Annotated in this window: 105 protein-coding genes and 6 pseudogenes (2 of these 111 only partly in view); 51 read left to right on the top strand and 60 right to left on the bottom strand. The window is 72.3% G+C overall.

Annotated elements, in window-relative coordinates:
• The 3 genes in view from ACIRBY_RS16325 to mobF are tightly spaced (at most 11 nt apart) and all read right to left on the bottom strand, a layout consistent with a single transcriptional unit that may run on beyond the window.
• A protein-coding gene (locus ACIRBY_RS16325) for a hypothetical protein (RefSeq protein WP_403901058.1) crosses the window boundary here: on the bottom strand, positions 1-304 show its 5' portion. Its footprint begins 17 nt before the window's first position; only the first 304 of its 321 coding nucleotides appear in the window; the start codon lies at positions 302-304; the stop codon falls past the left edge of the window.
• A complete protein-coding gene (locus tag ACIRBY_RS16320) occupies positions 301-1,092 on the bottom strand; it encodes a hypothetical protein (RefSeq protein ID WP_403901057.1) in 792 nt (263 codons plus the stop codon). The genes ACIRBY_RS16325 and ACIRBY_RS16320 overlap by 4 nt, the downstream gene beginning before the upstream one ends.
• A gap of 11 nt (positions 1,093-1,103) precedes the next feature.
• Positions 1,104-1,709: a MobF family relaxase gene (gene mobF, locus ACIRBY_RS16315; RefSeq protein WP_403901056.1), complete on the bottom strand. Its 606-nt coding sequence runs from the start codon at positions 1,707-1,709 to the stop codon at positions 1,104-1,106.
• Positions 1,710-2,287: 578 nt separating this feature from the next.
• Here mobF and ACIRBY_RS16310 point away from each other — a divergent pair.
• Both ACIRBY_RS16310 and ACIRBY_RS16305 read left to right on the top strand, forming a co-directional pair.
• Positions 2,288-2,482 carry a hypothetical protein gene (locus ACIRBY_RS16310; RefSeq protein WP_403901055.1) on the top strand — a complete coding sequence of 65 codons (195 nt, stop codon included), beginning with the start codon at positions 2,288-2,290 and terminating at the stop codon, positions 2,480-2,482.
• A 215-nt stretch (positions 2,483-2,697) separates the two neighbouring features.
• Complete coding sequence (locus ACIRBY_RS16305) at positions 2,698-2,997, top strand: hypothetical protein (protein WP_403901054.1); 300 nt, start codon at positions 2,698-2,700, stop codon at positions 2,995-2,997.
• A 190-nt stretch (positions 2,998-3,187) separates the two neighbouring features.
• On the opposite strand, the gene ACIRBY_RS16300 is transcribed toward ACIRBY_RS16305, so the two are convergent.
• On the bottom strand, positions 3,188-3,391 hold the full coding sequence (locus ACIRBY_RS16300) for a cold-shock protein (protein WP_030052720.1): 204 nt from the start codon (positions 3,389-3,391) through the stop codon (positions 3,188-3,190).
• A 235-nt stretch (positions 3,392-3,626) separates the two neighbouring features.
• On the bottom strand, positions 3,627-3,977 hold the full coding sequence (locus ACIRBY_RS16295; protein ID WP_403901053.1) for a MerR family transcriptional regulator: 351 nt from the start codon (positions 3,975-3,977) through the stop codon (positions 3,627-3,629).
• Positions 3,978-4,850: 873 nt separating this feature from the next.
• On the opposite strand from ACIRBY_RS16295, the gene ACIRBY_RS16290 reads away from it, so the two are divergent.
• The 3 genes from ACIRBY_RS16290 (at position 4,851) to ACIRBY_RS16280 (ending at position 6,231) form a co-directional block, all read left to right on the top strand.
• Positions 4,851-5,240 (top strand): ATP-binding protein, encoded by a 390-nt coding sequence (locus ACIRBY_RS16290; RefSeq protein ID WP_403901052.1) that lies wholly within the window; start codon positions 4,851-4,853, stop codon positions 5,238-5,240.
• Between the two features lie 472 nt (positions 5,241-5,712).
• Positions 5,713-5,925: a hypothetical protein gene (locus ACIRBY_RS16285; protein ID WP_403901051.1), complete on the top strand. Its 213-nt coding sequence runs from the start codon at positions 5,713-5,715 to the stop codon at positions 5,923-5,925.
• A 123-nt stretch (positions 5,926-6,048) separates the two neighbouring features.
• A complete protein-coding gene (locus ACIRBY_RS16280) occupies positions 6,049-6,231 on the top strand; it encodes a CsbD family protein (protein ID WP_403901050.1) in 183 nt (60 codons plus the stop codon).
• 91 nt (positions 6,232-6,322) lie between these two features.
• Here the strand turns inward: ACIRBY_RS16280 and ACIRBY_RS16275 are convergent, their stop codons facing one another.
• From ACIRBY_RS16275 to ACIRBY_RS16265, 3 genes are all read right to left on the bottom strand, one after another.
• Complete coding sequence (locus tag ACIRBY_RS16275; protein WP_403901049.1) at positions 6,323-6,730, bottom strand: DUF2267 domain-containing protein; 408 nt, start codon at positions 6,728-6,730, stop codon at positions 6,323-6,325.
• Between the two features lie 93 nt (positions 6,731-6,823).
• Entirely contained in the window at positions 6,824-7,219 is a 396-nt protein-coding gene (locus ACIRBY_RS16270) for a DUF2267 domain-containing protein (RefSeq protein ID WP_403901048.1), read from the bottom strand.
• 108 nt (positions 7,220-7,327) lie between these two features.
• Positions 7,328-7,768 (bottom strand): Hsp20/alpha crystallin family protein, encoded by a 441-nt coding sequence (locus tag ACIRBY_RS16265; protein WP_403901047.1) that lies wholly within the window; start codon positions 7,766-7,768, stop codon positions 7,328-7,330.
• Positions 7,769-7,896: 128 nt separating this feature from the next.
• On the opposite strand from ACIRBY_RS16265, the gene ACIRBY_RS16260 reads away from it, so the two are divergent.
• Positions 7,897-8,562 carry an HSP18 transcriptional regulator gene (locus ACIRBY_RS16260; protein ID WP_403901046.1) on the top strand — a complete coding sequence of 222 codons (666 nt, stop codon included), beginning with the start codon at positions 7,897-7,899 and terminating at the stop codon, positions 8,560-8,562.
• 280 nt (positions 8,563-8,842) lie between these two features.
• On the opposite strand, the gene htpG is transcribed toward ACIRBY_RS16260, so the two are convergent.
• Positions 8,843-10,759: a molecular chaperone HtpG gene (gene htpG / locus ACIRBY_RS16255; protein ID WP_403901045.1), complete on the bottom strand. Its 1,917-nt coding sequence runs from the start codon at positions 10,757-10,759 to the stop codon at positions 8,843-8,845.
• Between the two features lie 113 nt (positions 10,760-10,872).
• Complete coding sequence (locus tag ACIRBY_RS16250) at positions 10,873-11,523, bottom strand: type III effector protein (protein WP_403901044.1); 651 nt, start codon at positions 11,521-11,523, stop codon at positions 10,873-10,875.
• Positions 11,524-11,650: 127 nt separating this feature from the next.
• Between ACIRBY_RS16250 and ACIRBY_RS16245 the strand changes: the two are divergent.
• The 3 genes and pseudogenes from ACIRBY_RS16245 to ACIRBY_RS16235 all read left to right on the top strand — a co-directional run bounded on the left by ACIRBY_RS16245 (position 11,651) and on the right by ACIRBY_RS16235 (position 13,441).
• A pseudogene (locus tag ACIRBY_RS16245) lies at positions 11,651-12,081 on the top strand (Hsp20/alpha crystallin family protein).
• A gap of 653 nt (positions 12,082-12,734) precedes the next feature.
• Positions 12,735-12,953: a hypothetical protein gene (locus ACIRBY_RS16240; protein WP_403901043.1), complete on the top strand. Its 219-nt coding sequence runs from the start codon at positions 12,735-12,737 to the stop codon at positions 12,951-12,953.
• A 5-nt stretch (positions 12,954-12,958) separates the two neighbouring features.
• The gene (locus tag ACIRBY_RS16235; protein ID WP_403901042.1) at positions 12,959-13,441 is read left to right on the top strand and encodes a hypothetical protein; all 483 of its coding nucleotides are present in this window, start codon (positions 12,959-12,961) and stop codon (positions 13,439-13,441) included.
• 997 nt (positions 13,442-14,438) lie between these two features.
• On the opposite strand, the gene ACIRBY_RS16230 is transcribed toward ACIRBY_RS16235, so the two are convergent.
• On the bottom strand, positions 14,439-15,101 hold the full coding sequence (locus ACIRBY_RS16230) for a hypothetical protein (protein ID WP_403901041.1): 663 nt from the start codon (positions 15,099-15,101) through the stop codon (positions 14,439-14,441).
• Between the two features lie 121 nt (positions 15,102-15,222).
• On the opposite strand from ACIRBY_RS16230, the gene ACIRBY_RS16225 reads away from it, so the two are divergent.
• From ACIRBY_RS16225 to ACIRBY_RS16210, 4 genes are all read left to right on the top strand, one after another.
• Positions 15,223-15,582, top strand: coding sequence for a hypothetical protein (locus tag ACIRBY_RS16225; RefSeq protein WP_403901040.1), 360 nt, complete (start codon positions 15,223-15,225; stop codon positions 15,580-15,582).
• Between the two features lie 33 nt (positions 15,583-15,615).
• Entirely contained in the window at positions 15,616-16,182 is a 567-nt protein-coding gene (locus ACIRBY_RS16220) for a helix-turn-helix domain-containing protein (RefSeq protein WP_403901039.1), read from the top strand.
• A 2,482-nt stretch (positions 16,183-18,664) separates the two neighbouring features.
• Positions 18,665-19,303 carry a ClpP family protease gene (locus ACIRBY_RS16215; protein ID WP_403901038.1) on the top strand — a complete coding sequence of 213 codons (639 nt, stop codon included), beginning with the start codon at positions 18,665-18,667 and terminating at the stop codon, positions 19,301-19,303.
• Between the two features lies 1 nt (position 19,304).
• Positions 19,305-19,907 (top strand): ClpP family protease, encoded by a 603-nt coding sequence (locus ACIRBY_RS16210; RefSeq protein ID WP_403901037.1) that lies wholly within the window; start codon positions 19,305-19,307, stop codon positions 19,905-19,907.
• Between the two features lie 100 nt (positions 19,908-20,007).
• On the opposite strand, the gene ACIRBY_RS16205 is transcribed toward ACIRBY_RS16210, so the two are convergent.
• The gene (locus tag ACIRBY_RS16205; RefSeq protein WP_403901036.1) at positions 20,008-20,427 is read right to left on the bottom strand and encodes a helix-turn-helix domain-containing protein; all 420 of its coding nucleotides are present in this window, start codon (positions 20,425-20,427) and stop codon (positions 20,008-20,010) included.
• A 340-nt stretch (positions 20,428-20,767) separates the two neighbouring features.
• Between ACIRBY_RS16205 and ACIRBY_RS16200 the strand changes: the two genes are divergently transcribed.
• Both ACIRBY_RS16200 and ACIRBY_RS16195 read left to right on the top strand, forming a co-directional pair.
• Entirely contained in the window at positions 20,768-21,268 is a 501-nt protein-coding gene (locus ACIRBY_RS16200; protein ID WP_403901035.1) for a VOC family protein, read from the top strand.
• Between the two features lie 569 nt (positions 21,269-21,837).
• On the top strand, positions 21,838-22,350 hold the full coding sequence (locus ACIRBY_RS16195; RefSeq protein WP_403901034.1) for a hypothetical protein: 513 nt from the start codon (positions 21,838-21,840) through the stop codon (positions 22,348-22,350).
• A gap of 411 nt (positions 22,351-22,761) precedes the next feature.
• Here ACIRBY_RS16195 and ACIRBY_RS16190 read toward each other — a convergent pair whose 3' ends face one another.
• The 3 genes from ACIRBY_RS16190 to ACIRBY_RS16180 all read right to left on the bottom strand — a co-directional run bounded on the left by ACIRBY_RS16190 (position 22,762) and on the right by ACIRBY_RS16180 (position 25,075).
• Positions 22,762-23,085, bottom strand: a complete 324-nt coding sequence (locus tag ACIRBY_RS16190; RefSeq protein WP_403901033.1) for a hypothetical protein — start codon at positions 23,083-23,085, stop codon at positions 22,762-22,764.
• Positions 23,086-23,561: 476 nt separating this feature from the next.
• Entirely contained in the window at positions 23,562-23,999 is a 438-nt protein-coding gene (locus ACIRBY_RS16185; RefSeq protein ID WP_403901032.1) for an ester cyclase, read from the bottom strand.
• A 17-nt stretch (positions 24,000-24,016) separates the two neighbouring features.
• Positions 24,017-25,075 (bottom strand): NAD(P)/FAD-dependent oxidoreductase, encoded by a 1,059-nt coding sequence (locus tag ACIRBY_RS16180; protein ID WP_403901031.1) that lies wholly within the window; start codon positions 25,073-25,075, stop codon positions 24,017-24,019.
• A gap of 132 nt (positions 25,076-25,207) precedes the next feature.
• On the opposite strand from ACIRBY_RS16180, the gene ACIRBY_RS16175 reads away from it, so the two are divergent.
• Entirely contained in the window at positions 25,208-27,106 is a 1,899-nt protein-coding gene (locus ACIRBY_RS16175) for an SMI1/KNR4 family protein (protein WP_403901030.1), read from the top strand.
• A 392-nt stretch (positions 27,107-27,498) separates the two neighbouring features.
• Here the strand turns inward: ACIRBY_RS16175 and ACIRBY_RS16170 are convergent, their stop codons facing one another.
• The 4 genes and pseudogenes from ACIRBY_RS16170 to ACIRBY_RS16155 all read right to left on the bottom strand — a co-directional run.
• Positions 27,499-27,864: an iron chaperone gene (locus ACIRBY_RS16170; protein ID WP_403901029.1), complete on the bottom strand. Its 366-nt coding sequence runs from the start codon at positions 27,862-27,864 to the stop codon at positions 27,499-27,501.
• A 38-nt stretch (positions 27,865-27,902) separates the two neighbouring features.
• Positions 27,903-29,567 (bottom strand): annotated as a pseudogene (locus tag ACIRBY_RS16165) (DUF664 domain-containing protein); the annotation flags it as partial.
• A gap of 57 nt (positions 29,568-29,624) precedes the next feature.
• Positions 29,625-30,008 carry a hypothetical protein gene (locus tag ACIRBY_RS16160; protein ID WP_403901028.1) on the bottom strand — a complete coding sequence of 128 codons (384 nt, stop codon included), beginning with the start codon at positions 30,006-30,008 and terminating at the stop codon, positions 29,625-29,627.
• A gap of 312 nt (positions 30,009-30,320) precedes the next feature.
• Positions 30,321-30,558: pseudogene (locus tag ACIRBY_RS16155) on the bottom strand (IS5/IS1182 family transposase); the annotation flags it as partial.
• Between the two features lie 912 nt (positions 30,559-31,470).
• Here ACIRBY_RS16155 and ACIRBY_RS16150 point away from each other — a divergent pair.
• From ACIRBY_RS16150 to ACIRBY_RS16125, 6 genes and pseudogenes are all read left to right on the top strand, one after another.
• Positions 31,471-32,868, top strand: a complete 1,398-nt coding sequence (locus ACIRBY_RS16150; RefSeq protein ID WP_403901027.1) for an AI-2E family transporter — start codon at positions 31,471-31,473, stop codon at positions 32,866-32,868.
• A gap of 467 nt (positions 32,869-33,335) precedes the next feature.
• Positions 33,336-34,523, top strand: coding sequence for a PP2C family protein-serine/threonine phosphatase (locus ACIRBY_RS16145; RefSeq protein WP_403901026.1), 1,188 nt, complete (start codon positions 33,336-33,338; stop codon positions 34,521-34,523).
• 262 nt (positions 34,524-34,785) lie between these two features.
• A pseudogene (locus ACIRBY_RS16140) lies at positions 34,786-35,004 on the top strand (transposase family protein); the annotation flags it as partial.
• A gap of 1,060 nt (positions 35,005-36,064) precedes the next feature.
• Positions 36,065-36,247 carry a hypothetical protein gene (locus ACIRBY_RS16135; protein ID WP_403901025.1) on the top strand — a complete coding sequence of 61 codons (183 nt, stop codon included), beginning with the start codon at positions 36,065-36,067 and terminating at the stop codon, positions 36,245-36,247.
• 76 nt (positions 36,248-36,323) lie between these two features.
• On the top strand, positions 36,324-36,593 hold the full coding sequence (locus tag ACIRBY_RS16130) for a hypothetical protein (RefSeq protein ID WP_403901024.1): 270 nt from the start codon (positions 36,324-36,326) through the stop codon (positions 36,591-36,593).
• 118 nt (positions 36,594-36,711) lie between these two features.
• Positions 36,712-37,053, top strand: coding sequence for a hypothetical protein (locus ACIRBY_RS16125; RefSeq protein ID WP_403901023.1), 342 nt, complete (start codon positions 36,712-36,714; stop codon positions 37,051-37,053).
• A gap of 269 nt (positions 37,054-37,322) precedes the next feature.
• On the opposite strand, the gene ACIRBY_RS16120 is transcribed toward ACIRBY_RS16125, so the two are convergent.
• Both ACIRBY_RS16120 and ACIRBY_RS16115 read right to left on the bottom strand, forming a co-directional pair.
• Positions 37,323-38,045 (bottom strand): cation transporter, encoded by a 723-nt coding sequence (locus tag ACIRBY_RS16120; protein WP_403901022.1) that lies wholly within the window; start codon positions 38,043-38,045, stop codon positions 37,323-37,325.
• Positions 38,045-38,362: an ArsR/SmtB family transcription factor gene (locus ACIRBY_RS16115; protein WP_403901150.1), complete on the bottom strand. Its 318-nt coding sequence runs from the start codon at positions 38,360-38,362 to the stop codon at positions 38,045-38,047. The genes ACIRBY_RS16120 and ACIRBY_RS16115 overlap by 1 nt, the downstream gene beginning before the upstream one ends.
• Here ACIRBY_RS16115 and ACIRBY_RS16110 point away from each other — a divergent pair.
• Entirely contained in the window at positions 38,304-38,966 is a 663-nt protein-coding gene (locus ACIRBY_RS16110) for a glutamate ligase domain-containing protein (RefSeq protein ID WP_403901148.1), read from the top strand. The genes ACIRBY_RS16115 and ACIRBY_RS16110 overlap by 59 nt on opposite strands.
• Here ACIRBY_RS16110 and murF read toward each other — a convergent pair.
• Entirely contained in the window at positions 38,963-40,360 is a 1,398-nt protein-coding gene (murF, locus tag ACIRBY_RS16105) for a UDP-N-acetylmuramoyl-tripeptide--D-alanyl-D-alanine ligase (protein ID WP_403901021.1), read from the bottom strand. The two genes, ACIRBY_RS16110 and murF, sit on opposite strands and share 4 nt — an antisense overlap.
• Positions 40,361-40,687: 327 nt before the next feature.
• On the opposite strand from murF, the gene ACIRBY_RS16100 reads away from it, so the two are divergent.
• Positions 40,688-41,608, top strand: a complete 921-nt coding sequence (locus tag ACIRBY_RS16100) for a DUF2199 domain-containing protein (protein ID WP_403901020.1) — start codon at positions 40,688-40,690, stop codon at positions 41,606-41,608.
• Here the strand turns inward: ACIRBY_RS16100 and ACIRBY_RS16095 are convergent.
• Entirely contained in the window at positions 41,601-41,957 is a 357-nt protein-coding gene (locus ACIRBY_RS16095; RefSeq protein WP_403901019.1) for a patatin-like phospholipase family protein, read from the bottom strand. The two genes, ACIRBY_RS16100 and ACIRBY_RS16095, sit on opposite strands and share 8 nt — an antisense overlap.
• A 314-nt stretch (positions 41,958-42,271) precedes the next feature.
• Between ACIRBY_RS16095 and ACIRBY_RS16090 the strand changes: the two genes are divergently transcribed.
• On the top strand, positions 42,272-42,742 hold the full coding sequence (locus ACIRBY_RS16090) for a hypothetical protein (protein WP_403901018.1): 471 nt from the start codon (positions 42,272-42,274) through the stop codon (positions 42,740-42,742).
• Between the two features lie 330 nt (positions 42,743-43,072).
• Positions 43,073-45,145: a transglycosylase domain-containing protein gene (locus tag ACIRBY_RS16085; protein ID WP_403901017.1), complete on the top strand. Its 2,073-nt coding sequence runs from the start codon at positions 43,073-43,075 to the stop codon at positions 45,143-45,145.
• Positions 45,146-46,452: 1,307 nt separating this feature from the next.
• On the opposite strand, the gene ACIRBY_RS16080 is transcribed toward ACIRBY_RS16085, so the two are convergent.
• Positions 46,453-47,076: a flavodoxin family protein gene (locus tag ACIRBY_RS16080; RefSeq protein ID WP_403901016.1), complete on the bottom strand. Its 624-nt coding sequence runs from the start codon at positions 47,074-47,076 to the stop codon at positions 46,453-46,455.
• Between the two features lie 668 nt (positions 47,077-47,744).
• Here ACIRBY_RS16080 and ACIRBY_RS16075 point away from each other — a divergent pair.
• The 5 genes and pseudogenes from ACIRBY_RS16075 to ACIRBY_RS16055 form a co-directional block, all read left to right on the top strand.
• Positions 47,745-48,270: pseudogene (locus tag ACIRBY_RS16075) on the top strand (NADPH-dependent oxidoreductase); the annotation flags it as partial.
• 64 nt (positions 48,271-48,334) lie between these two features.
• Positions 48,335-49,332 (top strand): annotated as a pseudogene (locus ACIRBY_RS16070) (PHP domain-containing protein).
• A 173-nt stretch (positions 49,333-49,505) separates the two neighbouring features.
• Positions 49,506-50,066, top strand: a complete 561-nt coding sequence (locus ACIRBY_RS16065; RefSeq protein ID WP_403901015.1) for a hemerythrin domain-containing protein — start codon at positions 49,506-49,508, stop codon at positions 50,064-50,066.
• 185 nt (positions 50,067-50,251) lie between these two features.
• Positions 50,252-50,755 (top strand): hypothetical protein, encoded by a 504-nt coding sequence (locus tag ACIRBY_RS16060; RefSeq protein WP_403901014.1) that lies wholly within the window; start codon positions 50,252-50,254, stop codon positions 50,753-50,755.
• A 150-nt stretch (positions 50,756-50,905) separates the two neighbouring features.
• Complete coding sequence (locus ACIRBY_RS16055; protein WP_403901013.1) at positions 50,906-51,136, top strand: hypothetical protein; 231 nt, start codon at positions 50,906-50,908, stop codon at positions 51,134-51,136.
• Positions 51,137-51,992: 856 nt separating this feature from the next.
• On the opposite strand, the gene ACIRBY_RS16050 is transcribed toward ACIRBY_RS16055, so the two are convergent.
• Complete coding sequence (locus tag ACIRBY_RS16050) at positions 51,993-52,337, bottom strand: hypothetical protein (RefSeq protein WP_403901012.1); 345 nt, start codon at positions 52,335-52,337, stop codon at positions 51,993-51,995.
• A 406-nt stretch (positions 52,338-52,743) separates the two neighbouring features.
• Positions 52,744-52,974, bottom strand: a complete 231-nt coding sequence (locus ACIRBY_RS16045; RefSeq protein WP_403901011.1) for a DUF5133 domain-containing protein — start codon at positions 52,972-52,974, stop codon at positions 52,744-52,746.
• Between the two features lie 1,132 nt (positions 52,975-54,106).
• On the opposite strand from ACIRBY_RS16045, the gene ACIRBY_RS16040 reads away from it, so the two are divergent.
• Together ACIRBY_RS16040 and ACIRBY_RS16035 are read left to right on the top strand one after the other, a co-directional pair.
• Complete coding sequence (locus ACIRBY_RS16040; RefSeq protein ID WP_403901010.1) at positions 54,107-54,298, top strand: hypothetical protein; 192 nt, start codon at positions 54,107-54,109, stop codon at positions 54,296-54,298.
• A 1,039-nt stretch (positions 54,299-55,337) separates the two neighbouring features.
• Positions 55,338-56,357, top strand: a complete 1,020-nt coding sequence (locus ACIRBY_RS16035; protein WP_403901009.1) for a helix-turn-helix domain-containing protein — start codon at positions 55,338-55,340, stop codon at positions 56,355-56,357.
• A 329-nt stretch (positions 56,358-56,686) separates the two neighbouring features.
• On the opposite strand, the gene ACIRBY_RS16030 is transcribed toward ACIRBY_RS16035, so the two are convergent.
• From ACIRBY_RS16030 to ACIRBY_RS16015, 4 genes are all read right to left on the bottom strand, one after another.
• A complete protein-coding gene (locus tag ACIRBY_RS16030) occupies positions 56,687-57,652 on the bottom strand; it encodes a TolB family protein (protein ID WP_403901008.1) in 966 nt (321 codons plus the stop codon).
• Positions 57,649-58,917 (bottom strand): MFS transporter, encoded by a 1,269-nt coding sequence (locus ACIRBY_RS16025; RefSeq protein WP_403901007.1) that lies wholly within the window; start codon positions 58,915-58,917, stop codon positions 57,649-57,651. Before ACIRBY_RS16025 ends, ACIRBY_RS16030 begins: the two co-directional genes overlap by 4 nt.
• Before the next feature lie 93 nt (positions 58,918-59,010).
• Entirely contained in the window at positions 59,011-60,831 is a 1,821-nt protein-coding gene (locus ACIRBY_RS16020) for an RICIN domain-containing protein (RefSeq protein ID WP_403901006.1), read from the bottom strand.
• 278 nt (positions 60,832-61,109) lie between these two features.
• A complete protein-coding gene (locus ACIRBY_RS16015; protein ID WP_403901005.1) occupies positions 61,110-62,384 on the bottom strand; it encodes a S8 family serine peptidase in 1,275 nt (424 codons plus the stop codon).
• A gap of 339 nt (positions 62,385-62,723) precedes the next feature.
• Between ACIRBY_RS16015 and ACIRBY_RS16010 the strand changes: the two genes are divergently transcribed.
• On the top strand, positions 62,724-63,746 hold the full coding sequence (locus ACIRBY_RS16010; protein ID WP_403901004.1) for a helix-turn-helix domain-containing protein: 1,023 nt from the start codon (positions 62,724-62,726) through the stop codon (positions 63,744-63,746).
• A 188-nt stretch (positions 63,747-63,934) separates the two neighbouring features.
• Here the strand turns inward: ACIRBY_RS16010 and ACIRBY_RS16005 are convergent, their stop codons facing one another.
• From ACIRBY_RS16005 to ACIRBY_RS15980, 6 genes are all read right to left on the bottom strand, one after another.
• Positions 63,935-66,034: a hypothetical protein gene (locus tag ACIRBY_RS16005; RefSeq protein WP_403901003.1), complete on the bottom strand. Its 2,100-nt coding sequence runs from the start codon at positions 66,032-66,034 to the stop codon at positions 63,935-63,937.
• 10 nt (positions 66,035-66,044) lie between these two features.
• Complete coding sequence (locus tag ACIRBY_RS16000; RefSeq protein ID WP_403901002.1) at positions 66,045-67,067, bottom strand: hypothetical protein; 1,023 nt, start codon at positions 67,065-67,067, stop codon at positions 66,045-66,047.
• Positions 67,064-67,549: a hypothetical protein gene (locus ACIRBY_RS15995; protein WP_403901001.1), complete on the bottom strand. Its 486-nt coding sequence runs from the start codon at positions 67,547-67,549 to the stop codon at positions 67,064-67,066. Before ACIRBY_RS15995 ends, ACIRBY_RS16000 begins: the two co-directional genes overlap by 4 nt.
• 743 nt (positions 67,550-68,292) lie before the next feature.
• On the bottom strand, positions 68,293-68,673 hold the full coding sequence (locus tag ACIRBY_RS15990; RefSeq protein ID WP_403901000.1) for a hypothetical protein: 381 nt from the start codon (positions 68,671-68,673) through the stop codon (positions 68,293-68,295).
• A 276-nt stretch (positions 68,674-68,949) separates the two neighbouring features.
• Complete coding sequence (locus ACIRBY_RS15985; RefSeq protein WP_403900999.1) at positions 68,950-69,570, bottom strand: ATP-binding cassette domain-containing protein; 621 nt, start codon at positions 69,568-69,570, stop codon at positions 68,950-68,952.
• 482 nt (positions 69,571-70,052) lie between these two features.
• Positions 70,053-70,295, bottom strand: a complete 243-nt coding sequence (locus tag ACIRBY_RS15980) for a hypothetical protein (protein ID WP_403900998.1) — start codon at positions 70,293-70,295, stop codon at positions 70,053-70,055.
• Between the two features lie 540 nt (positions 70,296-70,835).
• Here ACIRBY_RS15980 and ACIRBY_RS15975 point away from each other — a divergent pair.
• Entirely contained in the window at positions 70,836-71,048 is a 213-nt protein-coding gene (locus tag ACIRBY_RS15975) for a hypothetical protein (protein ID WP_403900997.1), read from the top strand.
• 188 nt (positions 71,049-71,236) lie between these two features.
• Entirely contained in the window at positions 71,237-72,706 is a 1,470-nt protein-coding gene (locus ACIRBY_RS15970) for a competence protein CoiA family protein (protein WP_403900996.1), read from the top strand.
• Between the two features lie 331 nt (positions 72,707-73,037).
• Here the strand turns inward: ACIRBY_RS15970 and ACIRBY_RS15965 are convergent, their stop codons facing one another.
• The 8 genes from ACIRBY_RS15965 to ACIRBY_RS15930 form a co-directional block, all read right to left on the bottom strand.
• Positions 73,038-74,555 (bottom strand): sensor histidine kinase, encoded by a 1,518-nt coding sequence (locus tag ACIRBY_RS15965; RefSeq protein ID WP_403900995.1) that lies wholly within the window; start codon positions 74,553-74,555, stop codon positions 73,038-73,040.
• Position 74,556: 1 nt separating this feature from the next.
• Positions 74,557-75,282, bottom strand: a complete 726-nt coding sequence (locus ACIRBY_RS15960; RefSeq protein WP_403900994.1) for a response regulator — start codon at positions 75,280-75,282, stop codon at positions 74,557-74,559.
• Between the two features lie 19 nt (positions 75,283-75,301).
• On the bottom strand, positions 75,302-76,147 hold the full coding sequence (locus tag ACIRBY_RS15955; RefSeq protein ID WP_403900993.1) for a hypothetical protein: 846 nt from the start codon (positions 76,145-76,147) through the stop codon (positions 75,302-75,304).
• Positions 76,148-76,179: 32 nt separating this feature from the next.
• Complete coding sequence (locus ACIRBY_RS15950; RefSeq protein WP_403900992.1) at positions 76,180-77,397, bottom strand: ABC transporter permease; 1,218 nt, start codon at positions 77,395-77,397, stop codon at positions 76,180-76,182.
• A complete protein-coding gene (locus tag ACIRBY_RS15945) occupies positions 77,394-78,173 on the bottom strand; it encodes an ABC transporter ATP-binding protein (protein ID WP_403901147.1) in 780 nt (259 codons plus the stop codon). The genes ACIRBY_RS15950 and ACIRBY_RS15945 overlap by 4 nt, the downstream gene beginning before the upstream one ends.
• A 95-nt stretch (positions 78,174-78,268) precedes the next feature.
• The gene (locus ACIRBY_RS15940; protein WP_403900991.1) at positions 78,269-79,615 is read right to left on the bottom strand and encodes an efflux RND transporter periplasmic adaptor subunit; all 1,347 of its coding nucleotides are present in this window, start codon (positions 79,613-79,615) and stop codon (positions 78,269-78,271) included.
• A gap of 188 nt (positions 79,616-79,803) precedes the next feature.
• A complete protein-coding gene (locus tag ACIRBY_RS15935; protein ID WP_403900990.1) occupies positions 79,804-81,174 on the bottom strand; it encodes a histidine-type phosphatase in 1,371 nt (456 codons plus the stop codon).
• A 39-nt stretch (positions 81,175-81,213) separates the two neighbouring features.
• Entirely contained in the window at positions 81,214-81,663 is a 450-nt protein-coding gene (locus ACIRBY_RS15930; RefSeq protein WP_403900989.1) for a helix-turn-helix domain-containing protein, read from the bottom strand.
• Between the two features lie 431 nt (positions 81,664-82,094).
• Between ACIRBY_RS15930 and ACIRBY_RS15925 the strand changes: the two genes are divergently transcribed.
• Entirely contained in the window at positions 82,095-82,931 is an 837-nt protein-coding gene (locus tag ACIRBY_RS15925; protein ID WP_403900988.1) for an esterase/lipase family protein, read from the top strand.
• A 301-nt stretch (positions 82,932-83,232) separates the two neighbouring features.
• Positions 83,233-83,433, top strand: a complete 201-nt coding sequence (locus tag ACIRBY_RS15920; protein ID WP_403900987.1) for a hypothetical protein — start codon at positions 83,233-83,235, stop codon at positions 83,431-83,433.
• A gap of 266 nt (positions 83,434-83,699) precedes the next feature.
• Here the strand turns inward: ACIRBY_RS15920 and ACIRBY_RS15915 are convergent, their stop codons facing one another.
• The 6 genes from ACIRBY_RS15915 to ACIRBY_RS15890 all read right to left on the bottom strand — a co-directional run bounded on the left by ACIRBY_RS15915 (position 83,700) and on the right by ACIRBY_RS15890 (position 88,897).
• Positions 83,700-84,140: an SRPBCC family protein gene (locus ACIRBY_RS15915; RefSeq protein WP_403900986.1), complete on the bottom strand. Its 441-nt coding sequence runs from the start codon at positions 84,138-84,140 to the stop codon at positions 83,700-83,702.
• Between the two features lie 311 nt (positions 84,141-84,451).
• Entirely contained in the window at positions 84,452-84,982 is a 531-nt protein-coding gene (locus ACIRBY_RS15910; protein ID WP_403900985.1) for a hypothetical protein, read from the bottom strand.
• Positions 84,979-86,307, bottom strand: coding sequence for a hypothetical protein (locus ACIRBY_RS15905; protein WP_403900984.1), 1,329 nt, complete (start codon positions 86,305-86,307; stop codon positions 84,979-84,981). Before ACIRBY_RS15905 ends, ACIRBY_RS15910 begins: the two co-directional genes overlap by 4 nt.
• 137 nt (positions 86,308-86,444) lie before the next feature.
• On the bottom strand, positions 86,445-86,597 hold the full coding sequence (locus ACIRBY_RS15900) for a hypothetical protein (protein ID WP_390825656.1): 153 nt from the start codon (positions 86,595-86,597) through the stop codon (positions 86,445-86,447).
• A 175-nt stretch (positions 86,598-86,772) separates the two neighbouring features.
• Positions 86,773-88,230, bottom strand: a complete 1,458-nt coding sequence (locus ACIRBY_RS15895; protein ID WP_403900983.1) for a SulP family inorganic anion transporter — start codon at positions 88,228-88,230, stop codon at positions 86,773-86,775.
• A gap of 73 nt (positions 88,231-88,303) precedes the next feature.
• Complete coding sequence (locus tag ACIRBY_RS15890) at positions 88,304-88,897, bottom strand: carbonic anhydrase (RefSeq protein WP_403900982.1); 594 nt, start codon at positions 88,895-88,897, stop codon at positions 88,304-88,306.
• A gap of 520 nt (positions 88,898-89,417) precedes the next feature.
• On the opposite strand from ACIRBY_RS15890, the gene ACIRBY_RS15885 reads away from it, so the two are divergent.
• Positions 89,418-91,049: a flavin-containing monooxygenase gene (locus ACIRBY_RS15885; protein ID WP_403900981.1), complete on the top strand. Its 1,632-nt coding sequence runs from the start codon at positions 89,418-89,420 to the stop codon at positions 91,047-91,049.
• A 261-nt stretch (positions 91,050-91,310) separates the two neighbouring features.
• Here ACIRBY_RS15885 and ACIRBY_RS15880 read toward each other — a convergent pair whose 3' ends face one another.
• From ACIRBY_RS15880 to ACIRBY_RS15870, 3 genes are all read right to left on the bottom strand, one after another.
• On the bottom strand, positions 91,311-92,336 hold the full coding sequence (locus ACIRBY_RS15880; RefSeq protein WP_403900980.1) for a S41 family peptidase: 1,026 nt from the start codon (positions 92,334-92,336) through the stop codon (positions 91,311-91,313).
• A 767-nt stretch (positions 92,337-93,103) separates the two neighbouring features.
• Positions 93,104-93,844 carry a class I SAM-dependent DNA methyltransferase gene (locus tag ACIRBY_RS15875; RefSeq protein WP_403900979.1) on the bottom strand — a complete coding sequence of 247 codons (741 nt, stop codon included), beginning with the start codon at positions 93,842-93,844 and terminating at the stop codon, positions 93,104-93,106.
• Between the two features lie 223 nt (positions 93,845-94,067).
• Entirely contained in the window at positions 94,068-94,661 is a 594-nt protein-coding gene (locus ACIRBY_RS15870) for an MBL fold metallo-hydrolase (protein ID WP_403900978.1), read from the bottom strand.
• 151 nt (positions 94,662-94,812) lie between these two features.
• On the opposite strand from ACIRBY_RS15870, the gene ACIRBY_RS15865 reads away from it, so the two are divergent.
• Positions 94,813-95,721 carry a GlxA family transcriptional regulator gene (locus ACIRBY_RS15865; RefSeq protein WP_403901146.1) on the top strand — a complete coding sequence of 303 codons (909 nt, stop codon included), beginning with the start codon at positions 94,813-94,815 and terminating at the stop codon, positions 95,719-95,721.
• A 9-nt stretch (positions 95,722-95,730) separates the two neighbouring features.
• Here the strand turns inward: ACIRBY_RS15865 and ACIRBY_RS15860 are convergent, their stop codons facing one another.
• Both ACIRBY_RS15860 and ACIRBY_RS15855 read right to left on the bottom strand, forming a co-directional pair.
• Positions 95,731-96,453, bottom strand: coding sequence for an alpha/beta fold hydrolase (locus tag ACIRBY_RS15860; protein WP_403900977.1), 723 nt, complete (start codon positions 96,451-96,453; stop codon positions 95,731-95,733).
• A gap of 188 nt (positions 96,454-96,641) precedes the next feature.
• Entirely contained in the window at positions 96,642-97,109 is a 468-nt protein-coding gene (locus ACIRBY_RS15855; RefSeq protein WP_403900976.1) for a cupin domain-containing protein, read from the bottom strand.
• 89 nt (positions 97,110-97,198) lie between these two features.
• Between ACIRBY_RS15855 and ACIRBY_RS15850 the strand changes: the two genes are divergently transcribed.
• Positions 97,199-97,783 (top strand): TetR/AcrR family transcriptional regulator, encoded by a 585-nt coding sequence (locus ACIRBY_RS15850; RefSeq protein WP_403900975.1) that lies wholly within the window; start codon positions 97,199-97,201, stop codon positions 97,781-97,783.
• Positions 97,784-98,102: 319 nt separating this feature from the next.
• On the opposite strand, the gene arsM is transcribed toward ACIRBY_RS15850, so the two are convergent.
• Positions 98,103-98,987, bottom strand: a complete 885-nt coding sequence (gene arsM, locus ACIRBY_RS15845; RefSeq protein WP_403900974.1) for an arsenite methyltransferase — start codon at positions 98,985-98,987, stop codon at positions 98,103-98,105.
• 113 nt (positions 98,988-99,100) lie between these two features.
• On the opposite strand from arsM, the gene ACIRBY_RS15840 reads away from it, so the two are divergent.
• From ACIRBY_RS15840 to ACIRBY_RS15830, 3 genes are all read left to right on the top strand, one after another.
• Positions 99,101-99,475 carry an ArsR/SmtB family transcription factor gene (locus ACIRBY_RS15840; protein WP_403900973.1) on the top strand — a complete coding sequence of 125 codons (375 nt, stop codon included), beginning with the start codon at positions 99,101-99,103 and terminating at the stop codon, positions 99,473-99,475.
• Entirely contained in the window at positions 99,472-100,212 is a 741-nt protein-coding gene (locus tag ACIRBY_RS15835) for an aquaporin (protein WP_403900972.1), read from the top strand. Before ACIRBY_RS15840 ends, ACIRBY_RS15835 begins: the two co-directional genes overlap by 4 nt.
• A gap of 85 nt (positions 100,213-100,297) precedes the next feature.
• Positions 100,298-100,654: an arsenate reductase ArsC gene (locus ACIRBY_RS15830; protein ID WP_403901144.1), complete on the top strand. Its 357-nt coding sequence runs from the start codon at positions 100,298-100,300 to the stop codon at positions 100,652-100,654.
• Between the two features lie 224 nt (positions 100,655-100,878).
• Here ACIRBY_RS15830 and ACIRBY_RS15825 read toward each other — a convergent pair whose 3' ends face one another.
• On the bottom strand, positions 100,879-101,475 hold the full coding sequence (locus tag ACIRBY_RS15825) for an NADPH-dependent F420 reductase (protein WP_403900971.1): 597 nt from the start codon (positions 101,473-101,475) through the stop codon (positions 100,879-100,881).
• A gap of 44 nt (positions 101,476-101,519) precedes the next feature.
• A complete protein-coding gene (locus ACIRBY_RS15820; protein ID WP_403900970.1) occupies positions 101,520-102,353 on the bottom strand; it encodes an inositol monophosphatase family protein in 834 nt (277 codons plus the stop codon).
• A gap of 148 nt (positions 102,354-102,501) precedes the next feature.
• On the opposite strand from ACIRBY_RS15820, the gene ACIRBY_RS15815 reads away from it, so the two are divergent.
• Entirely contained in the window at positions 102,502-103,425 is a 924-nt protein-coding gene (locus ACIRBY_RS15815) for a LysR family transcriptional regulator (protein ID WP_403900969.1), read from the top strand.
• Positions 103,426-104,568: 1,143 nt separating this feature from the next.
• On the opposite strand, the gene ACIRBY_RS15810 is transcribed toward ACIRBY_RS15815, so the two are convergent.
• Positions 104,569-105,093 (bottom strand): hypothetical protein, encoded by a 525-nt coding sequence (locus ACIRBY_RS15810; RefSeq protein ID WP_403900968.1) that lies wholly within the window; start codon positions 105,091-105,093, stop codon positions 104,569-104,571.
• Positions 105,094-105,642: 549 nt separating this feature from the next.
• Between ACIRBY_RS15810 and ACIRBY_RS15805 the strand changes: the two genes are divergently transcribed.
• A complete protein-coding gene (locus ACIRBY_RS15805) occupies positions 105,643-105,789 on the top strand; it encodes a hypothetical protein (RefSeq protein ID WP_403900967.1) in 147 nt (48 codons plus the stop codon).
• A 24-nt stretch (positions 105,790-105,813) separates the two neighbouring features.
• Here ACIRBY_RS15805 and ACIRBY_RS15800 read toward each other — a convergent pair whose 3' ends face one another.
• Entirely contained in the window at positions 105,814-106,656 is an 843-nt protein-coding gene (locus ACIRBY_RS15800) for a glycosyltransferase family 2 protein (RefSeq protein ID WP_403901143.1), read from the bottom strand.
• Positions 106,657-107,496: 840 nt separating this feature from the next.
• On the opposite strand from ACIRBY_RS15800, the gene ACIRBY_RS15795 reads away from it, so the two are divergent.
• From ACIRBY_RS15795 to fxlM, 5 genes are all read left to right on the top strand, one after another.
• Complete coding sequence (locus ACIRBY_RS15795) at positions 107,497-109,374, top strand: ABC transporter ATP-binding protein (RefSeq protein WP_403901142.1); 1,878 nt, start codon at positions 107,497-107,499, stop codon at positions 109,372-109,374.
• A gap of 72 nt (positions 109,375-109,446) precedes the next feature.
• Positions 109,447-109,599 carry a hypothetical protein gene (locus ACIRBY_RS15790; protein ID WP_403900966.1) on the top strand — a complete coding sequence of 51 codons (153 nt, stop codon included), beginning with the start codon at positions 109,447-109,449 and terminating at the stop codon, positions 109,597-109,599.
• A 64-nt stretch (positions 109,600-109,663) separates the two neighbouring features.
• Positions 109,664-110,092, top strand: a complete 429-nt coding sequence (locus tag ACIRBY_RS15785) for a GFA family protein (RefSeq protein WP_403900965.1) — start codon at positions 109,664-109,666, stop codon at positions 110,090-110,092.
• Between the two features lie 146 nt (positions 110,093-110,238).
• Positions 110,239-111,639 carry a phosphotransferase gene (locus ACIRBY_RS15780; RefSeq protein WP_403900964.1) on the top strand — a complete coding sequence of 467 codons (1,401 nt, stop codon included), beginning with the start codon at positions 110,239-110,241 and terminating at the stop codon, positions 111,637-111,639.
• 238 nt (positions 111,640-111,877) lie between these two features.
• Positions 111,878-112,496, top strand: partial view of a methyltransferase, FxLD system gene (gene fxlM / locus ACIRBY_RS15775; RefSeq protein WP_403900963.1) — the start only. The gene runs 1,757 nt beyond the window's last position; only the first 619 of its 2,376 coding nucleotides appear in the window; the start codon lies at positions 111,878-111,880; its stop codon lies beyond the right edge, outside the window.

The raw sequence follows: 112,496 nt of genomic DNA, 5'->3' as shown, positions 1-112,496 counted from the left end.
TCGAGTGCCGCATCCAGGACAGGGCGCGGGTGTCGCGGCGGGCGGCGGCGCTGCCGATGCGGTTCTGCCGGGGCCGACGCGATTGTGCGTCGTAGAACCGGCGGACACCGGCAGCCTTGAGCCGCTTGCGCTGCTTGGCCAGCTCCTCCTTCTTCGCCTTGATGGACTTCGGCTTCCGGGGCCGCTTCCAGGTCGGCTGCCAGGCCGTCGGCGGCGCGTACGCCTCCGCGCGCTTCTGGGCGGCCTCCTTCAGCCGGGCGGCGACGGCTTCGATCCTCGGGTCCGCGGGCGGCGTGGTGGTCATGCGATTCCTCCGGTGGGTGTGGTCCGGCCCGGCGCGGGTTGGACAGACTGCTGGGCGCTCGGCGGCGGGGCCGCCACGGACTTGAGAGAGGAACTGCGGGCGGCGGCTCGTTCCTGGATCCCGGCCTGGAGCAGGGCGGCCATCTCGGCCGCGGCGGCCTCCAGCGTCCGGCTGGTCTGCTCCACCGCGGCGACGTCCGTCGTCGGCTCCAGTTCCCAGTCGGCCCTCCGCCCGGGGCGAGGGTTGAAGACGGTCGGCACGGTGACGGAGTGCAGCCGGGGCCGGGAGTTCAGGCGGTCCGCGCGGCGCAGCGCGTGGACGCGGGCGGTCAGCGCCCCGGCGGCGAGATGGGCCCGCTCGTACGGTGCGGCGGAGCGCTTGCGGGTCAGCGCGCGCAGCACGGCCTGGTCCTCGGTGTCGTGCGGGTACAGGGCGCGCAGGTCGGCGGTCATCATCCGGCCCCGGCCGACGGGGCGGGTGTAGTCGTCGATGACCGCCTGCACGATCTGCCCGTCCAGGCCGGGCCGGTGCCGGCGGCCGCGCAGGACGTAGGCGAGGTGGCGGCGGGCTTCGGCGAGGAGGTGGCGGGCTTCGGCGAGGAGGTGGTGGTACTTGAACGCGCCGCGCATCACGAACACCACGGCGGTGACGTGGACGGCCGCCAAGGCGACGTCGACGACCGGACGCACCCGCGCCCAGATCGCTTCGGCGGCGGCTCGGGCCCGCTCGGCGAGCCGGTAGACGGTGCAGGCGCCGAACGCGGCAACGGCTGAGGCCCGCCACCGCATCCGCAGCTCGGTCAGCGACAGCAGTGCCGTGCGCTTAAGTGAGCGGGTCTGGTCGGCGGCTGGCAGGCCAGTGCGTAGGCGGCCCGCTCCCCCGGGGCGTGCCCCTGCCGTTCCTCGTACTTGGCCACCAGGACGGGGAGGGCGTCCTCGATCTGCTGGCGGCGGGTGGACTGCCAGCCGATGAGCCGCCGGTCGATCCCGGCGATCTCCATGACCGGGCGGCGGCCGGGCGTCACCTCGCGCGGCTCCCACGCCCACCCGAGCCGGGCGGTGACCTCCTCCATGAAGCGGAGGGTGTAGAGGGTGTCGGCCGCGACGATGTTGGCGAGCATCGAGTCGGCCGACAGGTTGCCACACGTCCCTGCTGTGGCCGGGCGCCGGGCGCGGATCGAGATGACCGCGTGGGCGTGCACGAGCGGCCGCGTCTGGGCCGCCCGGGACTCGTAGTGCCGGAACACCGCGACGATCAGCCCGTCCCGGACCGGCTTGCGCTGCTTGCCACCGCTCTTCCACCGGATCTGTGCGACCGCTTCCTCGAGCCACGCCAGCGTCTTGTCCCGGGCGATGTCCTGGCACAGCTCCAGCACCCGGCGGTCTCGGAGTCGGCGAGCGCCCACGCGATGTGCACGGTCGACGGGGGTCGGAACACCAAGTCCATCGCCAGCCAGGGCGTCCGTTCTTTCGCCTTCTCGGTCTCGGACGACTGGTTGTGCTCGATCGGGCGGCCCAGCACCGTTGCCCGCCGTGCCTTCGCCAGGGTGTCGCCCGCCTCCAGGCGCTCCCGCTCGATCCGGTCGGCGCCGGGGTGCCGCCTTCCCCGAGGAGGAGTTCGGCCTGCCGCTCGGTCACCACCTCCCCGGCGGTGAGGCCGACCGCGGGCAGGCCCCGGCCCCTCCAGACGCCGGGTGGGACACCGGCCTTGTCCTGGGCGGCTCGCAGCGGCGTACCGGCCGGGCGGTGGCCGTCGCCGACCATCACACCGCGAAGGAGGTAGCGTCATCCGTCCCCCGGGCCGACCTTCGACATGCTCATCACCGGGGCAGGGAACCCCGCCCATGTCCTGCGAGAAAGGGCGATCCGGCCCCCGTCCCGCCGGGCGGGAAGCCATCACCAACTCTTTGCCCGCAGCGCTCGCCGGGCGGGACGCCCCGGCAGCCCGAGACGGTAGCCCCCGCGTGTGTGCACGGTCCGCCGCATGACCGACGAAGTGATCTACGCAGACTCCTGCCCGCTGTGCCTCCGGCCCCTCCGCCCCGAGTTCGGCCGCTCCCGCGAGTCAGGCCTGGATGGCCCGGCCCGCGTCTGGTTCAAGGGGTACCGGTGCGACGGCTGCGAGGCCACCCAGCCCGAGCAGTTCTGGGCCGCGATACGCGACCGCTACAAGACCTGACACCGGCCGTGCGATTACTGCGCCACGTCCAACGCCCCACCCACGAAGACCCACTCCAACTCAATCGAGCCTCATCGAGCACACCCCCAGCGCACTGCAGCCCAAACCAACCGTCACCGCTGAGCAGACCACGTCACCGACGCCCTTCAACACAGACAGCCACCCTCGCCCCCGGACGCCGGCCGGGGGCTTTGTGCTTCCTGGAGGAGTTCACCGTGCCCACGTACGAGGCCCTGCCCCGCTTCGCCGCCGACCTGGACCGTCTTACCCCCGAGCAGCGCCGCCGCTTCCGCCAGACCGTGGCCGCCTTCGTCGAGTACCTGCGCACCGGCCGCTTCCGCGACGGCCTCCGCGAAACGCGCGAGTTCCCCGATTCCTGCGCCTGCTTGCAGCGGAACCCTTCTGGACATCGGACTACCGTCCCCGGGAACCGCCAGGTTCCCCAGATCAGTGCTGGCTCGATCTATGGGCCGCTGGGTGGTCATCTAGGTCCAGTTGCGGCTTGGCCTGGCTAGGCTCGGCCCCCGACGACGCTGCATCTTCGTCGCTGGGGCGGGGCAAGCACATCCCTGATGCCAGGCCCGGACATGGATGGGGGCCGCGCGGCGAAAGCTGCGCGGCCCCCATCTCGTTCTTCCTGCCTCCGCCCGCCGGCGGCGTCTGGCGCCTCGAGCGCCGCGAATCTGCGGGCGGTGGTGAAGAGGGTCAGGCCAGGTTGATGTTCTCCGCCTGCGGGCCCTTCTGGCCCTGGGTGACGTCGAACGTGACGGCCTGGCCCTCCTGGAGCTCACGGAAGCCGGTGGAGTTGATCGCCGAGTAGTGGGCGAAGACGTCCGGACCGCCACCGTCCTGCGCGATGAAGCCGAAGCCCTTCTCCGCGTTGAACCACTTCACAGTGCCCGTAGCCATGGCCATACCTTCCAGTGGATGTACGCCTGTCCGCGACATGCGGGAGGCGGAGGTGATCGCCCTGGTTCCTGCGACACGGCACAGCACAATGCCCACGCCCTCGGCGTGGGCACAACGGCAACATCCGAACCACGACAGCTGACCCAGACGGTACACGCACACACACGCTGTCACCAGGCCAGAGCGGTCGCATCATGGCAGCGCCCCCGCGCTGGCTCTGGCGGCAGCAGGTCCTTCAGGAGGCGGCCGGTCGACTCGTGTCCTCGGCTGCGCGGCGGTATTCGGCGTTGAGTCGTTGAGCCTCTTCGAGCTGGTCCTCGAGGATGATGATCCGGCAGGCGGCCTCGATCGGGGTGCCCTGGTCGACGAGCTCCCGGGCCCGGGCGGCGATCCGCAGCTGGTAGCGGGAGTAGCGGCGGTGTCCGCCGGCGGAGCGGAGCGGGGTGATGAGGCGGGCTTCGCCGATGGCGCGGAGGAAGCCCTGGGTGGTGCCGAGCATCTCGGCGGCCCGGCCCATGGTGTAGGCGGGGTAGTCGTCGTCGTCCAGGTGGCCGTCGAGCGGGCCCTTCGGATCGGGTGCTGTCATGGAACCTCTCTCGTGGAACGCGTTGAGGGGCCCTGGCGCCTATGGCACCAGGGCCCCGAAGGAACTGCTACACCATCTGCCGACCCTGATCCTGCGTCGGCCTTCTGTGTCCGCCGGCCCGACCGGACTGCTGTCGGGGCTGCGGGGATCGCGGTTGCTTGACCGGAGACCACCTCACTATCGATGTCCTGCGGTACCCGGGCTCCAACTTCCGCCCGGGCGATCCTGATGGCGCCTCGTTCCTCCGTTCTTCCCTCGGTGATCAACTGCTTTACCAGCGGGTACTGCGTACAGCTTGTGGCCTTTCCCAGCGCCACATTCCGGCAGCAAGCCCCGTCGCCCATCCTGCGTCTGCTCTGGCTTAGAACCCCACTGCCGGACCTCCCGGTGCGCGCGCCCGCAGCCGACGCCTTCACCGAGGTACCACCAACCGACTGCACTGCTGAGTACTGCGAACTACACATACTGCGGGTACTGCCACTGCGTTAACTGCGGTACTGCCTGCGGCGGCCCCTGATCACTGCGGGCCACCCGGTCCGGTCACCAGCCCCGTCGCCGTCCTGCAACCAACCTGGCTTCGAAACTCCGCCACCGGACCGTCGTGCGCATTGCAACTGCGGGTACTGCGGTCATGCCGCCCGGCAGTTCGTCTCTGCCGGGCCCTTCGATCTCTTCGGGCTACGAGAGAAACCATACCGACACCACACCTCAATGTCTACTCCGGCCAACATAGATTTTTGTGGATTCGAAGATGAGGTAATCGTCCTCGGACAGCGACACCGAAGGACGCAGAGGCGACCGATGCCGGGTCGCCCGCCCCGGGCCGGGGCACAAGCCCCGCACGGAGCGCCCCAGGAGCCCGAGGTGAAGTTGATGGACACGACGAGCGTCCGCGTCGCGGCGGCCTCTTCAACCCCCGCCATCGCCGGCGCCCGCGAGGAAGCCCGGAGCTTCCTCAAGGCCCTGGCACCCCCGCTCGGAGCCGAGGCCGTCAACACCGTGGTCCTGGTCGTCTCGGAACTCGTCACCAACGCCCTGCGCCACGTCGGCGGCACCTGCACCCTGGAGCTGACCGCCCACACGGATGGCATCGAAGTGGCCGTCCACGACCCGAGCCCGCAGACACCGCGCATGCGTACCCCCGCCCTGAACCACGGCACCGGCGGCTTCGGCTGGCTCATGGTCAACCGCCTCGCCCACATCACCCACGTGACCGAGGCCCCCGACGGCGGCAAGACCATACGCGCCTTCCTGCCCCGGTGAGATCCACTGCAGCACGTGGCTCACCCGGCGGCATGACCACGATGAACCGAGCCGTTGAAGCCCAGGAGACCGTCCCCCAGCCGGTCCCGGCTCAGGTGGTCATTTCAGAGGGACAGCACGCCCACAGCCTCCTCGTACCTGCCCCGCCCACCCACCCCGACGACGCTTGTGTGCCCCGCAGAGGACCCGAAGGACGCTCGTCGACACGTGGGCAACAGCGCGACCGGCACACCGAAGGGCAGGCGCGGGTCGAAGAGAGGCCACGAAGATCGATCTGCCGCCCCTTGAGCGGTCGATGCGGTGGCCTGCAGCGAAAGAGCCGCTCCCCTTTACCTCCGGCCTTGTCCAGGAAGCAGGAAGATCCTCTGCGTGCCCCGCACCGCGGTGTCCGCAGAGCAGAAGAATCGTTTTGATGACGTGAGGCCGATCATGGAGCGCGCGCCGAGTCGGCACCGACCGGAAGGACCCTCTCGTGATCCACGCTTCGCTGATCTGCCAAGGCTGCTCCGGCACCCTCTACGCCGTCTCCACCCAGGGCGGTGGCGCATCCCTGCCCGCCTGGACGGTCGACCACGACCACACCCCGGCCGCCTGCCCCGTGCGCCCACTTCTGCCGCTGGAAGGAGCAGCCGCCCACATCCACGAACTGCCCCACGTCGACTACGTGCTGACGCAGCCGGCCTGACACCGTCGGGGCTGCCGGCCACGTGCGTGGGGCTCGTGATGGCGAGCCCCTTCGTTTAGGAAGGGGCCGAGCGGTCATACGCGGCACCGTAAGACCTTTCCACGGAGCAGGGAGTGATCAGCTGTGTCTGGTGAGCAGAAGGCCGAAGCGAAGGTCGAGCAGGGCAAGGGCAAGCTCAAGGAGACCGCCGGCCGCCTGACGGGCAACGAGCGGCTGACCGCCGAGGGCCGCGCGGAGCAGGCCACAGGCGACGCCCGCCAGGCCAAGGAGAAGATCAAGGACACCTTCAAGCACTTCAAGCACTGAGACTCCGCCTCACGCGACGGGTCCGGGACCGCAGTAGCGGTCCCGGACCCGTTTCATTTGTTCCCGAGGCCGGAGTGGCCGAGGGCGACGATCAGGTGGCGGCGGGCTCAGGCCGGCGTAGCTGTGCCTGGCCGAAGAGGAGGGCGTAGTCGTCGGGGAGCTGGCCGAGGATGCCGGCGAGGAGGTCGGGGCCCGTCAGTCGGGTGACGACGGCGAGGACGGCGCCGGTGTCCCATCGGGCGACGGCCGGGCTCACACCGGTGCGGGCGGCCAGGTCCTTGACGAAGCCCCAGCCGGTGAGGTGTTCGGTCTCGGGGATCTGGGCGGTCAGCGTGACGGCGGCTTCGACGGGTAGCACCTGGGCGAGGTCGACGCGTTCGTCGCCGGTGAGCTGGCGGCCGAGAGCGGACAGGACCTGGTGGACGGCTTCGGCGGCGCGTTCGCGGGTGGGATAGGCGCCCTCGTAGCGCACGCGTTCCAGCATCTGGTCGAACGTCATGGCCGGCTGGGAGGCGTTCGCTCGAGGCTGGTCGTACACGGCTGTGGTTGCCTTTCTGTGCGGGGTCCGGCCATGGGCCGGTGGACTTGCCGGTCAGGCGGGCTGGGGGTGGCCGAAGAGGAGGTCGTAGCCGGGCGGGAGCTGGAGCAGGACCTCGCGGATGAGGACGTCGCCCGCGGCAGCGGCCGCGGTGGACAGGACCGCGCCGATGTCCCACAGGGCGGTTTCCTCGGTGGCGCCCTCGATCCAGGCCGCGGTCGCCCGCACGAACCGTTCGGGGGAGAGCGGTTCGGCGGCCTGCAGCGGGTTGAGGAGGATCAGGGCGTAGGCCTCGGGTAGCCGGGCGGCGAGGTCGGCCCGGACCGTGCCGGCCAGGTGGGCACCAAGCAGGGCCAGGACGACGCGGGCGACGCGGTCGGCTTCCTCAGAGGTTTCGTACTCGCCGCGTTCCTGCACGTGGGCCAGGAACGACTCCCTGCGCATCGACATCGACATCACCTCCGGAAAGAGGGGTGAAGCAGGTCAAAGAAGGGGGCGGAGGGCGGGTGCCGGAGGGGGATCGGCGCTTCCCCGCCCTCCGCTGGCTACAGGTGTGCTTCAGGCGGAGATCTGCTTGAGGCCGGCGTCGGCCGCGGTACCGATGCTGATCTTGCGGGGCTTGGCGCGCTCGGCGATCGGGATCCGCAGGGTCAGGACACCCGCGTCGTAGTCCGCCTGGATGTGCTCGGTGTCGAGGGTGTCGGCCAGCATGATCTGGCGGGAGAAGACACCGAGCGGCCGCTCGGAGAGCTCCATCTTCACGGAGTCGGCCTTCGGGGCCGGGCGGCGCTCCGCCTTCACGGTCAGCATGTTCCGCTCGACGTCGATGTCGATCGCCTCGGTGCTCACACCCGGCAGGTCGAAGGCGATCACGTAGGCGTCGCCGTCGCGGTAGGCGTCCATCGGCATGACCGACGGCTTCGACCACGTACCGGACGTACCCGACAGCTGCTGGACGATCCGGTCCATCTCGCGGAACGGGTCGGTGCGCATCAACATCGCGAAACACCTCCAGTTGGTTCAGGCAGAAACTGCCAATGCGCTTCAACGTGCCCCCGTTGTAACATGTCATCCAAACGATGACAAGCACAGAGTCATCTGGAGGATGACGCGACACGGAGAGCTCCATGAACGAAGCCCCCACACCGGCCGCGCCGGTCTCCTTCCTCGCCGCCGCCGCGGCGCTGGAAGCGATCAACCAGTCCTTGAAAGACGCACAGCGATCCGCCGCCCGGAGACCGAACGCGGAGCCACCCCCGGCCGACGCGGGCCCGCGCCCGGCCTTGGCGGCCCTGCTGACGCTCCGCGAGGTCCGCGAACAGCTCGCCGGCTGGGAGAGCGGACTGATCGAAACCGCCCGTGGGCAGGGAGCCAGCTGGGCCGACCTCGCCAGCCCTCTCGGCGTCGCCAGCCGGCAGGCCGCCGAACGCCGCTACCTGCGACTGCGCCCCGGCACGCCTGGCTCCACCGGGGAGGAGCGTGTCCAGGCCACCCGTAGCTCACGTGCCGCAGACCGCACCGTCACCGCATGGGCCCGCGACAACGCAGCGGACCTGCGCCGCCTCGCCGGACAGATCACCGCCCTCACCGACCTGCCCGAAACTGCCCAGGACGCGGTCGGCGAGCTGAACCTGGCACTCGCCGATGACGACCCTGCCCGCCTCGTCCGCCCGCTGACCGCCACACGCGCCTACCTACGGCCCGAAGACGCCGGCCTCGCCGAACGCATCGACACCCTCACGCGGCACACCGAACAGCTCCGCCAGGACACGCACGACCAACGCAGCACATGAGCCTGGGACACCCGAGAACGCCGCTTCACGCGGCGAAGCTTCTTCGGCCGGTGGAGGGGCGCCCGCAAACTTGCGGACGCCGATCTCGCCAGCGCATGACGACCCGACGTGCACCCGCCCCGCCGCCCCATGATGCCGCCCAGAGCAGATGGCCCGGGTGGTTTCCTGAAGCGCGGGGACATGGTCCACCTGGCAGCGGTCACGGTCGCACCGTTTGTTCCGGCGCTCCGAGCGGAAGGCCGGAACAGACGGGTTCCTCCGTGCAGGGCTGCTTCTGTGGTTACAGGGTGCGGGTCAGGTGGTCGGTGAGCAGCCGGGTGAAGCGGGCCGGGTCAGGCAGGTCACCTCCTTCGGCGAGCAGCGCGCTGCCGTAGATCAGCTCGGCGATCTCCGTCAGAGCGGGGGCCTCGGCGTCTGCGTGGTGTGCGGTGCGAAGTGCGGTGATCAGGGGGTGTGTGGGGTTGAGTTCCAGGATCCTTTTGACGGTGGGCATCTGCTGGCCCATGGCCCGGTACATCTTTTCCAGGGTGGGGGTGACGTCGTGGGCGTCGCCGACGATGCAGGCCGCCGAGCTTGTCAGGCGTGATGACAGGCGTACCTGCTTGACGCGGTCGGAGAGGATCGTGGTCAACCAGGGCAGCAGGGCGGCGAAGTCCTGCTCGCGCTGAACCTTGTCGGCATCGGTTTCCGTTTCGCCGTCGGCGGTGTCGTCGAGGTCGACCCGGCCCTTGGCGATGGACTGCAGACGATGGCCGTCGAAGGCCGGGACCTGGTCGACCCACACCTCGTCGATGGGGTCGGTGAGGATGAGCACCTCGTAGCCCTTGGCGGCGAAGGCTTCCATGTGGGGCGAGTTCTCGACCAGGGCTCGGGTCTCGCCGGTCAGGTAGTAGATGGTGTCCTGACCGTCCTTCATGCGTCCGACGTACTCGCGCAGTGTGGTGGTCTTCTCCGGATCGTGGGTGGAGGCGGCCGACACGAGCTCCAGCAGGGCTTCGGTGTTGCCCGTGTCCTCGAGCAGGCCCTCCTTCAGTGCCCGGCCGAACTGGGCCCATACCTTCGTGTAGCGCTCGGTGTCCTTGGCCTGCATGTCCTTGAGTGCGCCGAGTACCTTCTTGACCAGGCGTCGGCGTACGCCCTGGATCTGGCGGTCGTGCTGGAGGAGCTCGCGCGAGACGTTCAGCGACAAGTCGTGGGCGTCCACGACACCCTTGACGAAGCGCAGGTAGTTGGGCATGAGCGCTTCGCAGTCGTCCATGATGAACACCCGCTTGACGTACAGCTGCACGCCGGACTTGGACTCGCGGGAGTACAGGTCGAAGGGGGCCTGCTCGGGGATGAAGAGCAGCGCCTCGTACTCGAAGGTGCCTTCGGCGCGCATGTGGATCGTCTCGGCCGGGGGCAGCCAGTCGTGGCTGATCTGCTGGTAGAACTCGTTGTACTCGTCCTCGGTCACCTCGCTACGGGGCCGGGCCCACAGTGCCTTCATCGAGTTGAGCGTGTCGAGGTCGGAGGTGGCTTCGCCGTCGGCATCGGTCCGGTCGGTGGCCATGCGGATCGGCCAGCGGATGAAGTCCGAGTAGCGCTTGACGATCTGTCGGATCTTCGGTTCGGAGAGGTAGTCGGCGAGTCCGTCCTCGCTGTCGGCGGGCTTGAGGTGCAGGGTGACCGACGTGCCGACGGGGAGGTCGTCGGCGGCCTGGATGGTGTAGGAGCCCTCGCCGTCGGACTCCCACTGGGTACCGGAGTCGGTGCCGGCCCGCCGGGTGTGCACGGTGACCTTGTCGGCGACCATGAACGCCGAGTAGAAGCCGACGCCGAACTGCCCGATCAGACTCTCCGTGGTGGCGGCGTCCTTGGACTCCCTGATCTTCTCCAGGAGGGCGGCGGTGCCGGACTTGGCGATCGTGCCGATCAGCTCCACGAGATCGTCGCGGGTCATGCCGATGCCGTTGTCGCGGACGGTCAAGGTGCGGGCGTCCCCGTCGACCTCCAGCGAGATGTGCAGGTCGCTGGTGTCGACTTCGGCGAGGCTGCCGGTCAACGATTCCAGCCGCAGCTTGTCCAGGGCGTCGGAAGCGTTCGAGATCAGCTCGCGCAGGAAGATGTCCTTGTTCGAGTAGATCGAGTGGATCACCAGCCGGAGCAACTGGCGGGTCTCGGCCTGGAATTCCAGCGTCTCGACGCTGCTGGGCATGCGGGGTCCTTTCAGCGGAAGGTCAGATACGGATGGGACTGGGGCAGGGGCCTCGTCGGCGTGACGCGCAGGTGGGGCGCACCGCGGACGGAGGATGGCTCTGCGTGTGCGGGTCAGTCTTCGTCAGAGGCTGTCGTCGTGCGGTGGGCTTCGAGGGCGTCCAGGGAGTCGACGAGAGCGGTGTGGCGGGCGTCGAGGTGGGGACGCATGCCGGCCAGGGGCGCGATGAGCTCGGCGGCGTCCGCGGCGCCGAGAGCGGTGTGCAGGGCAACCTGTGCCGAGCGCGCTTCGGGCGTGAGGTGGGCGAGCCCGGTGATCTGTCCGGCGAGGCGACGCAGGTCGGCTGCGTTGGCGCGGGCCCAGGTGGCGGCGGTGCGGTCAGCGGCACGGCGCTCGCGGGTGGCCTGCACACGCTGCTCAGCGGTAGTGCCGGCGGGGCCCGGCCGGCCACGCAGGTAGCGGCGTTCAGCAGCTTGGCGGCTGGCGACGCCGAGGGGATGGGCAAGCTCTGCCCAGCTGGCGCCTGCATCGCGGGCGGTTTCGATCAGACCGGTCTCCCAGCTGGCGAGCTGCTCACGCACCTGCCGCAGCAGCATCAGGGATGCCAGAGCCTGCTCGGGGCCGGGCCCGAGGGCGTCGGAAGTGTCGTTCTGGGCGTCGCGCAACGCGTCGTCCATGGCCACCAGGGCTGCCGCGGCAGCCATGAAGGACGCCGGACTGCGGGCCTCGGCACCGAGCGCGGGCGGGTGATGGGCTGCGGTCACGGGCACCTCCCTCGGAATGTCATCAGGTTGACGACTACATGTTTGTCATCGACTAGATGACATGATACAGCAGGGTCCGTGCAGCGCATTGGCAGCAACCGTTCGAACCTGCTGGAGGTGTTTCACGATGTTGATGCGCCCTGACCCCTTCCGTGAGCTGGACCGGATGGCGCAGCAGCTGGTGGGTCCGGGTACCTGGTCGAAGCCTTCGGTGATGCCGATGGACGCCTACCGCGAGGGTGACGAGTACGTGGTGTCCTTCGATGTCCCGGCGTGGCCGCGGACGCGATCGACATCGACGTCGAGCGGAACAGGTTGACCGTCAAGGCCGAGCGACGGCCGACGGCCAAGGCCGGCGACGTGAAGATGGAGCTGTCCGAGCGGCCGCTGGGCGTCTTCTCCCGCCAGATCATGCTCGCCGACACCCTCGACACCGAGTGCATCCAGGCCGACTACGACGCCGGCGTTCTCACCCTGCGCATCCCGATCGCGGAGCGCGCCAAGCCCCGCAAGGTCTCCATCGGTGCCGGCTCCGGCCGCAAGGAGATCTCCGGCTGACCAGTCCGGAACCGGTGCGGAGGACGGTCACCTGATCTCCCCCTCCCCGCCCTGCGCACCCCCGTGGAACCGACAACACCAAGGGGTGGCGGCCTGCGAGTTACTGCGGAGATCTCACGCCATCGAGTGAACGAGCCCAGCACCCCGATCTACCAGCTGAAATAGGGCTTCAACGCATCACGTGGCCGCGATCGAACCCGTACGTACTCCACCAGTCAAGCGCGTCCAGCGCGCCTCCGGCATCTACGAACTCACCTGGTCCATGGGCGCCGACCCGGCAGGACGAGCGACGTGGGACTATGGGCCGGAGCTGCGTCCCGGCACCCCGCACGTGATGCGCGCTCCACGACGAGGGGCCACCGGATCCGTTCACGAGCCATACCGGTACATGTACCCCTGCGGCGCCGCCAACCCCCGGACACGGGGCAGACCTCTTCGTCCGGCTATCGCGGACAAGGCGCTGAGAATCCGGTGCGCACCCCAAGCCGAACGCCACCGGCGGTGACAACTATCGCTGCGAGGCACAGCAGGGCTTGCCCAGGCGGGCCGGGGGGGAAGGCCGGCCCGGCGGCGTACCTGGGGTGCCGGGTGACCGGTTGGGGGTGGAGCGGACCGACCGGCCCGTTCACGAGGTCACGTCTGCGAGGCAGGGCATGGGACGTCACAAGCAGCACAAGCCGCGCCGCGAGAACAGCGTCCGGCCGTCCACGGAGTGGTTCGGCACCGCGTTCCACTCCGTCCTGGGGATGGTGCACCTGGACGTCCGCCAGTCCGGCAACGGCATCGTGATCACCTCCTCCCCGCCGAGATCGACGGCGCCCCGGCGTCGTGGCAGCTGCGGCTGCGCAACGACGACGAGGGCCAGGGCCTGACCGAGATGGGCACGGCCATGAAGGCCGGCCGCGGGCACCTCTACAGCGTCACCGAGGAGCCCGGCACCAGGACCGTCCTGGCGTTCCTCCCGAACCACCCCGAGCAAGGCGTCGGCACCCTGGCCCGCGTCCGCACCAGCGACGGCCCGGACGGCGACGACGTCGTCTTCGAGCGGTCCGCCGAGCGGCCGATGGCGCTGTGGGCCGAGGCCGGGGAGAACCTTCTGCGGATCGTGCCGCTGCTCGGCCCGGACTCCGCGCCCGGGGACGAAGTAGATGACTGCCTGCCGTGCCCCGGCTGCTACCGGCCCGTCTACGACAGCTCCTCCTCGCACACCCTCATCGGCGCCACCCCGTTCCCTCTGACCGGGCTGTGCAGGCTGTGCGCCGACGGGACCACGCTCCGCTCGCTGCGCCAGGCCGACGGCGTCCCCGTCGACCCGGAGCAGCTCGTCGTCCTGGAGACCGTGGCCGCCGCGATGGCGTAACCGGCCTCTGGGCAAGCCTCTTCGCGAGGGGGCTTGCCCAGGGTCACCTCAGGCTTGCCCGGCCGCCGGCTCCCACAGCGGGCGGGTGCGGCCGGTGCCGTCGCAGTGGAAGCACCGGCTGCCGCCGGGCGTGGTGCGGGCCCCACAACAGCCGTGCACACCAGCCCTTTGACCTGCGATTTCAGGTTGGTGGAGGCTCAGTGCAGACCGCTGCCCACATGCCACTCGCTCACCGGGCCCGTGTGCATGGAGATCAACGACGCAATCAACGGAGCCCTGACGCGTCCGACCATCGGTGGCGTGCACGCAACGTGACCACCCGCCGATACCAGCGCCAGCCAATCGCCAAGGTATTGACCCTGGCCCCGGTCGAGGAACCCTTCACGCCGTACCGCTCCCGGCCCTCCAGGATGAACTGCGCTGCGACGCGGTCGGATGTGACCCGCAGGCTCGGCACCGTCCCGACGCCACCCAGCCTGACCGCCCACGGGCGGCCAGAAGGAGATGTGCTAGCAGGTGATCACAGCCCACCGGTCGCTTCCGGTCCCGCCCATCCGTCAGGCGCCCCGCAGAAGCCGATCACCTCCCCCTCCCCAACCACTCCCTCCCCCACTCAAATAAAGTCTGGCCGGTCACCGCCACCGAGAAGGGGGCCTGACCAGTGCAAATGCAAGGTGCGGAATCAGGTCGGCGTCCCGGGCAGTTTCCCCCTCTTGCGTCCCCCTCAATATCCCCCTCCTAGCTCCCCCGCTGCTTCCCCCTCAGTCGCGCAAGGCGTGCAGGGGATGTGTCAGAGCCCTGGCGCGGCCTGGCCACTCGCTACGACAAGACCGCCACCATCTACCTCGCCGGACTCCACCTCGCCGCCATCTTCATCTGCGCCGTACTCCTTCGACGGCACGAAGCACACCGGCTGACGAGCTCCTCCCGCGCCGTCCCTGCCCCCGTCCCCGTCGATCGGGAGGGACGGCGCGGAACGGCCTCCTCCGGCTCGGGCCTACCGGAGTGAGGCGGTCGGGTTCTTGCCGCTCCCGGACTGCTTGAGGCGGTCCACGACCATGGTGGCGAGGTCCATCGCCCGGTTCGGCACCTCGTACCCCGGAGCCCAGGCGTACTCGATCTTCGCGATGACCGCGCCCTGCCGGACCCTGATGCCCTTCCCCTTCCAGCCCCCGGCCCCGTCCGGCAGCTCGTAGCCGTCGATGGCGTCACCGGGCGGGTTGGCCCCCACCTCGTCGGGTGTGCCCCGGCCGGTGAAGTGGGCCTTGGACGTGGCTTCGTCGTTGAAGGACATCAACCGGATGACGATCCGCTCGTTCCTGCCGGACAGGCCGCTCGTGCCCAGGGCGAGGGCGTCGGCGCACTCGTCGTCCAGCCAGGTTTCCGACTGGCAGATCGCCGGATTCGACATGTCCCAGGCGTGGACCGCGGCGCCGCCGTTCCCTGTGAGCTGGGGCAGGTTGATGCCCTGGGGGAGAGCGGCCTCCAGCACCGGCTGCACCATCACCCGGCCCGCGGGCCGGGTCTTCTCCGGCCCCTGCAGCCCGGCGTTGCCGGGATGGTCCTCGACGGTGGGCGTCCCGCCGCAGCCTGCCAGCGAGGCACAAGTGATGACCGCCGCGGCCAACAGCCCGATCCTGGGCAGTCGTTCGATGGGCACGTGGTGTACCGCTCCCCTCTCCGATGAAGTGTGACCGGCCGATCTTACGCGCGGGTGTACGCCCGCGACGTGACCAGGTGGAGCCTGCCAGGCGCGGATCCGAGCCGACCGGCTGGTGGCCGTGGAGCCCGATTCCGGCGGCCTCGCCCTGCACTTCACCGGCATGCGCCAGCCTCTCCACCTCGACCTGCCCGGGCCCGACTCCGGGGGTACGCAGGTGTCCGGCCGCGCCGACCAGCTGCTGTCCGCCATCGCGTACGCCGCCGACTACCCCGCCGCCACCCTCATCACCTATCAGGACGGCGACGAGTACTTCGCGGGCTCCTTCACCGCCCGCACCCTCACCGGCCAGGAGACCGTCGTCGCCCGGCGGCCGCGGAGGTCGGCGCCCACCCTCGCCGAACTCACCGCCGGCCTTCCTGGTCCACCCCTGAACGGACCTTCGCAGGGCCCCCGCGCCCGAAGGTTTGTTCAGGGGTGAACGAACCTTGCCTGGGGCGGGTAGGTGAAGGGGGTGAGCCAGACCCCTTACGGCTTCGGTCCGGCCCGCTTCCGCGCCGCCCGGAACGCCGTAGGCGCGACGGTGCCCCACATCGCGCGCACCGCCCAGGTGAGTGAGCGTGCCGTGAGCCTCTACCTGGCCGGGGCCCGCATCCCCCGGCCCGGCGTGCTGGTACTGCTGGCCCAGGCCGTCGGCGTGAACCCGGCCGACCTGTGCACCGTCGAGCGGGAGACGCTGCGGCACCTGCAGATCTTCACCGGGCGCAGCAGGGCTCAGATGGGGCGCCAGCTGGGGATGTCAGAGGCGACGTACCGGGAGCTGGAGAACACCGGGGCCCTGGGCCGGCTGGCCGGCAGCTGGTACAGCCCGCGTGAGGGGCGCTGGCTGGCCTGGGAAGAATGGGCAGCGGCGAAGTTCGCCACCACCCCCGACCGGCTCGCCGCCGACGAGGACAACACCCGCGCCGGCTACCAGGCCGAGCGGGAACGACGCTGGCAGCAGCTGAGCGAGGACGACCCCGCTTTCGAGGCCCGGGTTGAAGGGCTCGTGCGCCTGGGGCGGGCCCTGCGGGACCGGTGACCAGGGTGGCCGGCACCGGTCGGGGCGGCCCGGCGGTGGGACTGCTCCCAACATCCCTGGGCAGCAGGTCTCACCCGGGCACGCCGTATCGGCACGGGCTGCCGGCACCCTCACCAGGAAGGGCCGGGAGCACAGGGTTAGGGGACATCGCCCCTCCACCCGAACCGGGTGGGGTAGATGCCATCGGCTTCGTCCGGCTCGTACGCGCAGCGGCCCCCCGGTCCGAACTGCCCGCACTCCGACAGCAACAAGGCGTCGTCCGCCCGCCAGGGCGGGGAAGTCTGGGTGCCGGCGGCGCCAGGCCACCACCGCGGGGCCTGCCACGACGAGGGCGCACCGACGCCTCTCGGTCAGGAGAACCGGCGACTTCCCCCGATGAGCCGGCACCACGACCTGGTCGGTGCGCTGTGCGACTCCCTCTCAGAAGGGCGGCTCGTCCGGGTATGCCGAGGTGTGGGTCGGGGTCGGCCTAAGCGGTTCGTCCTCGGCCGGGGAGCCGGCGAACGCTGGGGGGACGGTACAAGTTGAGCACTCGTCGTGGTCGGGCAGGGCTCCGCAGGTGCACATGGGTCCTCCACTTCGGGGTGCGGTCAGTCGACGCGGGCCGGGGTGGCGCGCAGTGGCCGAGTCGGCACTGCCAAGGTATCCGCCGTCCGGCACGACGCCCTGGGGGATGAAGAAGGTCCGGTGATCGGCCGCACCGTTACCCGCTTCGGCCGCACGCGCGCCGGATCGGCTCCCGGCCGGCCCGCGGTGGTGGGAGCGGTGAGGTGGTTGGTGAGGTCACCGGGACCGGGTTCGTCACCGGTGAAGTCCTGTCGGCAGGGCTCTGACCTGCGGTGGGGAGGTTTCACTGGATGGCGCGAGCTCACCGGTGTCTCACCGGCAGCACTGTTTCCTTCCCGTGACGCCGGGGGGCTGGCAGTGGTGAGCCAGGCGGTGAGAAGACCGCCGTTTCGTGGGGTGCAAGAACGAGCACCTCCACGGAAGGCATTCTCATGAGCCCTGTCCCCCGGCCCTCGCGCCGCCTACGGCGAGCGCCGCAGGCCGCAACCGCGCAGCCGCTGCGCCGTTCCCGTCCGGAGACCGTCCCGGACGGCAGGACCGTCTCGACGAGCGGTCCGCGTCTTGCCCGGATCGGGGCCTGGGCGGCGCTCGCCGCCGGGCCGCTGGCCCTGGCTGTCGCCCTCCGCCGTGGCCGGCCCGCCGCACGGCTCGAGGAGGGGATGATGGCGGACCCCTCCAAACGACACTGCCCGTGCGAAGGCAGCGGAGCGGCGGCCCGCGCCCGCGGGCACCGGGCGCCGCCGGCCGTGCAGGACGCGGCGCTGGTCCTCGTCAACGAGCTCGTGGCCAACGCACAACGCCACACCTGCGGGCCCTGCACGCTCGATGTGGGCTGGGCCGCGGGGTGGTATCGACATCGACGTCACCGACACCATCCCCCACCAGCCGTGACCGTGCGCCCCGGATCCAGACGGAAAGGCGGGGATAGGGAGATGGGGCTGGCCGCTGGTCCGCCATCTATCTGGCCTCGCGGGTGGAGGTCCGACCCACGGCGGACGGCGGCCAACCCTCCACGCCCACCCGTGACCACCGACACTTGACGAGACGACCGCGCCCACGGGTGGCCGGGCCGCCGAGGCAGGGAGAAGGGGCGGGTCTGCGGCACGCCGGGGCTGGCTACCACCCGGCTTCACGTCCTTCCTGCACAGCTCGCCGGGCCTGCGGGCACGCTGCCCACCCTTGACGCTCCTGGGGGCGTCGAGGTCGTAAGGCCGGCGCTGCCGTGACCTTCCGTGTGGGGAATCGTTCCTCCTGGTGTCGCACGGCATGCATACCGCTCCCCCGCGGTACAGCGGCACCGGCCCGGGAAGCCGTCCCCCGACTTCCCGGGCCCCTCGACCCGTTCACCCCGAGCACACCCACTCCGCGGCCGCTGAGCCGGCCGGTGCCCGGCGGTCAGCGGCGGGACGGACTCGATCAGGAAAAGGCGGGTGGTGCAGGTCAGTTCCGGCAGGCGTAGCACCTGGTCCCTGGGTGCGGCCACGTCCCAGCCGAGCCGGCGCCTGCGGGCGCGTTTCCCGGATGAAGTCCGACCTCGGCGACGCCCTGCTCCCAGCGGACATCCTCCGCACGGACAACGACCCACCCGCTGCTTCCCGGTCCGCTGGTCCCCGGACCCGGACCTGAGCGACCCGCCGCTGCGGTGCGCGCGCCGCGACCGACAGCCACACGATCCGCTTCCATCAGCTCCAGCGCGGCACCGCAGACCGAATCCGCAAGGGGGGATCAACGTGCGCGCCGGCGCCGAGGTCGACCCCGGCGAGATCGTCAGGGGTTTCGACACCGGGTCCGCGTCCGAGGGCCGTGACCTCGTGTCCGCCCGTGGCGGATCTGCCAGGGGCAGAGGAACGGCATCCGGGGGGTTCCCGGGGGCGAGAGTGGAGTCGACGGCACCCCGCCTCGACAAGGAGAAGAGATGACTCCCCTCACCATGCTCGCGCCCCGCGCGGAGGAGGGCGGCACACCGCCCGGCCACTTCGACGACCACCTCGCGGCAAGGCTGCTCGACCACCGGATCGTCCTCCTCGGCACCCAGGTCGACGAGGTGTCGGCCAACCGGGTGTGCACGCAGCTGCTGCTGCTGTCGGCGCAGGACCCGCGCTCCGACATCAGCCTGTACGTCAACAGCCCCGGCGGGTCGGTCACCGCGGGTCTCGCCATCTACGACACGATGCGGCTCATCCCGAACGACGTCTCGACGCTGGCGATGGGCTTCGCCGCCAGCATGGGCCAGTTCCTGCTCACCGTGGGGACGCCCGGCAAGCGGTTCGCGCTGCCGAACGCGCGGATCATGATGCACCAGCCCTCGGCGGGAATCGGAGGCACCGCCGCGGACATCGAGATCCAGGCGGAGAACCTCCAGTTCACCAAGAAGGCCGTCGAGCGGATCACCGCCCGGCACACCGGGCAGAGCGAGGAGACGATCGCGCGGGACGGCGACCGGGACCGCTGGTTCACGGCCGAACAGGCCAGGGAGTACGGGATGGTGGACCGGGTGGTGGAGTCGCTCGCCGACATCCGCCCGGCCACGCCGCGCCGACGGGCGGGGCTGTGACATGGGGTCGTACACGGTTCCCTACGTGATCGAGCGGACCGCACAGGGCGAACGGTCCTACGACGTCTTCAGCCGGCTGCTCAACGAGCGGATCATCTTCCTCGGCACGGAGATCGACGACGGGGTCGCCAACGTGGTCATCGCGCAGCTCCTTCATCTGGAGTCGGCGAACCCGGAGCAGGAGATCTCGATCTATCTCAACTCACCGGGCGGATCGTTCACTTCGCTGATGGCGATCTACGACACGATGACGTTCGTCCAGGCGCCGATCTCCACCTTCTGCGTCGGTCAGGCGGCGTCGACGGCGGCGGTGCTGCTGGCGGGCGGAGATCCCGGGCGACGGTTCGTGCTCCGGCACGCGCGGGTGCTGCTCGGCCAGCCGGCCAGCGGCGGCCGGCAGGGGACCGTCTCCGACCTCAGCCTCGCGGCCAAGGAGATGGCCCGCATCCGCTCGCAAGTGGAGGAGGTCCTGTCCCGGCACACACAGCACGACGTGGCGACGCTGCGCGCGGACATGGACCGGGAGAAGGTCTTCACCGCCGAGGAGGCCGTGGCCTACGGGCTCGCCGACGAGGTGCTGAGCCGACGGTTCGCGTTCGTCTGAGCGCGCGCGGCCGTGGCCGGGGGCCGGCGAGCCCGCCGGTAGGACGGGGGGGGGGCACGCCCCGTCCTACCGGCCGTGGGCCCGGTCCGGTCCGGTCCGGTCAGGCGGCGAGGCAGAAGCCGTCGTACTGCGCTGTGGGTGACGGGCGGCCCCGGACCACCCTGCCCCGGGCGTGCCGGGCCAGCTCGTCACCGGCGAGCAGCAGCAGGTCGGCGAGGCCGAGCCCGAGGGCTCGGGCGGCGGCCGCGAGGACCTCGGAGGACGCCTCCTTGCGTCCGCGCTCCACCTCCGACAGGTAGGGCATCGAGATCCGGGCCGCCTCCGAGACGTCCTTCAGTGTGCGCTCCTGGGCGATCCGCTCGCGCCTCAGCACGTCGCCGACGAGGTCACGCCACAGAGGCTCCCTCGGAGCACCCCCCGCGGGTCGCCGAGGGGCGGCCGCCGCCCCTCCGGAACCAGGCGACGGGGCCTGCGGGCGCAGGGAGTTGACGCGGGACTCGTTCGGCGTATGAGTGCTCACCCCCTCACCCTAAGGATTCGGGGCGCGGGGCCAAGGGAGTGGCCTTCTGCCCTGGGCGAAGCCGCGCCGGTGCCTGGGCCGACGCGGGTCCTGAATCCAGACGGCTGCGCGCGGCCGACCGCGGCGGCCGTCGTGAGCGCTCCGCTGCGTGGAAGGTCAGGTGGCGTCCCCGCAAGCCCGCCTCGCCCCCGACCCGGGGACCGCGGGGTACTGCTGTTCGGGGGCCCCGACTGCCGTTGTCGCTGGGTGGCCGCACCCGCAGGTAGTTGTTCAAATTCGAAACAGTCGCTATCTTCGAAGTCATTCGGTTCAAGTTTGAACTTTGCAAGGGAGAAGCCCGATGCCGGTACGCCGCCTCAACCACGCGGTGCTCTACGTCCGCGACGTCGCGACCTCGGCCGCGTTCTACACCGAGGTGCTGGGCTTCAAGGTCGACACCGAGTATCCCGGGCGGGCCGCCTTCCTCAGCGCCCAGGAAACGTCCAACGACCACGACCTCGGCCTGTTCGCGATCGGCGCCGACGCACCCGGCCCGCAGCCGGGCCGGGTCGGCCTGTACCACCTGGCCTGGGAGGTCGGCACGCTGGGCGAGCTGGCCGAGATAGGCCGGGTCCTCGGCGAGCGCGGGGCGCTGGTCGGGGCCACCGACCACCACCGCTCCCTGTCCTTCTACGCCAAGGACCCGGACGGCAACGAGTTCGAGGTGATGTGGCGGGTGCCGCGCGAGGGTTGGGCGGCACCCGGCGAGGCTCCGAAGACGGGCCCGCTGGACCTGGAGGCCGCCATCGCCCGCTGGGGCACCGACTTGGCCACCGGCGCCGCCGCCGGCTCCGCCACCTGAGGCCCACCCCGGGAAACGGCGAGCCGATCCCCCTCCGGTGAGACTCGTGGCTCCCCTCAGCCGTAGCACCGGAACGGCCTTGCCCTGGGAGCCCGGCCGGGGGTCCGACTGGGTCGTCGGGGTGACACGGGGAACGGCACCGCACGCCGGGCAGCCCCGCTTCACCCCGGCCGGGGGCCCGGCGAGGGCGGCCCGGCCATCTCCAGCATCCGGGCAGTTGGACCCCGCAAGACTACGGGCGCGGGATGCGCGGGTCAGGCGCCTGCCGCGGACCGCCAGGACTCTCTGATCACCGGTGCCGGCACGGACCCGGCGCTGCCGCCTGAGTCAGCGGGGTGGTGACCGCACCGTGACCGGGACGACGTGGGCCGCTGCGCCCGTGCCGCCCACCCAGCCGTAACCGCCGTGTATGTTCCTCGGATTGGTCCTCGTCAGGTCCTCCTGGGCTCGACGCGGGACGTCCGGCTGACGCGTACGAAGACACCTCATGCGGCTGAGCCGTCAAGCGGAGGCCGGACGCCGACGGAAATCGGGTAGTCGCCGCGGCCACGGCCGACCAGGCTGTGGGGGTGACTGAGACGACCCCGTATGACGCCGATCGTGCCCGATTCACCCGCCAGGCGCTGGCCCGCCTCGTCCTGTGCGATCACGCCGTGGATGTCGCCGATGGCGCCGCCGCTCTGGTGGCCACCGAGAACGACCCTGACACCGGACCCGGAGGCCGGGTCAGCCAGGCAAACCAGCTCATCGAACTCGCGGAACGCGCTCTGGCCTCAGCCGTGATCTACGAACGCGAGCGAGGCGCCTCCTGGAGGGAGATCGCCCAGTACCTGGGCATCGATCCATCAGAAGCGGAAGGCCGTTTTGCCGCGAATCTGGGAGGCTGGCACGCGGCCTTCGACGTCCCCTATCGACTCGACGAGACCGGCCACAAGCGCATACCGCAGTTGCCCACGGCGGCGTACGACCCTGCCTGGGCCTGCGAACATCTCGACCGGTGGGCCCATCTCCAACGCATCGGCAACGAAACCGTGAGCTCCGGCTTGGTCATGGCTGCGCCGCAGGAGGATCCCCGTCAGTGACCCCGTAGCGGCGGGGCGTTCTCGTCGCCCATGTCCAGGAAGGGGCGCGCGGACTGCGACAGCCGGCGGCCCGGACCCTCGACGCCGCAGAGGCGGCCGGTGGAGGAGACGAGTTCGTCGGCCTTCGGGTCCCCCCGACCTTGCTGGCCGCTTCCAGCTCGGCGGCGATCGTCGCAGTCGTCATGGGGGCACGCCCGGGTACAGCGGCATCTACAGGTGTGGCGGGTGCGGCAGGGCGGGTGCGACGGGGCGGGTGCGACTGGGCGGGTGCGACTGGGTCGTCAGGTGCTTCGACAGCGCAGAGGGCCCGCCCATGGTGGTGGGAGCGCTGGGCGGGCTCAGTCGGTGGTGTACGCAAGGGGCGCGTCCGGTTGCGGCGGTTCGACGGGAGCCGGTGCGGGGCCCGCTCGGTCAGGCGCCCCAGCCGTAGGCGTCCTGGGTCGAGAGCTCGCGCCAGAACTTCGGTTCGATCTGCGCCGTCACCCCTGCGGCCTCGAACACCGGGCGGACCGCGGCGTCCTGCTCCTGGAAGAACGACTCGAAGCTCTGCCGGTCCGGCCACTCGTCCAGCACCATCAGACGGCTGCCGTCCTCGGAGCCGTAGAAGCGGTGCGCGATGAGACCGTGGCGCTTCGCCGCTTCGAGGACGTCCCGGAACTGCTCGTTGTTGGCCCGGGCGTACTGCTCCAGTGCCTTGGGGTCGCCGCCGGCCTCCAGCGTCAAGATCACGGACATGGCTCCTCCTGAGCACTCGCGGATCGTACGGAGATCGTCGCAGCACAGCGTGCCCGGCCCGGGCCAACACGCCTCGAGACCTCAGCCGAGGACCGCGGTCACCTCACGGCGGGTCTCCTCCGACAGGAGGATGGTCTCCGCCCCACGTCCTTCAGCAGGGCTGTCGCCGGCGAATCGGCGTGCTGGTCGTCGTCGCTGCGCGTCATGGGTCCATCATGGCGAGGGTCCCGTGCCCGCGTACGTGGGGACCGGCGTGCGGACACCAGCCGGATCCGCCGGGCGGGGCCCGGGCGGCCCCAGAGGGCTCGGCGGCCCCGGAGGGGCGGGCTGCGGAGCGTCTGCAGGCCCAGGGGCCGTCGGCTTCCGCCTACCTCCGGGTCGTCGCCGTGGGGCTGGCGCTCGTCGTCGTCGGGGTGAGGACACGGAAGGCGGCCGCGCGGCAGGAGGCCGCCTGAGCCGAGGCGGCCTCCGGGGGATCACGGGATCTGGATCCGGCCGAGCTGTCGTAGTTGGGCGAGGACGTCGACGACCCCCCAGATCTCGGCGATCCTGCCGCCGGTGAAGCGGAAGACGAAGATCTCGGCGTACCTGACCGGCCTGCCGGTCGGCGGGAGGCCCCGGTAGTCACCCCGGTGGGTCCCGGTGACCGTGTTCCTGAAAACGAGCTTGTCGCCTTCGGCGATCGCGTCCTCGACCGCGACGTGGAGGTCGGGGAAGGCGCGCAGGAGGACCGTCCACACCTGTTTGAGCGCCTGTACCCCCGTCGCGCCGTTCGGCACCGGAGCGTGGAACAGCACGTCGGGGGTGAAGACCTCGTCGATGGTGTGCGCGATGAGCTCGGTGTCGCCCGTGTTCACGGCGTCGTGGAAGCGGCCGAACGCCGCCTTGTTGGCTGCCGCCTGCGTCGCTGACATGTGCGGGACTCCTTTCTTCAGGCGCCGGTGCCCGTGCGGGCGGCGTACTTGCCGGCGCGGGACGCCAATTCCTTGAGCGCGGCCGCGGAGCGCCCGGTGAAGTGGGCCCGGCGGAGGCTGTCGTCGGGGCGGGTGAACTGGCCCACCGCGTTCTTCCGGCCGAGGGTGACGGCTCGGGCGACGTAGCGCGGCGCGTACGGCCCGGGCCTGCGGCCCTCGATCAGGAGGGCCAGTGCGTCGGCCGCGTGGGCGGCCTGCGGCGCGGCGAGTGCGCAGGCGAAGCGGGCGCCCGGTACGGCCGCGCAGTCGCCCACGGCGAAGATCCGTTCGTCGTCGACGCTGCGGAGGTACCGGTCCACGAGCGCGCGGCCTTCGGGATCCACGCGCAGACCGCTGCGGGCCGCGAGGTCGGGGACGCCCGACACGATCGCCCACAGGGTCAGGTCGGAGGCGAGCGCCGCTCCCGAGCGGAGGTGCACGACGCCGTCGGTGACCTCCGTGACGCGGTCGTCCACGATGTCGACCTCCAGCCCCGCCAGTCCGGACCGGACCCGCTCGTGCGCGCGGCCGGAGAAGCCCCCGGAGACCGAGGACCCGACGATGCGCACCCGGAGGTCCGGCCTGGCCTCGGCCACCTCGGCCGCCGTCTCGATGCCCGTCGCGCCGCCGCCGATCACCGTGACCGTGCTGCCCGCGGGCAGTGCGGCGAGGCCCGCGCGGGCCTGCTCCGCTCCCTCCCAGGTGCCGACGGGGACGCTTCCCGGCATCGGCCGGGCGGTACTGCCCACGGCGAGGAAGGCGTAGTCGAAGTCGATGCCCGTACCGTCTTCGAGGGTGAGGGTGCCGTCGCCGATCCTGTCGGCGGTACCGATGCGGGAGGTGATCCCCGGGCGGAGCATCGAGGTGAGGGGGGCCGCCGCGGCGGCGGTCCCCGCGAGCCGCTGGTGCAGCCGTACGCGCTCCACGAATTCGGGGCGCGGGTTGACCACGGTGATCTCGGCGGTCCGCACCTTCCTCGCGAGCCGGTTCGCCGCGAACGTGCCCGCGTATCCGGCGCCCACCACTACTGCCTTCATCTCGCCCTCCCGCTTCGGTGACCGGTCGGGCATGAGATGCCGGCGGACCGGTTCCCGTGACAGCTCTCCGCTGTGACGGTGGTCACAGGGCGGGTGGCGGTGTTGTCAGTGGCGGGTGACAGCATCCCGGTCATGAGTGACGAATCGTTCGACTGGCACGCGTTCCTGGGACGGTGGCAGGAGGAGTGGGTTCCGCGCGCGGACCCGGACGACGGCCCCGACGAGGACGGCTCGGCCGGCCCCTTCCGGCTGGGCCCGCCCGCGGCGGACGAGGCGGCGATCCGGGCGGCCGAAGTGCGGCTGGGGCGTCGGCTGCCGCCCTCGTACCGGCAGTTCCTTTCGGTGAGCGACGGCTGGTACGTGGAGCAGCTGGCCGGGGTCTACCGGCTCGGCGGCACCGCGGACATCGACTGGTTCCGGGACCCGTTCGGCATGACCCCGCGGTACGAGGAGGACCTGGGCGATGGCGCGACCGAGGAGGACGTCCTGCTGGCCGGTATGTGGCGGCGCGCGCTGCGGCTGGAGACGGAGTCCGACATGTCGTACGCCCTGCTCGACCCGGGCGACAGGGACGAGGACGGCGAGTGGGCGCTCTACGTGTACCAGGGGTGGGGCGGTGAGCTGCCGGTCCGCCATCCGTCGTTCCGCGCCTACATGGAGGCCATGTACCGCGGCTTCCACTCCACCCGGGCGGCTGACCCCGGGTTCGTGAACGCGACCACCCGCGCCCAGGACGCCCGGGTGGAGGAGGCCCGACTGCTGGCGCTGCGGGGGCGCCACGAGGAGGCGGTGTCTCTACTGGAGGAGGCTTCGTCCTTCGGGCGGCCGCACAGCCGCTTCCTGTTGCAGCAGGTCCGGCAGCTGCTGGGCCGGTACGGGTGCGAGGACTACGGCCATCTCGCGGCCGACGCGCGCCTCCAGCCCGAGGTCCTGCCGGTGCAGGCCATGGCGCCGGCGCGCGACGGGCGGCCGGGCGGTGACGACCACTGGCTCGGGATGATGGCCGCGCGGGGCGTCGACCGGGAGGCTGCCCGGACGGTGCTGGACGCGGTGCGGGACGGCACCCACCGCTACGCGCCTCCCGGCCCGTGGGGGGAGGCCGTCGCGCGGGCCCGGGAGGAGGCCCGCTGGGGAGCGGCCGACGCGGCGTGGCGGATCCTGCGGGGCGCCCTCCCTCTGTGGGAGGCGCCCGGGCCCTCGCTCATCGCTCCGATCGGGCTGCTCGCCGATCCGGTCCTGGGCCCCCTGGTCACCCCGGAGCGTGGGCGGGAGATCCTCGCGACACCGCGTTCGGGGGAGACCGGGTCCGTCCCCGAGCCGGTCGCCGATCTCGATCCGCCGGGGCTCGGCTGGCTGGTGGAGCCCGCGGCCGGGCGCGAGAAGGTCGACGGGTTCCGGTGCGTGTGGACCGAGGGCCTCGACCCGGCCGGTCTTCCCGCCCTGATCGGTGCGGACGGGGCCGGATTCGGCGTGCTCACGGACCGGCTCGGGTACTGGCGGACGCGGGGGCGGCAAGGGCACGAGGACGCGGAGCCCTGGGAGGACCGGGCCGCCGTCGCCGTCGGCCGTACCGCCGAGGGGTGGGCGTTCGCCTTCGACGGCCACGCGCGTCACCTGGACGACGCCCGGTTCGTGTCCCCGGCGGTCGCCGCCTCCGCGCACGGCCGCGCGGTGGTGGTCTGGCGCGAGCCGAGGAGCTCGTTCCCGGGCGACCGGCCGCCCGCCTTCCACCTGTCCGTGGCCGAACGGGGCAAGGAGGTGTACGCGTTCACCGTGCGCGGTGGTGACGTCAAGCGCTCCGGAACCGTGCCCGCTGCCCTGGAGCCCGCCCGGCTGTTCCGGCCGGACGGCACCCTCGTGGACGGCGAGCTGAGGGTACTGGAGGTCCTCCACGCCGAGCTGGGTCTGTCGCTTCCCCGCTTCGCCCTGACCGAGGGCGCGCTCCCCACCCTCACCACCCGTTCCTGGACCCGGGCGCCCCGCGAGGGCGAGAGCTTCGCCTACCTCCGCTTCACCTGGCACCGGGCCTGACGGAGGATCACCCGGTGGCGTGGCGGGCCGGGCGTGGTGCGGGTGCGGGCGGGGTGAGGAAGGCGAGGACCTCGTCGCGTACCCGGAAGCGGGGGGTGGCCCGCCTCGTCGACCAGACGGGCGGGGACGACGCTGTGCGGCGTCCCGACCCGGCCGGCGAACCACCGCCCCGTGCACCATCGGTCGCCCTCGGAGCGGTGGGCGAGGGCGGTGAGTCCGTCGCGGGGGAAGCGGTCGCGCACCGCTCGGACGTCGGCCCCGGGGAGTGGGCCCGCTGGCCTGCATGTCCCGCCGCGTCCCCGCTCGACCCCGTGGTCGGCGGCCCCGGAGGCAGGCAGGACCGGAACGAGGACAGGAACAGGGCGGGGCGGGGCGGCCCCGTGATGGCTCCGTCAGCACGTCCTGCCCGGGCGCGCCGCAGTGGCCTTGAGCAGGTCCCGCAACAGAACGAGGTCGACGCTCTCGGGCTTGTGGAACCGCAGGCAGCCCTTGCCCGTGTCCTGGCCGGACAGCCGTTCCTCGAACGCCTCGCGGACGTCACTGCGCATCAGGTAGAACGAGATGTACCGCTTCTGGCTGGCGAAGGCGACCTCGCAGACACCGTCCCGCTCGTACGCGGGCATCCCGTACGCCATGACCTCGTCGAAGCCCGCCAGCTCGGCGCGGCACAGCCGCCGGACCTCGGCCAGGACGGCCCTGCGGTCCTCGGGGAGCTCGGTCAGGTAGCCGTCGACGTCAGCGGCCTCGCTCCGCACCATGCGGTGATGATAGGCGAGCCGCCTTCCGGCGAGGGGCCTCAGGCGGATCTCAGCGGGTCTCGTGCCCGAGATCGGCTACAGCCCCCTCTTCCCTCAGCCGATCGACAACGAGGTCGGGACCAACGAACTGGGCGGGAGCCCTCGGCGGGGCCGGACGGGTAGGTCATGACCGCGGGACGGCCGGGGGCGTCCTGGAGAAGTGGGCCGGCCGGGTGGTGGAAGGTGGGCGGCAGAACCAGGCCGCGCCCGTCGAGGCGGACGTCGCGGGCCGGCGCCGCGCCGGGCCATTCCCACACGCCCTCGTGGTACCGGCTGCCCGGGGCCAGGCCGGTCAGGGTGGCGGCCAGGCCGTGCTCGGCGATCGTCAGCGCGTAGCGGGTGAACTCCTCGCGGTGGAGGTCCTGCACGACGGACCAGACGGGGGGTGAGGACCGTCTGGTATGCGGCCCGCTGGGCGCGGCGCAGGGTGTGCCAGGCCGTCTCCCGGCCCGCGTGCAGGTCGCGGATCCGGCGCGGGGCGGGCATCGCCGCGTGGAGCCGGTCCAGTTCGGAGCGGACGAGACCGGCGCTGGTGGCACGGATTCGTCCGAAGCCTTCGGCGACGGCGTCGCCGAGGACGTCGAGGAACGAGGCCGGGTGGCCTGTAGGAGCCAGGTCGGCGAGCGGACTGCTCGAGGCCGGGAGGGAGCGCAGGATGCGACCCCGCCCACGGTGCGAACAGTGGGCCGCCGCTTCGTTCCATGGTTGTGGTCAGGGCCGCGTGCAGCTCCTGGAGGGGTGTCGGACGGGCTGCGAACCGGGTACGGGCGAGGTCGTCCGGAGTGAAGTGGACTCGCAGCACTCTCACAACTCCTCGTCGGAGGACAGCCCTTCGGCCACGGCCCGAACCTTCGCGTCGTGACGGCCCCGCACCAAGGATGTTCGTATGACTTCACGACGCACTCTGTTGAAAGGCACCCTTCGCCGGTGCCGCCGCCATGCCGCCCACGGCCGCGTCCGCCTCCGGTCGCGGCTCGGTCCTGCGCCTGCCCGCGCCCACCGGCCCGTACCCCGTGGGCATGGAGGTGGCCCATCTGAGGGATCCGGCACGATCGGTGCACGGGCTGTCCCGGGCGCCGCAGCTCACTCCGGCCGAGACCAGGGAATTCGCCGACCTTGCGCCCCGCGTTCATCCGGGCCCGCCCGGCCCGGGGGCCGTGGACTGGGGTGCGCTCCTCACCCACGGACACGTGGGTGCGCGGCCTCTGCCCGGCCGTCGGCCGGCGCTGGTGTACTGCACGGGCCGGGCTCATCGGCACCGGCGACCCGGGCGTGACCCTCGCTGAGGTACGGCGCCGGATGGGTGCCTTCTTCGCCGGCCTCTGAGGCGACGGCCAGGTGCTCCCGTTGCGGCCGTACGGGGCGCCGTCAGCGTGGAAGGCCCAGGGTTGCGCCGGCGAAAGCCGGGCGTCCCGGCACACGCGAAGGGTGTGCCGGGCCTGTCGCCCGTCGACGGATTCACGGATGGGGTCGGCGTGACCGGCGTGGCGGGCGTACTCCTCGATGAGGTCGAGGAGAATTCGGCGGAGGTTGGGGCGTTCCCCGCTACGGGTGGTGTCGGCGCCGAGTTGGTCCAGCCCGCCCGTTCTGAGCGCCGCGTCGACGAGGGCACGGGAGCGGGCGACTGATTCCTGCCAGAGAGCGCGCAGTCGTGCGGGGGCGTCCTGCGCGGCGGCCGAACCTCGCCGCGCAGGTCACCGGGTCACCACCCCGCAGCCGGATCAGCCCGCCGGGCGGGTCAGGATGCAGTGGGGCTGATCGTTGTCCGGATCGCCCACGGCGACCCAGAGCTTCAGGGCCTTGCCTTGCCTCAGCGCCGTGTAGGGGTCGGGCCGCCGCTCGGTGTTCTCAGGGTGGTAGGCGTCGACGGAGTGGTCCGCATCGAAGGTCAGTCCGACAAGGCTTCGTCTGCCGTTGGCGCCCTGCGTCCAGGTGCCGGTACCGGACCAGGCCAGCCCCTCGTACCAGCGGACGGCCACGCAGACTCTGTCGGCGGTGAACGTCCCGTCCTGCCGCAGCGTGAGAGTGCCGCCGTCGGCATCGGTCCACGTGGCCACCAGGTCGGTCACCTTCGGCACGACAGCTTCGCCCTCGGGCGGCGGCATGACCGTGAACCTCCCGCAGGCCGTGAGGGCAACGGCCGCGGCAGCCAGGATCAGCGAAGCACGACGGAAAGGCACCACACACCATCCCCAGCGGGTTCCACGGATCACATGCGCGACTGGCGGGCTCAAGAGCACACGCCGTACCCTGACACACGACTTGAACATGTTCAAGTCGACTGCCGGTGGGCGCCTCCCCGATCCCCCCGATCCCCCCGGCCCCGACCGCCCCGACCGCCCCGACCGCCCCGCGCAGACGAGCCTGACCAGGCCATGGAGACGGTCGGCGCGTCGCTCAGGTCGTCTCCACGATGGAGGGTCCGACCAGGTTCCCCCTCTGAGGGCACGGACGTGCGACCCGTCTTCGGAGGTCGTCAAGTTCCAACAGGCCGGCTTGACGAGGCTCGGTCAGCAGAACGGCGTGCAGGCGCGGCCAGACGCCGGCCTCGGCGGGGCCGTGAGGCCAGGCCACGTCGCTCCGCAGCACGTACACGACGCCCGCGAGGGCCGTTCGAGCCGGAACGCGCAACCGGGCCGATGAACCGAGACGTCGTCGCTGCCGGCATCGGATCCGACACCCCGTACACCGACGTCGTCCTCATGGGCTATCACCACTAGCGGGGCACCCGTCCCGCCGTCTGCACCGGCCCGTAGCACCTCCACGTCGGCAGGGCCCGGGAGCACGGTCGCGGTCCTGTGCTCACGGCATCGACGGACGTTGCCACACCCGTCCGAACGGCGGGGCCGACCCAGCGGCCGGGCGGCGCCGTCGGACCGTCGAGCCGTCGAGCCGTCGAGCCGTCGGACCGTCGAGCGCACCTTCTCCTGGCTCGCCGGCGGACACGAGGCCGAGCGCTTCCTTGCCTTCGCCGGTACGGCTGATCGCCACCAAGCACGGGCAGCCCGTCATCTCCGCCTGGAACGTCCAGTAGGAGGCGCCCGCCGCGTCACCTCCGACGTGCGAGGCGCCGGAGGCAGATCAGCGCCGGCGACTCGATCACCTGGTTCACGAAAGCCGGCGCGCGCGGCGAGCCCCGGCCGGAGAACGACGGCGGCGCGACGACCGAACACGGCCGGATGCCACTGCCGAATGGCGACCAAGCCACCGCCGCTGTCGCAGGTCCAGGACGAGCTGTGCGACGTGCTCGGCTGCGACCCACAGGCCCGAAACCGCCGACGCGCGCAGCCTGACCGGGCCGACCGAGCGGCGCGGCCGCTCCAGCTGTGGATCACCGCGCGCGTCGGGGCGTACGGCGCGCCCATCGTCCAGGCGGTGCTACCCGTCCTCCGGCCGAGTGGACGGCGGCACGGAGCGTGTGGCGTCCACCGGCCGCGGGCCGGATTCTCCACTGGCCGGTTCCAGGGCGTGCTGACCGGCGCGACCGGACCGTTCCGGGCGACCGGGCCGCCTGATCACGCGCAGCGGGGGCAGACGGGCTGGTGGGCGGAAGGAGGTGGTGGGGCCGTGCCGGTCACCCGCAGCTGGGTCGGTCGTCTCAGGGGCGGCGCCGCCGCGTTCGGCGAGCGCCGGGCGCGTGCCCTGGCACGTCACGACGCGAAGGTGGGGGCCGAACGGGGCCGGGAGGGGCGAGCCGAGCAGCAGGCCCGGCCGAGGTCCGCGGCCCCTGCGCAGGCAGTGCCCTGGGGCATACGGGTCGTGGCCGAGGTGGGCTGGCGCTTCGTGGTGATCGCCGCCGCCCTGTGGATCCTGATGCGGGTGATCGGGTCCGTCCGGCTGGTCGCGCTGGCGTTCGTCGCGGCGCTGCTGGTCACCGCACTGCTCGAGCCGACCGTCGCCCGCCTGGAGCGCGGTGGCCTGTCCCGGGGACTGGCCACCGCGGTCACGGCGATCTTCGGTTTCGTCATCCTCGGCCTGGCCGGCTGGTTCGTCGTGTGGCAAGTGCTCGACAACCTCGGCAATCTGTCCGACCGCCTCCAGGAAGGCATCGAGAAGCTGAAGCACGGGCTCCTGAACAGCCCGTTCCATGTGACCGAGGAGCAGATCAACGACCTCGCGGGCCGCCTGAGCCATGCGATCGGCACGGGCGCCGACAGCATCGCCTCGACCGGCCTCCACGGGGTGACGCTCCTGGTCGAGCTGATCACCGGGGTGCTCCTGACGGTCTTCTGCACGCTGTTCCTGCTGTACGACGGCAGACGCATCTGGGGGTGGACGCTGCGTCTCGTGCCGGTCGCGGCCCGGCCGGCGGTGGCCGGGGCGGGCCCGCCGGCCTGGCACACCCTGACCGCGTACGTGCGCGGAACGATGATCGTCGCGATGATCGACGCGGTCTTCATCGGTGTCGGCATCTACTTCCTCGGCGTGCCCCTCGCTGTGCCCATCGCCGTGGTGATCTTCCTGGCCTCGTTCGTGCCTCTGGTCGGCGCCGTCGCCTCGGGTGCGCTGGCCGTGATCGTCGCCATGGTCACCCAGGGCCTGTTCACGGCGGTGATGACCCTGATGGTGGTGCTGATCGTCCAGCAGATCGAGGGCCACGTCCTCCAGCCGTTCATCCTGGGACGCGCGGTCCGGGTCCATCCCCTTGCGGTGGTCCTGGCCGTCGCCACGGGTGGGCTGGTCGCCGGCATCGGCGGAGCCGTCGTCGCGGTCCCACTGGTCGCCGTCACCAACACGGTCGTCGGCCACCTCCGTGCCCACGCGGGCGAGGAGCGGGGCGGGGAACCGGTCGGGGGCGGGGTGGACGCACAGCCCAGGGGTGGGAGCGTGAGCGATGAGGCGACCGGGAACACGGCCCAGCCCGAGGAACGGGAGGAGGACCGGGCCGAGGGCCGGCCGGCGGCCCCGCACGAGGAAAGCCCTCCCGCGCAGGAGACTTTTGACCACCAGGAGGACCCGCCGTAGCGGCCGCTAGCCACACCAGCCAACCGGCCGTACCGGTCAGACGCTGCCGCGCCGGGCACCGGTGGCGTTGCCGCGCTCCTCGAGCCGGCCAGACCTGCGCACGCTACGACGCCCCGGCTCCGCACCATCACCCACCTGCGCGGGGCGCGGCCGCGCGGAAGCCGCCCTCGCCGCCGCCGAGGAGCGCGAAGCCGCCGCCACCCGAGCCTCCACCGTGGTTGGTGAAGCGCGGGACAGGTGGTGGCCGTCTCCCGGGCCGCCTCCACACCGGGTACTGCCGGAACTCCGGCCAGCGCTGCGCCCCGGGCGGCGCCCGAGCAGGTTCACCGTCTCCTGGCCGAGGGCGGGCTGGCCACCATGCGGCGTGGATACCGAACAACCCGGCTGTGGGTGTGTAGCGTCCGACGCCGGCCAGGGCTACCCGCCCGGGGACATGTGATCGTGGCCGATGGTGGTGAGGAGGCTACGTGGTAGGTGGTCGGATTTCGCTGGCCGACGTGCTCGCGGCGGCTGAGAACGCCGCGCCGGTGAACTCGCTGAACGTCGTGGCGCAGAATCTGCGGGACCGGTTCGACGCACGGTACGTGTCGTTCCTGTTCACCGATGTCGTCGGCCGCCGGCTCCTGCGGGTCCACGACACGGCAGCCAGCCGCCGCGAGGAGCGCGCAGCCCAGGTTCCGCTCTCCGGGCAGAGCGACTACGACGAGGTTCTGCGCGACCAGCGGCTGGTGGCGACGCCGTCCGACGGGCAGGGATACCGGGTCCTGGCCCCGGTGACCAACCGCGGCGACACCATCGGCGTGCTGGAGCTGTTCCTCGCCCGGTCGACGCCGGACGTGCTGGAGCAGGTCGAGGAAGCCGCGCACGCGCTGGCGTACATCATCGTCACCGACAGGCGCTTCACCGACCTCTACCACTGGGGCAACCGCACCACGAACGTCAGCCTGTCCGCGGAGATCCAGCACCAGCTGCTGCCGTCGGCCACCTGCTGCGAAGCACCCCAGTTCACCGTCGCCTGCGCCCTGGTGCCGGCCGACGACATCGCCGGCGACACCTACGACTACAGCCTCGACACCGACACCCTGCACCTGTCCATCACCGACGCCATGGGCCACGACATCAGCGCCTCCCTCATGGCCACCCTCCTGGTCAACGCCTCCCGAGGCGCCCGCCGCGCCGGCGAAGACCTGGCCGAACAGGCCCGCCAGACCCACCAGGCCCTCCTCGAACACGGCGCACTGTCCATCGCCACCGGCCAACTCCTGCGCATCGCCCTGGACGGCACCCACGCCCGCCTCATCAACGCCGGCCACCCCTGGCCCCTGCGCGTGCGCAACGGCACCGTCGACGAACTGCAGCTGGCCATCGACATGCCCTTCGGAATGACCGAGCAAGGCTCCTACCGGGTCCAGGAACTCGACCTGCGCCCCGGAGACCGTCTGCTCCTGTACACCGACGGCATGCAGGAACGCGACGCGGAAACCGTCGACCTTCCCGCCCTCCTGCGCAAGACCGCACCCGCACACCCCCGCGAAGTCGTCCACACCCTGGTCGGCGCCGTCTCCGACGCTTACAAAGGCCACCCGCCCAAAGACGACGCCACCGTCATCTGCCTCGACTGGCACGGCCCCCACTCCCACCACCAGCAGGCATAGCCGCACCGCGCACCCACACCCCTGCGGGCCCACACGTTGAAAGCATCCGCCCCCTGGCAGGCATTGCCGCCCCAGCACCGGCCGGAACTGGACCGGCTCCGGGGCTCACAGCGTCGCGCAGCGCAGACCGGATCCGGGCCGCCCGGCACGAGCGGCGGGAGGGCCGGAACAGGGCTCATCGCCCTTGCCTGGGCGACCCCGGCGGCAGCCGCGGGCGACGGTCCGCAAGCCCGACCGGCCGCGTCCGCGAAGACGCCGGCCGGCTGTTCCGTGGCTCACCACCGGCATCAAGCGCAGGCCCCCGAAGGAACTGACCCCCACCGAGAAGACCCGCAACCGTGCCCTGGCCGCCACACGGGCACCCGTCGAACGTGGAGTCGCCCGCCTGAAGTCCTGGCGGATCTTCCGCAGGTCCCGATGCAGTCCCAACCGCATGACGTCAATCGCCAAGGCCGTCCTCACCCTGGAGTTGCAACGATGAAGAAGCTCGATGGACACACTCACGACAGCCAACAGCCTTCGGGAGAGGCGCTTCACGGCAGCAGCCCGGTCACTCCATGACAGCCATGATCAGAACCGATGCACGGGGAGAGCAGGGTCGACACCCTCGACTCGGCTGACGCCCCCTCGCTGCCGCGAGCGCACCCGTTCACACCAGGCCCTGCGTCTGCTGGACCTCACCGGCACCCGGCCCCTGTTCACCCTCACCGCCCGGTAGGGCCGGCTCCCGGGGGCGGGGTGTCGGCGTGGGCGGGGCATGCCGTACGGTCACCGGGTCGTTGGGAGTGCAGTCCCACTGCTGCCGTGGTCTCCTGGAATTGAGTATGCGGCAGCGCAGCGATTTCGGTCGGCCCGATGAAAGCCGCCCATGGCCGGCCGCGTGGAAATCCTGCCGCAGGCCTGTTGCTCGGCTCGCGCCCTCCGGAATGCTTCCGAGCCCCACTTTCGAGGGACGGTGGTGATTCGCCTTGAGCACGCAGGATTGCAGTGGGCTTGAGAGAGTCGCCGCCAGGGCCGATCAGACGCTGCAGCATGATGCCGTAATTCTCGGAAACCTGGAGAACAGGCTGCAGGCCCTCAAGCGCCGGCCAATCACCGATCCGGACCCAGCTGGCGGAGGTGCAGCAGGAGGTGCAGGCGGCGCAGGAAAAGGTGGACACGGACCAGCGCGCCGTCGAGGCGGCAGAACGGGCCCTCTACGACTGCGAGACCGGTATCGACAAGCCCCCGGTTCAGCCGTAGCTCGGCTTTGCCGACGCCGTCTCACCATCGCAGTGCGGGGCGGAAGAAGCCGGAGCGGTGCGCCCGTTGCCTCCGGCCCCGTGCGGCCGACTGAACGGGGCACGGTGCATGGCGTCGTTGGACCGTGAGCGGAAGCCTGGAACCGGCGGAACGGGCGTCAGGAGGCTGCTATGACTCAGAAGCATGCGTGCGGTCCGGGACGGGATGCCGAGTTCTTTCGGGACCTGGCCGCAGTATTCGCAAAGCATTCGAACGTCTCCAGAAGGTACGCCGTAAGGTGCCTGCACCGTGAAAAAGAGGTGCTGAAAGTCGACTTCGCCGAACAGGTGGGACTGTCCCGGGTGGAAGGGAAGCGGATCGTCACCGAGTTCCGCAACCGCGACGAAGTCGAGTCCGGATTCGACCCGGAGGACCTTCCCGTGTGCTGCGAGTGGGCCGGGGAGGCGCCCCACATGGTCTGTGTCCAGCTCTGCGAGCTCTGAAGCCCCGGCGGAGCGGATGCTCCGGCCACACGAACCTGCTCGGCGGCCGGTCTTCGAAGGACAGAGGTGATTCGCCGTGCGCGCGCACGATTGTAGTGAACTGCAGGCAGCCGCCACGGCGGCCTATCAGAAGCTGAAGGCGGACACTGCGGTCCTCAAAATCCTTGAGGGCGAGCTGAACGCCCTCAAGCACCTGCCGCACCCCGATCCGGACCAAGTGGCTGCGCTGCAGAAGAAGGTGGATGCGGCCCGGAGAGTCGTGGACGAGGACGAGAGGGAGTCTGATGACGCAGAACGAGAATTCCATGACTGTCAGCACCCCGACCCGCCGCCGGTAATTTCATAGAATTCCACACGCACACCCTCGACACTCCACCCGCTTCGGGCTCGGCGGAGTGCAGGGTTGCACCATCGCATGGTCCACGTAAAAAGCAGCAAAAAACAGGGAAGCGTGGGAGGATAAAATGACAGATGCATCTTACGCCAAGCTTTTGTGGCTGGAGGCGAAAAGGATTCAGGACCCGGATGGTGCGGACGAGATCCAGATCAGCAGAGGTGACGGCGGCATCTTCGAAAGGATACAAATGCGGCAAGGGGACGTGTATACGTTCGACGAGCGGCTCATACCGTTCGATGGCACGCCGCAGATTGACATCATTCTGCGCGAAGTGAATGAGGCAACTCACCAGGCCAGCGTCATTGGCGGGGCGGGGATCAACCCCTCCGAGATAGGCCTTGGCGAACGAACGCAGAGCATCGGCGCACCGTCTTCGTCTCTGTACGAGCTGTGGTACAAGGTCATTTGACGATCCGCCAGCGGCCATTGTGGTGGTGAAGAGCAGCTTGCGAAGGAGTCGCCAGGACTTCACACGGGTAGATCGCGGGCTCGCGCGGGCCGGCGGCGTTCCCCCGCCCACCCGCCCGCCCGAGCCTCCTGTGCCGACTACCTGGGGATCACCACGCAGGGGAGGGTCGGCGCGATGGGCGGGGGCGGGTTGCCGCCTCTGACGAGGAGGGCGAGCAGGACGGCGATCGCTTGTTGCGCAAGACGGGGCCTTGCGCCAGGTGCGGAGGGTCAGCCGCAGCAGTCGCACCCGGGACGGCAGCCGCACGCGTCGGCCTCGGTGCCACCGGACGGCATCGCTGCGGCGGCGGGGGGCGTGCAGCAGCCCTTGCCCTGCCACGCGTCGCGGCCTTCCTTGGCGGCTACGACGGCAATGACCAGGGCGGCGATCGGGTCGGCCCAGGACCAGCCGAGCGTCGCGTTGAGGACCAGGCCCACCAGCAGCACGGCGGACAGGTAGGTGCACAGCAGCGTCTGCTTGGAGTCGGCGACCGCGCTGGCCGAACCGAGTTCGCGCCCGGCCTTTCGCTGGGCGGCCGACAGGAACGGCATCACAGCCAGGGACAGCGTGGCGATGACGATGCCGGGAACCGATACCTCCGCCTCGCCGCTGCCGGTCAGCGCGCGGACGGAGTCGACGGCGGCGTAGCCGGCGAGCGCGAAGAAGGAGACGGCGATGATCCGCAGGGTGGTCTTCTCCCGGGCCTCGCGCACGGTGTGCTCACGGGTGGAGAACTGCCAGGCGACCGCTGCGGCGGAGGAGACCTCGATGACGGAGTCGAGGCCGAAGCCGATCAGGGCCGTGGAAGAGGCGATCGTCCCCGCGGTGAGGGCGACGAGGGCTTCGATGACGTTGTAGGTGATGGTCGCGCCGACCATCATCCGTATCCGGCGTGCGAGCGCATCGCGCCGGGCCGGGGAGGGGCCCAGGACTACGGGTATCTCTGCGGTCATCAACAGCAGCCCTCCTCGTCGGCGTCGACGCACGTCCGGTCGGCGGCGACGGCGACCACAGCGGCACGCAGGTCGTCGAGCGCGTGGCCCAGTCGCTCGTCGGCCAGCTCGTAGCGGGTGCGCCGGCCGTCGGGGACGGTGGCGACCAAGCCGCAATCCCGCAGGCACGCGAGGTGGTTCGACAGCCGGGTGCGGGAGATCCCCAGGGCAGCGGCAAGGTCGGCCGGGTAGGCCGGGGCCTCGCGCAGGGCGAGCAGGATGCGACAGCGGATCGGTTCGGCCAGGGCCCGGCCGAAGCGGGTCAGGGCAGGCGGCAGGCGGTGGTCGACCCGCGCGGGGTGCGCATGTCGTGGATGGTCCTCGCCGGGCTGTCCGGCAATGCCCTCGTCCCTCGCGGCGTACGCGGCAGGCCGGGTGCTGGGCGAGGCCCGCAGGTGCTGGCGGCCGGGCTGTCGGCTTCGCCGAGTCCGGCGGCGGGTGCAGGTCCTCGCCGAGGCGGCGGGGGCGCGGGTGGTGGACTCCTTCGCCCACCACCCCACCGTGATCGCCGCGGACATCGCGGCCGGGCGGGAGCTGACCGGTAGCCGGGTGGTCGTCGCGTTCGAACCCGGCAGGGCTGCCCGAGTGCAGGTCCTGGGGACGCGGATGGGGGCGGCGCTGGCGGCTGCGAACGAGGTGGTGCTGCCGGTGCGCGATGCGGTGTCTACTGCGGCCGGAGGGGTGTCCGCAACGCGGGCGTCGGGCAAGCCGCAGTCGCCGCCGTGGTCCGCGTCCACACGGCCCGGCCTGGGCGAGGCCGTTGGTGTCCTCGCTGGTCTGGTCCGTACCGGTGATGTGGTCCCGACGATGGTGGCCGGGGAGGTGGCCGGGCTGGGGACGCTGTTACTGGAAGCCTCGGCCCGGCCACTGACCGCGCTCTAGCGGCTGCTCACGGTGTCGGGCCGGGCAAGCCGCTCGGCGGTGTGCTCCAGCCCGACGCTGTGGGAGCCCTTGACCAGGACGACGTCGCCGGGCTCGATCAGCTCGTCGGCCAGCGTCAGGGCGTGGTCGCGGTCGCGGGCGCTGAACACGGTCAGGTTCGGGTTGTTCTCCCGGGCGGCGGCGGCCATCACCTGGGCGTCGGCGGCGCCGACGGCGATCAGCACGTCCACACCGGCGGCGGCGACGAGGCAGCCGACCTGCCGGTGGCCATCACCGCCGTCGGCGCCGAGCTCCTTCATCTCGCCCAGGACCGCGATGGTCCGCCGCCCGCTGCTCATGGCCTCCAAGGCTCCGAGTGCGGCCTTCATCGAATCGGGGTTCGCGTTGAACGCGTCGTTGATGACCCGCACCTCGTCGGGCCGGTCGGTGACCTCCATCCGTCCGGACGCGACCAGCACCGCGCGGGAGAGCGCGTCGGCAGTCTTCTCGACATCGGCGCCCAGCCCGATCGCGACCGCGCCCGCGGCCAGCGCGTTGGACACGTGGTGCGCGCCGTGAAGGGTCAGGCTGACGGGTGCGTCGCTGCCGGCGGCGACGAGGGTGAAGGAGGCCCGGCCCGCCGCATCGAGCCTCACGTCCACCGCCCGTACATCGGCATCCCGCGCGGTGCCGAAAGTCAGGACTTGGGCGCGGGTGCGGGAGGCCATGGCGGCCACCAGCGGGTCGTCGGCGTTGAGGACGGCCAGCCCCTTGGCGGGGAGGGCCTCGACGAGCTCGCCCTTGGCCTGCGCGATCTGCTGCCGGCCGCCGAACTCGCCGACGTGCGCGGTGCCGACGTTCAGGACCAGGCCGACGGTGGGCGGGGCGATGGTCGTCAGGTGGGAGATGTGGCCGATGCCGCGGGCGCCCATCTCCAGCACGATGAAGCGCGCGTCCCGGTCCAGGTGGGTGATGGCCAGCGGCATGCCGATCTCGCCGTTGAACGACTTCACCGTGGCGATCGTCGGTCCCAGCTCGGGAAGCACCTGCGCGATCAGGTCCTTCGTGCTGGTCTTGCCCGCCGACCCGGTCAGCCCGATCACCATCGCGTCGGGCACTTCGGCCAGCACCGTGCGGGCCAGCGCGGCGAGCGCGTCCAGCACGTCGTCGACGACCACGGCCGGAACACCGACCGGTCGGGCCGCGAGGACCGCCACCGCTCCGGCCTTCACCGCATCGGCCGCGTAGGCGTGCCCGTCGAGGTGCTCACCAGCCAGCGCGGCGAAGAGGCCACCCGGCACAACGGCGCGCGAGTCGACGGCCGCCGGCGCGGTCACCAGCACGGCTGCGTCCGGCACATCGCACAGACGGCCGCCGACGGCGGCCGTGACGGCTTCGAGCGAGAGGGGGATCACGTGGCGCACTCCGAATCAGCAGGGCCTGCCCGAGACGGCGGGGGGCCGCCCGGCTCCGTCCACCGACCGTAATGCCGACCCGGTCGAAACCGGACCGACCGACCCACCCACGAAGGCTCTGGGCGCTGGCTGTGGCGGGCGGCGTGGCAGCCATCGCCCTGGAGGGCCGGTGGCGGAGTGCCTGGGAGACCTGGCGCCATTCCCGCTGTACGTGCCGCCGGGCCGGCGGCCTACGGTGGCCGCGCGCGTCCAGCGCCTGCAGCAACCGGACCGTACCGCCCCCGGCTCGGTGCCGCACCGGACCACCCCACCCCGTAGGGTGCCCCGGTGACGACCCACCTCCCGACCTGCTCCTGCTGCGGTGACCCGCTCGACGACGAGCGGCGCATCGACTTCGGCTACAACCTGCCCGACGCCGCCCTCGGCCTGCCCGAGGAGGCCATCCACCGCCTCGGCGTGCGCGCCCTGCTGCGGGTCGACGGGGTCGGCTCCTTCATCCGCTGCCTGCTGCACGTCCGGCTCAGCCACGACACCGAGCTCGTCCTCGGCGCCTGGGTCCAGGTGGACGACGCCACCCTGCGCCGGGCCCACGCGCAGTGGGAGGAGCCGGAGTACGCGGACTTCGCCTTCACGGGCACGTTCGCGAACCGGATCCAGCCCTGGGGCGACGACCTGCTCGGCGCCGAGGTCGCCACGCGGGTCGCCGACCCGGACGAACTGCCCGTAGTCACCGACGTACGCCACCCCGTGGCCGCCCGCGTACTCACCGAGGTCTGGGACCGCGACGAGGTCCTCAGCCGCTTCCCGCACCCGCTGCCGGTGGGCGTGCGCACCGACCTCGGCGACGGCTGGTCGGTGATGCGCGACGCCGGACTCACGGCCGGCTTCGCCGACGGCTACGACCACTTCAACGCCCCCGACCGCACCGCGGCCGTCAGCCTGAAACGCGACGACGTCCCCGGCCGCACCCAGGCCGACTTCCTCACCGCCCTGCTGTCGGGCGCCCCCGACACCCGCCCCGCCCAACGGCTGCGTGAGGAGATGCCCGACGGCGGACTGCGCTACGCGTTCTGGCTGACCCCGCAGAACAACGGCCGCCCGCGCCACGAGTTCTACGGGTTCACCCTGTACCCCTCCGGCACAGGCGCCGGGATCTTCTGCACCCACGAGGCCCCCGACACCCTGGCCTGGGCGCAGCAGATCTGGCGCTCCCTGGAGTGCACCCCACCCATGAACAAGATCAGCTGAGGGCTCGATCGCCCTGGGCTGCGGCCAGCCGCTCCCGCGCGGCGTCGGCTTGCCGCAGCCCGGCCCGGAACGCGGGTACCCACGCCGACAGGTCCGACGGGTCGGGACCGAGTGCCGCCGCCGAGGCCTCGTCGGGGAACAGCGACACCATCCCCTCCAGGCCCGTCGCCTCCGACGCCTCCCGGGCCATCGGCTCCACGACCAAGGCCGTACGCGCGCCTGCGGCGAGATCCAGGTTGGTGCCGGCGCGCAGCGCACCGTCGATGTACTGGCGCCCGCCGATCGCGACGGCAGGCGCCGCGCCGGGAAACGCGCTGGAGGCCGCGATGTCCGGGCCGGTCAGGATCACAGCGGGTCTTCTCAGGTGTGCAACAGGACGGCCGGGGCCGGCAGCCCGGGCGAGGGAACGGTGGCCTCGTCGATCCGGCCGAAGCGGCATGTGTAGGGCGGCCAGCCAGGGCGAGGGGGACGGCTTCGCCGCCCACGCTGACGGAGACGGCGGAGCAGCACCATTCGGCGCCGTATCCGAAGGTGTCGTAGACGGGTGCGCCGGGGCGCAGGCGGCTGAGGCATCTGGTGCGTTCGGTGTAGGCCTCGGGCTTGTAGCGGGAGACGCGGTCGGCGTAGCCGGCGGGGTCGAGCTGGCACCGGAGGGATTTGCCGATGGCGGTGGCGTGGCAGGCGGAGCGGAAGGGGATGTCCTCGCGGACCGGCGGGGTGGTGTCGGTGGTGGAGGCTGGGGATGCGGATGTCGCCGGCGGTGTGGCGGCCGAAGTAGACGGCGGCGCCGACCTCCTGGCGGATGATGGCCAGGGTGTGCTGGAGCCGGGCTGCGGCTCCGGCGCCGCCGGGCAGGGCGAGGCGGTCCAGGGCGAGGCCGGGGGCGAAGACGGTGTCGATGACGGGGTCGGCGAACTCCTCCTCGCAGATGACGGGGTCGGCGAACTCCTCCTCGCAGAGGATGCCCAGGATGCGGGTGGGAATGGTCTCGGGCAGGCCGGTCTCCTGGCTGATCTGCCGGATGTCGATGCCGAGGCGATGGCCCCTGCAGGACGCAGACCACGGCCAGGGCACGACGGCCCTCGCGCAAAGCCTGGCTCGTGGTCGGCGAGTGCGCCGGTGCGGCGGTGGTGACGGGCCCAGCCCCTGCCGGGCAACAGCTGCACCGGCCCAGACGGCCGCGGCGAACTGTGCGGCCACCCCGGCCCGGTACGGCGCAGCCCCCATGCCGAGGACCACCTGAGGGCCTCCCGGCTTGGGGACCTCTCCGAACGGCTCACCGGGGTCCGCTTCGCCCCACCGGCACCGGACCGCCGAAGTGGACGATCGGGGCGTCCCAAGTCCAGTGCCGCGTATGAAGATTTCATGAACGGCCCAACCGTGAAACCGGTTTGATCATCTTCTCGGCCGAGTCCGGCGCCACCCCCGAGGTGACGGCTCGCGATCGAGGAGGTCCGCACCCTCATGAGGCTGCCCCGCAAACACCGCGCGGACGGAGCCGGTAGTACGGATGACACCGGAAGCCCCGAGCTGACGGGAGGCCGCAGGCGCGCACGTCGCCTCGCGGGCCGGGCGAAGAGCCGCAGGAGAGCCGCCCGCAAGGCGCGCCGCCGCCTCATCGACTTCCCCAGGCGCGGCAGACGGGGCTGGCGGCGCTGGACACCCTCGTGGAAGCTGACCTCCGGCTTGTTCCTGCTCTGCGCCGCCTCCCTGGCCGGCCTCTTCACCGCCGTCTACATGCAGGTCGAGATCCCGGACGCGCATGACTCCGCGCGCCGGCAGGGCACCGTCTACTACTGGGCGGACGGCAGCCGGATGGTGAGCGTCGGCGATGTGAACCGGCAGGACGTGAAACTCTCCGAGGTGCCCGAATCCGTCCAGCGGGCCGTCATCGCGGCGGAGAACGCGGACTTCTACACCGACTCGGGCGTCTCGCTGACGGGCATCGGCCGCGCCGCCGTCAACATCGTCAAGGGCGAGGAGACCCAAGGCGGTTCGACGCTCACCCAGCAGTACGTGAAGAACACCTACCTGAGCCAGGACCAGACCGTCGAGCGAAAGATCAAGGAGCTCTTCCTCTCCCTGAAGGTCAGCAACCAGCGGCCCAAGTCGGAGATCCTCGAGGGGTACCTCAACACTTCCTGGTTCGGCCGCGACGCGTACGGCGTCCAGGCGGCCGCGTACGCGTACTACGGCATCCCCGCCAGGGAACTGGACCCCGGGCAGGGCGCCCTGCTGGCCGCGGTCCTCAAAGGCGCGGAGAGCTTCGACCCGTCCCTCAGCGCCGAGAACCGCCAACGGGCCGAGGACCGCTGGAGCTGGATCCTGGACCGCCAGGTGGCCACGGGGTCGATGAGCGCCGAGGAACGCGCCACGTACACCCGGTTCCCCGAGCCGAAGCCCCCCGTCAAACCGACCAGCCAGGCCGGACAGATCGGTTACCTCGTCGACATCGCCAACAAGTACCTCAAGAGCCGCACCGGGATCACGGGCAAGGAGCTGGCAGGTGGCGGCTACGCTGTCCACACCACCTTCGAGAAGGACAAGGTGCTCGCGCTGACCAAGGCCGTCGAGCAGGTGAGCGCGGAGCGACTGGACCCGCAAAGGCGCGCGGAGGACCAGTTCGTGCAGGTCGGCGCCGCCTCGATACGCCCCAAGGACGGGGCGGTCGTCGCGGTCTACGGCGGCTCCGACGCCATCGAGCACTTCACCAACAACGCGGACACCTCGGGGGTGCCTGCGGCCTCGGCCTTCAAGCCCTTCGTCTACGCCGCCGCCATGGAGAACGAGCTCGAAGGGAAGGAACGTTCCGCCGAGGCCGCGGCCCTGGAGCCCCCGCAGCCCACGCCGAGCGGGCCCGCACCGTCGGGCCCGACGCCGGCCTCGGTGAGCCTCCACGGGGCTCTGGTGAACTCCGACCACACGCCCTTCGTGGAGAGCGGCAAGAAGATCGGGCTGAAGAAGGTCAAGGACCTCGCGGTCGCGTCGGGACTGCGCGAGGAGAGCATGGCCAAGCTGGAGCCGACCTTCTCCATCGGCACCTCCACCCCCAGCGCCGTCCGGCTTGCCAGCGCCTACACGACCTTCGTCAACCAGGGCCGGGCCACCGAGCCGTACTCGGTGACCAAGGTCGAGCGGAGCGGCGCCGCAGTGGACGGCCTGGACCGGCCCAAACCGCGCCGGGCGATGAGCTCGGAGGCGGCCGCGACGGTCGGCGCGGCGCTGCGCCAGGTGAGCTGGAGCGCGGTCGGTCCGCCCCAGGGGCAGCGGAACCGGCTTCCGTCCTGGGCGGGCAGGACCGGTCCGAACGACCGCATGAACTCCGCCTGGTTCATCGGCGCGACGCAGGAGCTGAGCACCTCGGTCGCGATGTTCCGCACCAAGCCGGACGTCCCGCAACTGCTGCCCATGCAGGGCGTGGGAGGCCCCGACTCCGACCGGGGCAGCGCCTTCCCGCCCCTGATCTGGAAGGCCTACAACGAGGCGACGGCACCGACGTCGCAGCCCCCGTCGCCAGGCCCGCAGGACCACCCGTAACGGTCCCGCAGCACGGGGCGCCCGCTGGCACCGGCCGGGAGCGCGACCGACGTGATCGCGTCCCCGACGGATCCCCCCGAGGCCACCCGCCCGAACCACCACGCGCAGCGTGCCGGAGCGAGCAGGGCAAGGCCGCCGGGCGATTCAAACCGATTCCTCCCGCATGGAGGAGAAGACCCTGCCCAGCGTGTCGCCCTGGTGCCGGGGCGGGCTGTCGGAGAAGGCGGTGGCGCGACCTCACGGGCGGCACTGATCCCTACCCGTGACTCTCCGACGCGGCCGCGCCCGACAGTCCGGTGGCCGCGGCCCTGCGGTCGATGGCTCACGCCGTGCAGCTTCCCAAGCGCGGCCGCGGCGAGGCCGCGCCTGGCGCGACGCGGGTGGTGCCCGTGCGCACCACGTTCTCCGCGGAGGGGTGGACGGTGGTTGTCGCCGCCCTCGCCAACGCCCCCCGGCGCCGGCGGCTCCGAGTCCGGAGCAGGCGTCCGCGGCGGGCGCCGGGCCGGCGGTGCGGTACTTCGCGGTCTCGGGTACCGGAGGCCGCGAGGGCGGGCCGGTGGCCGTCTCCGGTTCGCCGGCCGGCGGAGGTCTCCGCGGCCCAGACCGCTTCTGAGAGCGGCAGCCCGTTCTCGCACTCCGCCTCTTCCGGCTCTGCCTCGTCGGGTTCGTTCGGCGAGTTCCTGCGGACCTACCTGGCGGGTGGGCAGGGTGCGGGGCTGGAGCGCTACCTGTCGCCCGGCGTGCGTCTGTCGGCTCCGGCGGCTGCCGGCTGTGTGCGGGTGGATGTCGAGGAGGTCGTGTCCGATACGGAGCGGGCGGCGGGGAAGGAGGTTCCGGCCGACGGAACGCGGGCGCGGGTGCGGGTGTGCGGGTGCGGGCGCGGGCGCGGGTGTGCGGGCGCGGGTGCGGGTGTGCGGGCGCGGGTGCGGGCGCGGGTGCGGGTGTGCGGGCGCGGGCGCGGGCGCGGGCGCGGGCGCGGGCGCGGGTCGCCGGTGAGGACCGGGCCGGGACGCGGTGGCCGCTGGTCTTTCAGCTGGAGGTGACCACACGGGCCGGGCGGTGGGAGATCGTGGCCCTGGAGGGCGGGTCGGCCGGTGCGAAGGCCGCGGCCGGTGCGTCGTCCGCTCTGGTGGCCTCGCCGGTCGGGGGGCGCGATGAAGGAGTTCGTTCTCGCGGGCCGGCTCGGCGGCCAAGCCTCACCGCCGGTCGGGCTTCACCGAGTGGGACCGGCTGCCCCGGATCTCGGTACGGTGACCGCCAGCCCTGGGGGCACGACCGGGCCGCGGGCCGGCCGTGCCCCCACAGGGTCAGGATGGCGGGTAGGGCGCGTACTTGAGGCGGCGTGCGAGGTGGGCGGTGTTGGCCGCGAGGGTGGCGGTGGTGGCGGCCGTCTTCTCGGGGGTCTTGTCGAGGTCCTGGTAGTCGGTGGCCCGCATGGCCTCTCCCACCCAGTAGGTCACCGCGTTCGCCGGCAGGGTGAAGCCGCAGTCGATGAGTCCCTGGAACAGCTCGGCGCTGACGTGGTGGGCGCCGTCCTCGTTGCCGACCACGCAGACTCCGGCGACCTTCCCGTAGGTGAGCATCCTGCCCTCCGCGTCACTCTCCCCGATCTCCGCGTTCAGGCGCTCCATGACGCGCTGCGCGACGCTGGAGGGGTGCCCGAGCCAGATCGGGGTGGCCAGGATCAGGATGTCGGTCCCGAGGATCGTGTCGCGGATCTCCGGCCAGAAGTCCCCCTCCCCCATGTCAACGGCCACACCTGGCCGGACGTCGTGGTCGGCGACGCGAATGACCTTGCCGCTCACGCCGTGGCCGGCGAGCGCTTCCATGGTCTGCTCGGCCAGCAGGTGGGAGGAGGACGGCTTCGGGGACGGGGACAGGGTGCACACCAGGGCAACCGCCCGCAGCGGAGTGGTCTCGTTGGCTTCCATGCCGCCCGCCTACCCCGGGGAGCCCGCTGCGATCAGATGTTTCAGCATGTGACACGCCCGTGGTTCGTTCCGTCCTGGCGGATGACGGGACGGGCCGGGGTGGAGGGCTGAGAAGCGCTGGAGTCGGATGACGTCCTTCGGCCTACGAGTGCCGTCCTATGCCTACAGGGCCGGGGTCGCCGCGTGGAGGCCGCGACCCGGGAATCACCTTCACAGCACCGAAACGGTCTCGGTCGCTTCGGAAGGAACGCCCTCACGGAGGGCCGGGCAGCGCCCCGGTCGGCCGTGAGCCGTGTGCCGCTCCACGAACGGGTCCGGACATGCGGTCCCGCCCTCGTGTGCCTGGGACGCGCCGGCGCGGATGGGAAGATCATCCGCAGTGAGGACCGGGCGCGTGAGTCTCGTCCGCCAGGCCGAGGCGCGGCGACCACGGCGTCCGCCGATTCGCACCTGCGGCGATCCGGTCCCCCATGCGGCGGACGCGCGCACGTCCGTGCCGACGCCCGAGTGCGGCGTGATCTGCCGGGTAGGCGCAGTGCATGAACCAGGACCGAGGGCTTGCGGTCGACACCGACCTCCCCCGCCGCGCCGAGGTCGGCCAGGACAAGAAGGACGATCCCGCCCCAGCGGCCGGACGGGGGTTCGACGCCACCGCCGAAACCACGCCCCTGCGCGCCGTTGCGCCCGTCCGTACGCTCTCCCCTTCACCAAAGCCGTCCAGCTCCCAGCTGCCGGCCGAGCAGACAATGGCCGCGCTCGCCGATCGCGGCGACGCCTGGCCGGTGATCCGCGCCACGACCCTGGGCTGCGACAGCCCGGGCCTGTCCACCCCGATCCGGCTCGGCCGCCCCTCCAGCGTCGCCCAGCGGGTCCTGGAGCGCCCGGACCCCGAGCTCGGCGAGAGCGACGACGAGGGCCGCATGCCCACCTACGGCACGGCCGCCACGGTGAGCGTGGTCGGCAACGAGGAGGGCGCCCGCCACGTCAGCGCCGGACTCTTCCAGGGCCTGAACGACGTCGGCTTCTCCCCGGCTCCCGACGCCGTGACCTACTGGGTGGGCGAAGCGATGCGGTCCACCGACTACCAGGACCTCCACCAGACGCCCGGGAAGACCGCCGCCACCACCAAGAACCCTCGCTGCGACCACCGCGCACCTCGCGCGACGCCTCAAGCCCGCCGCATACCCGCCCTCGCCACCGACCGGTCCTCTTACATCACCGGTGAGATCGTCAACGCCACCGGCGGAACGCCCCTGCCGTGAATCCTGACGAGGCCCTGCGGAAGATCGCCTTCCTCCTGGAATGGCGCGGGGCTTCCCCGTACCGGGTCCGGGCCTTCCACACCGCCGCCGACGCCGTGCGCGACGTGCCACCGGGGCCGGTGGACGCCGCCCGGGCCGCACGGCTGCGCGGTGTCGGCCCGGTCACCGCCGAAGTGATCTCGCAGGCATCGACCGGAGCAGTACCGCGCTATCTCGCCCGCCTTCAGGCCGAGGCCCCGGACGCCCAAGCGGGCTGGGACCTCGCGGCCGCGAGCACCGGGGACTGCCACCTGCACTCCGACTGGTCGGACGGCGGCAGCCCGCTCGAGCAGATGGCGGAAGCCGCCCGCGCCCTGGGCCACCGGTGGGCCGTCCTGACCGACCACTCCCCGCGGCTGACGATCGCCCACGGCCTGAGCCCGGACCGGCTCAGAAGCCAGCTGGAGGCCGTGGCCGCCGCGAACGCCCGGCTGGGCCCCGGCTTCCGGCTGCTCACCGGTATCGAGTGCGACATCCTCGACGACGGCTCCCTCGACCAGGAGGAAGGCCTGCTCGAGCGGCTCGACGTCGTCGTGGCATCCGTACACTCCAAGCTCCGCTCGGCGCCCGAGCCGATGACCGCCCGCATGGTGGCCGCCGCACGAAACCCGCGCGTCGATGTTCTGGGGCACTGCACGGGACGGATCATCACCGGCCGGGGCCGCCCGCCGTCCCGCTTCGACGCCGAGGCCGTCTTCAGCGCCTGCGCGCAGGCCGGCACCGCGGTGGAGACAATTGCAGGCCCGAGCGGCGCGACCCGCCAGATGACCTGCTGCTGATGGCCGCCGCTGCGGGCTGCCTCTTCGCCGTGGACACCGATGCCCACGCCCCCGAACAGCTGCGCTGGCAGAGCACGGGCTACGCGCGTGCGGCACGGATCGGCCTGGGAGCGGACCGGCTGATCACGACCTGGCCGCTCGGGCGGCTGCTGACGACCGGACGCGGCAGGCGGTGAAGCACCCTCGGTGTGCCCCGCTCGCCGTCCGGGAACGGGGCCGATGCTCCTCCGAGCGGATGCCTCCCAGCGGGTGAGACTCCCGGTGCGTCCGGGCGCCTGTGCGGCGGATGGGGAACCGATCCGGGCGGGCCCCACCGGCCCCATCGCCCACGAGGACGTATGGAGGACACATGGGACACGGCGGAAACGTGATCGACGAGCTGATGGCCGACCACCGGGAGGTGGAGGAGATGTTCGCCCGCATCCAGGCCATGACCGGCAGCGGGCAGGAGCTCCGCGATCTCATCGACGAGATCACCATCGAGCTGGTGCGGCACTCCGTCGCCGAGGAGCAGTACCTCTACCCCGCCGTGCGTGAGCACGTCGAAGGCTGCGGCCCCATGGCGGACAAGGAGGTGGAGGACCACGGCCGCGTCGAGAAGATGCTCAAGCGGCTGGAGAAGACGGATACCGACGACGCACACATGAGCCCGCTCCTGCAGCAGCTCATGGACGAGGTCGCCGCCCACGTCCAGGACGAAGAACACAACCTCTTCCCGATGCTGAAGCGGTCCTGTACCCCTCAGCAGCTGGACGATCTCGGTGACAAGATCCGCCGGGCCAAGGCCATGGCGCCGACCCGGCCGCACCCGGCCGCACCGAGCAGTCCCACGGCCAGCAAGCTCCTCGCACCCGGCGCCGGCCTGGTGGACCGTGCGCGTGACTTCGTGACGGGCCGCGGCACGTCCTGAAGCCCCCGTCCCGGGCGGCGGCCCGCAGGTACGTCCGCCGCCCGGGAGGAACGGTGACGTGCGTCATGCCGCACGCCCGCCGGTACGGGCTACGCTGGTCGGCCACCAGCGGAGCGGCGCAGCTTCGCGCCGCAGCTCGCAGGCCTGGAGAGGTCCTGGGCGAGCACGCCCCCGAGGAAGCCGCCGTGTCCGCCGATCTCGCACCCGTCATAGCCTCGGGCACCCGCTGGCTGCTGACCGCCTTCCCGCCCGCCCCGGGCGCCTTCAGCCGGGCCCTGGCCGAGGCCCAGGCCCAGCAGGCCGTCACCCTCGCCGCCGCCCTGCGCTACCCGACCGCGCTCGACGCCGAGATCCTGCACCTTCTGGGCCCGGGCGGAAGCGCCCGGCTGGACTGGCTGACCGGCGCCGATCACGGCGAGGACGCCGACGCCGACTGGCGGACCTGGGTGGACGAGACCGTCGTCAGCTGGGCCGCCTGCCTCCTGGCCGTCCCTGCCCTCGCCGCCGACGCCCACCACTTCGCCGATCACGGCCACGCCGGCGAGCTCACACGGCTCACCCGCCCCGGCCACCACGAACACGACGCCGCACCCCTGCTGCGCCACCCCGACCTTCTCGAACCGATCGCCGCCCTCCACCGGGAACCGCTGCTGGACCTCCTGGCCGGCAAAACGGCCCGCCGGGGGTAGAGCCGGCTGGTCGGTTCAGGCGTTGCGACCGTCCGCGAGCACCTGGCAGTGGACCGCAGCGGCGTACGGGCGCGGGGATGGCGGCGCTGTGCCGGGCGACGGGCTCGTCGCAGCGAACGCCCCGGGCGGAATCGTCACGGATTCGCGGTGGTGGCCGGCGGCAGCCGGTGGGCGGCCAGGCCGGGCTGGACGCGGGGCGGCATCGACATCGACGTCACCGGCACCCGCCCCCACGGGCCGCGCCCGCGGGCCCCGGACCCGCAGGGGCGGGCAGGCGGATGGGGATGGCCGCTGATCCACCACCCGGCCCCCCGGGTGGAGGTCCGCCCGACCGCGGCCGGTGGCAAGACCATCCACGTCCACATGACGACCAGTGGGTGACGTGGGCGAGTGCGCCCCGATGGTTCCTCCTCCTGTCGGTGTGCCTCTCCGTGTCGGCCAGGCCCATCTGCGTCGTCCTGGCCCCTGTGTCGCTGGCGTGCGGGTGAGTGAGTGGTGGAGTGTGCTGCCGGCGGATGCAGATGTCGAGGTGCTGGCCCACCGGGCGCCGGATGCGCGAGGTGGCGGCCGGGTGGTCGTGAAAGTCGGCTCGTTCGGGGCGTGTGATGCCCTGCGGCGGGGCAGTCGCGGTGGAGGAGGGCACCGAGGGAGGTGCCCACCTGCCGGGGCCGGTCCCCGACCCTGGCCGTCACCGACCTTGTCGCCGGTCTCGCCGACGTGCTCCTCTTCGGCGGGCCCGGCGCCTCCCCCGCACGCGCCGCATCCTGGGCTGCACCCCGGGCACGATGCCGCCCCACGCGGTAACGCAGCCGGTGCGGCCGTGCCGCGCCTCGGTCGCCGGGTGTCCGCCGGGCGGGCCGCGGCGTCCTGTCGGCTGCCCGCCCCGGGTTCCAGGTCTCACGCACGGACGTGCGTTACGGGCATCGAGCGCCCGGCCGAGGCGGCGGAGCAGCCCGCGAACGCGTGTGGGAGCCGCCTCCCACCGACCGCATGGCCGCCGCGAAGGCGGCCGCCGTTCCCCCCACCGCCGTCGGGTCCCCGCACACCCGGGAAGCCCTTTCCGCGATCGACCGGCTGGAGTCCCTGCGGGAAGGCCCTCGCACCGGGCCCCGAGCAGTACGCGGAAGCCGAGGACGCCTTCCGTCGGCTCCACGTCGCCCTCACCCGCATCACCAGCGCCTGGCAGCCACGTTCCCAGATCCACCGCTCTCCGGCCTTCCTCGCGGGGGCCTGCGGGTCACGGTGCCTCGGGTGTGCGGCGTCGGCCGGCGTCCGCGTCCAAGGCCGCCAGTCCGTCCAGCCACCGTGTCCGCCGTTGGGCACGGGTCTGCTCCCACCACGGGGTGCCGCGTTCGCCGAGGGCGACCTTGGCGGTCTGGACGCGCTTCCTGGCCGCCCTTTCGGCTGCCTCGTCGTGGGCCCGCAGAGCGGCGCCGACGGCGCGCCGGGCCGCCATCAGGTGGGTGCGCAAGCGGCCGGCAACATCGGCGGGCAGCTCCGGGTCGGTGGCCCGCCAGCGCCTGCCGTTGATGACGACGTGGCGTCCGTCCTCGGTGCGCTGCGGCGGAGAGTGGCGTGACATCAGGTGTTCCTCACTCCCCGCCTCACCGGTTCCTTCCCGCCGGTGACGGTACTACCGCCCGGTGTGCGTGCCGGACGGCTCGCCCGTCGCCCGGGCGACGTGGCGGACGGGAAGGATGCGCGCTGCGCCCGGTGCAGCGGGCTGTGGGCGCGTAGCGCTCCGCTGGGGGCGCGTTGTGGACGCCGCCACCGGAATGCACGGCAGCGGGTGCGTGGGTGAGCCGTGGGACGGGCGGTCTCGATCCGGCCGGTCCCGGATGTCGGACCGGTGGGGCCCGCGCAGGCGCCGCTGCCGGCGCCGCTGCTGACCGGCATCCGCCGCCCCTGCGTCCTTCCGGCTGCCACCGCAGGCCAGGCCCTGGTGCCACCCGCCCTGACTCGCCGCTGCGGATTCCGCGGCGGCACGATCAGCGGGAGCCGAGTACGGAGTCGTCGAGAGCGCCCGCGCCGGGCAGGCGGTGCCGGGCGGCTATCAACGCGGCGTGCACGTCGGCCGTGCCCGTGGCCACGCACAGGGCCTGCTCGACGTCACGTATTTCCTTGCGTACGGGCGAGGCGTCGTCTGCGGCATCGAGTACGGACAAGGCCCAGTAGCGGTCGACGAGGCCGGGGAGCACAGCCGGGTGGGCCATCAGCATGGAAATCACCTTCCGCCAACTGATCGATCTTGTGGCCGTCGCCTACCCTGTCGATCACGGTTGAATCCCACTGTGCGCGCACTCCCCGGCCGCGCCCTCCAGCCGGCTCCTGTCATGCGGCGAGCTGAGCGCGCCCGGGCCCGACCGGTCGTGGGTTCGCGCGCCGAGGCTCACGTCCGGGCCAGGTACCGGAAAGATCCGTCGGCCGCTCAGTTCGTGTCCGCACAGACGTGGTCGGGTCGGGTTCGGGTGTGTCGGCCTTGCACAGCAGAGAGGTACACGCGCCTGCACGGTACGAAGCAGGTCACGGGTGAACGGTCGAGGGAGTGGAAGACTCGCCGCGCTGCGCCGGGCGAACGGGAGGCGGGGACCGAGGGGGCGGTGGAGCAGGGGGGACGGCGCAGGAGGTGCAGGGGGCGAAGGAGCCGGGCCCCGTCGTCCGACCGGCCGCAGCCGGAGAGCGACCGGCGCTGGGCAGGCCCCGCCGGGCCCTCTCGGCACCGCGACGGCATCGACGTGCCGTTCGGCCGCCGGCGGTCACGCTGAAGGCTTCCTTGCCGGTCGACATGGTGTCAAAGGCCCCGGGGTGGGCACGAGCGCGGCCATGACCGTGATGCTGATGCTCCTGCTCCCTCTCGGCCTCGCCCTTGTCCTCCTGGTGACCGCCGAACCACCACGCCACAACCGGCACCGCCGGCACTGACTGGTCCGGTGTGGAGCGGCCGGGCCGGCCTGCCCCGGTCAGCCTCGACCGCGCCGCAACCTTCGGGACACGGGTGCCTACCCCCGGGAACCCCTCCGCGGGCCGAGGCTCGCCGCGCCGGCGGCGAAGCGGGCGGAGCGCACGCCCAGGAAGCCGACCGGCAGATCGGCTCCCGCACCGGGGAAGCCGCCCCGACCTTGCGGATGCTCACCGCGGTGGTGTGCGCGGAGCCGACCCCCGCCCCGGACGGGCCCGCCATCGGCGCGTCCGTGCCGACCTCGCAGGCGCGGCTGTCCGGGAGCGGGGCCGGGACACGGCCTGGAGCGGGGTGGCGTAGAAGTCCGGTCGGGGGGCAGGCGGTCTGGCAGACAGAACGTGCCGCCCCTTCCGGAGTCGCGGCACAGGAGCACGGACGGCAAGGAGTCCTGGATGAGCGAGCAGAAGCGGCGCAACGACGTGACGACCCCGCCTTCGAAGGCGCCCGGTGAGAGTGGAGACCGTGAGGCGCGGCGGGAGGCCGAGGAAGCTTTGGCTCCCGGCCACGGAGACGGTGAAGCCGGCGACGCACTGTCGCCGAGCGCCGAGGCGCAGAGGCGTACTGCCAGGCAGTCCGAGGACTGACACGGCGGGCAGTGGCTACGTCCGCGTCGGCGGGTGAGCCCGGCGGGTGCCGACGTGATGCGAGGGCTGGAGCGTTCAGGGCTCCGTCCACAGCGTCGGGTTTTCCCCGCCCCTGGCCGACCGTGCCGCTATCTCTGGACCCACCAGGTTCCCGCCGCGCCACTGGCTGATGTGATCAGCGCGAGGAGCCAAGCGGGTATCCGCTGAATGGTCAAATGCATTCCCCCTAAGCGGATTTCAACCGCAGGAGGACGGGGATCAGTCTTCGGTGTCATGCCACCAGTGAAGCACCTGCGACCCCAGATCCGTCATCGGCAGTATGTGTACAAAACCAAGGTCGCCAATGTGACGCTCTGGCCAACCCGTTATGGCGACTTGGCATCACGCCTGATGGGAGCAGCCGCGGTCACTGCGAGCCTGACCTTCCCCCCGGCTCGGGTGCGGTGGACAGGTCAGGTTTCAGCGTGCCCTTCCAGTCCCCTCTCATGTGTGGCGTCGCGCATCGCGGCCTGCATGCACCGTCCCCGGCGCCGGAGTCGGAGGCGCTTCGGTCTCGATGCAGGGATTTCGGCGCGGGCCGCTTCTTGAGGACTCCAGAGTTTCGGCTTTCCATCTCGACCATTCCGATCCGGCACTTTTCGCACGTCGATGCGGGAGCAGCGTCGCGCCCGCGTTCCCGGAACGGCCGACGAACGCTGCTACCGGTGTACGGCGTGAATGCAGGTCGTCATCGACGTCGGCAGCCGCCTGGTCGTCGCGGCTGTCGGCAGGACGGCGGCGGTGTCCGCTCAGGTCGCCCGACCAACTGCGTTCAGCCTGGGGATGGAACCCCCGTAAACGGAATCTGCGGCTGAGACTGTCCCCTGGGTCGGAGCGATGCTCTCCGGTCGGCTGCGCAGGAGCGGACGGGGCGTCGGCGGGCGTTGCCGGTGGCGGGCGCGAGGGTGCCGGGATCCGTGCGAGTCCAGTCGATTCTTTGCGTACGCATCACCCCCCATGCCAAGATGATCTTGGCGTTTCTTCTCACGTGGGGGGTTTGATGGGGGACGAGGACATACGGGGCCAGCTGTGCCGTCTGGGTCTGACCCACATGCAGGCGGAGATCTACGTCTCCCTGCTCGCCGAGGGTCCCTGCGCGACGGAAGAACTGGCGCTGAGGGTCGGACGTCACCGGCGCGGGCACGAGATCGGTCACCTCCTCTTCGAGCGCCGGGCACTGGACCGCGACCTCGCCCACCTGCGCAGGCTGGGCCTGATCACCACCGCGGGGGCCGACGGGGGCGAACACGTCCCCGTCGAGCCGTCGATCGCGCTGAAGGCCATGGCCGACACCCGGTCGGCCGAGGTGCACCAGGCGCATCTGGCGGCTCTGCAGGCCTACCGCGGCTACCGGCGCTCCATGGCCCCGCAGGAGACGGAGGACCTGATCGAAGTGGTCAGGGGTCCGCACGTCGCCGAACGCATCTGGAACATCGAGGAAGCCGCCGAGTCCCAGGTGCTGCGCTTCGACTCCCCGCCGTACCACACGCACGCCACGGCCAATCCGGTCGAGATCGAGAAGCTCGGCAGCGGCGTGGAGTACCGGGTCGTCTACTCCCGGTCCGCCGTTCAGGACACGGCCTACTACACCGTCAACATCAAGCCCTGCATAGCGGCGGGAGAACAGGCTCGGGTCCTGCCCACGGTCCCCGTCAAGCTGACCGTCTACGACCAGCGCCTGGCCATCGTCTCCATGTCGTTCGTCGAGTCCGAGGTCAAGGACTATCTGCTGATGGTCCACCCCTCCAGCCTGCTGTCGGCGCTCACGGGCCTCTTCGAGACCTCGTGGCGCGCCGCGTTGCCCATGCACCTCGACGACCGCGCCCCGTGCAGCCTGCAACCGATCCACCGGCGCATCCTGGAGCTGCTGGCCACCGGCGTCAACGACGACACCATCGCCGAGCTCCTCGGCGTCAGCCGGCGCACGCTGTCCCGCCACATCGAGGCGATGAACACCCGCGCAGGCTCGATGACGCGCTTCCAGATGGCGTTGCACGCGGCGCGCAACGGCTGGATCTGACATGCCCCGGGCCCACCCGGAGCGAGAGATTGTTTGCTTATGGGAAGTGTTTGAGGTGGGGTGGGCTCTTCGCGCCGCGCCCCTTTCGGGTGGAAGTCCTCCAGGTGTGGTGAGGGGTGGAACGTTCCGCCCGCGGTAGGGGCGCCCGCAGTTGCAGGAGCAGGAAGCGGAATAACTGGTCGGGGCGTGGTCCTGATTGCGCCGCGGAACGGCGCCCGACGGCCGACGGCCTCGTCGGGGGTCTTCGCGGTGGCGGTGGGCGGTGGGCGGTGGGGGGACGACCAGGGCGGGGGCGGTGCGCGCACGCGGGTCCATGTTCGGGCTGATCCTCACGGTGTGGGGCGGCGGGCGTCGGTGGTGAGGGTCGGGGAGCTGCCTTCGGTGAGTGTGACGGGCTGTCCGGATCCGTCGGCGGGCACGGCGTAGACGAAGGGCCTGCCCCGTTCCGCCCTGCTGTAGGCGATGGTGGCGTCGTCGAGCCAGGCGGCCTGGTCGTCGATGCCGGCGGGGGCGGCCAGGGCCGTGTCCTGGCCCGTCTGCAGGTGCAGCACGTGCAGCTGCCAGTCGGCTCCGACGCGCTTCTTGTAGGCGATGCGGGTCTCGTCCGGTGACAGGGAGGGGCACTCCACGTTGGTGCGCAGGGCGGTGAGTTCCCGGGTGGAGAGGTCTCCGCGCATGAGGTGGGTGCGGCCGCCGACGGACATGGTGGCGTAGAAGGTCCGGTCGTCTGCGGCGAAGGTGACGCCCCAGAAGTTCCGGTCGTCGGACTGGGCGGCCTGGTCGTCGACGTGGACGGTGAAGTCCTCCAGGGAGCCGTAGTGGGCGCCGTTGCGCAGGTCGTAGATCCCGGCCGTGGTGGAGAACTGGCCTGAGGCGGCGTAGGAGTCTCCGGAGCGGAAGACCGTCCAGGCGACGAGGTGGCCCGACGGGGAGACCCGGGCCCTGCTGGGTTTGCCCCACACGGGCAGGGTGACCTCGGGTTCGGTCCTGCCCGGTCGGTAGATGCGCACTTCGGAGGAGAAGGGCCCGGGAAGCCCGTGCAGGCAGGCCAGGGTGCCGGCGGCGACGGCGGCGCGGCGGCAGTCCGGTCCGGTGCCGAGTTCCTCGCCCTGCCGGGTCTTCTGGTGTACCCGGGTGTCCTCGGCGTCGACGACGAGGAGCGTGCCCGGCTGTGTGAGGCGCAGCCCGCCGGTGCCCGGTTCGGCTGCGCTCCCCTTCCAGGCGACGGTGGCCGCGGCCGTGCCGAGCAGGGCGATGACGAGGGCGGTCGCGCCCGCGGTGCGGAGGGCGTTCATGTGTCCTTCCCGGGTCGGTGGATGAGGCGGGCGGTGGCGATCGCGGCCGCGCACGCGCAGCCGAACACGGCGAAGGCGGTTGCGGGTCCGCTGAGCGCGGCGACGGCACCGAAGGCGAGCGCGCCGCCGGCCCGTGCGAGGGACTGCGCGGTCTGGACGACGGCCAGGCCCGTCGTGCGTGCCGTCTGGGGCAGGAGGGGCGCGACGTGTGCCATGAGTACGCCGTCGGTGGCGGCGTAGAAGAGGCCGTACAGGAGGAGGACGAGGGCGGCGGCCGGCCAGCCGGTGAAGGGTGCCAGCCAGAGGAAGAGGTAGGCGCCGAGCGCCGCGAGGTGGCCGCACAGGAACAGGGGCCACCGGCCGATGCGGTCGGCGAGGACACCGACCGGCACCGCCGCCGTCATGAAGACGAGGGCCGTGCCGATGGGCAGGAGCGGGAGGGCTCCGGCGGGGACGTCCAGGCGGTGTTGCAGGCCGATGTAGAAGGACATGTCGCCGACGGTGAGCAGGCCCAGCAGGGCGGCTGCCAGGGTGCAGCGCCGGATGGCGGGAGTCCGCAGGGAGGTGACGCGTTCGCGCAGGCCGACTCCGCGGTCGCGGGGTGCGGGACGCGGGTCGCGGCGGACGAAGGCGACGATGACGACGACACCCGCGGCGGCGAGGCAGAAGCTGACCTGGAACGCCGTGTCGTAGCCGCCGGGGACGGCGAGGAGGACGGCGAAGGCGATGAGGGGTCCCAGCAGGGCGCCGCAGGTGTCCATCGCGCGGTGGATGCCGAAGGCCCGGCCCAGTTCCGTCTCGGGGACCGCGGCGGTGATCAGTGCGTCACGGGGGGCGGTACGGATGCCCTTGCCGATGCGGTCGGCCGCCACCAGCGCGCCGACCGAGGCGGCCGATCCGACGGCGGGGAAGGCGAGTTTGGTCAGGGCGGAGAGGGCGTATCCGCCGGTGGCGACGGCTTTGGAGTGCCCGAAGCGGTCGGCGGCGTACCCGCCGCCGATCCGGAAGAGGGCGGTGGCGCCGGTGTGGAGGCTGTCGAGGGCGCCGAGTTGCAGGTAGCCGATGCCCAGTCCGTACATCAGGTACATGGGCAGGATCGCGGTGACCGTCTCCGCCGAAGCGTCGGTGACGAGACTGACCAGGCCCAGGGCCAGGACGGTGGCCGGCACCCTCGTTCTCGCGGTGCCGCCTCCGGTCGCGGACGCCGTGGGGGGTTTGGTGGTGCCGCGGCTGGGGTCGGCGGCTCTGGCCTGGGACAGGTACATCGTGACGCTCCGGCGGAGGAGGTGGTCAGGGCGGGGTGTCGGGGCGCGGCGGTCGGGGCGCCGTGGTCAGGGCGCGGCCGTCCGGCGGGCGGGTCAGGTGGCGGCGTTGAACTTCCACTGCTGGCTGCCGCGTCCGTCACAGGTGCTCTGGACGATGCGGGCGCCGTCGGCCGTGGAGCCGCCGCTGACGTCCAGGCACTTGCCGCTGTGCTGCGCGGTCAGGGTGAAGGCCCCGCCGGCGGCGGCGATCTTCCACTTCTGGTCCGCCGCCGTGGCGCAGGTGCGTTGCTGGACCGCCGTCCCGTCGCTCGTGGAACCCGGTGCGCCGGCGACGCACAGGCCGCTGCTCTTCACCTTGAGCTGGTAGGTGCCGTCGGAGTTCCGGGTGGCGGTGAACTTCTGGTTGTCGAAGTTGCCGCCGGTCCACTGCACGAGGTTGCCGCCCTCGCCGTTCTTGGAGGGGCTGTCGAGGACCTTGCCCGAGTTGGCGTTGAGCAGTTGGTACGCGGCCCCCGAGGTCACCGGGCCGCCGGGGGTGGGGGTCGGCGTCGGCGTGGGGGTGGGGGTGGAGGTCGGGGTGGAGGTCGGGGTCGGGGTCGGGGTCGGCGTGGGGCCGGGGCCGGGGTTGTTGCCCTTGGCGTGGCAGGTGCCGCTGACGGAGTCGGTGAAGGTGCGGCCGGCGACCGGCTTGAAGGCGAAGGAGTATCCGGTGGAGGTCAGGTCGAACTGCCCGACCCCGTAGGTGTTGCTGTTGAACACCTCGGAGGGGCCGGACGTGCTGTTCCGTGTGCTGTAGAGGGCGCGGCCGCCGGTGCCGATCACGAAGGAGCGTATGCCGTTGGCGGTGTCCCTGGTGCCGTCGGACAGGGCGGGGGCGAACCGCTCGTAGTGGTGGTCGTGGCCCCAGAGCGCCACGTCGGCCTTGTAGTCGGTCAGCGCCTTCATCAGCGGGGCCGTTCCGGCGCTGTCGCCGTGGTCGCCGGAGGAGAACCGGGCGTGGTGCCAGTACGCCAGCGTGCACGGCTTGGTGCTCGCGGCCAGGTCGGCGCGCAGCCACTTCTCCTGGGTGCTGCCGGCGCCCGTGCTGATGTTGGAGTTGAGGGAGACCAGGTGCCAGTCGCCGACGTCGACGCTGTAGTAGCCCTTGTCGCGGTCGCCGGTCTTGACGCCCTTGCCCTGGTAGTAGTCGAAGTAGCCCTTGGCGCCGCTGGTCTTGTACTCGTGGTTGCCGGGTGCCGGGTGGACGATGGAGTTGAACTTTCCCCAGTTCTTGTCGTAGGCGCCGTTGAACTCCGAGAGGGTGCCGGACTCGTAGGCGTTGTCGCCCGCGGTGATCACGGCTGCGGGGGACATGGCGCTCACCAGGGGGGCGGTCTGGTTGCAGGCTTCGCCGCAGATGTCGCCGGCCGCCGCGATCCGGACGGAGGCCGCCGCCAGGGCCTGCCGGCCGGACTGGTAGGCATCGATGGAATAGCGGCTGCCGGCCTGGGTGAGCCGGGGGGTGACCGTCACGCAGCCGCCGCTGAAGGCGCGGGTGAAGAAGCTGCCGCTCGTGCCGTTGCGGGAGGTGAGGGTGTACGTGCCGCCGGAGGAGCCGGTGAGGGTGACCGCGTCGTCGCCGTGGAGGGTGAGGTCGGTGAAGCGCAGCCGCATCCAGCCGGCGCCGTCGGCGCAGACCTGGCGTTCGGTGTGCGTCGCCGCCTTCGAGGCGTCGGCGCTGACCTTCGCGGGGGTGATGGTGGCGCCCGGCTCGGCGAGCTGCGATACGGCGGTGTCGTCCTGCGCGGTCTGGTCGGACGGGGCCTGGCCGGCGGATGCGCTGACCATGAAACCGCCGGCGATGAGGGCGGCGATGGAGGTCGCGATCAGCGCGCTCCTTCCGAGGTGCCGGCGTGCGGGTCGGGGTTCGTCCATGTCTGCTCCTTGAGAGGTTGCGGGGGGAGGTGAGCCCGCCTTGGGCTCGGACCCGGCCGGTCCGCCCGCCGACGCGCCGTGGGGGATGCGGGGGGCGGGAGGGACCGGCCGGGAGTTCGGTGGGCCGGGGTGGTGGTCCCGGTGTCCGGGTCGGTTCTACCTGCGGGAAGCGGGCCGCGGTGGCTCATGGTCGCCACTGGCGCGGGTGGGCGGCGTACCGCGCGCGACGGCTCGTCCGCACGGGCCGGTCCCCTGCCGGGGGCGGGGGGGGACAGACGCTAGGAGCCGCCGGTGAAGAGCAGCCGGTTGGGGGTGTCCTTCCCGGCGCCGCGGATCTTGCCGGTGGTCGCGGCCGCGGTCAGGGCGCTGTGGACCTCGGCCGGTGTGGCGCCGGGGTGCGTCGACAGGAACAGGGCGGCGGCTCCCGTGACGTGGGGTGCGGCCATCGAGGTGCCCGAGAGTTGGCGGCCGGCGGTGTCGCTCTGGTTGCCGGCGGAGGTGATGGCGGTTCCCGGGGCGAACAGGTCGGTGCAGGGGCCGAAGTTGGAGTCCGAGCGCCGGGCGTCGTCGGCGGTGGAGTTGTTGACGACGATGGCCGCGCCGATGCGGGCGGGTGAGTTGGCGCAGGCGTCGGTGTTGCCGTTGCCGGAGGAGACCACCCAGGTGACGCCGGATGAGATGGAGCGCTTGATGGCGTCGTCCTCGGCGGTGTTCGCGCCGCCGTTGATGCTCATGTTGACCACGGCCGGCCCGGCGGCATGGGCGGTGATCCAGTCGGCGGCGGCGATGATCGCCGAGGTGGCGGCCCGGTCGCGGCAGTCGGTGACGCGGACGGCCACCAGTCTGACGCCCTTGGCCACGCCGAAGTCCTTGCCGCCGACGGTTCCGGCGACGTGGGTGCCGTGGCCCGTGCAGTCGGCGCCGTTGCGGCCGTCGCCGACCTCGTCCACGCCGATGGCGGCCCGGCCCTGGAACTGGGAGTGGGTGGTGCGCAGGCCGCTGTCCACCAGGTAGACGGTGACGTTCGCGGCGCTCTGGGCGGCCGTGTACTTCCTGTCGAGCGGGAGGTCGCGCTGGTCGATGCGGTCCAGGCCCCAGGGCGGGTCGGTCTGGGTCGCGGCCGCGGCGTGCAGGCCGTCCTGCTGGACGTAGGAGACCTCGGGGTCGGCGGCCACTCGCTCGGCCTGGGCCGCGGTCATCTCGGCGGCGTAGCCGCGCAGGGCCGTGCTGAAGACGGTGCGGACGGTGCCGCCGTGGGTGCGTGCGGTGCGTGCGGCCGCGGATGCGGCTGCGGATGCGGCTGCGGCCGCCGCGTGTCCGGCGTCCGGGGCCGGGCCGTGCGGTACGGAGGCGGGCTGTTCCCTGAAGACCACCACGTAGCGGCCGGGTATGGGTGCGGAGGCGGTACGCACCCGCCCGTGGGCGGGGCCGGCCTCGGCGGGACCGACGGCCTCGGCGGGATCGACGGCGAGCGTGATCGTGGCGACGGCGGTCGCCGTGGCCACGGCGAGGGCGAGCGACCTGGAGGAGAGGCGGGGCAGGGGGAAGGACAAAGGAGGCTCCGGTGGCGAGGGGAAATGCAGCGTCCGGCGGTTCCCGGGCACCACTGGTGTACTCCGCCGCGCCCCGGACCGGTGGCCGCTCATGGCCGTTGGCGTCAAAGGGCGCCGTCGCTCCGTGCGGGCGGCTCAGCCCCGTGAGCCGGCCCGCCACGCGGAACCGGTGGGGTGCGGACCCCCGAGAACAGCAGGCGAATTCTTTGCTTCCGCTTCGGCCAACATGCAACCATGTCAAGCCAGTTCGTTCGTGCGGCCAGGTGACGGCCCGCCGGTGGGCGACGGCGCCGCCCACCGGCCGGGCGGGCGTGGCCGTACCGTCCCACGGGGGTCCGGATGCCCGAAGAAGACATACGAGAGCACTTGTGCCGTCTCGGCCTCACCCGGATGCAGGCGGACATCTACGTGTCCCTGCTCGACACCGGGCCCTGCACCACCGAACGCCTGGCGGCCAGGATCGGCCGGCGCCGTCGCGGTCACAAGAACGGCCTGCCGCCCACGGACCACGCGTTGGACCGGCAGCTGGCGCACCTGCGCAAACTCGGTCTGCTCACCCTCTCCCACGGCGCCGCGGACGGCGGGGAACACGTACCGGTCGAACCGTCGATCGCGCTGGAGAGCATGGCGCACATGCGGACGGCCGAAGTCCACCAGGCGCACCTGGCGGCCAAGCAGGCCTACCGCGGATACCGGCGCGCGGTGGCCCCGCAAGGGGTGGAGGATCTGGTCGAGGTGGTCAAGGGCCCGCACGTCGCCGAGCGGATCTGGAACTTCGAGGAGGCCGTGGAACACGAGGTGCTGCGCTTCGACACCCCGCCGTACCACACGCACTGCACCGCCAATCCGACCGAGATCGAGAAGCTGGGCAGCGGCGTGCAGTACCGGGTGGTCTACTCCAAATCGGCCGTCCAGAACGCGGCCTACTACGGCGTCAACATCCAGCCCTGCATCGCCGCCGGGGAACAGGCCAGGGTCCTGCCGACGGTCCCCGTGAAACTGACCATCTACGACCAGCGCCTGGCCATCGTGTCGATGTCGTGCGTCGAGTCGGAGGTCAAGGACTATCTGCTGGTGGTCCATCCCTCCAGCCTGCTGTCGGCACTCGCGGGGCTGTTCGAGACCTCGTGGCGCGCGGCGCTGCCCATGCACCTGAACGACCACGTGCCCTGCGGCCTGCAGCCGATGCACCGCCGCATCCTGGAGCTGCTGTCCACCGGGATCACCGACGACACGATCGCCGAACTCCTCGGCATCAGCCGACGGACCCTGTCCCGCCACGTGGAGGCGATCAACACCCGGGCCGGTTCGATGACACGGTTCCAGATGGCGCTCTACGCGGTTCGCCACGGCTGGATCTGACGTACCGTGCGGCCGGTCCACGCTGTCGGGCCGGATCAGGGACACCGGGTACTCCACCCGCTCCGTGACGACGGCCTGCTGCGCGAGCCGACCGGCGGATCCCGGTTGTGGCCCGCCGCGGTCGCCCCGGACGAGTCCGGCGGCGCCCTCGTCGCCGGCGAGCGGTACAGGCGGCGGGGTGCGGCGGCTCAGGTCGCGGGACCGGTCGGGGGGCGGCGGAGGTGGCGGAGGGCGGCGAGGCCGGGCGGGGGGCGGGAGCCCGCCCGCGTCGCCGCTTCCGTCAGCAGCGCCTCCAGCAGCATGTCCTGCGGCGACGCCCCGCCGGTCACGCGGCGCAGGCACAGCGAGAGGAGGGCCAGGGTCCGGAGCTGGGCAGGGCGTTCGGGGGCGTCCTCGGGCAGGAGGGCGACGAGTTCCGTCTGGATCTCGATCACCCGCCGCAGGACGGCGTCGTCGTGCAGGGCCTCGACGCCGCCGTAGAGGGCGGCGGCCACGTCCTGGCGGAGGCGGATCCGCCAGCCCAGGGAGATGTGGGGGAAGGACGGGGCGGCCAGTACGCCCTCGGCGGCCTCCCGCAGTACGGCGAACCGCTCCGCCGTGGGGGTCCGCGCGAACGCCCGCCCCGCCTCCTCCATCCGTGCCACGAAGGGGTCCAGGTCCAGTTCGGCGCGGCGGCGGCCGGGCTCGCGCGCCGTGGCGGGCGGATCGGCCCGCAGGGTGTCGGGCCACGGCCTGGCCTCGAAGTTGTGCAGCACCCGCATGACGTCCCGGAGCATCGCGGGCGAGGTGTAGAACTCCTCGGGGGCGGTCACCAGGCGGAAGCGGACCTGGTCGCGCCGCTCCGCCAGTACCCGCGCCGCCCGTTCGGCGGTGACCCGGGCCGTGGGGACGATGAGCACGGGCGAGGAGCTCTCGGGCCGCAGCATGAGGTAGGCGACGCCGTCGAGTTCGGAGTGCGCCACCGTCATCGTCACCGGTCCGCGCTCCCCGTCGAGGCCCAGCACCGGGAGTTCGACGAGCAGGGCGGAGTGCGGGGTGCGGTGCTGCAGCAGGACGACGCGGCGCCGCGCGGCGAGCGCGCGGTCGCCGGTCAGCAGTCCGGCGAGGTCGCCGCCGCCGTCGCGCATGCACAGGGTCGTGCCCTCGTCGAGCTCCCCGAGCCATTCGTGGAGCCAGGTCGGTGAGAGGTGGCAGGCACGCTGCTCCTGCCAGGGCGAGATGAACCACAGGGCCGTGTCGCCCTCGCCCAACCACATCGGCTCGGTGCCGACGGGCTCCACGCCGGGCACCCGGACGGGGAGCGCGTTGTGCAGCACCTCGACCAGCGGGTAGCCGTGGAGTTCGTCGGTCGGGGGGTCGAGGTCGATCCGGCCGTGGGTGGACGTGGTCTGGGTGAGGACGACCGACATCAGGGCGGGATGCAGACCGGGCATGCCGAGCTCCGGTACCGCCCACAGCCCGCAGAGCGCGTCCCGCTCGTGCTGCGGCAGTCCGGTGTCGGCGAGGAGGGGGCCGATCACCCGGTCCACGAGCCCGGCCACCCACGCGGGGGTGGCGACGTCGGCGGGGAGCCGGCCGTACGCGAGAGGTGCTCCGTCGAGGCGTACGTGGGCGAGCAGGCGGGCGGTCTCCTCCGGGCCGGCGTCCGCCGCGCGGCGCAGGTCCGCGTCGGGAAGCGCCTCCAGGGCGCGGCACAGGGCCGGGAAGCGGCGGTCCGGCCGGTTGCCCGGGACGCGCAGCCACCGCTCGGCCCGTTTCGGCCGGTGGAGCCGCTGCGGCTGCCAGGCTTCCAGGACGGGGACGGCGAGGGCGAGTTCGCCCAGGACGAGGGCGAGCCGCTCCCGGGACGCGTCGGGCAGGTCGCGGGTGCGCAGCCACTCCAGGGCGTCGGCGGCGTCGAGGTAGGACTGGGGGTGCCGGGCCCGGTAGGCCGCCATGGCGGCCGGCTCGACCTCCAGGGCGGGCAGGAACGTCGCGACCGCCTCGTGCGTGAACCGGGAGGCCTCGACCGTGGCCGCGAGCAGCCGCGCGCACCGGTCGCGCAGCGCTCCGGGCTCGTAGGGCTCCATGGCGGAGGGGCTCAAGACGAGCTGGAGCCAGCCCAGCGGGGTGGTCCTGAGCAGGACGTCGTGGACGGACTCGTGCGCGAGGATCTCCGTGAGCGGGTCACCGTTGATGACGCGGTCGATGCTGACGAGGATGCGGCCGCCCCGGCAGAGTCCCGCCCAGTCCCGGCTGAAGGCCAGGACGCGCGCCGCGGAGGGGGAGGTGGGGGGAGGAGGGGGCATGCGGGGCCTTTCAAGAGGAGGCGTCCTCTCCGGGTACGGCGGGCGCCGGGGGCGGCGGGGCCGCCGGCTCGCGCCCTCGCTCGTGTTCGCGCTCGTGTGCGCGCTCGTGTGCGTACGGGAGGGCGGTGAGCGGTACCCCCTGCGCCCAGAACCGGGTGAGCCGGCGGTTCAGGACGCGTTCGGCGTCGGAGTCCGCGGGCGGGGGCAGGTGCAGGGCGGTCACGAGGTCCAAGCGGTGCAGGTCGAAGGCGGCCGACAGGGCCTCGGCGTAGCCGCGGGCCGCCGCCACGGCCGCGCGGTAGGCCACCCAGGCCGCCAGCAGGAAGGCGGCCGGGCTCGCCGGCCACCATCCGTCGCCGCCGAGGACGAGGGGGACGCTCAGCACGCCGGTGGCCGCCGCGGTCACGCTCAGCCGGCAGGCCAGGTCGAGCTGGTCGCGCCGGTCGTCGACGACGGCCCGGACCCGGTCGCCGAGCAGCGGGTAGAGCCGGGGCCACCACACCACGGCGTCCGCCCCGTACGCGGCACCCGCCGTCGCCTCACCGGCGCGCAGGGTGTTGCCGAGCGCCGTCGGCAGCAGGGGCACCGGGGAGGGCGGGTAGCTCCGGGCCAGCTGCCAGGCGGCCGCCAGGATCCGCTGTTCTTCGGCCTCGGTGGGGCGGGCGGCGACGGCCCGGGAAGCCCGGGCCGTCCGGCGGCGGGCGCGTTCCTGGAGCTTCACCGCGCACCGGGCGGCGGGGCGGGCGGGGCGCGGCCAGTAGCCCTCCAGCAGCTGGACGAGCGGCGCCTGGAGGGGGTGGAGGAGGACGGCGACGAGCAGCGCGCCCAGGGCGAGGGCGGCGAGCGCCGCGCCGGAGGAGCGGTGCAGCCGGGACAGTGCCAGGGACACCTCGATGCCGCCCCCGGGCGCGCGGGCGGCGAGAAGTGCCCCGAGGTAGGCCAGGGCCGCGTACGTGGGGAGGTAGCCGACGAGGGCGAAGCGCGAGGCGGTGAACTGGGTGATGCCCGTGGCGAACGGGGCGGGGGCACTCACCGCCCGGACCCGGAGTCCTCGTACGGTTCCAGCGGGACATGGTGCGCCGGGCAGGCCGGTGCGACGTGCGGGTGGCGGGCGACCAGCACGGTCGCGTCCCCGTGCGGGCAGCGGAACTCCAGCAGCGCCCAGGAGACGGGCAGTCCGGGGAGGCTGGCGCCGTCGCCGGTGCCCAGCGCGAAGCCGCCCTCGGTGTCGTCACGGCCCGCGTCCGCGGCGTCGTCGTCCTCGTCGACGTCCTCGTCCGGGTCGTCGTCCGGGTCGTCGTCGGCCGCAAGCAGCACGTCCTCGTCCCCGTCAGCGTCCACCCAGCGGAACGACCCGCCGCCGAGGGCGATCACCACCGCCCGTACCCCGGAGGGCGCCGTGCCGAGGAGCCGGCGTGCCAGGTCGGCGTCGCCCTCCCGGAGTTCGCCGGGGAACCCGCCCCGGCGCACCCACACCATCACGTCGTCGGCCTGCTCGCCGCGGACAGTCCTCATGCGTGCCCCCTACCCCCTGCGGCCGCGCGCGGCCGGTGCGAGAACCACATGATGCAGGGGCGGGCCGGTGCCTGTCCGGCCGTTGGCGCCACTGCCGCGGATCCGGTGGGGTCAGAGGGGTCCGGGAGGGCCAGGACCTCCGTGCCCTCGTGCACCCGGAAGGCGGCGGACGCCCTGGCCCGCAGGGCGTCTTCAAGGCGCGGGTGGTAGAGGGGTGGCCAGGCTCCCGCGGCGAGGCGCCGGGCGGCCCGGCCCCATCCCTGCGGAGCACGGCGCGGGCGGCTGTCTGCCGGTCTGCCGCGACGGTCTCGCGCAGGGTGCCCGTGAAGGCACGGACGGCCGCGCTGACGCGGTCGGTCGCCCACAGCACGCCGTAGTCGATGGGGGGTGCGTCGCGGAACGGCACGAGGCGATGCCGGGCCGGGGGTGGAACTCCTCGGCGCGGGCGGCCACCGGTGAGACGCCCTGGCCCGCCGCGACCTGCGTGAGGACCTCGGGCCAGTGGCGTACGACCGGTCCGCGGGATGTGGGCCGGCCGCCGGGCCGCTCGCAGGCGACGGTAGGGGCGATCCGGCTGCCCTCTTGTTCCCCAGGCTGACAACCGTACTATCAGCGCCGTCCCGCCAGCTCTTCGGGCCGGTCCGGCAGGCCATGGGCGATCGTCACCGGTCTGAACGGGGTCGGTGGTGGTGCCGGGCGTGGGCACGCAATGGCGGGTGATCACGCCCAGCAGAGCATGTCCGTCAGCAGCCGCTGCCGTAGGTCACGTAGGAGTACCACGGGGGCGGGGAGTCGTTGTCCTGGATGTACACCTGGACGCAGAGGTAGTCGTTGTTCCCGGCTGGGCCGTAGTAGTAGTACCCGTAGCTGTTGTGCGGGGCGACGGCCGTCGTCCCGCTGCCCCAGGTGTATTCGGTGTCCCGGCCGGTCTCGGCACCGCTGCTCCGCCACCACTGCGTGATGGTGACGAAGCAGTTGTCGCCCGCCTGGGAGTAGATCTTTCCGGTAACGTGGTTGCTGGTCCAGTTGGTGTAGCCGTAACAGGCTGGGCCGCCGTGCCCGAGCTGGACGGCCCAGTTGCCACCGTTGGCCATCGCGGCGTTCGGCGCGATGGCGAGCACCACGCTGCTGAGACCGGCAACGAATCCGGTCTTGAGTACTTTCGACCATGCAGGCACTGCTTCCCCCGTCCTGTTGGGCCGGCGGCCCCCGCCACCCACTCGACCAGTGCTCGACCAGTGCTTTGCGACTGGCGATCCTCTCAGGAGCGGCTGACACGGGTAAGGGTTCTTCGAGCCATGCCGAGAGCGGCCCCGTTGCACCACCGGCCGCACGAATGAACCGGTGACACAGCCTGTTCCCACCGCGAGCCGCGACTCCACGCCCCGCACGGGACAGACTCAGGAGGCCAGCGCCACTGTGAGCAAGCGCTGGCCATCGAGCCAGGAGCAGCCACGGCCGCGGGGGTGGTGGCGTCGGCCCGGATGACCGGTTCGAAATCGGGGCCGATGTCCGGGTGGACGTGGAGGCGGGCTGCATCGGAGACCGGCAGCGCCAAGGACGCCCGCTTCGCCTGCGGCCTTGCGGACGCAGGCCGTGTTCCGGGGACGGTCGCCGACGCCGATGGCCGCGTTCGCCGCCCCCGCCATCTCCCAGCGCGGGAAGTCCGGTGCCAGCCAACCGACTTCGGCGAGAACCTGGGCGCGGTCGGCCTCACGCAGCTCGACACGCCCGCCCGATTCACCCGCCCACCACCCGTCTCCCCCGGCGGGCAGCAGCAGTCCGGCCAGCACCTTCGTGAGGGTGGTCTTCCCCGATCCATTCGCCCCTACCAGGGCCGTGACCTTCCCCCGCGGCACGCACACGCCCACACCCTTCAGAGAGGGACCGTCGGCACCCGGATGAGTGAACGAGACCGCCTTCGTCCTCACCCCCCGCACCGGCGCGGGCAGTGGGGCACCGGCGAGCGGGATCGTGTTCTCGCCCGCCACCCTTCCCACGCCGACCGACAGCCGCAGCATGCTGCGGGCCGAGTCGGTGCCGAACCGCCCCGCCTCCAAGACGCCGTCGACCGGGCCGACAGCACGGCGCCGGCCCCCGCCGCGACCGCGAGCACCACCGGAGACGGCAGAGCGTCGCGGAGCTTGTCCACGGTCGGACCGTCGGCGAACAACTGCGTGAGAACACCGTTGACGGCCACCAGGCCCCACGCGGCCGTCACGACCCCCATCAGCGCGCGTCGGTCCGCATTCCAGCGCGGTGTGCGGCACCATGGCCACCATGTGCGGGCGGCGCGGCCGCCATGTGCCCGAACTTCAGCCGGGTCAGCGGTCCTTCGTGCCGCACCAAGGACTGGTCGTAGCGCAGCCGGCCCCCGTACAGCTCCCGCTCGGCGTCCGAGATGTGGTCCGCGGCTCCGGCATCGACCCTTGCCGCACAAGGGCACGCGACTCGGGGGCGGTTGGCCGAAACGCCGACGTTCGGGTGCCACGTCGGTCGGCTGTCAGCCAGCGCCCGTCGCCGGGGCTTCGCCCTGTCCGCCCGGGGTGGACGGCAGGCCCAGGCGCAGTGTCATGACCGCGCGGTCGGTCAGCCCCGGTTCGTGGGCTTCCTGGCGGCAGTCGCAGACCAGGACGCGGTCGGCGTGGGGGGTGGAGACGAAGAGGTGGTCGAAGCGGAAGCCGTCCGCCCGTGTGCCCGAACCAGGAGTGGGCGACCTCTTCAGGGCGGATGTGCCGGAAGCCATCGGTGAGGTCGGCGGCATGGAAGGACGCGGAAGCTGGTGCTTGCGCTCGATGACATTGACGTCCCCCGCCACGATGAAACGGTTGCGGCGTCGGCAAAGGCGCTCAGGCTGCCAGTGAACGAGCTTCTGGCATTGCCGCGGGCCACGAAGCAGCGGCCGGGCGCGGCTGCCAGGGACGCTGAGCCGGCCGCAGACGAGCCGGGGCCGGGCAGTGGGGACCGTACGAGGTTCGACCCGACCCGCGCCGAGGCCGCGCTGGCGGAACGGGGCCGGGTCGGACCACGGACAGTGGTGTGGCTGAACAAGGCCCAGCACGCCCCATGCTGCCATCGCCACCCGCGGGACCGGTGTGCTGCAGGAACAGGGGAGTCCAAGCTGCGCTGGGACGGGCTGTCGACGAAAAGGAGCGCCAAGCCCTCCTCACACTCCTGGAGCCCGCGCAAGCCGGGACGTGATCCGCATGCACAGGCCCTGACCCGGCCCTCGGCGCGAAGCGATCAGCTGCCGTTCACTACTGCCATACAGGGGAAGGATGTGGACATGACACTAGTCAAAAAGGGATCGCGGCTCATCACGGTGGACGGCACCACCTATCGGTGGCGACTCCGCGGACGGCCGACCTACGACCAGGGCCTGGTCGTGTCACCCCTTGCCTATGCGGTCGAACGACCCAGAGACGGGGGTGGAGAGGCCCGCGACGAAACCATCGATTACCAGGGCGCACATACAGTATTGATGATCTTCGCGCGCTGATCTGTTGACCTGATTGCCGAGCAGGTATGGCGTCTTCACCGGCTGAGTGAGGCGCTGCACCCGGAGCCTCGCCCACACGGGGTTCGTCCGCCCGACTTCGCGCGGGGCCGTTGTCAGTGCTGCCCGCTATCTCGTGCCTGTCGGATTGGCCGCCCTGGGCGCAGGATCGTACAGGAGACGCGATTTTCATGCCTTTCACCGCCCTTCACCCCGAGGTGGGTCGCATCGACTCCACCCAGCCCGACCTGGGAGCCGGCCTGGCCTGGTCCCAGGTCCACAAGGTCTCCCCCCGTATCGCCCTCACCTGCCCCGAGTGCACCTGGGGCGTGCACGCCAAGCACTCGCCGAACCGCGTGCGCTTCTTCTGCCACGACGCGGGCCGGCCGCCGGAGTGCTCTCTGGCGAACGAGTCCTGGGAGCACCACATGCTCAAGCTCGAGATGGCGGGGGCCATCCGCGCGGCCGGATGGTTCGCCGAACTCGAGGTCGCGGCCGCCGACGGTTCGTGGCGGGCCGACGTGATGGCGACCTCGCCCGACGGGAGACAGCGGATCGCCTGGGAGGCGCAGCTGTCCCCGATCACGGTGGAGGACATCCAGGCCCGCACAGACCGGTACGCGGCCGAAGACATCGCCGTGTGCTGGGTCTCCCCGCACAAGCGGCCGCCTGTGTGGCTGGGGGCCGTGCCTTCCATCCGTGTGCGTGTACCCGAACAGGCCGATGCCCCGTGGGTCGTGGACGACGGCCTCGGCAGCTTTTCCTCCGGCACGTGGTCTTTCCAGGAAGCCGAGCTCAGCCGGTTCACCCAGTGGGTGCTGCACGGCCGGCTGAGCTCCTGCCCGAGCCTGTCGGCTCGGCGCGAGGTGATGCGGCTCGTCGACGGGGAGCACCGATGGTTCCAACGCAGTGTGTGGTGGACCTCCCGCCGGTCCGCCGAGGCACAGAGCGCCCACCAGCAGGAGCGGCTCCGCCGTGCGGAAGCCGCAAGGAAGCGGGAGGAAGCTGCGCGTCAGCGGGCTGAGGAGGCGCGGCGGCTCGAGGTCCAGAGGAAGGAGCGGGAGGCTGCTGCGCGGGCTCGTCGCGAGCGGTGGTTGGCGACGCCGGCGGGTCAGAAGGCCCAGCAGAGGCAGTTGGAGCTCCGCAGGCTGAAGGACGCCAAGGTGGTCGAGCAGAGGGCCGCCGCGCGTCGGCTGCCGGCCCAGGAGGCCGACGAGCGGGGCCGGCGCCGGGCCGAAGCCCGGGAGCGTCGAGCCATGGAGCTCGCAGCGGAGCAGGAACGCGAAGTCCGGCGGCAGCTCACCCGGCAAGAGCTGGAGCAGCAGGCCCCGGCCCTGGGCGAGGCCTGGTGGGCGCGGCTGTCCCGGGAAGAGGCGAAAGAACTGTTCAGGGCTGCCTTCGATGCGGCGTGGAGGCTGGAGGGGATCCGCGTGCGTATTCCTCCTGGTGGGGGCGCCGCGCCGAGCTTCGCATACGGAGTGCCGGTACACGCCTTCAACCGCCTGTACGGGATCGTGCGGCCCTGCCCTGCGTTGGTCCCCCTCGCCCCTCAGCTGGTCTACCACCAGGTCTTCGCACGCGACGCAACGGAGGTCGAGGCCTTGGAGGCCAACGGCCTGCGGCCCGAGCGAGTGACCTGCCTTGATCTTGCCCTGCGCTGAGCGAGGCCGCTGCTCCGCGCTTCCATCCGCAACGGCCGTCCGTCTCGGTTCTACCGGCTCACCCGGGCCCAGCACTTGAGAGAGCCAGCGGAGTCACCCCAACGGACCTAGCGGCCGATGACGTTCATCAGGACGATCGCCGTGACGTCCGCGAGGATGACGGCGACGGCGCCGATGATCATGGCCCAGGCGCGGGCCGATTCGTCCAGGTCCACGTGGCCTCCCGTCCGTGGTGGCGGGCGGCCGGGTGCGGGCCCGGTGCCCTTCCGCCATGGTGGCCCGGCCGGCCGCGGCACACACCTCGGGGAAGGCCAGGACGGGCGGCGCGGCCCTATCCGGAGCGTGGCAGCCGGACCCGGAACAGCGCGCCCCGGCCCGGCTCCGTCTCCAGTTCCAGCTCGCCGCCGTGCGCCCGGACGAGCGCGGAGGCGATGGCCAGGCCCAGGCCGGCCCCGCCGCCGGCCTGCCGGCTGCGGGAGGCGTCCACCCGGTAGAAGCGCTCGAACACCCGCGCCGCCTGCTCCGGGGTCAGCCCCGGCCCGTGGTCCGCGACCTCGATGACCGGGCGGCCGTCCGTCCTGCCCACCCCGATGCGTACGGGTGAGCCCTGCGGGGTGTGGGCGACGGCGTTGCCGACCAGGTTCGCCACGACCTGGCGCAGCCGCGCCTCGTCGCCCTCCACCGGCGCGGGCCCCGGCGGGCCGTGGCCGTCCGGGCCGGTCAGCGTCACCTCGCGGGCCGGGTCCAGGGCCCGGGTGTCGTGCAGGGCGTCCACGGCCAGGGTGCGCAGGTCCATCGGGGCCAGTTCCAGGGGGCGCTGCTCGTCCATGCGGACCAGGGTGAGGAGGTCCTCCACCAGCCCGCCGAGGCGTACCGCCTCGCTCTCGATGCGGGCCATGGTCCGTCTGACGTCCGCCTCCTCGGTGAGGGCTCCCATGCGGTACAGCTCGGCGAAGCCGCGGATCCCGGCCAGCGGGGTGCGCAGTTCGTGGCCGGCGTCGGCGACGAAGCGCCGCATCCGGCTCTCCGACGCGGTGCGGGCCGCGAACGCCGCCTCGATCTGCGCGAGCATGACGTTGAGGGCAGTGCTCAGCCGGCCGGTCTCGGTCCGGGGCGAGCCGCCGGGGATGCGGTGCGAGAGGGGCCGCCCGGCGGAGATCTCCGCCGCGGTCTCCTCGATGCGCCGCAGCGGCCGCAGGCCGGCCCGCACGGCGAACCATCCGGCCACCGCCAGCAGCAGCGACACCGCGACGCCGATGATCCGGAAGGCCGTCGCCAGGCTGTCGAGCGTGGAGGCCACGTCGTCCAGCGGGGCCGCGACCACCACCCCCGCGGGCAGCTGCGGATCGTCTCCGTCCACCGGCACGATCAGCACCCACCAGGTCCCGTGGCCGTGGTCGCTCGGCACCTCGAACGGCTTCCCGAGCCGGGCGCGCAGTCCTGCCGCGTCCATCGCGGGCCACAGCGGGTCCGGGTCCCCGGCCGTGAGGGGCTGGCGCAGCGGCTGCGACACGGTGCCGTCCTCCGCGGCGAAGGCCATCACGTACTGGCTCGGCAGCCAGGCCCGGCCGCTGCCCGAGCGGCCGGCGTGCGGCTGGGGGATGCCCTCGGTCCGCACCCGGTGGGCCATCGAGTCGCCGAACCTCTGCAGCTGCTGGTCCACCCGCCCCACCAGCCGGGCGCGCACGGAGGCGAGGACGACCGTGTCGCTGACGGTCAGCCCCAGCGCGACCAGGACCATCGACAGCGCCACGAGCCGGGCGCGCAGCGAGAGGCCGGCGAGCGGGCGGACGAACCGCCGCAGCCGCGGCAGGACCCGGCGCGGCCGTCCCGGAACGTGCTCCGCCATGTCAGCCCTGGGGGCGGCGCAGGACGTACCCGATGCCGCGTACGGTGTGGATCAGCTTGGCGGAGCCCTCCGCCCCCGGGTCCACCTTGCGGCGCAGGTACGAGATGTACGACTCGACGATGCTGAGGTCCCCGCCGAAGTCGTACGCCCACACGTGGTCCAGGATCTGCGTCTTGGAGACCACCCGGTCGGCGTGGGCCATGAGGTACGCGAGCAGCTTGAACTCGGTCGGGGAGAGGGACACGGGCCTTCCGCCGCGCAGCACCTGGTGCCCCACCGGGTCCAGTTCGAGGTCGCCCGCCCTCAGCCGCCCGTCGCCGCCCGCGGCCCCGGTGCGGCGCAGGATCGCGCGGATCCGCGCGATCAGCTCCTCGAGGCTGAACGGTTTGGTGACGTAGTCGTCGCCCCCGGCGGTCAACCCGCTGACCTTGTCGTCCACCCCGTCCTTCGCCGTGAGGAACAGCACCGGGAGGTGGTCGGCGCCCGGCGCGGTACCGGCCACCTCCCGCAGCCGGCGCACGACCGCGAACCCGCTGATGTCGGGCAGCATCACGTCCAGCACCACCAGGTCGGGCCGCTCCTCGGCGACCGCCGCGAGGGCGTCGGCACCGCTGGCCGCCGAGGTGACCCGGAATCCGACGAAGCGCAGGGAGGCCGACAGGAGCTCCCTGATGTTCGGTTCGTCGTCGACGACCAGCAGGCTCGCCTCGGGCCCGGCCGTGTCCATGCGGTCCTCCCTCTCGGGCTCAGCCCCGGCCGCCGCCCGCGAAGCCGCCGGCGAAGCCACCCGCGCCTCCTTCGGCGACGGTGGTGGCGGCGACGTCGCCGGAGGCGTCCTTGGTGCCGCGGACGGTCACGGTCTGACCCGGCTGGAGGTCGGACACCTTGCCGCTCTTGGCCTGGGTGATCCGGGTGTCGGTGTTCGTGGTGATCTTGACGACCCCGCCCTGTGCGTCGGTGACGTACAGGGTGGTGCCGTCGACGAGCTTCACCGTACCGGTGGTCAGACCGGCGCCGCCGCCCGGGCCGCCCGTCCCCTCGCCGAACCCCTGCCGGGGGCCGCGCGGTCCGGCTCCGGTGCCGTCTCCCGACCGGTTCTGGCCCGCGGCTCCCTGGCCCGCCGAGCCCGCGCCCGTCCGCTGGCCGCCGCCACCGGGCGCGGGCGCTCCCGTACGCCCCTGGCCCGCGGCCCCCGAGGCGAAGGCGCGGCCCCCGGAGCCCGGCCCGGCGGAGCCCTGCAGGTGGCCCTTCTCCACCAGGACGCCCCCGGTGAAGGCGAGTCCGGCCACCACGCCGCCCGACAGCAGGAGCGTCAGCCAGGGCATCCGCGCCCGGGGCGGAGCGGCGAGTTCGGCCGAGATGTCCCGGGTGTCCGGGGGTTCGGCGAGGATCCCCTCGGGATCCTCCGCGGTGCGGGGCTCCCCGCCCCCGGCCCGCGGGTCCCGGTCCTGCTCCGGGTCCCGGTCCGGGCCGTGGTCCGGGTCCGGGGCGGGGTCGGCGCTCGCCGAGGCGGTGAACACCTCCGCGAACGGGAAGAACTCCTCCCGGGCCGCCTCGTGCTGCTTCTCCGGTTCGGTGCGGCGTCGTGCCATGTCAGCTTCTCCCTGTTCCTGCGTGTGCCGGCTCACTCGTGCCGCAGTGCTTCGATGGGCCGCAGGCTCGCGGCCCGGTTGGCGGGGTAGCCGCCGAAGAACAGCCCGATCGCCACGGCGATGGCGAAGGCGCCGACGACCGACTCCGGAATGACGACCGGCTTGATGCCGACGATCGTGAAGTGCGAGCCGATCAGTCCGGCCGCGACGCCGAGCCCGCCGCCGATCAGCGAGAGCAGCGTCGACTCGGCGAGGAACTGGCCGAGGATGACCCCGCGGGGCGCGCCGATCGCCTTGCGGATGCCGATCTCGCGGGTCCGCTCGGTCACCGTGACGAGCATGATGTTGGTGATGCCGATGCCCCCGACCAGCAGGGAGATCGCGGCGACGGCGCCGAGCAGCACCGTGAACGTCTTGTTCGTCGACGCCTGGGCGGTCAGCAGGGACGCCTGGCTGGACACCCGGAAGTCCGGGGCGGCGGGATCCTTGATGCCGTGCTGCCCCATCAGGACCGTGGTGATCTCGTTCTGCGCGTCGGCGGTCGCGTCCGCGGACGTGGCCTCCACCAGGATCTGCCCGAGGGAGCCGAACCCCGTGAAGGCGTTCTGCACGGTCGGCAGCGGCGCGACCACCACGTCGTCCGGGTCCTGGAACCCGGTCCCGCCCTTGGCGGCGAGGACCCCCACCACGGTGAACGGAGTGCCGCCGAGGACCACCTTCCGGCCGACCGGGTCCGCCGTCCCGAACAGGTCGGCGGCCGTCGTCGACCCGATCACGGCGACCTTGCGGGAGGCCAGTACGTCGTCGGTGCCGAAGTAGTCGCCCTTGGCCACCTTGCTGTTGGAGGCCTTGAAGTAGGCCGGGTAGGTGCCGACGACCTGGCCGACCGTGTGCGAGGTCCCCTCGTACAGGGCCGTCTGCGCCGTGGTGACCTCGGGCGCCACCGACTCGACGTGCGGGGCCGCCGAAGGATCGGCGAGGGCCCGCGCGTCCGCCACGGTCAGCGGCTTCGTACCGGCGGCCGGGCCGGAGCGCCCGCCGCCGAAGCCCCCGCCGGAGGAGACGGTCAGGGCGTTCGTGCCGAGCCGCTCGATGGACTCCTCCACCGCCTGCGAGGAGCCGTTGCCGACGGCCAGCAGCAGGATCACCGCCGCGACGCCGATCAGCACGCCCAGCATCGTCAGCGCGGAACGCACCTTGTTCGCCGCGAGGCCGCCGAAGGCGAAGCGCAGTGTCTGGAACGGGTTCACCGCGCGCCTCCGGCCACCGGGCGCCGCTCGCGCCTCGCGGGCGGCGGGCCCTCCACGGGCGCCTGCCGGACGTCGTCGACGATCTGCCCGTCCACCAGGCGCAGGACCCGCTTGGCGTGCCGGGCGACCTCGTCCTCGTGGGTGATCAGGACGACGGTGCGGCCCGAGGCGTTGAGCCGGTCCACCAGGGCCAGGACCTCTTCGGTGCTGTGGCTGTCCAGGTTGCCGGTGGGCTCGTCCGCGAGGAGCATGGCGGGCGCGGTCACCAGCGCCCGGGCCACGGCCACGCGCTGCTGCTGGCCGCCGGAGAGCTCGTTGGGCCGGTGGCCCAGCCGGTCCGCCAGGCCCACCAGGGTGAGCGCGGCCTCCGCACGCCGGCGCCGCTCGGCGGCCTTGACCCCCGCGTACGCCAGGGGCAGTTCCACCTGGGCGAGCGCGGTGGTGCGGGGCACCAGGTTGAAGGACTGGAACACGAAGCCGATCTTCCGGTTGCGTACGAGCGACAGCTGGTGCTCGTCCAGGCCGCCGACGTCGATCCCGTCCAGCAGGTAGCGGCCCGAGGTGGGGACGTCCAGGCAGCCGAGGATGTTCATCAGGGTGGACTTGCCCGACCCGGAGCTGCCCATGACGGCGACGAAGTCACCCTGCTCGACCACGAGGTCGACCCCCGGCCGGCGCCCCGTGCCGGGATCGGCCGGCCCGCCGAGGGCGCGTACGGCGGCGTCGCCCTGCCCGTACGTCTTGAGCAGCGCGCGGACCTCGATCACCGGGGGCACCGTCCGGTGCCCGGTCCCGGTCCCGGTCCCGGTCCCGGTCTCCGCCGTCCCGGGCGGACCGGCGGGCCGGGTCCGGCGCGGCCACAGCGGCGGCGTCATCCGCGGCCACCCCCGCCCCCGCCGGTACGCAGCCCGCCGCCGGCGCCGCCCGCCCCGCCGCGGTTGCGGCCGGGTCCGCCGGCGCCGCCGGGGAAGGCTCCGGTCGGGAAGCCGCCGTTGCCGGCCGAGGACACCGTGGCGAGCTGTACCCGCTGTCCCTCGGCCAGTCCGCTGAGGATCTGGTCGCTGCCGTCGCCCTCCAGGCCGACGGTGACCGGGGTGCGCACGGTGGTGCCGTCCGCGGCGACGACGGTGACGGTGCGGTTCGTGCCCGTGCCCGAGACGGCGGTGGTGGGCACGGACAGCGCGCCGGAGGCCTCGCCGACGACGACCTGGATGGCGGTGCTGAGCCCGCTGCGCAGGTCGTCGGTGGGGCTCGTGATGTTCAGCGTGGCCGCGTACTGCACGGCGCTCCCGCCTCCCGCGCCGCCTCCGCCGGAGCCGGAGCCGCTGCTCACGGGGAGCGAACTGACGGACAGGACCTGCGCGTTGAGCGTCCTGCCGGACATCGCGTTGAGGGTGACCGTGGCGGGCTGGCCGGGCCGCAGTCTGAGGGCGTCGGCCTCGGAGAAGTTCGCCGTCACCTGCATGCCCGACGGGTTGGTGAGGACCACGAACCCGGACAGGGAGGCGGAGGCCGCGGAGGCCGAGCCGCTGCCCGACCCCCCGCCGCCGTTGCCGCCGCTGCCGCCGTTGCCGCCGCCGCTCCCGGAGCCGCTCGTGCCCGCGACCGTGTCGCCGGTCTTCGCCGAGACGGAGGCGACCGTACCGGCGGCCGGAGCCTTCAGCACGGTCCCGTCGACGGCGCGCTGGGCGGAGTCCACGGCGTTCTGGGCCTGGGTGAGCTGGGCCCGGGCCTGGGCCAGCTGCGCCGGATCCACGGTGGGCGTGGCCGCCGGCGCGGGTGCCGAGCCCGTGCGCGAGGAGGAGCCGCTGCCCTGCGCGGACGGCACCTGACCGGCCTCGGCCTTGGTCAGGTTCGCCTGTGCCGCGGTGAGCGAGGCCTCCGCCTGGGCCAGGGTCTCCTTCGCGGCGGTCGCGTCGACCTTCCCGAGCACCTGTCCCGCGGTGACCTTGTCCCCCGCCTTGACGTCGACCTCGGTGAGTCGGCCGCCGGTGGTGAAGTTCACCCCGGCGTCGTTGGGCGAACTCAGGGAACCCGACCCGGAAACGGTCGCGAGGACGGTGCCTCGGGTGACGGTGGCGGTCCGCGCACCGCCGCGCGCCGGACCGTCACCGCCACCGGTCACCGCCGCATAGGCGCCGCCGACGCCCGCGAGGACGGCCACGGCGAGCGTCGAGTTGATCAGGACGGCCCTGCGCCGTCGTGGGAGCACCTTCATGGAAGGGGATCCTCGCCTCCCGCACTTTGGAGGTTCTGGGAACTTCCTGGGAGTTCCCTGGGAGCCGAACCCCCGGTCGAAACGGGTTTATACGACCGAACCGGATATATGTCCCGGCCTACGGGCTCCCAGGGGCGACCGGGGCCCTCCCGCTCCCAGACAACTCACAGCCGGCGGCCGGGCGTCGCTCAGGCGTGTGGGAGGCAGTGCTTGAGCTCGTCGAGGTCGTAGAAGTAGCTGCCCTTGGCCACCGGCTTGCATGCCTGCTTGAAGGCCGTCTCCTTCTCGTTGTAGAGCATGCGCACCAGGTAGCGGGCCGGCCGGCCATCGGAGGGCGTGTTCGCGAACAGGTCCCACTGGATGTTCGCCGCCATCGGCGAGACCTCGGCCCCGCGCCACGGGTTGTTCCCGTACGCGTACGGCTGCCCGGGTTCGGCAGGCTCGGTGCTGCCGGGCAGGCCCATCAGCGCGGCGAGCGGCTCGATCTCCTCGGCATGGGTGAAGCGCAGCACCGCGCCGTTGCGGTTGGTACCGGCGGCCTTGGCCTCGGCCTGGGCGAGGAGGTCGTCGAGCAGGACGCCGGCCATCTTGTAGGTGATCGTGCGTCCGCTGAACGCGGGGCCCTTCTCGTAGAACTCCTCCGCGTCGTCGAGGTAGGCGAACCACTGGGCGTCGCGGCGGGTCAGGAACGGGCCGAGGTCCACGTCCGGCGCCTCCACGGCCAGGTCGGGCGCCGCGCTGTAGAGCTGGTACAGCGAACGGGCGAACGAGATCTGCGCCTCGGCGGACGTGGCCGCCACGAAGTCCTCCCGGAACAGGCGCGCGAACACACGGTGCGCCGCCTCCGCGGTGCGCGGGTCACCGTCGATCCCCGTGAGCACCGCGGCGAGCTGCGGATCGCTCTTCACGTACGCCTGGTAGTCGGCGTTCTGCGGCTGCTTGTGGAAGTACAGGAGGTTCTTGTCGGTGACCGGCGCCTTGATCAAGCCCGCCAGCGCCGGCTCCCCGGAGGCCAGAGCGCCGGTGAACGCATCGGCGCTCGCCACCGCACGCGGCACCCCCGACGTCTCCACCGCGATGGACTCGTGCCGGGCGGCGATGCCCGCGACCAGGGTCGGCAGCCGCTGCTCCAGGCGCAGCGCGGTCTGCCGGTGCTCCTCGGCGCCGCGGGCGGAGAGGTTGCCGTAGCCGAGCGCGGAGGCAGCGGCCAGCAGGGACCGCACCTGCGGGCCCAGCCGCGTACCGAGGCCGGTGAGTGCGCCCTGGTCCTGCGCCCTGCCCAGGACGGCGAGCACGGCGTCACCGTCGCCGCTGTCCGTCATGGCGCGCGAGCCGTGGCGGGCCACGTTCTCGGTGAAGACCGGCACGAAGCCCTTCGGTGCGTTCTGGTAGCGGCCGGGCCCGCCCTGCGGGGCGTACGGGGTCTTCGTTCCGTAGACGTCGCGCCCGGCATGCGAGGTGCCGGCCTGCTCCCCGGCGGAGGCGGTGCCTGTGGTGAACAGCACGCCGGCGGCGAGGGAGACGGCCACGGCGGCGGACAAGGGGGCAGTGCGCTTCACGGCGGCCCTTCGGTTCGGGTCGGGCTACCGGTCGGTAGCTCAGGTCTGCCGCAAGGTGCCACGACCAGACCAATCCCTGTCGACATTGTCCCATGGCCCGGGTGAAGTACGCCTGAATACCCACTGGCCCAGCACGTGACAGGGCAGGGGGGAGGCGATGCCGTAGGCCTCGCGGAAGGCGCGGCCGAAGGCGCTGGCACTGGCGAACCCCCAGCGGGCCGCGACCGCTTCGACGGGATGGCTGCTCAGGTGCGCGCTGACGAGGTCCGCGCGGCAGCGCTCGAGCCGTCTCCGCCGGATGCACGCCGCGATGCTGACGGGCGGGTCGCCGAAGAGCGGGTAGAGACTGCACAGGGAGATGCGGTGGTGGGCGGCGACCGCCCGGGGAGTCAGAGCCGGGTCGCCCAGGTTCCGGTCGATGAAGGTGCTGATCCGTTGCAGCATCATCCGGGCGCGGGCTTCGGCCGGAGCGTCCGCCAGGGAGCCCATGTGCTGGGCGATACAGGCGTTCGGTGGGGCATCAGGTCGGTCGACAGCGCGCTCGGGGGCGGAGCAGCCGTCGCCACCCTGGACGACCTCGCCCTGACACGGTGAATCAGCACCTCAGACATTCGAGAGGCCGCAGGTGTCGTCGTTCGCAGGAGCGTCGCGATGTGGGCCTCGGCGCGTGTCGTGGTGCCGTGCGAAGAGTCCGATTCGGCCATCTCGGTCGTACCCCTGTCGATCCGGTCCCTCTTCTTGGATACTGCCGCTATCCAATCGACGAGATGCTTCTGTCAGGGGGACTCGTGAGGCGAGCCGTCTTGCACAAACCCAGCTACGTCACCGCTGTCTGTGCCGCCGCCGCGGCGACGGTCCTGGCCACTTCCACGTCCGCGGCAGCGGAGACCGGACCTGAGCAGGACGATTTCCTTCCCGCCATGGTCCATTCCATCCTTCACCTGGACATCGACCCGCCAGGTGCCAACGACTGGAACTGCCGTCCCGGAGCCGCCCACCCGCGTCCGGTCGTCCTGGTCCACGGGACCTACGAGAACCGCTACAACAACTGGGCCCGGCTGTCCCCCGAGTTGAAGGCCCAGGGCTACTGCGTCTACGCCCTCGACTTCGGTGACACCGACGACGCCGGGGTGGCCGTCGCTCCCACCGTCAAGGGTTACGGGGACATCAGGAAGTCCTCCAAGGAGCTGGCCGCCTTCGTGGACAAGGTGCTCGCCGCCAGCGGCTCCGGCCAGGTGGACGTGGTCGGCCACTCCCAGGGCGGAACCCTGGCCCGCTGGTACCTCAAGGCCGACGCAGGCGCGAACCCGACCGACCCCTCGAAGAACAAGGTCAAGAAGGTCGTCCAACTCGGCGCGACGAACCACGGCACCACCATGAGCGGCATCGAGACCCTCGCCGACAAGCTCCACATGCAGGGGCTCGGGGAGAAGGTCCTCGGGGTGGCAGGCGTCCAGCAGTACGAGAAGTCCGACTTCATCAAGGAGCTCAACGCCGACGGCGACACCGTTCCCGGGGTCGATTACACCGTGATCGCCACGAAGTACGACGAGATCACCACCCCCTGGCAGAGCACGTTCATGACAGCGGGCCCCGGAGCAACGGTGCACAACATCGCCTTGCAGGAGGGCTGCCCCATCGACCTCTCCGCCCACCTGAGCATGTCGTACAGCCCACGGGCGATCGGACTGGTCAAACGGGCCCTCGACCCCTCAGCCCCGGCAGCTCCCTGCGTACCGCGGCTGCCTGCCTTCTGATTCCGGCCTGGAGGTTGTTCAGCGCCCCTTGACATGCGGTGGCGAGCCGGCCTTCGGGTGAGGCGATGGCGCGTTCGGCGAGTCGGGTGCCGGCGCGCCGGACAGGCCGCCGGACAGCACCGGGCACCCCCGAAAGCCCTGGACGAACCCTCCCGACCACGCAGCCCGCACCACCACCGGAGCCGACCTACGTGCCGCCCTCCGCCGCGCCCCTGCACCGTGTGCTCTGCGGCCACGCCGGATCGTGATCATCGCCTCACATCCGGGTTTCGGCACCCTGAGACTGAGCATCAGAAGCACCATGAGCAACGACAACGCATCCAGCTCCGGCCAGTGGTACTTCGACACCCGCACCCAGTCCGTCGCGGAGGAACCCGGGCCCGACCGTCTCGGCCCCTACCCCACCCGGGACGAGGCCGCCTCGGCCATGCGGATCGTGGACGCCCGCAACAAGCGGTGGAGTGAGGACCCGCGCTGGAACGACGACGCGGACGAGGCGTAGGACCGCGGCGGCCGGGGCGCGCACCCGGCCGCCGCCGTCACCGAGGTCGTCCTGCCCGTCCCCGGCACCGCTCACCCTGCTCGGGCAGTTCACACCACAGGCGCCGCGGAACCCGAGCGCGTCGGCCGTGACGCGGACTTGCGAAGGTTCACCCGGACGATGCATCGGTCATCGAAACGGCTGGCACGGCGCTCAGGAGAACGCGGGACCCTTCCCTCGACGTCGGTGGCGTCACGGCCGGCGGGGACCTTTGCTTGCCGGTGGGTTCAGGCCTTCCTGAGCAGCCGGGTCGCCGCGCGGCCGAACACGAGGCGGGCCGTCCGGATCAGGACGCCGTCGAAGAGGCGGGGCAGGAAGCGGATGCGCAGTTCCTCCCGCCACACCACCCGGCTGCGGCCCCCCGGCTCCGGCCGGACCTCGATCTCCGCCCAGCCCAACACGACCCGGCCGCGCTTCTCCAGCCGGCACAGGCCGGGCCTGCCGCCCGCCGGCGGGCGCCAGAGCGTCACCTCCATGACGTCGTCGACGGCCACCGGTCCGACGCCCGACCGGGCCACGAAACGCGTCCCCTCGTGGGTCGGCGGCGCGGTGAGCACCTCGATCCTGGTCAGCGGGACCACGTCGGCGTGGCGGGACCATTCCGTCAGCCTGCGCCACGCCTCCGCGGGGGCGAGCGGGGGCGTGCGTTCGAGGGAAAAGGTGGGCACGGCACGATCGTAGGGAATCGGCGCCGTCCACCAGCACGTTCGCCTCGGGCTCACCTGACCGGACCAGCGGCCCGTCCGCCAGGGGAGCGTCCGGCCGCCCCCGAAGGGCGTGTCCGGAAGGCTTCGCAGACACGGCCGGAACACGGAGATCGGCGAGGCCGCCGGCGCGGCGGCCGCGGTCGCTGACGTGGGCCTCCTGCAGGCCCTCGGCGGCGATGCCGCGCAACCGCTGCTCGCCGGCCCCGGCGTCCTGGGCGTCGAAGAGGCGGCCCGCGTACTCGGGTGGCAGCGCCACGGCCTGGTCGGGTGTGTCAGTTGCCGCCCGCACCGGTCGCGGCCGGCTCCTGGAAGGGTTCGAGGTCCGAGATCTCCGCGAGGGACAGGTGCAGGGCCTCGTGCAGGAAGCGGACGATCGTCCAGTGCGGCAGGATCCCCTCGTCCAGCGGGCCGAATTCCTCGCAGTACAGCGGGATCCAGCGCAGCGCCTCCTCGACGGCCCGCTCCCGGCCGGGGTCGGCCTGGTAGTCCTCGTACCCGATGCTGCGGTGGTGGACGAAGAAGCCCCCCGGAAGGCGTTCCTCGCACAGCGCCCGGTACTCGCGGGTCTGCAGGATGAGGAAGTGCCAGATCTCGTCGATGTCCTGCTCGACCGGGAGGAAGAGCCCGCCCAGGCGGTCCGGGTGTGCGGAGACCAGGTAGAGGTAGCGCATGCATTCCAGCACCTGGCGTTCGGCGTACGGGCGCGGTACGCCGGTGCGGCGCTGCGCGTGGCGGACCGCTTCCTCGTGGAGCGGCTCGCCGAGCAGGGCGCGCAGCGCGTCGGACGTCGTACGGGGACTCATGCGCCTCCTCCCCGGGGGCCCGCGGCCGGCGCTTCCCGGTCGTCCGCCGCTGCGAGCCAGGCGTACTTGCCCGACGCGCCGATCGGCAGGTGGGCGGTGTGCTCGGTGGTGGCGGGCCGTCCGGTGAGGGCGGTGACCGCTGCGGCGAGCGCGGCGTCCCGGCCTTCGGCGGGCGGGCGCCCGTCGAAGGTGGTGTAGCGCAGCCGCGCCGCCGAGCCGGGGCCGCCGTGCGTTTCCAGGCGGTACAGGAACACCTCCGGCGCGGCGGCGGCCACGCGGTCGTCGAGGTCGGCCTGGGCGACGGGCCCGTGCGGGGTCTCCAGCAGCTCCTTCTCACGCCCGCAGAACGCGACGACCTTTGCCGGGTCGGCGCTGCCGTCCGAGGTGCGCACGCAGTCGCCCGAGCGGTAGCGCACCAGGGGCATGTACGGGTTGCGGATGCTGGTGACGATCAGGCTGTGGATGCCGCTGCCGGGGGCCACGGGGACGAGCTCGATGCCCATGCGGTCCAGGTACGGGTGGTAGCGGCCGTCCCGGTCGCCGTAGTAGAGGTAGCCCAGCTCGGTGCTGCCGAAGAGGTCGATCACCGGTACGCCGAACCGCCGGGTGAGGTAGCGGCGGACGTTGGCCGGGGTGTACTCGTACGCGGTGACGATGCTGGCGGGCTGCGGGAACGCCTCGGAGCCCCACAGACCGAACTGCTCGGCCCGGCGCACCAGGTGGGCGAGGTGGTAGCCGGAGCAGTCCAGGTGGTAGGCGCCGTCGGGGTGCGCGGCGGAGGCCTCGCGGATCTCGGCCAGCATGCGCTCGATGTCGGCGCGGTCCCACTGCCCCGGGTCCAGGCGCAGGTTGAGGTACAGCGTGCGCTCGTCGAGCCGGCGGTCCTCCAGCGTCGGGGCGGCGGCCGGTTCGGTGCCGTTGCGGCGGGCGTTGACGCGCGCCACGTGCTCGGTGGCGAGCACGGTCGTCAGCGAGACCCGCCGGCAGCCGCCCGCCCAGGTCTTCGCCAGGTCCGGGTGCTCGCTCCACAGCCGGTAGTAGGAGCGCAGCAGGAAGTACGGGGGCCGGATGAGCTGCATCCGGGCGTGGTGGGTGCCGGTCGACCAGACGTACTCGGCTTCGCCGGCGGCCAGTGCCGCGGCCAGGCGCGGGGTCATCCAGTTGTCCGGGAAGCCCCGCGCGATCTCGGGCTTCTCCAGGATGGGGAACGCGTCCCGGTCGAGCGCGGGGCGGTAGACGGGGATGTCCCGGATGCAGTCGAGGACGTCGGCGACCCGCAGGCCGTCCGACTGGGGGATGCCGGTCGGGGTGGTTGTGCCGTCCATGGCCACTTTCCGTAGCGGGGCAGAGGGGATGGGGCCGCCCGGGGCGGGGCCCTGGGGGCGGGCGGAGGGGAACGTGGTCCCGTCTCCGCCCGTCCCCGAAGGCCCCGTACCCCGGACGGTCGGGCCTGACCGGTGCGTCAGGAGATGCAGCCGCTCTTGCCGGCGAGGCTGATGCAGCCCTCCTTGGGCGAGGCGCTGATGCAGCCGTCCTTCGCGGCCTGCGTCGAGTTGGCCTCGACCCAGCGGCGCCAGACGTCGTCCTGCGTCATGGTGCGGATGAGCTTCTCCACGGCGATACCTCCAGTGATCGGAACAGCGCGGCATCGGTGTTTTCCACCGCTCCACAAGGGTAAAGAGAACCCCAAGGGAGGGTCAATGAAAAACCAAGGGATGGCGGGTAATCGCAGGAGGTGGGCCGAAACCGGCACGGCGGGCCGCAGCGTGTCCGCAGGGCCGGACCGGTGCTCAGAGTTTCGCCGGAACCCCGATGGTGGCCCCGTGCTGCTGCGCCCAGCCCTCGAGGGTGGTGCGGCAGGCGTGGTCCAGGTGGCGGAGCCCGGAGAGGTCGAGCTCCACGGGGCGGCCGCAGGGCAGGGCTTCGAGGGTCTCGAGCATCCGGGGCAGCCGCAGGAAGGTGGCGGAACCGCTGAGGGTGACGAGGAACCGGCCGTCCGTCGTCTCGTGCACGTCGAGGTGGACGTGCGAGGTCTCCCAGGCGCTCTTGGCCACGGCCAGGGCGATGCCGAGCAGGACGCCCTCGAACATGTTCGTCACGATGATGGCGATCGCGGTGGCGGCCAGGACGAGGGCCTCGCCGCGGTGGGAGCGCCACAGGGGGAGCAGGTCCTTGACGGGGATGAGCTTGCAGCCCGCGTGGACGAGGACGCCGGCGAGGGCGGCCAGGGGGATGACGCCGATCGCGGCCGGCAGGAGGGCGGCGAAGAGCACGAGCCACAGCCCGTGCAGGACGCGGGAGAGCTTGGTCCTCGCTCCGGCCTGGACGTTGGCCGCGCTGCGCACGATGACGGCGGTCAGGGGCAGGGCGCCGAGCACGCCGCAGATGGCGTTGCCCGCGCCCTGCGCCATCAGCTCCTTGTCGAAGTCGGTCCGCGGGCCGTCGTGCATGCGGTCGACGGCGGCGGCGCTGAAGAGGCTTTCGGCCGAGGCGATCAGGGCGAAGGCGATGATCGTGCCGACGGCCGCGAGGCTGCCCAGCGAGGCGAAGTCCGACATCCCCGGCGGCTGGATGGCGGCGAGGAGCCCCTGCACGTCGACGCGGGGGACCGACCAGCCCGCCGCGGCGGTGACCGCGGTGGCGAGCGCGACCGCGGCCAGTGGGGCGGGCACCGCCTGGACCTTGACCGGGAGCCTCTTCCACAGGACGAGGACGGCGATGGTGGCCGCACCGACGCCGAAGGAGGTCAGGACGGCGCCGGTCGAGGCGATCTCGGCGGCCAGCCGCGGAATCCCCGCGATCTTGCCGAGTCCGGAGCGGGGCTGCTCGACGCCGGCCATGGTGTAGAGCTGCCCGAAGATCAGGACGAGTCCGATCCCCGCGAGCATGCCCTGGACGACCGCCACCGTGATCGCACGGAAGAACCGGCCGAACCGGAGTGCCCCCATCACGAGTTGGAGCAGCCCGGAGAGGAGGACGACGGCTCCCAGGGCGCCGAGGCCGAACTCCTGCACGGCTTCGAAGACCAGTACGGTCAGGCCCGCGGCCGGGCCGCTGACCTGGAGGCTGCTGCCGGGCAGGCAGCCGACGACGAGACCGCCGACGATCCCGGTGACCAGTCCGAGTTCGGCGGGTACCCCGGAGGCCACGGCGACTCCGACGCACAGGGGCAGGGCGACCAGGAAGACGACGAGCGAGGCCAGCAGGTCTCGTCGCAGATGGGCGGGGTTCTTGAGGGTGGAGAGCATCAGTGGACTTCCTCGCACGGCGGAAGCGGAAGGGGAGGGCGGGAAGGCGGCCCGTGGGGAGGGCGGATGAGGATCACAGCGGCCGGAAGGAGGTGGCGGCCGACCGGTACGCCTGCACGGCCCCGGTGTGGACCTCGTAGTACCAGGCGTGCACCGCCAAGGTCCCGGCCTCCACCCGTTCCGCCACACAGGGGTGCTCGTACAGCCGCTCCAGCTGGGCGACCGCGTGGCGCTGCACGGCCTCGGCGAGGTCCGGGGAGAGCGGCGCCGTCGTCTCCGGCCGGCCGGCCGCGTGCTCCAACCAGTCCCGGACGGCGGGCAGGCCGGAGAGGTCGCCGCCGCTCACCAGGGCGTTGACGGCCCCGCAGTGCGAATGCCCGCACACGATGACGTCGCGGACCCCCAGCACCCGTACCGCGTACTCGATGGTGGCCGTTTCGGCAGAGGGAAGGCTGCCGCTGTACGCGGGGACGATGTTGCCCGCCGTCCGCAGCTCGAACAGCTCACCCGGACGGGCGCCGGTGATCAGGGACGGGACGACTCGGGAGTCGGAACAGGTGATGAAGAGGACTTCGGGGCTCTGCCCGGCCTCGAGGGCGTGGAACTCCTGGGCACGTTCTGCCACGTGGGCCGTGAAGGAGCGTGCGTTGTCAACCAGGGACTTCATGGTGGCCTTTCTCCTGCGCCCACAACGGCATGCGGGACGGGCGCGGTGTGTTCAGGTCATCAGTCGATGGGGTGGATCGGCGCGCCCCAGGGGCATGACGCCGGTGTTCGCGTGTCTCCGCCCACGCCATGAGCCGACGCGGGACGGGACGGGACGGGCGACACTCGGTGATCTGTTTGACCACCTCGCGACCACGTCTTTGCCTGAAGATTACCTCGCCCGCGGGAGGTCGTCACGGTCCAATAACGGCCAATGACCGTACGCCGTTGCGGCAGTTGGCGGATTTCCAACGGCAATGCGTTCGGGTGCGGGCGCCCCGGGACGGGGGTGCCCGGCGAGCCACTCCCACTTCCCGCGACACCGGACATGGACCAGGATGTCGCTCCCGTGCCGCCGCGCCCCGTGCACCCGCCGGCTCCCCGCGCGGCGACCGCACCCACCACCTCACCCACCACCTCACCCGCCACTGCCGACGCCGCCCCCAACGGGGCGGGCCGCGTGCGGAGAGAAGGAGCAACCGATGGGAACCACCACCCCCGGCGCCGACCGGGTCGACGCCGTCGTCGTCGGCGCCGGGCTCTCGGGTCTCTACCAGCTGTACCGGCTGCGTGAACTCGGCTTACGCGTAGCGGTCTTCGAGGCCGGCGAGGACATCGGCGGGACCTGGTACTGGAACCGCTATCCCGGCGCACGCTGCGACGTCGAAAGCATGTCGTACTCGTACTCCTTCTCCCCCGCACTGGACCAGGAGTGGGAGTGGAGCGAGCGGTACGCGTCCCAGCCGGAGATCCTGCGCTACATCCACCACGTCGCCGACCGCTTCGGCCTGCGCGGGGACATCACCCTGCATACCCGTGTCACGAGCGCCGCGTACGACGGCACCGCCCACACCTGGCGCGTTTCCACGGACACCGGACGCACCGTCACCACGCGTTTCCTCATCCTGGCATCGGGCTGCATGTCGGCGCCCAAGGACCGCGGGATACCCGGACAGGACCGCTTCACGGGCGAGGTCCTGCACACCGCCCGCTGGCCGCGCGAGGAGGTCTCCTTCACCGGCAAGCGGGTCGCCGTCATCGGGACCGGGTGCTCGGGGGTCCAGGCCGTTCCGGTGATCGCCGAGCGGGCGGCCGCGCTCACCGTCTTCCAGCGCACCCCGGCCTACGCGCTGCCCGCCCACAACCGTCCGCTGCTGGGCTCCGAGACCGCCGAGCTCAAGGCCCGGTACCCGCAGTTCCGCCAGGCCCAGCGGCTCTCCCGGGGCGGTACCGTCTTCGAACCGCCGACCGGTTCCGCCCTCGCGGCCGACGAGGCGGAGCGGACGGCCGCCTACGAGGCGGCCTGGGAGTCGGGACTGCTCAGCGGGTTGCTCCGCACGTACACCGACATCCTGACCGACGAGGAGGCCAACGCGACGGTGGCCGAGTTCGTCCGGTCCAAGATCCGGTCGGCCGTCGACGACCCGGAGACGGCCGAGGCGCTCTCGCCCCGCACGTTCCCGTTCGCGACGAAGCGCCCCTGCCTGGACACCGGCTACTACGCCGCCTACAACCTGCCGCACGTGACGCTGGTGGACCTCCGCGCGACCCCGATCGAGACGATCACGCCCCGGGGGATCCGGACCACGAAGGGGGATCACGCCTTCGACACGATCGTCTTCGCCACCGGCTTCGACGCACTGACCGGATCCCAGCTCGCCGTCGACATCGTGGGCGGGGCCGGTGTGACCTTGAGGCAGAAGTGGGCGGACGGCCCCCGCAACCACCTCGGGCTCATGTCGGCGGGCTTCCCCAACCTCTTCACCGTGCTCGGCCCGCTCAGCCCGTCCGTCCTCAGCAACATCGCGGTGTCCCTGGAGCAGCAGGTGGAGTGGATCACCGACTGCATCGCCCATCTGACGCGGAACGGCCTCACGGAAATCGATGCCGCACCGGAGGCGGAGGAGGCGTGGGGCGCCCACGTCGCGGAGCTCGCGGACCGGACGCTCTACCCGGCGTCGGAGTCCTGGTACATGGGGTCCAACATCCCGGGAAAGCCGAGGGTGTTCCTGGCCTACACCGGCGGGCTGGACCGGTACCGGGCCGCGTGCGAGGCCTCGGCCCGAGACGGCTACAGCGGCTTCGTCCTCTCCGGCGACGCCCGCGAACGATGACGGATGACGGGTGACCGCCCGCCTCATGGCGCGCCGGGGTCTCTGCTCGTGCCGCCGGCAGCGTGAGGCGGGGGTTCCCAGGGCCCTGCCGGATGGTTCGGCGGCTGAGGCCGAGAAGCCGGGCGCGGCACCGTCATGCGGGGTGACGACGGATACTGCGGCGCCACGCGCACCGGCCCCGGCCGGGGCGAGCGCCTGCCGGCCCATTGGGGGCGGGTGGGCACCGAGCCCCCGGCGGCGAAGACGGGGCGCGGGCGCCCCTCACGGGCTGACCGGGGCCCCCTCCGAAGGCTCACACCCTCGGCCACCCGAAACCTCCTGGAGCCACTGGCCCGCGGCCTTCACCACTTCGTCACGGTCCGTTCCGATGTCCGCGCGGACGGTGGGAACGACCTGATCGGGCGGGATCGCCTCGTCGTAGATCCGGCCGGTGCGGTCCGCCTCCCGGGCAGTGGTCAGGCCGATGACGGCGCCGTCGGAGAGCGGGAAGCCCTCGACGCCCGTGGCCACGCCGTAGGAACCCGCCCCGAAGGTCCGGGTGGCCGGGCGCCCCCGAAAGGCGACGAGGAGGGCTTCCGCGGAACTGGCGGTCCTGCCGTCGGTCAGGACCGCCACCGGCGGATCCGGCGTTCCCAGCGGATCGGAGGCTCCCCACGGGGACTCCTCGCCGTTCAGTTCCGGCCTGCGGTTCTTGACGTACCACGGCGTGCTGGTGCCGCCTGCGAAGACGAACGCACCGACCTTTCCCTCACCGAGGAACGGCGCCGCGACGGCGAACATCGGCCATGCGCTGCCGCCTTTGTTCTGCCGCAGGTCGATGATCCATCCGCAGGCCTTCCCGTCCCGCTCCACCTCCTTGATCGCCGCGCGGCCCTGGCGGACGTAGGCGTCCCGTGTCCGCCGGGCCCCGCCGACAGCGGGGAGCGCGAGGTAGCCCACCGCGTGGGGCAGGCGCCGGCCGGTGAGGCCGGGGAACACGTCCTCTTGCCCTTGGCTCTTGACGGCAGCCTCGGTGCTGGTCAGGAAGTAACCGTGGCGGTCGCCGAGTTCCTCGAGCGCCTCCGCGATCACCGGGTAGGTGTCCGACGCCGTACGCGCCGACTCCGCCCGCGCGAACGCCTCACGCCGCACGCGAGTCCAGTCGACCCCGTCCCGGTGCACGGAATGGGCCGCGATCACGTCCAGGGCCCGCGAGAGGTACTCCCGCGCGCCTTGCGGCCCGGACCGGCCGGCTGCCCAGCCGTCCCCGGCGAGGAGCAGCGCCATCACCAGGAGGAGGGCGGGCACGACACGCCGCCGCCCACACCACCGCGCGCCGCTCCACGCCGTCGAAGACTGCCACCGGGTCCGGATGACCGCCTCCACTCTTGCTGTCGCTTGGGTCAGCGTCAGCCTAGACGAGGCGGCCTGTACATCCGATCAACTGAACGGCGACGCAACGGCCATCGCCTCACCCGTGTGGGGCACGACACTGCGACAGTGAGGCCGGCCGGACGGGCGGTCCTCCGCCGGCGTGCGGCAGCTCGCATTCGTCGTGGTGGGATCCACACCGCAGCAGGTACGCGCAAGGACCGTCGGCCCGGGGCCGCGCGGCCCTCCATGGCGATCCCTGTGGTCGATTGGCACGACCAGCCCACAGCGGAGGCGGCGGGGGAGGCCGACCTGCACGGGAACGGAACGCGCCAGGACCATTTCGCGATCTACTCCCCACAGCACCTGATGAGGCGTCAACGCGGTACCGCTCTGGAGATTCCCCGAAGCGAGGGCTATGGCAGCACGAGAGTTCCGTACGGCAGGCCACCACGGCCCTCGCCCTGGTACAGGCCGGACAGAAGTACAGGAGCCGGTCCCCTTCCGCCACCCACTGGGCCGCATGCTGGCCCGCCTTCGACCAACCCGGTCCTACGAGGCCGTACGTCTCGCCGGCTCAAGACGCCCCTCAGCCGCCAGAGGCCCGCCTGAGGGCCGCCTGAGAACTCGGGCAGCTCTGAACTCCTGACGAAATGTGGAAGTTCAAGGCAGGCACGGCCGGCTTCCATGGCCTGGTGGCCGACTCAGGCCGGCTTGCGCCACACGGAGACGTGCTTCGCGGAGTCCTGGGTGAACGGGGACCCGTCCCAGTCCGCGACGCGACGTTCCAGTTCGAGCCCGGCGATCCGCGCCATCAGGTCGAGCTCGGCCGGCCAGGCGTACCGGTGCCGGGAGTTTTCCCGGCGGTAGTGGCCGTCGTCGCCGTCCCGGGTGAAGTGGTGCGAGACGAGCACCTGCTCGACCAGGTCGAAGGTGTCGAAGCCGAGATGCCGCTGGGAGACGTCGAACGGCACCGCGACCTGGCCGGGCGGCAGGAGCCGCAGCGGCGGCACACCCAGCTCGATCACGAACCGGCCGCCGGGCTCCAGATGCCGTGCGGCGTTGCGGAAGCACTCGACCTGCTCGTCCTGCGTGAGCAGGTTCGTGATGGTGTTGTAGACGAGGTAGACCAGGGTGAACCCACCGGGAACGACGGTGGTGGCCATGTCCCCGATGACCACCGGGAGGGTGTCCTCGTCGACCTTGCGCCGCAGCACCGCTGCCATGTGCCCGGACAGTTCGACGCCCACCACCGGCACGCCGCGTTCCCGGAGCGGGACTCCCACCCGTCCGGTTCCGATGGCGAACTCCAGCGCCCGGCCGTCTCCGGCGAGCTCGGCCAGGAAGGCGAGGGTCGGTCCGAGAACGGCAGCCGAGGACGCTTCGGCCTCCTCGGCGTCGTAGCGGTCGGCGGTCGCACGGGTCCACAGTTCACTGCTCGTCACGGGTGGCCACTGTGCCGGGTGCCGAGGGGTGCTGTCGACGCATTTGGGTTCTCCGCGGCGCGGCGTGCACCGCCCGCAACTCGTCGTCTCCACATGGCGGGCCCGGCAGGCCGAAGGGCCGGCCGGGTGGCCTGCGGCCCGACGCGCGGCACGTCCCGCCGGGGCCGGCCGCCGCACGGGGTGGGGATGCCCCGCGCTGCCCTTCGACTTCGCACCGGGGCCGTCAGAGCGGCACGTCACCGTCCGCCGCGAACGGGGCCCCGTGGCCCGGCACGATCAGGTCCGCCGCGGCCAGGACGCGCAGGCGGGCGGCGCGCAGGGCCTCGCGGTCCGGGGCGACCGGGTCGTCCGCGGGGCCCTGGGAGTGCCACCACAGGTCGCCGGCGAAGGCCACCACCCCCGACTGCGTGCCGGCCAGCAGGGTGATGTCCTCCGGGCTGTGTCCCGGGGTGCGGATCAGCCGGAGCGAGGGGGTGAGTTCGTACCCTTCGGCGTCGCGGTCGTGCCATGCGTGGCCGAGGTACTCGGCCTTGTGGTCGTGGACGCGGGCCCGGGGGAACAGTCCCGCGTTCATGATGTTGTCCGGGTGGTGGTGGCTGAGGACCACGTCGGTGATGTCGTCCGCGGTGAGGCCGAGTCCGGCGAGCGGGCCGAGGATGTCGTCCGGGCTCGCCACCATGCCCGGGTCGAAGACCATGTGCCGGCCGCCGTCGGTGACGTAGGAGACGGTGGCGGCCACACCGGGGCCGGTGGAGCCGGTGTAGCCGGTGTTCAGGATCGCGTAGGTGGCGCTGCGGCCGAGCGGTGCGTCAGTCATGACCCCATCCTCGCCGGGGCCCGGGCGGGCCACGAGTGGCACTGATGACACTGATCGCAGGTTTCGTGCCATCGTCTGCCGCCCCTGGCAGACTGCCTCCGTGCAGCAGCCCTTCCTCACCGTCGCCGCCTACGCCCCACCGGGCGTCGGCATGCTGTCCATCGGCATCGTCACCGAGGTCTTCGGCCCGAGGGGGGCCGGGGCGCCCGCGTTCGAGTTCGCCCTCTGCACCGACCGCCCCGGGTCCGTGCCCACCGACCTCGGAGTGCCCCTCACCCTCAGGCACGGCCTCGACCGGCTGGCGCGGGCGGACCTCGTGATCGCGCTGCCCTGGGCGGGGTTCCGCACGCCCCCCGCCCCGCCCGTACTCGAAGCCCTGGCCGCCGCGCACGCGCGCGGCGCCCTCGTGGCCGCTCACTGCGTCGGCACGTTCGCCCTCGCCGCCGCAGGGCTGCTCGACGGCCGGCGGGCCACCACCCACTGGCGCTTCGCCGGCCTGCTGGCCGAACGCCACCCGGACGTCACCGTCGAGGCCGACGCCCTCTACATCGACGAGGGCCGCATCGCCACCGGCGCCGGGGCCGCCGCCGGCTTCGACCTGTGCCTGCACCTCCTGCGCCGCGAACACGGCGCCTCCACCGCCAACGCCATCGCCCGCGAGATGGTGCTGCCCTCCCACCGCGACGGCGGGCAGGCCCAGTACCTGAGCGCGCCCGTACCGGAGAACTGCCGCGACGAACGCCTCGCCGACGTGCTCGCCTGGGCCCGCACCCACCTCCACGAGCCGCTGCCCGTCGCGGAACTGGCCCGCCGCGCGCTGATGAGCAAGCGCTCCTTCGCCCGCCGCTTCACCGCCGCCACCGGCACCACCCCCCACGCCTGGCTGCGCGGCCTGCGGCTGAGCAGTGCCGAGGAACTCCTGGAAACCACCGACCTGCCGGTCGAGGAGATCGCCCGGCGAGTCGGGTACGGCAGCGCGGCCGTCCTGCGCGAGCAGTTCGTCCGCCGCCGCGGGGTCCCACCCCGCTCCTACCGGCGGTCGTTCACGAACACCCCCTGACCTTGTTCTTCATCTACTGGTGCCGCGTCCCGCCGAAGCCTGGTCGCGTCTCATCTGGCGCCGCGTATCCGGTCGGCGGTCTCCCGCATCGCGGGAAGTCGGGGGTCGCGATCTCATGCGAGCAGGAGCAGCGCAACGGCGGAGGAAGCCGGCGCGTCCAGGACGCTGTCGGCGGTTGTCCAGGGCGATGGTCCATGCTGCCAGGGCGTTCGGGTCGGCTGCTTGGATTACGGTGCGCATCCATGTGGGAAGCGGAAGCGGTCCCTGGCGTTCCAGCGTCTCGATGAACGGTGCGGTGCCCTGGGTCCGGAATACGGCGGCTTCCGCCTCGGCCTCGGCCGTCCCGATGGTGATCGGGACGGCGTGGGAGCCGCCCGCGACGAGCGTGGTCAGCCGCTCAGGGTGGCTGGCGAGGAGATGGAAGCCGATGATGCCGCCCATCGAGGCGCCCCACACGGCCGCCTGCTCGATCTCGAGAGCGTCGAGCACGGCAAGGACGTCGTCGACCTGACGGCTGATTGCGTAGCCGTCCGAGTCGTGGGGCGCTTCGCTTTCGCCGTGTCCGCGGGCGTCGATCAGGACGAGGCGAAAGTGATCGGTGAGTGTGTCGACGTATCCGGCGGAGTGCCATGTGGTGCGGTCTCCGAAGAAGCCGTGCAGCAGTACCAGCGGATGTCCACGGCCCACGGTCTCGAACTCGATCGCCAGTCCGTCACTGCCGGTGATCCGCACGTTCCGAGCCTGGAGGACGGCCGCCTGCTCGTGCCACGTCTTTTGCCGACGCAGACCCCGTCTGTCCCGACTGTGCCGAGGCCGTCAAGCGCGCTCCGAAGTCGCAGGTGGCCTGGATCCAGGCACAGCCTGACCGGCACCGAACGGAGCGGCTCCGGCGGGATCCGGAAGAGGCGGCCTGGCGGCGGTCAGGGGCGCTGCTCGTACCGGATGTGGTGGCGGGCCGCGATGGGATTGATCTTCTCGGGGTCCAGCTCCCCGTCGGTGAGCACAGCGGGGCCGGCCTCGACCAGGTCCTCCACGTACCGCTCCCAGCCGCCGGGCGCGGAGATCTGCAGGACCCGCGGGGGCGGGTCGCAAGCGCGGCGCAGGGCGTGCGGGACGCCGCGGGGCAGCAGGGCGAAGCTCCCGGCCGGGGCGAGGTGGGTCCGGTCGTCGAACTCGATGCCGAGGACCCCGTCGAGGACGTAGACGCACTCGTCGGCGAGGTGGTGGGTGTGGCGGGGGATGTCCTTGACGAGGGTCACCTCCATCAGCGACAGCCGCCCTTCGGTGTCGGCGGTCCCGGCCTTCACGGCGAAGGCGGGCGGGAGCGGGACCCGGCCCGGCCGGGCGGCCCCGGGTTCCAGCAGGATGAAGCGGTCCTCGTCGGGCATGGCTCGGCCCCTCCTCGCATGGCACCATGTGAAGCGGAATCCGATTCCGTTTCAGTTCCGTGTTCACTGTAGGGACAGGAGTGGTCGCCTTGTCAACGCCCCCCGAGCCGGGCGGCGCCCGCCGGCCGCGCGCCGACGCGGAGCGCAACCGCGCCCTCGTCCTGGCCGCCGCCCGCGCCCTGTTCGAGGAGCGCGGGAACCAGGTGCAGATGCCCGAGGTGGCCCGGGCGGCGGGGGTCGGCATCGGCACCCTGTACCGGCACTTCCCGTCCAAGCAGGCCCTCGTGGAGGCGGCGGCGGAGCAGCGGTTCGCCGGGATCCTGGAGCTGGCGCTGACGGACTGCCGGCGTGAGCCCGAGGCCGGCCGGGGGCTGGCCCGGTACCTGCGCCACGTCGGCGCCACCCTGGCGGCCAGCCCTGGCCTGACGGCCGCCGCCCAGTCCGCGACGGGCTCGTCCGCCCCCGGCGGGGAGACCCGCGGACGACTGGAGGAGGCCGTCGCGGCGCTGATCGCCCAGGGACAGGCCGCGGGAACCCTCCGGGCGGACCTCGCGGTCGCGGACGTCTACATGATCGTCGGCGGCCTGTCCGGCATCATCCGCACCGGCAGCGGCGACTGGCGCCGCTTCCTCACCCTGACCTTCGAAGGCCTGCGCCCGCCGGGCGACGGCTGAGCGGGACGGTCAGCCGGACTCTCCGGTGCGGCGCGCGGTAGCGGCAGCGGTCCGCGCGGGGGGGGCGTGCGGCGCCTTCCCGGTTCTGCGGCAGCGCGCGTACCGCTCCGGCGTCGACGAGACCTGTGCGGCGTGATCCGCCGAGCCGAACCCGGTTGCGCGCCCGGACTCCAGCAGGCGCCGCCCGCGTACGCGTTCGCCCCTCCCTCGAAGCACTTCGCGCCCGGGCACCACTCCTGGCCGCCGACCCCCCGCGGCCAACCCGAACAGGCCGATCAGCAGCGGCGGCCGGAACTCCGGGGCCTCCGGAGAGGATTCCTCAGTCTCCGCAGCGGCATCCGGCTGCGGCCTTGGCCGCGGCGGGGCTGGTGGCCGGCGTTTGCGTCTCCTCGCCGGGGGTGCAGCAGGCGGTGACCCCGCAGCAGGTAGCCGCCTCGGGGACCGTGGCGGTCTCGGCGGTGGGCTTGACGGCTCGGATGGTGGCCGAGTGCATGCCGTCGGCGACCGCGCGGGTCGGGGTGATCTCGACGCCGGTGAACCCGGCCGCCTGAAGTCCTTGCCGGTATTCGGCGAAGGAGAGGGTGCCGGCGATGCAGCCGGCGTGGTCGCCGCGCTCGGCCCGCTGTGCGGGGGTGAGGGTGTCGTCGGCGACGACGTCCGAGACGGCGATCCGGCCGCCGGACTTGAGGACGCGGAAGGTCTCGGCGAAGACGGCCGCCTTGTCGGTGGAGAGGTTGATCACGCAGTTGGAGATCACCACGTCGATCGTGGCGGCCGGCAGGGGGATGGCCTCGATGGCGCCCTTGAGGAACTCCACGTTCGTGGCGCCGGCCTGCGCGGCGTTGGCGAGGGCGAGGGCGAGCATCTCCTCGGTCATGTCCAGACCGTATGCCTTCCCGCCGGGGCCGACGCGGCGGGCGGAGAGGAGGACGTCGATTCCGCCGCCGGAGCCGAGGTCCAGGACGCGGTCGCCCTCGTGCAGGTCGGCGGCGGCGTTCGGGGCGCCGCAGCCGAGTGAGGCGGCGAGGGCCCCGGCGGGCAGTGCGGCGCGGTCGTCGGCGGTGTACGGGGACGGGCCGAAGTTCTCGTCGGCCTCGGCCGGCTCGGGCCCGCACCCTGCGGTGCCGCCTGCGGTGACCTGAAGCGCGGAGGCCGCGTAGCGGGCCCGGACACTCTCGCGCAGGTCGGTGGACTGCTCGCTCATGACGATGGCTCCCAACGGACGAGGTTCCCTCCCCGGCTGGGCAGGGACCTGGCTGCATCGATGCCCCTCGATGCAACCTTGCGCCTTGGATCGAAGAAGGTCAACATAGAGGAATGTCGAAACAAGAGCTCCCGGTCCTGGGGCAGGACGCCGAAGGCTGCTGCGGCCGGCTCGCGGCCGCCCCGCTGGAGGAGGACCGGGCCGCCGAGCTGGCCAAGGTGTTCAAGGCCCTGGGCGACCCCGTCCGGCTGCGGCTGCTGTCGATGATCGCCTCGGGTGACGGGGGCGAGGTCTGCGTGTGCGAGCTGACCCCGGCCTTCGACCTGTCCCAGCCGACGATCTCGCACCATCTCAAGCTGCTGCGCGAAGCCGGTCTGGTCGACTGCGAACGCCGCGGGACCTGGGTCTACTACTGGGTCCTGCCCGCCGCCCTGGACCGGCTGGCAGCCGTGCTCAAGGCCCCGCGCGCCGCCGGGGCGGCGGCGTGAGCGGGGACCCGGTGCCGCTGGGACGCCGCGCCGCGGCGGAGGCGGTGGGGACCGGGCTGCTGGTGGCCGTCGTGGTCGGCTCCGGCATCCAAGCCACCGAGCTGTCGCAGGACGCCGGCATCCAGCTGCTGGCCAACTGCCTGGCGACCGTGTTCGGGCTCGGCGTGCTGATCGCGGTGTTCGGGCCGGTCTCCGGCGCCCACTTCAACCCCGTCGTCACCCTCGCCGCCTGGTTCAGCGGCCGCCGCTCCGGCGACGGACCGTCCCCGCGGGAGGTGGCAGCGTACATCCCTGCCCAGATCGGCGGCGCCATCACCGGCTCACTGCTCGCCAACGCCGTCTTCGGCCGGCCCGCGCTGGTCTTCTCCGCCCACGACCGCTCCGCCCCCCACCTGTGGCTCGGCGAGATCGTCGCCACGGCCGGACTGCTGCTCGTCGCCTTCGGCCTGAACCGGACCGGCCGGGCGAACCTCGTACCGGCCGTCGTCGCCGCGTACATCGGCGCGGCGTACTGGTTCACCTCCTCGACCTCCTTCGCGAACCCTGCGGTCACCATCGGCCGGGCCTTCACCGACTCCTTCGCCGGAATAGCCCCCGCCTGCGTCCCCGCGTTCATCGCCGCCCAACTCCTCGGCGCCGCCGCCGGCCTGGGCCTGCTCGCCCTCGTCTTCGGCCCGACCGCCCGCCGGACCGTCGACGGGCCCGCGTCGACCGTCGTCGTCCCCGCCTCCCGCTGAACCCCTGGAGCCCCCCGCCGTGACCTCGTCCCCCACCCGCCCGTCCGTGCTGTTCGTCTGCGTCCACAACGCCGGCCGCTCCCAGATGGGCGCCGCCTTCCTCACCCGCCTCGGCGGGGGCCGCGTCGAAGTGCGCTCCGCCGGCTCCGCCCCGGCCGACACCGTCAATCCCGCCGTCGTCGAGGCCATGCGGGAGATCGGCATCGACATCTCCGCCGAAACCCCCAAGGTGCTCACCGCCGAGGCGGTCCAGGCCTCCGACGTCGTGATCACCATGGGCTGCGGCGACGCCTGCCCCTACTTCCCCGGCAAGCGCTACCTCGACTGGACCCTCGAAGACCCCGCCGGCCAAGGCGTCACCGCCGTCCGGCCCATCCGCGACCAGATCGAGCAGCGCGTCCGCGGCCTCCTCGAGGAACTCGGAATCCCAGCAGCCGAGTAGGCGGGCCTGCCCCCCCGGACGGGGGACCTTCTTCCCCACGCGTCCGGACGCTCCTGTGAGGCTGTATGACGGCTCACGACTGATCGGGGTCGGCGAGTATCCGTCCTCTGGCGAGCTTCGGCGTCGCACCGCCTGAGGCGGCCCGGTGGCAGTGCCCCCGCGCCGGCCGCCGGGCCGCCCTCGGCCTGCCCGGCGCGCCGGAGCCCGCCCACGCAGGTGCGCGGTCAGCGGGCGATGGAGAGCGCGAAGGGGGTGAAGCCGGTGGTCCGGATGACGTGCGGGACGAACAGGATCGCGGCTTCCGTGGCGCGGGCGGTCCGGATCCCGCCGAGGTCGGTGATCCACTCCTGCCTCCAGCCCAGGTCGGCGAGCAGGTCGCGGACGGTCTGCTTGGCCTGGGGGTCTTCGCCGGAGAGGAACGCGGTGGGTGGCTGGGAGAGGGCGGCCGGTGCGGTCATCACCGAGAAGAGCATGGTGTTGAGCGTCTTGACGACGCGGGTTTCGGGGAGCTCTTCCTGGAGGCGCTCGGCGAGGCTGGAGCCGGGGTAGAGGAGGTCGGCGGGCAGGCCGTCGGGGCCGTCCGTGGTGGCGTTCGAGACGTCGATGAGGATCTTGCCCCTCAGTTCGTCGCGCAGCGCGGCGAGGCGTTCCAGTGAGCCGGCGCCCGGCGTGGCGTTGATGACGATCCGGGCCGTGCGTGCGGCGTCGGCGGCGGCGCCTTGCGTGCGGTCCGCCACGCTGACCCGGTGGCCTGCTCGGGTCAGGGCGGCGGCCAGGTTGCCGCCGACGCGGCCGTTTCCCAGAACTGCGATGTCGTTCATGGCGGTTCGTTTCCTCTTGGTCTCTGGTGGGCTCTGCGTCGGTGTCAGCGGGAGAGTGTCGATACGGCCTGGGCGTGGACGCCGGGTGCGGCGGCCAGGAAGCTGTTGCTCTGCAGGGTCCAGGGGCGGCCTTCGGCGTCGGAGATCCGTCCGCCCGCCTCCCGGACGAGCAGCGCGCCGGGGAGGAGGTCCGCGCGGGCTCCGGCGAACTGCCAGAAGGCGTCGGCCCTGCCCGCGGCCACGTTCGTCAGGTGCAGGGTTGCGGGGACAGAGGTGCGCACGACGAGGGCGTCGAAGAGCATCGCGGTGATCGAGGCGCCGACGCGCCGTACGACCTCCTCGTCCTCGTCGGGCCTGGCCTGGCTGGTGGCGACGATGCCCAGGTCGAGGTGCGCGGTCTGCGAGACGTGCAGGGGCCGTCCGTCGAGGTGGGCGCCGGCTCCGGCGAGCGCGGTGTAGGTCTCGCCGGTCAGCGGCAGGTGGACTGCGGTGAGTACGGGCTGGTTCTCGCGTACGAGGGTGGCGGTGACCGCCCATTCCGGCAGGGCGTGCAGGTGGTTGACGTTGCCCTCGGCCGGGTCCACGACCCACCATTCGCCGGGCGGCAGCGCACCGCCGTCGAGTTCGTCCTCCACCCAGCCGGCGGTCGGGCGCAGCCCGGTGAGGCGGGGGCGCAGGATGTCGAGGGCCGTGTCGTCGTTGGCGGCCAGGGCGCGCATCAGCTCCTCGCGGGTGTCGTGGCGGACCGCCTCGCCGAAGCGCTCGCGCAGCGCCGAGCCGGCCGTGCGCACGGCACTCACGGTCCGGGCCAGCAGGTCGGCGTCAGGGGCACTGCCGGTGGCGGCGGCGGTGGCGGCGGTCTGCGGCGTTTCGGGCATGTCGGTGCTCCTGACGGTGAGGGGGGGGTGGGACGGGTGACGCCGTATCGGGGCGGGCCGGGCGTTCCCGCCGTGCGCTTGTGCCTCAACGGTATGAAGCCCGGAAGTTAACTTCAACTGCATGTCAGGCACGCCTAGGATTACTGGCATGCAATTGGATTTGAACCTGCTCACCGCACTCGACGCGCTGCTGGAGGAGGGGAGCGTGGCCGGGGCCGCCGCACGCCTTCACGTCACCGCCCCCGCGATGAGCCGGAGCCTGGGCCGTATCCGGCGCACGACCGGGGACCAGATCCTGGTGCGCACCGGCCGCACGATGACCCCGACGCCGTACGCGATCGCCGTCCGAGCACAGGTGCACGAGCTGCTCCACCAGGTCCAGGAGGTCCTCGCGCCGAGCCGTGAACTCGACCTGGCAACGCTGGAGCGCACGTTCACGCTGCGCTGGCACGATTCCCTGGTCGCCCTGAGCGGACCCGCGCTCCTCACGTCGGTGCGCGCACAGGCACCCGGCGTGCGGCTGCGCTTCATCGGGGAATCGAGCGGGGACACACACGAGCTGCGGCGCGGTGAGGTCGACTTGGAGGCGAACGCCAACCGTCCCGGCGCGCCGGACATCCGTACCGAGAACGTGGGCGAGACCCGTCTGGTCATCGTCGTCAGGAGGGGCCACCCCCTCACCCGGGCCGGGACCCTCACGGCGCAGCACTACGCCGCTGCCGAGCACGTCACCGTCTCGCGGCGCGGAAACCTGGGCAACGCCCTCGACGAAGCCCTGGCCCAGCTGGGCCTGAGCCGGCGCGTGGTGGCGACGGCGCCCACGGAAGCGGCCGCGTTCGCGTTCGCGCGCGACAGCGATCTGGTGATCAGCGTCCCCGAAGCCACCGCGCGATCCGCGGTCACCGACCTCGGACTGGCCGTCCTGCCCCTGCCCCTCGAACTGCCCTCCGCGCCGGTGTACCTGTCATGGCATCAGCGCTACGACACCGACAGCGCGCACGCCTGGCTGCGCGGGCTGGCGCGAGACGCATTGGCTCCGGCTGCCTCACCCGGCCTTCCCGGACCTCCCTGACACTCCCCCCCCGGATCCGGCGGGGCACCGCGCTCGCCCCCTTCAGCACCGCACCGCCGACCTCGGGGATCTCGGTCCCGGCCGCCCAGGAGCGGGCCGCCGCCCGGCGGGCGGCCGTGCCGGCCCTCCCACGCGTCCGTGAACTGGCACGTCAGGTCGGACGGGGCGTCGTACGGCTTGACGGATCCTCAACACTGCGAAACGGGGCACGAAGACGCGGCGTCGCCCCCGTGTCGCGGCCGCTTCCGCGGCGGCGCGGCGGCCGGATGCCACGTGCAGGGAAGAGTGTCCAGGCCAGCGCGACGCGTTCGGCGCGTGCGTAGGCGTCGGCCGCCGCCTCCTCCTCGCCGAGCAGGCGGTACAGGTCCCCCAGCCCGTATGGCGGCGGACGCCCGCCGGATCGTTGCGGGTGGCGGCCGTCACGGCGTCCAGGTGCTCGCACGCCCACCGGTAGGCGGGCAGGTCGTGCTCGGCGGCGAGGAGGCGCGGCCGGGCGACGAGGGGGTCCCGCGCCCCGGCCTGCCATTCGTGGGGCAGCAGTCCGGCCGAGGCCGTCAGGGCGGAGGACAGCAGCCGGGGCTCCCCCGAGGAGCCGGCGAGCGCCAGTTGAGCGTCGGCCGCCTCGCGGGCACGCGCGGCGTCCTCCCCGGCCACGGCGTCCGCCAGCACCTGGAGCACGCGGGCCCGGGTCGCCTCGTCCAGTGCCCGGTCCCCGGCAAGCCGCTCGAGCCGGGCCAGCGCCGTCGGCCGGGACCCCGCCCTCCAGGACCAGCCGTCGCGCCCAGCGGCCGCCGCTTCGGGCCCGGTGGCGGCCACCGTCGCCTCGCACCGGGGGAATTCCCTGACCGCGGTGAAGGACCACACGGCGGTCGAACGGCACTACCGGCGGGACGCACCAGCTCAAGCACTGCCCGGCCATGGCCAAACTGGGGAAGGCCGTGGCCGGGCAGAGCCGCCATGAAGGGGCCGTCGGTGCCGGTGCGAGCCTGGCGCTCCGTCAGGTCGGTGACCAGTGGGCCGGACAGCAGCAGCCGGTGGGGCCCGCACCGGCTGCTGCTGTCATGGGCCCTGGTCGCGGCCAGCGCGGTCGCGGGCCACCGCTCGGTCAGCGGCGCGGCGCCGTGCGGGAGGTCGGAGCCGGACTCACGGCAGGGTGACGGTGGCGCTTCCGTAGACGGGGCTGGTCACCGAGGTGCCGCCGTAGACCGTCGTGATGGTCGCCTGCGCGCGGGTCTGGTACGTGCCCTGCTTCAGCGGGTACTCCGTGTCGGCGCCCGAACTCAGCGCGTTGTACACGGTGGTGGAGTTGTAGGTGACCTGGGAGCCGTTGTAGAAGAGCGCCACACCGAGCTGGATCTTGTACACGGAGGCCGTGCAGCTGACGCTCGCCAGGCCCTCCTCCCCTCCGCCGTACGGGCCCCCGTAATAGCGGAAGGGAGTCGAGGGGGTCACGGTGCAGTCGATCGTCTGCGGCGCAGCCCCGGCTCGGGTGGCGGGGACGGTGAGGGTCAGGACGGTGGCGCCGCTGCCCGGCTTGGCCAGGGTGACGGCCGGACGTGCGGTGGTGGCTGCGTGCGCGGTGGCGCTCGGGAGCATCAGGGCGGCCAGGGACGCCGCACAGGCGCCGAGGGCGGCGCGTCGGATCAAGGGGTGGGTGTCGTTGCTCATGGCTGCTTCCTTGGACCGGCCGCCTGCGGAGCCGGATGCTCCGGTGGCGGGGCTGTGAAGAAGTGACATGTACGAGCCGAACACTTCGGGCAGCGGCACCGGGGACGGTGCCGCACCAAGGCGTGCCAGTCTTCAGGCCCTCCGACTGGACGTCAATATGCCACTGTCACAGGCGTGGTCCTGGTGGTCTCGCGTAATCAACTGTCGTCGTCAGAGGTATCGCACGCAGGGCATGACGGCGATCGCCCGCGTGCGGGGGTAGGAGCGGCCCGGGGCGGCCTCGGGCGCCAGGTTGCAGATCTGGAGCGGTGCGCGCCTGGGTCCTCTTCGATGTCCACGACATCGAAGAGGACCGTGTCTTCAAGTGCGCCCTGCACTCCGCGCACGGCGCCGACGACCAAGCCCTGGGAACGCACATGCTCACCTTCTGGGCCACCGCCTGCAACGGCGGCCGGCCCGCGGAAGCCGTCGCCGGCGCGGTCCTCGGCGCCGCAGGGGGCGAGGCCCCGGGCCCGGCAGGCCGACGCGCAGTGGCGCCGGGGGGATCACGTGCGGGCGTCCGGAACAGCGCACCGGGCCCTGGACCTCATCGTCCAGATCAGCTCCCGGCGGACCGCAGGCCCGCTCAAGGAGCTCGTCGCCACCACGGCCACCCGCCAGAACCTGATCCTTCGCGAACGGATCAGTGCCGGCTGACGCCGCTCGGGGGACCCGGCCGGATCAGACGATGGGGGGCCGGCCGGCGCGCGTCAGCCGCCACACCGTGCGCCACGACATCGCCCGCCGCTCCCCCGCTCCTCCCCGCAGCCCCTCGGCGAACCCCTGCGCGAGTACGCCCAGGTTGCCGGAGGCCCGGAACCGCCAGAGGCAGATCAGGACCCAGACGGTCAGGTAGACGGGAACGAGGGGGGCGGGCAGACGACGGCGCGCGACCCAGACCCGGTTGCGGGCCACCATCCGGTAGAACGGCCCGTGCCGGGCGGGATCCGTCGCCGGGTGATGCACCTCGATGTCTCCGGCGTACCAGCCGATCCGGCCCAGGTCCCACAGCCGCCAGGACAGGTCCACGCCCTCGTGGAAGAGGAAGAAGTGCCCGGGCCAGCCGCCCACGGCCTCGAAGTCCGCCCGGCGGACCAGGACGATCCCCTCCGCCATGACGGTGACGACTCCCGACCGGCGGGCATCCCCCGAGCGGAGCCGGGGTACCCAGCGTCCCAGAGTCAGGCCGGTGACCGGATCGGCGATGCGGGGCTGCACGTAGGCTGCCTGCGGGTGCCGGTCGAACTCGGCGATCAGCCGGGTGAGGGTCCGCGGGTCCGGCAGGATCGCGTCGTTGTCGAAGAACAGCACGAACTCGGCCCCGCCGCCGTCGGCCAGGGCCTCGGCGCCGACGTTGCGGCCTTGCGGGATGCCCGTGTTCTCCGCCAGCGCCACCGTGCGCACGCCGTCCGGGACATGGTCGGGTTCCACCCCGTTCCCGACGATGACGACCCGCAGATCCACCCCCTGCTGGGCCAGGACCGACGCCATCGCCGTACGGAACTCGGCATCCCGGTCGTTCATCGTGAGCACGACCACGTCAACCGTACGCCTGGCTTCCCTGCTCACCTGAACCCGTCCTCCGCCGCCTGGTCCCGCCGCGGCGCTGCCGTGCGGACGCCCACCACTGCATGGGGGCCACGCTCCCACGGCCCCGACTCCCCGGCAGCGCCGCCCCGCGCAGCGTAGCGCCCCCAGAGCCGCATCCCGAGCCCAACGTGGCCTGCACACGGCCGAGTTCGGAAGATCCGCCGGAGCGTTCGGATCGATCACCCATCACGCCATCCGGTGATGGAGGCCCGCCGAGCGGGCCTCCGCGTGTACTTCCCCGACCGGGTGTTCCGAACAACCGTGATTCCCGGTCGGGTCGCCACGACCTGCGAATACCCCCGCAATCCCCCGACGGAGTGAACAGAACCTGTTCGAGCGAGTTTCAACGCCACCACTCCAGGCCCGCCAAGCCCACCCGACCAGACCAGAACATCCGTTCACCATTCGCTCCCGATTCGGCCGTGACGCACCCGATCGGGAGCCGTTCTTAGAGCACCAGTACCAGCCGTGCGCCCATCCGGAGGACTTCGTGCATCTTCTGCCGCAGCGGCCCGACACCGCCGACCTATTCGAACAATCCCGGCCTGACCCGGGTCCACGACCGTCCTGCCGACGCCGCGGTGACGCCTCGGCCGGGCACGGCCGCGATGTACGACCGGACACCAGGAGGGCCGCGTGAGCAGGGACTCGGGGAGCGGAGCCGGCGCCGGCGGGGTGTCGGAGTCCGAGCGGCTCCTCTTCGGCGGCGAACTGGCCTACGACGTCGGCTGGGACCAGCACGAGGGGGCCTGGCTCAAGCTCGGGCTGTGGACGATGGCGCGCCAACTGCCCCGGCTCGCGGGGACCGGCCTGCGGCTGGCCCACCTCGCGGACGCCCGGGCGCTGCGCCTGGTCCTGGCCTCCGAGGCCGGCCGGGGCGTGGCGCAGGCGATCGGCCTGGTCGCCGTCAACAGCGTGCTCGGGCACGTGCTCGCGGCCGGCAGTACGAACGAGCGTCTGTCCCGGGCGGTGCCCGCGCTCACGGCCGTGGCGGTCACGGCGTTCCTCGGGTCGCTGCTGCGCTCGGCCTCGACGGCGGCGACGGGGGCGTTGGAGCCGAAGGTGCAGCGGGTGGCCACCGAGCAGTACCTGGGGCTGGTGCACCGCACGGAGCTGTCGGCGATCGAGGACGACGAGTTCCACCGGCTCCTGGACGCGGCCCGGTACGGGGCGGACTCGGCCCGGCGCATGATCCGCTACTGCACCAACACCCTCAACGCCGCGGTCTCGTTGATCGCCGCGGCCGGGGTGCTGACCGTCCTGCACCCGGTACTGCTGCCGCTGCTGGCCCTGATGACCCTGCCGAGCGCGTGGAGTTCGCTGATGATCTCCCGCCAGCGGTACATCTCCTTCCACGCCTTCGTGCAGCACGCCCGTGCCGGGCACCTGCTGGGTCAGTTGCTGACCCAGAAGGAAGCGGCTGCGGAGGTGCGCGTCCACGGGATCGGGCCCTTCCTGCTGGGGCACTTCCGGACCATGGCCGAGACCAGCGAGCGGGAACAGACCCGGCTGGCCCGCCGGGCCGCGCGGATCGGGCTCGCCGCCGATGGCGCCGGCGGCATCGCCACCCTCCTCGCCTACGGCGCGCTGGGCGCCCTGCTGTGGGGCGGGGCCATGGAACTGGCGGTCGCAGGTACGGCCGTCCTGGCCATCCGCACCGGCGCCGCGAGCCTGGACGCGCTGGTGCTCCAGGTCACCGAACTGCACCAGGAGTCCCTGTTCGTCGCCGACTTCGAGCGCCTGTGCCGGGAAGCGCAGGCCCGGGCCATCCCCGTGGGCGGGGACCCGCTGCCCGAGCGGCTGCGGGAGGTCCGGTTCGAGAAGGTCACCTTCACCTACCCCGGCAGCGGGAACGGCGGTGCCGTGCCGGAACCCACGCTGCGCGACGTCAGCCTCTCGTTCCCGGCGGGGAAGATCATCGCGCTGGTGGGCGAGAACGGCTCCGGGAAGTCCACCCTGGTCAAGCTGCTGGCCGGCCTGTACCTGCCGGACGAGGGCTGCGGCACGATCCGATGGGACGGGGTCGACGCGCGTACCGCCGACCGCGACCAGGTCTTCGGCCGCGTCGCGCTGATGTCCCAGGACTTCTACCAGTGGCCCTTCACCTTCCGCGTGAACGTCGGCATCGGCCGGCCCGGAACGGCCATCGACGACCGCGCGGTCCGGGAGGCAGCCGCGTTCTCCGGAGCCGACCGGGTCCTCGACGACCTGCCCCGCGGCCTCGGCACCCTCCTGGCCCGGGGCTACCGCGGCGGCCACCAGATCTCCGGCGGCCAGTGGCAGCGCATCGGCATCGCCCGCGCCAAGTACCGGCAGGCCGAGATCCTCATCGTCGACGAGCCCACCAGCGCCCTGGACGCGGTCGCCGAGCAACGGGTCTTCGACCAGATCCGCGCCCTGGCGGCGACCACCGGGCAGACGATCGTGCTGATCACCCACCGTCTGCACTCGGTGCGTCACGCGGACCTCATCCACGTCCTCAAGGAGGGGAGGGTCGCGGAGTCGGGCACGTTCGCCGAGTTGATGGACGAGGCGACGGGCACGGGGCACTTCCGCGAGGCGTACCTCGTCCAGGCCTCTGCCTTCGAGACCACGATCCCCACCCAGCCCGCCGGCGACCACGACAACACCCCCACGCGGGACCACGCATGAACGCCGGCGCGCAGGCCGCGGGGCGCGGGCCGGGGTTCAGGCCGCACCTGAGCGGGGAGGCCGCCGGGGCTCGTGGGGACATCGGTGCATCTGGTGGCCCTGCCCGCACTCGCCGTGCAGGAGCTGGAGCTGGAGGCGAAGCCGGGCCGGGCGGCGCTCCTGGCGTCCCTGACTCGCCTGCGAGCGCCGACGACTCCTCCGTCCCGCTGTCCCGCCGACCTGTGAGGCCCCTCTTGCCGCACACCCGGTCGCACGTCCGCGATCTCGCGAACCACCGGGAGACGAGCCGATGACCTCGCCCGCCCCTGTCACCACTCCCCGCTCCGGCAGTTGCCAGTGCAGGAAGGTCCGGTTCACGGTCACCGGAGAGCCCGACTACCCCCACACCTGCAGTTGCCGGGACTGCCAGCGCCTGTCGGGGGGACCGATGATGTCGTGGGTGTCCTTCCCGCTCGACCGACTGGTCTGGTCCGGCGCCGAGCCGTCGTGGCACTACACGTGGCCCGACTCCAGGCGCGGCTTCTGCCCGGACTGCGGCAGCCAGATCTGCGCCTTCGACGACGGCGCCACCACCATCGCGGTCACCCTCTCCGCTCTCGGCAACCCACCGGACCTGGTCCCCGTCAACCAGAGCTTCCGTGAGAGTGCCGTGCGCTGGCTGCCCCAGGTCCCCGACACCCGTACCCGTACCCGCACCCGCACCCGCACCCGCGGCTGAACGCCCCTGCACGTACCACGAGATCGGAGACCCGTGTCCCTGTTCGACTCGGTGCACCACCCCTGCGCACGCTACCGCCCCCGGCTGCCCGACCCGCCCGTTCAACTCCCGGCCCGGGAACCGGCCGGGGCGAAGGCAGCCACGCTGTGAGCGGCGGGGCGCGGCACACGGTGCCGGTGGACGTCCACCTGATCCTGCGCCGCGAGGGTGACAGCGGCCCGGAGGTACTGCTGTCCCGCCGGGCCGGACCGGTGTACGCGACGGGGCTCTGGCACCTTCCGTCGGGGCACCTCGAACCCGATGAGGACATGGTCGAGGCCGTCATCCGGGAGGCCCGCGAGGAGACGGGCGTACCCATCGACTCGGAGGACGTGACGGCGGCGGTCACCGTCCACCACCGGCCACCGACGGGATCCCGCTCCCGGATCGGCGTCTTCTTCGAGGTACGCCGCTGGTCGGGGCGGCCCCGGATCATGGAGCCGGACCGCTGCGACGGCATGGGCTGGTATCCGCTGGACGCCCTGCCCGACCCGATGGTGGCGTACTGCCGGGCCGGTCTGGACGCCTACCGCGCGGGCCTGCCCGCGGCCGTGCACTTCCAGCAGCCGGACGACGCCGTCGAGTACGGCCCGGACGCCGCCGTCCGGACCCGCCTCCTGGCCGGACGGCCCGTCGGCGAGGTGGAGCTACCGCACCCGCTGCGGGTGTTCGCCGAGCGGGCCGTCGGCCGGATCGCGCGAGCGTCAGAGGTGTCCTGGGTCCGCACCGGCAGCCGGGTCTGGAAGCTCACCGGGTCCGGGGGCGGCACCTGGTACCTGAAGCGCCACCGCGGGCAGAGGTTCCACGGCCGGGAAGTCTTCGCGTACCGGTCATGGGTACCGGCCCTGGGGCCGCGGGCTCCCCGGCTCGTCGCGGCCGACACCGAGGCCCGGGCCGTCGTCGTCACCGCCCTGCCCGGGCGCCCGCTGCACGGCATGGTCCTGGACCCGGCCGACGAGGCGCACATCCAGCGCGGCCTGGGTCGTCTCACCCGCGCCCTGCACCGCGGCGCACCCGAGCGGGCCGCCGAATCCGCCACGGCCGCCGAGGCCACCGAGGCCGCCGACAAGGTCAAGCGCCACGTGGAGGGCGCCCGCCCGTACCTGGCCGACGGCGACGAGGACCTGGTCCTCGCCCTCGCCCGCACCTACGCGGACCTGCCGCTGCCCCCGCTCGTGCCCACGCACGGGGACCTCCAGTACCGCAACGTCCTGATCGGAGACGACGGCGAACCGCTCCTCTTCGACTTCGAGCGCTCCGACTACAACACCGCGACCCGGGACCTGGTGCGCCTCAGCGACGCCTGGACCGGCCGCCCGGACCTGCGTGACGCGTTCCTCGACGGCTACGGCCGGCCCCTCACCCCCGCCGAGGAGCTACGGCTGGACTGCGAGGCGGCCTTCGACGCCGTCTCCGGCATCGCCTACGGCAGCCGCCACGACGACCCCGAGGTCACCGAACGGGGCCACCGCACCCTGCGCCGTCTCCACGCCGTCCACCACCCCTGAACCCGGCCCAGCAGGCCCACCAGCCCGTTCGAGGAAGAACCCCCCCCCGTGCCGCAATCCCGCCTCGTGACCCTTTCGAGGAGTACGCGGCCGAGCTCGGCGCGGCCGAACCCGGCAGGCCCGCTGAGCCGTTGCGGGGCGCCAGCCGGCCCGCCGCCCGCTACGGACCCGCCTCCCAACACCCCACCGCCCCTTCCTGACCCACCCACCCACCCACCCCAGAGGGAGCACACACCTCATGAGCACCACCCACACCGCACAGGACTGGCACGCCCACTACGACGCCGGCCGCGACTTCCGCCCGCTGGGCGACACCGAGAAGACCGTCCTCACCGAGCGCCTGGCCCTGCCCGAGGACGCCCGGGAGGCACGCGCCTTGGACGTGGCCTGCGGGACCGGGGAACTCGCCCGTGCCCTCGCCGCTGCCGGGTTCCAGGTCGACGCGGTGGACTGGGCCCAGTCCGCCCTCGACCGGGCCGAAGCCGCCGGCCCGGACGGGATCACCTACCGGCGCCTCGACGTCACCGGCGGCGACCTCGCCCGCCTCACCGCCGAGAGCGGCGGGTACCGGCTCATCACCATGCGTCGGGTCCTGGCCCACCTGCCCGACCGCACCCGCACGGTCGCCGAACTCGCCGCCCTCCTCGACGAGAACGGCACCATGTGCGTGATCACCCCGCACGCCGACCGGCACCCGCCCGGGCTCCGCGGGATCTGCCTGGACGACATCGAGATCGGGCAGCTGTGCGACGCCTGGGACCACGCCGAGCGCATCGAGGCCGGAGAGTCCACGGTCCTGCTGCTGCGCGGCCCGAGGACCGCGTCCCTCGCCTACGCGGAGAAGGGGACACCGACGC

The sequence above is a fragment of the Streptomyces sp. NPDC096136 genome, assembly GCF_044763325.1.
In the GTDB taxonomy this organism is placed as follows: Bacteria; Actinomycetota; Actinomycetes; order Streptomycetales; family Streptomycetaceae; genus Streptomyces.
The sequence above is the reverse complement of the archived record's forward strand: the minus strand, read 5'-3'. Positions and strand labels throughout refer to the sequence as shown.

Coding starts and splice junctions, on each gene's coding strand:
- ACIRBY_RS16320 (WP_403901057.1), bottom strand. CDS start 1,092: ATGCGGTGGCGGGCCTCAGCCGTTGCCGCGTTCGGCGCCTGCACCGTC.
- ACIRBY_RS16310 (WP_403901055.1), top strand. CDS start 2,288: ATGACCGACGAAGTGATCTACGCAGACTCCTGCCCGCTGTGCCTCCGG.
- ACIRBY_RS16300 (WP_030052720.1), bottom strand. CDS start 3,391: ATGGCTACGGGCACTGTGAAGTGGTTCAACGCGGAGAAGGGCTTCGGC.
- ACIRBY_RS16295 (WP_403901053.1), bottom strand. CDS start 3,977: ATGACAGCACCCGATCCGAAGGGCCCGCTCGACGGCCACCTGGACGAC.
- ACIRBY_RS16290 (WP_403901052.1), top strand. CDS start 4,851: ATGGACACGACGAGCGTCCGCGTCGCGGCGGCCTCTTCAACCCCCGCC.
- ACIRBY_RS16275 (WP_403901049.1), bottom strand. CDS start 6,730: ATGACGTTCGACCAGATGCTGGAACGCGTGCGCTACGAGGGCGCCTAT.
- ACIRBY_RS16270 (WP_403901048.1), bottom strand. CDS start 7,219: ATGTCGATGCGCAGGGAGTCGTTCCTGGCCCACGTGCAGGAACGCGGC.
- ACIRBY_RS16265 (WP_403901047.1), bottom strand. CDS start 7,768: ATGTTGATGCGCACCGACCCGTTCCGCGAGATGGACCGGATCGTCCAG.
- ACIRBY_RS16260 (WP_403901046.1), top strand. CDS start 7,897: ATGAACGAAGCCCCCACACCGGCCGCGCCGGTCTCCTTCCTCGCCGCC.
- htpG (WP_403901045.1), bottom strand. CDS start 10,759: ATGCCCAGCAGCGTCGAGACGCTGGAATTCCAGGCCGAGACCCGCCAG.
- ACIRBY_RS16240 (WP_403901043.1), top strand. CDS start 12,735: ATGGGACGTCACAAGCAGCACAAGCCGCGCCGCGAGAACAGCGTCCGG.
- ACIRBY_RS16235 (WP_403901042.1), top strand. CDS start 12,959: ATGGGCACGGCCATGAAGGCCGGCCGCGGGCACCTCTACAGCGTCACC.
- ACIRBY_RS16215 (WP_403901038.1), top strand. CDS start 18,665: ATGACTCCCCTCACCATGCTCGCGCCCCGCGCGGAGGAGGGCGGCACA.
- ACIRBY_RS16210 (WP_403901037.1), top strand. CDS start 19,305: ATGGGGTCGTACACGGTTCCCTACGTGATCGAGCGGACCGCACAGGGC.
- ACIRBY_RS16200 (WP_403901035.1), top strand. CDS start 20,768: ATGCCGGTACGCCGCCTCAACCACGCGGTGCTCTACGTCCGCGACGTC.
- ACIRBY_RS16190 (WP_403901033.1), bottom strand. CDS start 23,085: ATGTCCGTGATCTTGACGCTGGAGGCCGGCGGCGACCCCAAGGCACTG.
- ACIRBY_RS16185 (WP_403901032.1), bottom strand. CDS start 23,999: ATGTCAGCGACGCAGGCGGCAGCCAACAAGGCGGCGTTCGGCCGCTTC.
- ACIRBY_RS16180 (WP_403901031.1), bottom strand. CDS start 25,075: ATGAAGGCAGTAGTGGTGGGCGCCGGATACGCGGGCACGTTCGCGGCG.
- ACIRBY_RS16175 (WP_403901030.1), top strand. CDS start 25,208: ATGAGTGACGAATCGTTCGACTGGCACGCGTTCCTGGGACGGTGGCAG.
- ACIRBY_RS16170 (WP_403901029.1), bottom strand. CDS start 27,864: ATGGTGCGGAGCGAGGCCGCTGACGTCGACGGCTACCTGACCGAGCTC.
- ACIRBY_RS16160 (WP_403901028.1), bottom strand. CDS start 30,008: ATGCCGCCGCCCGAGGGCGAAGCTGTCGTGCCGAAGGTGACCGACCTG.
- ACIRBY_RS16125 (WP_403901023.1), top strand. CDS start 36,712: ATGACAGATGCATCTTACGCCAAGCTTTTGTGGCTGGAGGCGAAAAGG.
- ACIRBY_RS16120 (WP_403901022.1), bottom strand. CDS start 38,045: ATGACCGCAGAGATACCCGTAGTCCTGGGCCCCTCCCCGGCCCGGCGC.
- ACIRBY_RS16110 (WP_403901148.1), top strand. CDS start 38,304: ATGCGACAGCGGATCGGTTCGGCCAGGGCCCGGCCGAAGCGGGTCAGG.
- ACIRBY_RS16090 (WP_403901018.1), top strand. CDS start 42,272: ATGGCGGTGGCGTGGCAGGCGGAGCGGAAGGGGATGTCCTCGCGGACC.
- ACIRBY_RS16085 (WP_403901017.1), top strand. CDS start 43,073: ATGAGGCTGCCCCGCAAACACCGCGCGGACGGAGCCGGTAGTACGGAT.
- ACIRBY_RS16080 (WP_403901016.1), bottom strand. CDS start 47,076: ATGGAAGCCAACGAGACCACTCCGCTGCGGGCGGTTGCCCTGGTGTGC.
- ACIRBY_RS16065 (WP_403901015.1), top strand. CDS start 49,506: ATGGGACACGGCGGAAACGTGATCGACGAGCTGATGGCCGACCACCGG.
- ACIRBY_RS16050 (WP_403901012.1), bottom strand. CDS start 52,337: ATGTCACGCCACTCTCCGCCGCAGCGCACCGAGGACGGACGCCACGTC.
- ACIRBY_RS16045 (WP_403901011.1), bottom strand. CDS start 52,974: ATGCTGATGGCCCACCCGGCTGTGCTCCCCGGCCTCGTCGACCGCTAC.
- ACIRBY_RS16040 (WP_403901010.1), top strand. CDS start 54,107: ATGAGCGAGCAGAAGCGGCGCAACGACGTGACGACCCCGCCTTCGAAG.
- ACIRBY_RS16035 (WP_403901009.1), top strand. CDS start 55,338: ATGGGGGACGAGGACATACGGGGCCAGCTGTGCCGTCTGGGTCTGACC.
- ACIRBY_RS16030 (WP_403901008.1), bottom strand. CDS start 57,652: ATGAACGCCCTCCGCACCGCGGGCGCGACCGCCCTCGTCATCGCCCTG.
- ACIRBY_RS16025 (WP_403901007.1), bottom strand. CDS start 58,917: ATGTACCTGTCCCAGGCCAGAGCCGCCGACCCCAGCCGCGGCACCACC.
- ACIRBY_RS16020 (WP_403901006.1), bottom strand. CDS start 60,831: ATGGACGAACCCCGACCCGCACGCCGGCACCTCGGAAGGAGCGCGCTG.
- ACIRBY_RS16010 (WP_403901004.1), top strand. CDS start 62,724: ATGCCCGAAGAAGACATACGAGAGCACTTGTGCCGTCTCGGCCTCACC.
- ACIRBY_RS16005 (WP_403901003.1), bottom strand. CDS start 66,034: ATGCCCCCTCCTCCCCCCACCTCCCCCTCCGCGGCGCGCGTCCTGGCC.
- ACIRBY_RS15995 (WP_403901001.1), bottom strand. CDS start 67,549: ATGAGGACTGTCCGCGGCGAGCAGGCCGACGACGTGATGGTGTGGGTG.
- ACIRBY_RS15985 (WP_403900999.1), bottom strand. CDS start 69,570: ATGCTGCGGCTGTCGGTCGGCGTGGGAAGGGTGGCGGGCGAGAACACG.
- ACIRBY_RS15980 (WP_403900998.1), bottom strand. CDS start 70,295: ATGGCTTCCGGCACATCCGCCCTGAAGAGGTCGCCCACTCCTGGTTCG.
- ACIRBY_RS15975 (WP_403900997.1), top strand. CDS start 70,836: ATGACACTAGTCAAAAAGGGATCGCGGCTCATCACGGTGGACGGCACC.
- ACIRBY_RS15970 (WP_403900996.1), top strand. CDS start 71,237: ATGCCTTTCACCGCCCTTCACCCCGAGGTGGGTCGCATCGACTCCACC.
- ACIRBY_RS15965 (WP_403900995.1), bottom strand. CDS start 74,555: ATGGCGGAGCACGTTCCGGGACGGCCGCGCCGGGTCCTGCCGCGGCTG.
- ACIRBY_RS15960 (WP_403900994.1), bottom strand. CDS start 75,282: ATGGACACGGCCGGGCCCGAGGCGAGCCTGCTGGTCGTCGACGACGAA.
- ACIRBY_RS15955 (WP_403900993.1), bottom strand. CDS start 76,147: ATGGCACGACGCCGCACCGAACCGGAGAAGCAGCACGAGGCGGCCCGG.
- ACIRBY_RS15940 (WP_403900991.1), bottom strand. CDS start 79,615: ATGAAGGTGCTCCCACGACGGCGCAGGGCCGTCCTGATCAACTCGACG.
- ACIRBY_RS15930 (WP_403900989.1), bottom strand. CDS start 81,663: ATGGGCTCCCTGGCGGACGCTCCGGCCGAAGCCCGCGCCCGGATGATG.
- ACIRBY_RS15925 (WP_403900988.1), top strand. CDS start 82,095: ATGGTCCATTCCATCCTTCACCTGGACATCGACCCGCCAGGTGCCAAC.
- ACIRBY_RS15920 (WP_403900987.1), top strand. CDS start 83,233: ATGAGCAACGACAACGCATCCAGCTCCGGCCAGTGGTACTTCGACACC.
- ACIRBY_RS15910 (WP_403900985.1), bottom strand. CDS start 84,982: ATGAGTCCCCGTACGACGTCCGACGCGCTGCGCGCCCTGCTCGGCGAG.
- ACIRBY_RS15905 (WP_403900984.1), bottom strand. CDS start 86,307: ATGGACGGCACAACCACCCCGACCGGCATCCCCCAGTCGGACGGCCTG.
- ACIRBY_RS15895 (WP_403900983.1), bottom strand. CDS start 88,230: ATGCTCTCCACCCTCAAGAACCCCGCCCATCTGCGACGAGACCTGCTG.
- ACIRBY_RS15890 (WP_403900982.1), bottom strand. CDS start 88,897: ATGAAGTCCCTGGTTGACAACGCACGCTCCTTCACGGCCCACGTGGCA.
- ACIRBY_RS15885 (WP_403900981.1), top strand. CDS start 89,418: ATGGGAACCACCACCCCCGGCGCCGACCGGGTCGACGCCGTCGTCGTC.
- ACIRBY_RS15870 (WP_403900978.1), bottom strand. CDS start 94,661: ATGACTGACGCACCGCTCGGCCGCAGCGCCACCTACGCGATCCTGAAC.
- ACIRBY_RS15865 (WP_403901146.1), top strand. CDS start 94,813: ATGCTGTCCATCGGCATCGTCACCGAGGTCTTCGGCCCGAGGGGGGCC.
- ACIRBY_RS15855 (WP_403900976.1), bottom strand. CDS start 97,109: ATGCCCGACGAGGACCGCTTCATCCTGCTGGAACCCGGGGCCGCCCGG.
- arsM (WP_403900974.1), bottom strand. CDS start 98,987: ATGAGCGAGCAGTCCACCGACCTGCGCGAGAGTGTCCGGGCCCGCTAC.
- ACIRBY_RS15840 (WP_403900973.1), top strand. CDS start 99,101: ATGTCGAAACAAGAGCTCCCGGTCCTGGGGCAGGACGCCGAAGGCTGC.
- ACIRBY_RS15830 (WP_403901144.1), top strand. CDS start 100,298: ATGGGCGCCGCCTTCCTCACCCGCCTCGGCGGGGGCCGCGTCGAAGTG.
- ACIRBY_RS15825 (WP_403900971.1), bottom strand. CDS start 101,475: ATGAACGACATCGCAGTTCTGGGAAACGGCCGCGTCGGCGGCAACCTG.
- ACIRBY_RS15820 (WP_403900970.1), bottom strand. CDS start 102,353: ATGCCCGAAACGCCGCAGACCGCCGCCACCGCCGCCGCCACCGGCAGT.
- ACIRBY_RS15815 (WP_403900969.1), top strand. CDS start 102,502: ATGCAATTGGATTTGAACCTGCTCACCGCACTCGACGCGCTGCTGGAG.
- ACIRBY_RS15810 (WP_403900968.1), bottom strand. CDS start 105,093: ATGAGCAACGACACCCACCCCTTGATCCGACGCGCCGCCCTCGGCGCC.
- ACIRBY_RS15800 (WP_403901143.1), bottom strand. CDS start 106,656: ATGAACGACCGGGATGCCGAGTTCCGTACGGCGATGGCGTCGGTCCTG.
- ACIRBY_RS15795 (WP_403901142.1), top strand. CDS start 107,497: ATGGCGCGCCAACTGCCCCGGCTCGCGGGGACCGGCCTGCGGCTGGCC.
- ACIRBY_RS15785 (WP_403900965.1), top strand. CDS start 109,664: ATGACCTCGCCCGCCCCTGTCACCACTCCCCGCTCCGGCAGTTGCCAG.